105 protein-coding genes, 3 tRNA genes and 1 pseudogene (1 of these 109 only partly in view) are annotated in these 112,875 nt (G+C 63.3%); 54 read left to right on the top strand and 55 right to left on the bottom strand.

Annotated features, from left to right (window positions below; all coding sequences use genetic code 11):
• The first annotated feature begins 147 nt into the window (after nucleotides 1–147).
• Nucleotides 148–555, top strand: coding sequence for a hypothetical protein (locus NKH33_RS04170; RefSeq protein ID WP_352677553.1), 408 nt, complete (start codon nucleotides 148–150; stop codon nucleotides 553–555).
• A gap of 201 nt (nucleotides 556–756) precedes the next feature.
• On the opposite strand, the gene NKH33_RS04165 is transcribed toward NKH33_RS04170, so the two are convergent.
• Nucleotides 757–846, bottom strand: a tRNA-Ser gene (locus NKH33_RS04165).
• 431 nt (nucleotides 847–1,277) lie between these two features.
• Here NKH33_RS04165 and NKH33_RS04160 point away from each other — a divergent pair.
• From NKH33_RS04160 to NKH33_RS04150, 3 genes are all read left to right on the top strand, one after another.
• Nucleotides 1,278–1,601, top strand: a complete 324-nt coding sequence (locus tag NKH33_RS04160) for a hypothetical protein (protein WP_352469464.1) — start codon at nucleotides 1,278–1,280, stop codon at nucleotides 1,599–1,601.
• Nucleotides 1,602–1,667: 66 nt separating this feature from the next.
• Nucleotides 1,668–2,330, top strand: coding sequence for a peptide-methionine (S)-S-oxide reductase MsrA (msrA, locus tag NKH33_RS04155; RefSeq protein ID WP_352918295.1), 663 nt, complete (start codon nucleotides 1,668–1,670; stop codon nucleotides 2,328–2,330).
• Between the two features lie 215 nt (nucleotides 2,331–2,545).
• On the top strand, nucleotides 2,546–3,535 hold the full coding sequence (locus tag NKH33_RS04150; RefSeq protein ID WP_352918293.1) for a BMP family lipoprotein: 990 nt from the start codon (nucleotides 2,546–2,548) through the stop codon (nucleotides 3,533–3,535).
• 84 nt (nucleotides 3,536–3,619) lie between these two features.
• Here the strand turns inward: NKH33_RS04150 and NKH33_RS04145 are convergent, their stop codons facing one another.
• Nucleotides 3,620–3,829: a SlyX family protein gene (locus tag NKH33_RS04145; protein WP_031211352.1), complete on the bottom strand. Its 210-nt coding sequence runs from the start codon at nucleotides 3,827–3,829 to the stop codon at nucleotides 3,620–3,622.
• A 180-nt stretch (nucleotides 3,830–4,009) separates the two neighbouring features.
• On the opposite strand from NKH33_RS04145, the gene NKH33_RS04140 reads away from it, so the two are divergent.
• From NKH33_RS04140 to deoA, 6 genes are read left to right on the top strand one after another with little or no spacing between them, the layout of a single operon-like run.
• The gene (locus NKH33_RS04140) at nucleotides 4,010–5,542 is read left to right on the top strand and encodes an ABC transporter ATP-binding protein (RefSeq protein WP_352682437.1); all 1,533 of its coding nucleotides are present in this window, start codon (nucleotides 4,010–4,012) and stop codon (nucleotides 5,540–5,542) included.
• A complete protein-coding gene (locus NKH33_RS04135) occupies nucleotides 5,539–6,678 on the top strand; it encodes an ABC transporter permease (RefSeq protein ID WP_352539396.1) in 1,140 nt (379 codons plus the stop codon). Before NKH33_RS04140 ends, NKH33_RS04135 begins: the two co-directional genes overlap by 4 nt.
• A gap of 1 nt (nucleotide 6,679) precedes the next feature.
• Nucleotides 6,680–7,651, top strand: a complete 972-nt coding sequence (locus tag NKH33_RS04130) for an ABC transporter permease (RefSeq protein ID WP_352469471.1) — start codon at nucleotides 6,680–6,682, stop codon at nucleotides 7,649–7,651.
• 6 nt (nucleotides 7,652–7,657) lie between these two features.
• Nucleotides 7,658–8,050 (top strand): cytidine deaminase, encoded by a 393-nt coding sequence (gene cdd / locus NKH33_RS04125; protein ID WP_352488680.1) that lies wholly within the window; start codon nucleotides 7,658–7,660, stop codon nucleotides 8,048–8,050.
• The gene (locus NKH33_RS04120) at nucleotides 8,047–8,865 is read left to right on the top strand and encodes a purine-nucleoside phosphorylase (RefSeq protein ID WP_352539395.1); all 819 of its coding nucleotides are present in this window, start codon (nucleotides 8,047–8,049) and stop codon (nucleotides 8,863–8,865) included. The genes cdd and NKH33_RS04120 overlap by 4 nt, the downstream gene beginning before the upstream one ends.
• Nucleotides 8,865–10,184, top strand: a complete 1,320-nt coding sequence (gene deoA, locus NKH33_RS04115) for a thymidine phosphorylase (protein ID WP_352918290.1) — start codon at nucleotides 8,865–8,867, stop codon at nucleotides 10,182–10,184. The genes NKH33_RS04120 and deoA overlap by 1 nt, the downstream gene beginning before the upstream one ends.
• Nucleotides 10,185–10,294: 110 nt before the next feature.
• Here deoA and NKH33_RS04110 read toward each other — a convergent pair whose 3' ends face one another.
• From NKH33_RS04110 to NKH33_RS04100, 3 genes are all read right to left on the bottom strand, one after another.
• On the bottom strand, nucleotides 10,295–10,855 hold the full coding sequence (locus NKH33_RS04110) for a TIGR02281 family clan AA aspartic protease (protein WP_352767076.1): 561 nt from the start codon (nucleotides 10,853–10,855) through the stop codon (nucleotides 10,295–10,297).
• A gap of 100 nt (nucleotides 10,856–10,955) precedes the next feature.
• Nucleotides 10,956–11,585, bottom strand: a complete 630-nt coding sequence (gene upp / locus NKH33_RS04105) for a uracil phosphoribosyltransferase (RefSeq protein WP_023675320.1) — start codon at nucleotides 11,583–11,585, stop codon at nucleotides 10,956–10,958.
• A gap of 128 nt (nucleotides 11,586–11,713) precedes the next feature.
• A complete protein-coding gene (locus NKH33_RS04100; RefSeq protein ID WP_352918288.1) occupies nucleotides 11,714–12,688 on the bottom strand; it encodes an adenosine deaminase in 975 nt (324 codons plus the stop codon).
• A gap of 167 nt (nucleotides 12,689–12,855) precedes the next feature.
• Between NKH33_RS04100 and ubiE the strand changes: the two genes are divergently transcribed.
• The 3 genes from ubiE to coaBC all read left to right on the top strand — a co-directional run bounded on the left by ubiE (nucleotide 12,856) and on the right by coaBC (nucleotide 16,794).
• Nucleotides 12,856–13,632, top strand: coding sequence for a bifunctional demethylmenaquinone methyltransferase/2-methoxy-6-polyprenyl-1,4-benzoquinol methylase UbiE (gene ubiE / locus NKH33_RS04095; RefSeq protein WP_352469477.1), 777 nt, complete (start codon nucleotides 12,856–12,858; stop codon nucleotides 13,630–13,632).
• 64 nt (nucleotides 13,633–13,696) lie between these two features.
• A complete protein-coding gene (gene ubiB / locus NKH33_RS04090) occupies nucleotides 13,697–15,271 on the top strand; it encodes a 2-polyprenylphenol 6-hydroxylase (protein ID WP_352918286.1) in 1,575 nt (524 codons plus the stop codon).
• 65 nt (nucleotides 15,272–15,336) lie between these two features.
• A complete protein-coding gene (gene coaBC / locus NKH33_RS04085) occupies nucleotides 15,337–16,794 on the top strand; it encodes a bifunctional phosphopantothenoylcysteine decarboxylase/phosphopantothenate--cysteine ligase CoaBC (protein ID WP_352767729.1) in 1,458 nt (485 codons plus the stop codon).
• Here coaBC and NKH33_RS04080 read toward each other — a convergent pair.
• The 4 genes from NKH33_RS04080 to rpsU all read right to left on the bottom strand — a co-directional run bounded on the left by NKH33_RS04080 (nucleotide 16,791) and on the right by rpsU (nucleotide 20,548).
• Entirely contained in the window at nucleotides 16,791–18,248 is a 1,458-nt protein-coding gene (locus NKH33_RS04080; RefSeq protein ID WP_352918284.1) for an MFS transporter, read from the bottom strand. The two genes, coaBC and NKH33_RS04080, sit on opposite strands and share 4 nt — an antisense overlap.
• A gap of 410 nt (nucleotides 18,249–18,658) precedes the next feature.
• Nucleotides 18,659–19,132, bottom strand: coding sequence for a DUF992 domain-containing protein (locus NKH33_RS04075; RefSeq protein WP_352918282.1), 474 nt, complete (start codon nucleotides 19,130–19,132; stop codon nucleotides 18,659–18,661).
• Between the two features lie 136 nt (nucleotides 19,133–19,268).
• Nucleotides 19,269–20,114 (bottom strand): tetratricopeptide repeat protein, encoded by an 846-nt coding sequence (locus NKH33_RS04070; RefSeq protein ID WP_352469482.1) that lies wholly within the window; start codon nucleotides 20,112–20,114, stop codon nucleotides 19,269–19,271.
• Nucleotides 20,115–20,275: 161 nt separating this feature from the next.
• Entirely contained in the window at nucleotides 20,276–20,548 is a 273-nt protein-coding gene (rpsU, locus tag NKH33_RS04065; RefSeq protein ID WP_023675331.1) for a 30S ribosomal protein S21, read from the bottom strand.
• Nucleotides 20,549–20,755: 207 nt separating this feature from the next.
• Between rpsU and NKH33_RS04060 the strand changes: the two genes are divergently transcribed.
• Together NKH33_RS04060 and NKH33_RS04055 are read left to right on the top strand one after the other, a co-directional pair.
• Nucleotides 20,756–21,043, top strand: coding sequence for a type II toxin-antitoxin system RelE/ParE family toxin (locus tag NKH33_RS04060; RefSeq protein ID WP_352448269.1), 288 nt, complete (start codon nucleotides 20,756–20,758; stop codon nucleotides 21,041–21,043).
• A 1-nt stretch (nucleotide 21,044) separates the two neighbouring features.
• Nucleotides 21,045–21,335: an addiction module antidote protein gene (locus NKH33_RS04055; protein ID WP_352448268.1), complete on the top strand. Its 291-nt coding sequence runs from the start codon at nucleotides 21,045–21,047 to the stop codon at nucleotides 21,333–21,335.
• Between the two features lie 134 nt (nucleotides 21,336–21,469).
• Here NKH33_RS04055 and NKH33_RS04050 read toward each other — a convergent pair whose 3' ends face one another.
• The 3 genes from NKH33_RS04050 to NKH33_RS04040 form a co-directional block, all read right to left on the bottom strand.
• The gene (locus NKH33_RS04050; RefSeq protein ID WP_352454023.1) at nucleotides 21,470–21,856 is read right to left on the bottom strand and encodes an SET domain-containing protein; all 387 of its coding nucleotides are present in this window, start codon (nucleotides 21,854–21,856) and stop codon (nucleotides 21,470–21,472) included.
• A gap of 108 nt (nucleotides 21,857–21,964) precedes the next feature.
• Nucleotides 21,965–22,723, bottom strand: a complete 759-nt coding sequence (locus NKH33_RS04045) for an SDR family oxidoreductase (RefSeq protein WP_352814416.1) — start codon at nucleotides 22,721–22,723, stop codon at nucleotides 21,965–21,967.
• 106 nt (nucleotides 22,724–22,829) lie between these two features.
• On the bottom strand, nucleotides 22,830–23,204 hold the full coding sequence (locus tag NKH33_RS04040; RefSeq protein ID WP_352501931.1) for a DUF2568 domain-containing protein: 375 nt from the start codon (nucleotides 23,202–23,204) through the stop codon (nucleotides 22,830–22,832).
• A gap of 199 nt (nucleotides 23,205–23,403) precedes the next feature.
• Here NKH33_RS04040 and NKH33_RS04035 point away from each other — a divergent pair, with 199 nt between their 5' ends.
• Genes NKH33_RS04035 through NKH33_RS04010 form a run of 6 tightly spaced genes read left to right on the top strand, consistent with a single transcriptional unit; the run spans nucleotide 23,404 to nucleotide 29,211 of the window.
• Nucleotides 23,404–24,657 (top strand): sarcosine oxidase subunit beta, encoded by a 1,254-nt coding sequence (locus NKH33_RS04035; protein ID WP_352448264.1) that lies wholly within the window; start codon nucleotides 23,404–23,406, stop codon nucleotides 24,655–24,657.
• A gap of 8 nt (nucleotides 24,658–24,665) precedes the next feature.
• The gene (locus tag NKH33_RS04030; protein ID WP_352767718.1) at nucleotides 24,666–25,076 is read left to right on the top strand and encodes a hypothetical protein; all 411 of its coding nucleotides are present in this window, start codon (nucleotides 24,666–24,668) and stop codon (nucleotides 25,074–25,076) included.
• Nucleotides 25,076–25,372 (top strand): sarcosine oxidase subunit delta, encoded by a 297-nt coding sequence (locus tag NKH33_RS04025; RefSeq protein ID WP_023675338.1) that lies wholly within the window; start codon nucleotides 25,076–25,078, stop codon nucleotides 25,370–25,372. Before NKH33_RS04030 ends, NKH33_RS04025 begins: the two co-directional genes overlap by 1 nt.
• Nucleotides 25,369–28,362 carry a sarcosine oxidase subunit alpha gene (locus tag NKH33_RS04020; RefSeq protein WP_352918279.1) on the top strand — a complete coding sequence of 998 codons (2,994 nt, stop codon included), beginning with the start codon at nucleotides 25,369–25,371 and terminating at the stop codon, nucleotides 28,360–28,362. Before NKH33_RS04025 ends, NKH33_RS04020 begins: the two co-directional genes overlap by 4 nt.
• A complete protein-coding gene (locus NKH33_RS04015) occupies nucleotides 28,355–28,933 on the top strand; it encodes a sarcosine oxidase subunit gamma (protein WP_352918277.1) in 579 nt (192 codons plus the stop codon). Before NKH33_RS04020 ends, NKH33_RS04015 begins: the two co-directional genes overlap by 8 nt.
• Before the next feature lie 53 nt (nucleotides 28,934–28,986).
• Nucleotides 28,987–29,211, top strand: coding sequence for a hypothetical protein (locus tag NKH33_RS04010; protein WP_023675341.1), 225 nt, complete (start codon nucleotides 28,987–28,989; stop codon nucleotides 29,209–29,211).
• A 101-nt stretch (nucleotides 29,212–29,312) separates the two neighbouring features.
• Here NKH33_RS04010 and NKH33_RS04005 read toward each other — a convergent pair whose 3' ends face one another.
• Together NKH33_RS04005 and NKH33_RS04000 are read right to left on the bottom strand one after the other, a co-directional pair.
• Nucleotides 29,313–29,552, bottom strand: a complete 240-nt coding sequence (locus tag NKH33_RS04005) for a DUF680 domain-containing protein (protein ID WP_352469490.1) — start codon at nucleotides 29,550–29,552, stop codon at nucleotides 29,313–29,315.
• 177 nt (nucleotides 29,553–29,729) lie between these two features.
• Nucleotides 29,730–30,371, bottom strand: coding sequence for a TetR/AcrR family transcriptional regulator (locus NKH33_RS04000; protein ID WP_352469491.1), 642 nt, complete (start codon nucleotides 30,369–30,371; stop codon nucleotides 29,730–29,732).
• 189 nt (nucleotides 30,372–30,560) lie between these two features.
• Here NKH33_RS04000 and NKH33_RS03995 point away from each other — a divergent pair, with 189 nt between their 5' ends.
• Nucleotides 30,561–31,262: a hypothetical protein gene (locus NKH33_RS03995; protein ID WP_352469493.1), complete on the top strand. Its 702-nt coding sequence runs from the start codon at nucleotides 30,561–30,563 to the stop codon at nucleotides 31,260–31,262.
• Nucleotides 31,263–31,303: 41 nt separating this feature from the next.
• Here NKH33_RS03995 and NKH33_RS03990 read toward each other — a convergent pair whose 3' ends face one another.
• The 3 genes from NKH33_RS03990 to NKH33_RS03980 all read right to left on the bottom strand — a co-directional run bounded on the left by NKH33_RS03990 (nucleotide 31,304) and on the right by NKH33_RS03980 (nucleotide 33,987).
• Entirely contained in the window at nucleotides 31,304–31,798 is a 495-nt protein-coding gene (locus NKH33_RS03990; protein ID WP_031211357.1) for a MaoC family dehydratase, read from the bottom strand.
• 39 nt (nucleotides 31,799–31,837) lie between these two features.
• The gene (locus NKH33_RS03985; RefSeq protein ID WP_352918275.1) at nucleotides 31,838–32,653 is read right to left on the bottom strand and encodes an SDR family oxidoreductase; all 816 of its coding nucleotides are present in this window, start codon (nucleotides 32,651–32,653) and stop codon (nucleotides 31,838–31,840) included.
• 506 nt (nucleotides 32,654–33,159) lie between these two features.
• The gene (locus tag NKH33_RS03980) at nucleotides 33,160–33,987 is read right to left on the bottom strand and encodes a MurR/RpiR family transcriptional regulator (protein ID WP_352469495.1); all 828 of its coding nucleotides are present in this window, start codon (nucleotides 33,985–33,987) and stop codon (nucleotides 33,160–33,162) included.
• Nucleotides 33,988–34,133: 146 nt separating this feature from the next.
• On the opposite strand from NKH33_RS03980, the gene NKH33_RS03975 reads away from it, so the two are divergent.
• The 13 genes from NKH33_RS03975 to NKH33_RS03915 all read left to right on the top strand — a co-directional run bounded on the left by NKH33_RS03975 (nucleotide 34,134) and on the right by NKH33_RS03915 (nucleotide 49,075).
• Nucleotides 34,134–34,958 (top strand): N-formylglutamate amidohydrolase, encoded by an 825-nt coding sequence (locus tag NKH33_RS03975; protein ID WP_352918273.1) that lies wholly within the window; start codon nucleotides 34,134–34,136, stop codon nucleotides 34,956–34,958.
• A 22-nt stretch (nucleotides 34,959–34,980) separates the two neighbouring features.
• Nucleotides 34,981–36,543 (top strand): amino acid permease, encoded by a 1,563-nt coding sequence (locus NKH33_RS03970; RefSeq protein ID WP_352539379.1) that lies wholly within the window; start codon nucleotides 34,981–34,983, stop codon nucleotides 36,541–36,543.
• A 100-nt stretch (nucleotides 36,544–36,643) separates the two neighbouring features.
• Nucleotides 36,644–38,014: a glutamine synthetase family protein gene (locus NKH33_RS03965; RefSeq protein WP_352918271.1), complete on the top strand. Its 1,371-nt coding sequence runs from the start codon at nucleotides 36,644–36,646 to the stop codon at nucleotides 38,012–38,014.
• 180 nt (nucleotides 38,015–38,194) lie between these two features.
• Nucleotides 38,195–39,583: an aldehyde dehydrogenase family protein gene (locus NKH33_RS03960; RefSeq protein ID WP_352918269.1), complete on the top strand. Its 1,389-nt coding sequence runs from the start codon at nucleotides 38,195–38,197 to the stop codon at nucleotides 39,581–39,583.
• 42 nt (nucleotides 39,584–39,625) lie between these two features.
• Nucleotides 39,626–40,111, top strand: coding sequence for a DUF2569 domain-containing protein (locus NKH33_RS03955; protein WP_352918267.1), 486 nt, complete (start codon nucleotides 39,626–39,628; stop codon nucleotides 40,109–40,111).
• Nucleotides 40,112–40,149: 38 nt separating this feature from the next.
• Nucleotides 40,150–41,322, top strand: a complete 1,173-nt coding sequence (locus tag NKH33_RS03950; RefSeq protein ID WP_352469501.1) for an iron-containing alcohol dehydrogenase — start codon at nucleotides 40,150–40,152, stop codon at nucleotides 41,320–41,322.
• A 242-nt stretch (nucleotides 41,323–41,564) separates the two neighbouring features.
• The gene (locus NKH33_RS03945; RefSeq protein ID WP_352918265.1) at nucleotides 41,565–42,671 is read left to right on the top strand and encodes an ABC transporter substrate-binding protein; all 1,107 of its coding nucleotides are present in this window, start codon (nucleotides 41,565–41,567) and stop codon (nucleotides 42,669–42,671) included.
• Nucleotides 42,672–42,735: 64 nt separating this feature from the next.
• Entirely contained in the window at nucleotides 42,736–43,650 is a 915-nt protein-coding gene (locus tag NKH33_RS03940; RefSeq protein ID WP_023675356.1) for an ABC transporter permease, read from the top strand.
• Entirely contained in the window at nucleotides 43,647–44,438 is a 792-nt protein-coding gene (locus NKH33_RS03935) for an ABC transporter permease (RefSeq protein ID WP_352454042.1), read from the top strand. Before NKH33_RS03940 ends, NKH33_RS03935 begins: the two co-directional genes overlap by 4 nt.
• 16 nt (nucleotides 44,439–44,454) lie before the next feature.
• A complete protein-coding gene (locus NKH33_RS03930; protein WP_352469503.1) occupies nucleotides 44,455–45,519 on the top strand; it encodes an ABC transporter ATP-binding protein in 1,065 nt (354 codons plus the stop codon).
• 148 nt (nucleotides 45,520–45,667) lie between these two features.
• A complete protein-coding gene (locus tag NKH33_RS03925; protein WP_352918263.1) occupies nucleotides 45,668–47,218 on the top strand; it encodes a cation:proton antiporter in 1,551 nt (516 codons plus the stop codon).
• Nucleotides 47,219–47,307: 89 nt separating this feature from the next.
• A complete protein-coding gene (locus NKH33_RS03920) occupies nucleotides 47,308–48,222 on the top strand; it encodes an endonuclease/exonuclease/phosphatase family protein (protein ID WP_352918261.1) in 915 nt (304 codons plus the stop codon).
• A gap of 7 nt (nucleotides 48,223–48,229) precedes the next feature.
• Nucleotides 48,230–49,075, top strand: coding sequence for an EamA family transporter (locus NKH33_RS03915; RefSeq protein ID WP_352918259.1), 846 nt, complete (start codon nucleotides 48,230–48,232; stop codon nucleotides 49,073–49,075).
• Here NKH33_RS03915 and NKH33_RS03910 read toward each other — a convergent pair whose 3' ends face one another.
• From NKH33_RS03910 to NKH33_RS03850, 13 genes are all read right to left on the bottom strand, one after another.
• Nucleotides 49,076–49,387 carry a Dabb family protein gene (locus tag NKH33_RS03910; RefSeq protein ID WP_352918257.1) on the bottom strand — a complete coding sequence of 104 codons (312 nt, stop codon included), beginning with the start codon at nucleotides 49,385–49,387 and terminating at the stop codon, nucleotides 49,076–49,078.
• Between the two features lie 10 nt (nucleotides 49,388–49,397).
• On the bottom strand, nucleotides 49,398–51,026 hold the full coding sequence (locus NKH33_RS03905; RefSeq protein ID WP_352918255.1) for a GMC family oxidoreductase: 1,629 nt from the start codon (nucleotides 51,024–51,026) through the stop codon (nucleotides 49,398–49,400).
• Between the two features lie 12 nt (nucleotides 51,027–51,038).
• Complete coding sequence (locus tag NKH33_RS03900; RefSeq protein ID WP_352767106.1) at nucleotides 51,039–51,800, bottom strand: 3-ketoacyl-ACP reductase; 762 nt, start codon at nucleotides 51,798–51,800, stop codon at nucleotides 51,039–51,041.
• Nucleotides 51,797–53,311 (bottom strand): GMC oxidoreductase, encoded by a 1,515-nt coding sequence (locus NKH33_RS03895; protein WP_352767108.1) that lies wholly within the window; start codon nucleotides 53,309–53,311, stop codon nucleotides 51,797–51,799. The genes NKH33_RS03900 and NKH33_RS03895 overlap by 4 nt, the downstream gene beginning before the upstream one ends.
• A 5-nt stretch (nucleotides 53,312–53,316) precedes the next feature.
• Nucleotides 53,317–54,432: an ABC transporter ATP-binding protein gene (locus NKH33_RS03890; protein WP_023675366.1), complete on the bottom strand. Its 1,116-nt coding sequence runs from the start codon at nucleotides 54,430–54,432 to the stop codon at nucleotides 53,317–53,319.
• A 4-nt stretch (nucleotides 54,433–54,436) separates the two neighbouring features.
• On the bottom strand, nucleotides 54,437–55,381 hold the full coding sequence (locus tag NKH33_RS03885; RefSeq protein WP_023675367.1) for a carbohydrate ABC transporter permease: 945 nt from the start codon (nucleotides 55,379–55,381) through the stop codon (nucleotides 54,437–54,439).
• Nucleotides 55,378–56,337: a carbohydrate ABC transporter permease gene (locus NKH33_RS03880; protein WP_023675368.1), complete on the bottom strand. Its 960-nt coding sequence runs from the start codon at nucleotides 56,335–56,337 to the stop codon at nucleotides 55,378–55,380. Before NKH33_RS03880 ends, NKH33_RS03885 begins: the two co-directional genes overlap by 4 nt.
• A gap of 144 nt (nucleotides 56,338–56,481) precedes the next feature.
• On the bottom strand, nucleotides 56,482–57,735 hold the full coding sequence (locus NKH33_RS03875) for an ABC transporter substrate-binding protein (protein ID WP_352918253.1): 1,254 nt from the start codon (nucleotides 57,733–57,735) through the stop codon (nucleotides 56,482–56,484).
• Nucleotides 57,736–57,794: 59 nt separating this feature from the next.
• Nucleotides 57,795–59,306: an aldehyde dehydrogenase family protein gene (locus NKH33_RS03870; protein ID WP_352682494.1), complete on the bottom strand. Its 1,512-nt coding sequence runs from the start codon at nucleotides 59,304–59,306 to the stop codon at nucleotides 57,795–57,797.
• A 15-nt stretch (nucleotides 59,307–59,321) separates the two neighbouring features.
• Nucleotides 59,322–60,098, bottom strand: a complete 777-nt coding sequence (locus NKH33_RS03865) for an enoyl-CoA hydratase/isomerase family protein (RefSeq protein ID WP_352918252.1) — start codon at nucleotides 60,096–60,098, stop codon at nucleotides 59,322–59,324.
• Nucleotides 60,091–61,692: an acyl CoA:acetate/3-ketoacid CoA transferase gene (locus NKH33_RS03860; protein ID WP_352918250.1), complete on the bottom strand. Its 1,602-nt coding sequence runs from the start codon at nucleotides 61,690–61,692 to the stop codon at nucleotides 60,091–60,093. Before NKH33_RS03860 ends, NKH33_RS03865 begins: the two co-directional genes overlap by 8 nt.
• The gene (locus NKH33_RS03855) at nucleotides 61,689–62,705 is read right to left on the bottom strand and encodes a Gfo/Idh/MocA family protein (protein WP_352918249.1); all 1,017 of its coding nucleotides are present in this window, start codon (nucleotides 62,703–62,705) and stop codon (nucleotides 61,689–61,691) included. Before NKH33_RS03855 ends, NKH33_RS03860 begins: the two co-directional genes overlap by 4 nt.
• Entirely contained in the window at nucleotides 62,702–63,757 is a 1,056-nt protein-coding gene (locus NKH33_RS03850) for a LacI family DNA-binding transcriptional regulator (protein WP_352448238.1), read from the bottom strand. Before NKH33_RS03850 ends, NKH33_RS03855 begins: the two co-directional genes overlap by 4 nt.
• Nucleotides 63,758–63,999: 242 nt before the next feature.
• Between NKH33_RS03850 and NKH33_RS03845 the strand changes: the two genes are divergently transcribed.
• Both NKH33_RS03845 and fcl read left to right on the top strand, forming a co-directional pair.
• Complete coding sequence (locus NKH33_RS03845; protein WP_352918248.1) at nucleotides 64,000–65,154, top strand: dihydrodipicolinate synthase family protein; 1,155 nt, start codon at nucleotides 64,000–64,002, stop codon at nucleotides 65,152–65,154.
• Between the two features lie 162 nt (nucleotides 65,155–65,316).
• Entirely contained in the window at nucleotides 65,317–66,279 is a 963-nt protein-coding gene (gene fcl, locus NKH33_RS03840; protein WP_352767123.1) for a GDP-L-fucose synthase, read from the top strand.
• Between the two features lie 67 nt (nucleotides 66,280–66,346).
• On the opposite strand, the gene NKH33_RS03835 is transcribed toward fcl, so the two are convergent.
• Nucleotides 66,347–66,421 (bottom strand) — tRNA-Val (locus NKH33_RS03835).
• 104 nt (nucleotides 66,422–66,525) lie between these two features.
• A complete protein-coding gene (gene cpdR, locus NKH33_RS03830) occupies nucleotides 66,526–66,888 on the bottom strand; it encodes a cell cycle two-component system response regulator CpdR (protein WP_006199474.1) in 363 nt (120 codons plus the stop codon).
• 153 nt (nucleotides 66,889–67,041) lie between these two features.
• On the opposite strand from cpdR, the gene NKH33_RS03825 reads away from it, so the two are divergent.
• A complete protein-coding gene (locus NKH33_RS03825; protein ID WP_352539364.1) occupies nucleotides 67,042–67,983 on the top strand; it encodes an N-formylglutamate amidohydrolase in 942 nt (313 codons plus the stop codon).
• 327 nt (nucleotides 67,984–68,310) lie between these two features.
• The gene (gene hisN / locus NKH33_RS03820; RefSeq protein WP_352564879.1) at nucleotides 68,311–69,084 is read left to right on the top strand and encodes a histidinol-phosphatase; all 774 of its coding nucleotides are present in this window, start codon (nucleotides 68,311–68,313) and stop codon (nucleotides 69,082–69,084) included.
• A gap of 145 nt (nucleotides 69,085–69,229) precedes the next feature.
• Here the strand turns inward: hisN and NKH33_RS03815 are convergent, their stop codons facing one another.
• Entirely contained in the window at nucleotides 69,230–69,688 is a 459-nt protein-coding gene (locus NKH33_RS03815) for a styrene oxide isomerase (protein WP_352469520.1), read from the bottom strand.
• Nucleotides 69,689–69,821: 133 nt separating this feature from the next.
• Nucleotides 69,822–70,796 (bottom strand): alpha/beta fold hydrolase, encoded by a 975-nt coding sequence (locus NKH33_RS03810; RefSeq protein ID WP_352918247.1) that lies wholly within the window; start codon nucleotides 70,794–70,796, stop codon nucleotides 69,822–69,824.
• 472 nt (nucleotides 70,797–71,268) lie between these two features.
• Here NKH33_RS03810 and NKH33_RS03805 point away from each other — a divergent pair, with 472 nt between their 5' ends.
• Nucleotides 71,269–71,733, top strand: coding sequence for an Hsp20 family protein (locus NKH33_RS03805; RefSeq protein WP_352918245.1), 465 nt, complete (start codon nucleotides 71,269–71,271; stop codon nucleotides 71,731–71,733).
• A gap of 90 nt (nucleotides 71,734–71,823) precedes the next feature.
• Here NKH33_RS03805 and NKH33_RS03800 read toward each other — a convergent pair whose 3' ends face one another.
• Complete coding sequence (locus NKH33_RS03800; protein WP_352767672.1) at nucleotides 71,824–72,876, bottom strand: threonine aldolase family protein; 1,053 nt, start codon at nucleotides 72,874–72,876, stop codon at nucleotides 71,824–71,826.
• A gap of 475 nt (nucleotides 72,877–73,351) precedes the next feature.
• On the opposite strand from NKH33_RS03800, the gene gltB reads away from it, so the two are divergent.
• Complete coding sequence (gene gltB / locus NKH33_RS03795) at nucleotides 73,352–78,082, top strand: glutamate synthase large subunit (RefSeq protein WP_352918243.1); 4,731 nt, start codon at nucleotides 73,352–73,354, stop codon at nucleotides 78,080–78,082.
• A 143-nt stretch (nucleotides 78,083–78,225) separates the two neighbouring features.
• On the top strand, nucleotides 78,226–79,680 hold the full coding sequence (locus tag NKH33_RS03790; RefSeq protein ID WP_352818148.1) for a glutamate synthase subunit beta: 1,455 nt from the start codon (nucleotides 78,226–78,228) through the stop codon (nucleotides 79,678–79,680).
• Nucleotides 79,681–79,702: 22 nt separating this feature from the next.
• On the opposite strand, the gene NKH33_RS03785 is transcribed toward NKH33_RS03790, so the two are convergent.
• Nucleotides 79,703–80,950, bottom strand: a complete 1,248-nt coding sequence (locus tag NKH33_RS03785; protein WP_352918242.1) for an SGNH/GDSL hydrolase family protein — start codon at nucleotides 80,948–80,950, stop codon at nucleotides 79,703–79,705.
• 26 nt (nucleotides 80,951–80,976) lie between these two features.
• A complete protein-coding gene (locus NKH33_RS03780; RefSeq protein WP_352564889.1) occupies nucleotides 80,977–82,203 on the bottom strand; it encodes a lytic murein transglycosylase in 1,227 nt (408 codons plus the stop codon).
• Nucleotides 82,204–82,410: 207 nt separating this feature from the next.
• On the opposite strand from NKH33_RS03780, the gene galU reads away from it, so the two are divergent.
• Nucleotides 82,411–83,316 carry a UTP--glucose-1-phosphate uridylyltransferase GalU gene (galU, locus tag NKH33_RS03775; protein WP_352469528.1) on the top strand — a complete coding sequence of 302 codons (906 nt, stop codon included), beginning with the start codon at nucleotides 82,411–82,413 and terminating at the stop codon, nucleotides 83,314–83,316.
• Nucleotides 83,317–83,448: 132 nt separating this feature from the next.
• Here galU and NKH33_RS03770 read toward each other — a convergent pair whose 3' ends face one another.
• The gene (locus tag NKH33_RS03770) at nucleotides 83,449–85,188 is read right to left on the bottom strand and encodes an outer membrane beta-barrel protein (RefSeq protein ID WP_502896416.1); all 1,740 of its coding nucleotides are present in this window, start codon (nucleotides 85,186–85,188) and stop codon (nucleotides 83,449–83,451) included.
• Between the two features lie 177 nt (nucleotides 85,189–85,365).
• Here NKH33_RS03770 and NKH33_RS03765 point away from each other — a divergent pair, with 177 nt between their 5' ends.
• Nucleotides 85,366–86,367, top strand: a complete 1,002-nt coding sequence (locus NKH33_RS03765) for a KpsF/GutQ family sugar-phosphate isomerase (RefSeq protein WP_352777220.1) — start codon at nucleotides 85,366–85,368, stop codon at nucleotides 86,365–86,367.
• Between the two features lie 7 nt (nucleotides 86,368–86,374).
• Here the strand turns inward: NKH33_RS03765 and NKH33_RS03760 are convergent, their stop codons facing one another.
• From NKH33_RS03760 to NKH33_RS03700, 13 genes are all read right to left on the bottom strand, one after another.
• Nucleotides 86,375–86,839 carry an NfeD family protein gene (locus NKH33_RS03760; RefSeq protein WP_352454064.1) on the bottom strand — a complete coding sequence of 155 codons (465 nt, stop codon included), beginning with the start codon at nucleotides 86,837–86,839 and terminating at the stop codon, nucleotides 86,375–86,377.
• A 10-nt stretch (nucleotides 86,840–86,849) separates the two neighbouring features.
• Complete coding sequence (locus tag NKH33_RS03755) at nucleotides 86,850–87,800, bottom strand: SPFH domain-containing protein (protein WP_352539357.1); 951 nt, start codon at nucleotides 87,798–87,800, stop codon at nucleotides 86,850–86,852.
• Nucleotides 87,801–87,931: 131 nt separating this feature from the next.
• Entirely contained in the window at nucleotides 87,932–88,996 is a 1,065-nt protein-coding gene (gene hemH / locus NKH33_RS03750) for a ferrochelatase (protein ID WP_352767130.1), read from the bottom strand.
• Between the two features lie 150 nt (nucleotides 88,997–89,146).
• Complete coding sequence (locus NKH33_RS03745) at nucleotides 89,147–91,174, bottom strand: 5'-nucleotidase C-terminal domain-containing protein (RefSeq protein WP_352767132.1); 2,028 nt, start codon at nucleotides 91,172–91,174, stop codon at nucleotides 89,147–89,149.
• Nucleotides 91,175–91,364: 190 nt separating this feature from the next.
• On the bottom strand, nucleotides 91,365–91,739 hold the full coding sequence (gene omp10, locus NKH33_RS03740) for an outer membrane lipoprotein Omp10 (protein WP_023720183.1): 375 nt from the start codon (nucleotides 91,737–91,739) through the stop codon (nucleotides 91,365–91,367).
• Between the two features lie 187 nt (nucleotides 91,740–91,926).
• The gene (locus tag NKH33_RS03735; protein ID WP_352742062.1) at nucleotides 91,927–93,372 is read right to left on the bottom strand and encodes a homospermidine synthase; all 1,446 of its coding nucleotides are present in this window, start codon (nucleotides 93,370–93,372) and stop codon (nucleotides 91,927–91,929) included.
• A gap of 122 nt (nucleotides 93,373–93,494) precedes the next feature.
• Entirely contained in the window at nucleotides 93,495–94,733 is a 1,239-nt protein-coding gene (locus NKH33_RS03730) for a hypothetical protein (protein WP_352818139.1), read from the bottom strand.
• Entirely contained in the window at nucleotides 94,717–95,673 is a 957-nt protein-coding gene (locus tag NKH33_RS03725) for a heme-dependent oxidative N-demethylase family protein (protein ID WP_352539353.1), read from the bottom strand. Before NKH33_RS03725 ends, NKH33_RS03730 begins: the two co-directional genes overlap by 17 nt.
• Nucleotides 95,670–95,957 (bottom strand): YciI family protein, encoded by a 288-nt coding sequence (locus NKH33_RS03720; protein ID WP_352469536.1) that lies wholly within the window; start codon nucleotides 95,955–95,957, stop codon nucleotides 95,670–95,672. The genes NKH33_RS03725 and NKH33_RS03720 overlap by 4 nt, the downstream gene beginning before the upstream one ends.
• Before the next feature lie 17 nt (nucleotides 95,958–95,974).
• The gene (locus NKH33_RS03715; RefSeq protein WP_352539352.1) at nucleotides 95,975–96,637 is read right to left on the bottom strand and encodes an aminotransferase class IV family protein; all 663 of its coding nucleotides are present in this window, start codon (nucleotides 96,635–96,637) and stop codon (nucleotides 95,975–95,977) included.
• On the bottom strand, nucleotides 96,586–97,737 hold the full coding sequence (locus NKH33_RS03710) for an aminodeoxychorismate synthase component I (RefSeq protein ID WP_352539351.1): 1,152 nt from the start codon (nucleotides 97,735–97,737) through the stop codon (nucleotides 96,586–96,588). The genes NKH33_RS03715 and NKH33_RS03710 overlap by 52 nt, the downstream gene beginning before the upstream one ends.
• 156 nt (nucleotides 97,738–97,893) lie before the next feature.
• On the bottom strand, nucleotides 97,894–98,682 hold the full coding sequence (locus NKH33_RS03705; protein WP_352818135.1) for a helix-hairpin-helix domain-containing protein: 789 nt from the start codon (nucleotides 98,680–98,682) through the stop codon (nucleotides 97,894–97,896).
• A gap of 390 nt (nucleotides 98,683–99,072) precedes the next feature.
• Nucleotides 99,073–100,908 (bottom strand): M3 family oligoendopeptidase, encoded by a 1,836-nt coding sequence (locus NKH33_RS03700; RefSeq protein WP_352612878.1) that lies wholly within the window; start codon nucleotides 100,906–100,908, stop codon nucleotides 99,073–99,075.
• Between the two features lie 152 nt (nucleotides 100,909–101,060).
• Between NKH33_RS03700 and NKH33_RS03695 the strand changes: the two genes are divergently transcribed.
• From NKH33_RS03695 to NKH33_RS03685, 3 genes are all read left to right on the top strand, one after another.
• The gene (locus NKH33_RS03695) at nucleotides 101,061–102,638 is read left to right on the top strand and encodes a sigma-54-dependent transcriptional regulator (RefSeq protein ID WP_352918238.1); all 1,578 of its coding nucleotides are present in this window, start codon (nucleotides 101,061–101,063) and stop codon (nucleotides 102,636–102,638) included.
• A gap of 359 nt (nucleotides 102,639–102,997) precedes the next feature.
• Nucleotides 102,998–104,851, top strand: coding sequence for a peptidoglycan L,D-endopeptidase MepK (gene mepK / locus NKH33_RS03690; protein ID WP_352918237.1), 1,854 nt, complete (start codon nucleotides 102,998–103,000; stop codon nucleotides 104,849–104,851).
• Between the two features lie 81 nt (nucleotides 104,852–104,932).
• A tRNA-Gln gene (locus NKH33_RS03685) sits at nucleotides 104,933–105,006 on the top strand.
• Nucleotides 105,007–105,049: 43 nt separating this feature from the next.
• Here the strand turns inward: NKH33_RS03685 and NKH33_RS03680 are convergent.
• Nucleotides 105,050–105,688 (bottom strand): 2-dehydro-3-deoxy-phosphogluconate aldolase, encoded by a 639-nt coding sequence (locus NKH33_RS03680; RefSeq protein ID WP_352469543.1) that lies wholly within the window; start codon nucleotides 105,686–105,688, stop codon nucleotides 105,050–105,052.
• Between the two features lie 171 nt (nucleotides 105,689–105,859).
• Here NKH33_RS03680 and trhO point away from each other — a divergent pair, with 171 nt between their 5' ends.
• Nucleotides 105,860–106,780 carry an oxygen-dependent tRNA uridine(34) hydroxylase TrhO gene (gene trhO, locus NKH33_RS03675; RefSeq protein ID WP_502896418.1) on the top strand — a complete coding sequence of 307 codons (921 nt, stop codon included), beginning with the start codon at nucleotides 105,860–105,862 and terminating at the stop codon, nucleotides 106,778–106,780.
• A 22-nt stretch (nucleotides 106,781–106,802) separates the two neighbouring features.
• Here the strand turns inward: trhO and NKH33_RS03670 are convergent, their stop codons facing one another.
• Complete coding sequence (locus tag NKH33_RS03670; RefSeq protein WP_352918233.1) at nucleotides 106,803–107,162, bottom strand: YybH family protein; 360 nt, start codon at nucleotides 107,160–107,162, stop codon at nucleotides 106,803–106,805.
• Nucleotides 107,163–107,438: 276 nt separating this feature from the next.
• On the opposite strand from NKH33_RS03670, the gene NKH33_RS03665 reads away from it, so the two are divergent.
• From NKH33_RS03665 to NKH33_RS03650, 4 genes and pseudogenes are all read left to right on the top strand, one after another.
• The gene (locus NKH33_RS03665) at nucleotides 107,439–108,185 is read left to right on the top strand and encodes a tellurite resistance TerB family protein (protein ID WP_352918231.1); all 747 of its coding nucleotides are present in this window, start codon (nucleotides 107,439–107,441) and stop codon (nucleotides 108,183–108,185) included.
• 221 nt (nucleotides 108,186–108,406) lie between these two features.
• A complete protein-coding gene (locus tag NKH33_RS03660; RefSeq protein ID WP_352478254.1) occupies nucleotides 108,407–109,162 on the top strand; it encodes an SDR family oxidoreductase in 756 nt (251 codons plus the stop codon).
• Nucleotides 109,163–109,354: 192 nt separating this feature from the next.
• Nucleotides 109,355–109,807, top strand: coding sequence for a hypothetical protein (locus NKH33_RS03655; protein WP_023680980.1), 453 nt, complete (start codon nucleotides 109,355–109,357; stop codon nucleotides 109,805–109,807).
• A gap of 25 nt (nucleotides 109,808–109,832) precedes the next feature.
• Nucleotides 109,833–110,140, top strand: a pseudogene (locus tag NKH33_RS03650) (transposase); the annotation flags it as partial.
• Here the strand turns inward: NKH33_RS03650 and NKH33_RS03645 are convergent.
• Together NKH33_RS03645 and NKH33_RS03640 are read right to left on the bottom strand one after the other, a co-directional pair.
• Nucleotides 110,137–110,517 carry a YciI family protein gene (locus NKH33_RS03645; RefSeq protein ID WP_254816974.1) on the bottom strand — a complete coding sequence of 127 codons (381 nt, stop codon included), beginning with the start codon at nucleotides 110,515–110,517 and terminating at the stop codon, nucleotides 110,137–110,139. The pseudogene NKH33_RS03650 and the gene NKH33_RS03645 overlap by 4 nt on opposite strands.
• Nucleotides 110,518–110,539: 22 nt before the next feature.
• On the bottom strand, nucleotides 110,540–111,724 hold the full coding sequence (locus NKH33_RS03640; RefSeq protein WP_352918230.1) for a pyridoxal phosphate-dependent aminotransferase: 1,185 nt from the start codon (nucleotides 111,722–111,724) through the stop codon (nucleotides 110,540–110,542).
• An 83-nt stretch (nucleotides 111,725–111,807) separates the two neighbouring features.
• Between NKH33_RS03640 and NKH33_RS03635 the strand changes: the two genes are divergently transcribed.
• Together NKH33_RS03635 and NKH33_RS03630 are read left to right on the top strand one after the other, a co-directional pair.
• Entirely contained in the window at nucleotides 111,808–112,494 is a 687-nt protein-coding gene (locus NKH33_RS03635; protein WP_352918228.1) for a GNAT family N-acetyltransferase, read from the top strand.
• 113 nt (nucleotides 112,495–112,607) lie between these two features.
• On the top strand, nucleotides 112,608–112,875 hold the beginning of the coding sequence (locus tag NKH33_RS03630) for a cation diffusion facilitator family transporter (RefSeq protein WP_352918227.1). The gene runs 710 nt beyond the window's last position; the window shows 268 of its 978 coding nt (coding positions 1–268); its start codon is at nucleotides 112,608–112,610; its stop codon lies off the right edge, out of view.

Raw genomic sequence — 112,875 nt, 5'->3', positions numbered from 1 at the left:
GCCGGCCGATCTCGCAACCGGCCAGGCCCGGCGGCCGGCCGCCAACGGGCTGTCAGGCCGGCGACAAATGCAGGTCTGACGGTCCCCTTGGCAAGGTCGCCGGAACCACAGCATGATGCGGCGGCAAAACGGGTTTGGGAGAATGACATGCCTAAGGTTTCGGAGCTCTTTTTCAAGACAGCCATCGTCTTTCTTATTCTGGGAATTGCAGCTGGCCTGCAGATGGCAATTTCAGGCGATCACGGCGCGTTTCCGGCTCACGCGCACATCAACCTGCTGGGATGGGTCACCAGTGCAATATTCGGCGGCTACTATGCCCTGAACCCGGCGAAGGCCGCCCGCAGGAGCGCGATGATCCACTACGGCGTCTACAATCTCGGCCTGGTCGTGATGCTGCCGGCGCTTTACCTGATGCTGCAGGGAAATCCGGCGCTCGAGCCGATTGTCGCCACTGGCTCAATGATTGTCGCTGCCGCCGTGCTGATCTTTGCCTTCGTGGTTTTCTCCGCCGAAACAGAGCGCTCAGTCTCGGAAATACAAGCGGTCCCGCGCTAGACGGGGCGGCGACAGTGCCGTGTCGACTAAGCCCGTGCTTCTGGTGAAGCGCGGGCCGATCGGTTGTGGGCTGATCTGAGGTAAGAGTGCGGCGAAGATGAAAGCCGCTCGCGCCCCCCTCTGCCTGCCTCAAGATACTGCATCGCAGCGGCAGTCGCCGTCCAGTGTCCCTTCAGACTCGGCGAGCCGGTGAGATTTAACTGGCGGAGAGAGCGGGATTCGAACCCGCGTTACGGTTTCCCGTAAACACACTTTCCAGGCGTGCGCCTTCAACCACTCGGCCACCTCTCCGTCTCTTTAGCATTTTCGACGCGGCCGGTTTCGCCGCGCCGGTTGGGGAGATGCATCTCCTTTGGGATTCCGGTGCCGGAATTCCGGCCGTGGGCGCCGTCAACCAGCGGATACCCTTTCCCCGCGCCTGAGCCGTCAAAGCAACAGACGCGGGGCTCATCTAGTCGATCCGGTGCCGAATGCCAAGACATAACAGCAGCCTATTCGCTTTGCCGGATACGGATGCTCAGCCCATGTCGCCGGGGCACCCGTTGGGAGCCTATCGAAAGGAGCGGCCGAGGTGTGCTTGCCGTCCCCGGCGCGCCACCGGTCCCGGCGAACCCGGCTGCCGCAGGTTCAACTTCGCGTGTCGCGATTGCGGATAAAGCACGCAGATCCTATTTAACAGTCCACACGACATTCTGATAAACTCCTGGGGAGGAAGGGTCCGGATGTTCCGCTTTATCTTCCGTCTTGCCGCAATGATCGCGCTTTCGGTTTCGGTCATCATGGCCGTGCTCGATGCGACCCGCTCGGTGGCGGCTTCGGCGCTGGTGATGACTCCGCTCAACACCAGCTGGCTCGCGGTTTCGCCGGATACGCGCAGCGCCTTCGAAAGCTTCGTCCGCGACAAGGTCAACCCGCTGCTGTGGGACGGTGCCATCGCCTGGGTGCTCAGCCAGCCCGGCTTTGCCGTGTTCGCGGTGCTGGCGTTCATTCTTTATGCCATCGGTTACAGGCGGCAGCGCCCCAGCGGGCGGTTCGCCGCAACCTGACATTTCCAGCCTGACCCGGTGATCCCGTACCAGGAAGGCTCAACCAAGAAGAAAAGGAAGCCACACATGTTTCTTAGCGACATGCTGAACAAGAAGCTCAACCTGCCGAAACCCTCCGAGGCGTTGCCCGGCCGCGACCGGCCGATCCCGACGGCATCGAAGCACTTTGTCTCGAACAGGCCGCTCAAGGGTCCTTATCCCGAAGGGATGGAAATGGCGACGTTCGGGCTGGGCTGCTTCTGGGGCGCCGAGCGCCTGTTCTGGCAAGTCGAGGGCGTATGGGTCACGGCGGCCGGCTATGCCGGCGGCGTCACGCCCAACCCGACCTATCAGGAAACCTGCACGGGCCTGACAGGCCATGCCGAAGTCGTGCTCGTCATCTACGATCCCAAGATCGTGTCCTATGCCGAGCTCTTGAAGCTGTTCTGGGAAAGCCACGACCCGACGCAAGGCATGCGCCAGGGCAATGATGTCGGCACCACCTACCGTTCGGCGATCTATACGTTCAACGACGCGCAGTACCAGGCGGCGCTCGCCTCGCGCGATGCCTACGAGGCTTCGCTGCGCGGTGCCGGACGCGGCAAGATCACCACCGAGATCGCGCCGGCGCCGGAATTCTACTTCGCCGAGGAAGACCACCAGCAATATCTGGCGAAGAACCCTTACGGCTATTGCGGCCTGCAGGGAACCGGCGTCACCTGCGCCATTCCGGCCGCCGTCTCCGCCTGATTTTATGCCCCCGACGCAAGGAATATGCTGTGGCGCCGCGATGCGGCGCCATGCTTTTCCAAAGGGTCAAAATTCCACGTGAATTTTGTTTCGGGCCGTGCCAGATTGACCCGAAGCGGGAGGAAGACACTCCTGCCCGACACCGTATGCCTGCCGGAGAACCGGGCCGGCATGCGGTGCATAATGGACAAATAACCGACAGGGGTGTGGATCACATGAAACGTATCGTTCTCGGCCTCATGGCCGCAGCTGCAATGGTTCTTCCGGCCTTCGCCGCGGACATTCAACCCGCGATCCTCTATGATCTCGGCGGCAAGTTTGACAAGTCGTTCAACGAGGCGTCCTTCCACGGCGCTGAAAAGTTCAAGACCGAGACCGGCATCCCCTATGTGGAATTCGAGGTCAGCAACGCCACCCAGCGCGAGCAGGCGCTGCGCCGTTTCGCCGAGGACGGCCGCAACCCGATCGTCATGGCGGGCTTCTCGTGGGCTGACGCGCTTGACAAGATCGCCACCGAGTTCCCCGAGACCAAATTCGCCATCATCGACATGGTCGTCGACAAGCCCAATGTCCGCTCCCTGGTCTATAAGGAGCAGGAAGGCTCGTACCTCGTCGGCGTGATGGCGGCGATGGCTTCCAAGACCAAGAAGGTCGGCTTCGTCGGCGGCATGGATATTCCGCTGATCCGCAGGTTCGGCTGCGGCTATGTCGGCGGCGCCAAGGCGGCCGGGGCCACCGACGTCATCCAGAACATGACCGGCGATACGCCGGCAGCCTGGAACGATCCGGCCAAGGGCGGCGAGATCGCCAAGACGCAGATCGACCAGGGCGCCGACGTAATCTACGCAGCGGCAGGCGGCACCGGTGTCGGTGTGCTGCAGGCAGCGGCCGACGCCGGCAAGCTCGGCATCGGCGTTGATTCCAACCAGAACGGCCTGCAGCCCGGCAAGGTGCTGACCTCGATGGTCAAGCGCGTCGACGTTGCCGTCTACAACACCTTCATGGATGCCAAGAACGACAAGTTCACGGCGGGCGTCAACGATCTCGGCCTCAAGGAAGGCGGGGTCGACTACGCCATGGACGACAACAACAAGGCGCTTGTCGACGATGCGATGAAGGCGGCGGTCGAAAAAGCCAAGGCCGACATCATAGCCGGCACCATCAAGGTGCACGACTACATGTCGGACAATGCCTGCCCGTATTGATCGATTGCTGTTATTGATCGACTGGCACTGCTGAAGTGACGAGCCGCCGGGTGAAAGCCCGGCGGTTTTGTCTTGTCGGCCCGCTCACCAGTGCGGCGGCTTGGTCACCGGCACGTCGGGCGCGGCCTGTTCCTCCAGCGCCAGGAAGCGCTCGGCCAGCGCGTCGAGCTTGCGCTGCATGCGCTCGATCACCTTCCACTGCTCGGCGATCTGGCCGGACAGTTCCTCGATGGTCTTCTCCTGCTCGGCGGCGCGGATTTCCAGCGTCGTCAGCCGGTCCTCGGGCATGGTCATTTGAAATCCTCGATCAGGCGATTGTGCAGGCTGCGGCCACGTTGGAAATTGACAAGCATGGCGGGATTTGTCGAGAGTGAACCTGCTCCGGCCAATTGCTACGGACCCAATTGGCACAGACTGGGCGTCATGCTAGGCGTTTGACCAAGCGGTAAAAAAATAACAGTGGGAACAGGCTGCATGGCGCAAGCCGCAATCGAGCTGATCGGCATCGACAAGAGCTTTGGCGCCGTGCGCGCCAACCGCGACATCAATCTGGAGATTATGCGCGGCACCATCCATGGCATCGTCGGCGAAAACGGCGCCGGCAAGTCGACGCTGATGTCGATCCTCTATGGTTTCTACCAAGCCGATTCCGGCGAGATCCGTGTCGGCGGCCAGCCGGCATCGATCAAGACACCGAATGATGCGATCGCGCTCGGCATCGGCATGGTGCATCAGCATTTCATGCTGGTCGACAATTTCTCGGTGCTGGAAAACGTCATTCTCGGCGCCGAAAGCGATGCGCTGCTGAAGAAGAGCATTGCCAAGGCGCGTTCCGAGCTGGAGCGGCTCGAGCGCGAATACGGGCTCGAAGTCGATCCCGACGCCATCATCGAGGAGTTGCCGGTCGGCCTGCAGCAACGCGTCGAAATCCTCAAGGCGCTCTATCGCGGCGCCGAGATCCTGATCCTCGATGAGCCGACAGGCGTGCTGACGCCGGCCGAGGCCGACCACCTGTTCCGCATCCTCAGGCAGCTGAAGGAGCAGGGCAAGACGATCGTGCTGATCACCCATAAGCTGCGCGAGATCATGGCGATCACCGACACGGTGTCGGTGATGCGCCAGGGCACGATGGTGGCGACACGCGAAACCAGGAAGACCACGGTCGAGGAGCTGGCCGAGCTGATGGTCGGCCGGCGCGTGCTGCTGCGCGTCGAAAAGGGCGAGGCGAAGGCCGGCGGCGTCAAGCTTGCGGTCAAGAACCTGACGGTCAAGGATTCCCGCGGCGTCACCATGGTCGACGACGTCTCCTTCGACGTCCATGCCGGCGAGATCGTCGGCATTGCCGGCGTCGCCGGCAACGGGCAGTCCGAATTGCTCGAGGCGATTTCCGGCATCAGGCATGCCGTTTCGGGCTCGGTCATGCTCGACGGCAAGCCGATCGACCTCACCGGCGCCGCCGACCCTGGCGAGCTGCGCGAGCGCGGCCTCGCCCATGTGCCGGAGGACCGCCATCATGTCGGGCTCGTGCTGGCCTTCGAGGAAAACGAGAATTCGATCCTCGGCTACCAGGACGACGCGCGCTATCTGAAGGGGCCGTTCCTTGACATCGACGCCATCCGTAACGATGCCCGGGACAAGATCGTCAAATATGACATCCGCCCGGCGGACTGCCGCCTCAAGACCGCCAATTTCTCCGGCGGCAACCAGCAGAAGATCGTGCTGGCGCGGGAAATGGAACAAGATCCCGGCGTGTTGATCGTCGGCCAGCCGACACGCGGCGTCGATGTCGGCGCCATCGAATTCATCCACAAGCGCCTCATCGCCATGCGCGACCAGGGCAAGGCGGTGCTGGTGGTTTCGGTCGAGCTCGACGAGATCCGCTCGCTGTCCGACCGCATCCTGGTGATGTTTGCCGGCCGCATCGTCGGCGAACGCGGCCCCGACGCGACCGAGGGCGAGCTCGGCCTGCTGATGGCCGGCGTCGAGCACCGGGAGGCCGCCGAGTGAGCACCCCCTATGCCAAGCTGCCGGCCTGGGCCGATTACGTGCTGATCCCGCTGATCAATCTGTTCGTCGCATTCGTCGTCGCCGGCTTCGTCGTCATATTGGTCGGCGAGAACCCGCTGCGTGCAGCCGTCATCCTGGTCGAGGGTGCCTTCGGCCGCGGCCAAGGCATCGCGTTCACGCTTTTCTATGCCACCACCTTCATCTTCAGTGGGCTTTCGGTGGCGGTTGCGGCGCATTGCGGCCTGTTCAACATCGGCGGCGAGGGCCAGGGCTATATCGCCGGTCTCGGCATCGGCATTGTTTGCCTGGCCTTCGACAGCGTGCTGCCCTGGTGGCTGACCTTCCCGATCGCCATTATCGCCGCCGCGGCGATGGGCGGGCTGTGGGCGCTGATCCCGGCCTATCTGCAGGCCAAGCGCGGCTCGCACATCGTCATCACCACCATCATGTTCAATTTCATCGCCGCCAGCGTCATGGTCTATGCGCTGGTGGGGATGCTGAAGCCGCCCGGCTCGATGGCGCCGCAGACGCGCACCTTCCTCGAAGGCGCGCAATTGCCGAAGCTCAACTGGGTCATCGAATTGTTCGGCGCCAAAATCCGTTCGGCGCCATTCAACGTCAGTTCCCTGCTGGCGCTAGCCATGGCCTTTCTGGTGTGGGTGCTGATCTGGCGCACGAAGCTCGGCTACGAGATGCGCACCTATGGCCACAGCCCGAAAGCGGCGCGTTATGCCGGCATTTCGGAGATCCGCATCATCATCATTGCGATGATGATCTCGGGCGCGCTGGCCGGCATGATGGCGCTCAACCCGACGATGGGCGACCAGCACAATGTCGCGCTCGAATTCGTTTCGGGCGCCGGTTTCGTCGGCATCGCGGTGGCACTGATGGGACGCCTGCACCCGGTCGGCATCGTGCTGGCGGCGATCCTGTTCGGCATGCTCTACCAGGGCGGCGCCGAGCTCGCCTTCGAGATGCCGGTGATCAGCCGCGACATGATCGTCATCATCCAGGGCCTCGTGATCCTGTTCGCCGGCGCGCTCGAGCATATGTTCCGGCCCTACGTCCAGGCGTTGTTCGCCTCGCTCAGCCCGAAATCGGTCGGCATGGAAGCGGTCAAGGGGAAGGGCGCCTGAGATGGATTTCTTCAACGCCATCGTACAGGTCCTGGACTCGACCATCCGCCTGTCTGTGCCCTTGCTGCTCGCCTGTCTCGCCGGCCTCTATTCGGAGCGGGCCGGCGTCTTCGACATCGGGCTCGAGGGCAAGATGCTTGTCGGCGCCTTCGCCGGTGCGGCCGCCGCCTCGGTCTTCCACTCGGCCTATCTCGGCCTCGGCATGGCCATCCTCATCTCGGTTGCCTTCGCGCTGATCCACGGCTTTGCCTCGATCACCCATCGCGGCAACCAGATCGTTTCCGGCGTCGCGATCAATTTCATTGCCGCCGGATCGACGATCATGCTCGGCCAGGCCTGGTTCCAGCAAGGCGGGCGCACGCCGGCGCTGGCCGCCGGCGAGCGCTTCGAGGCAATCATCTGGCCGGGCGCAGAGGCGCTCAGGAGCGTTCCGATTCTCGGGCCGATCTATTCGGAACTCATCTCCGGCCATTCCGTGCTGGTCTATCTCGCCTTCCTGGCCGTGCCGTTCACCTGGTGGGTGCTGTTTCGCACCCGCTTCGGCTTGCGCCTGCGCGCCGTCGGCGAGAACCCGGCCGCGGTCGACACCGCCGGCATATCAGTCGCCTGGCTGCGCTATCGGGCGCTGATCTGCACCGGCGTGCTCACCGGCATTGCCGGAGCCTATCTGTCGATGGTGCAGAATGGCGGCTTCGTGAAGGACATGACCGCCGGCAAGGGCTATATCGCGCTGGCCGCGCTGATCTTCGCCAAATGGAAACCGGTCAACGCCATGTTCGCCTGCCTGCTGTTCGGCTTCCTCGACGCCGCGTCGATCCGCCTGCAAGGCACGCCGCTGCCGCTGATCGGCAAGGTGCCGGTGCAATTCATGCAGGCGCTGCCCTATGTGCTGACCGTCATCCTGCTTGCCGGCTTCATCGGCAAGGCAATCCCGCCGCGCGCCGGCGGCGTGCCTTATGTCAAGGAACGCTGATCTATTATGGCTCATGATCTGTTCGAAGCGGCGAAAGCCGCCATGGCCAAGGCCTATGCGCCCTATTCGAAATTTCCGGTCGGCGCGGCGTTGCGCACCGAGGACGGCCGTGTCTTCACCGGCGCCAATGTCGAGATCGCGTCCTATCCGGAGGGCTGGTGCGCCGAAACCACCGCACTTGCCAACTACATCATGGGCGGCGGCGGCAAAATCACGGAAATCGCCGTGATCGCCGAACGCGTGGCAAAATGCTCGCCCTGCGGCGGCTGCCGGCAGCGGCTGGCGGAATTCTGCCGGCCGGAGACGAAGTTCTATCTCTGCGATGATAGCGGCGTGGTCGAGACCGTGACCATGGGCGAGTTGCTGCCATACGGGTTTGAAGGCGATGTGCTGAAATGAAGGAAGCGCTCGATCACCTCGTCGAAAGGCTGGACGGGCTGGCGCCGACTACCGCCTTGGTGCTGGGGTCAGGGCTTGGCGGGCTTGTCGACCAAGTCGAGGATGCGGTGCGAATCTCCTACGCCGACTTGCCGGGGTTTCCCCGAAGCGGAGTCAGCGGCCATGCCGGCGAGGTGGTGGCGGGGCTCTTTGCCGGCACGCCGGTGCTGATGCTGTCCGGCCGGGCGCATTATTACGAGCACGGCAACGCGGCGGCGATGCGGCCGGCACTCGAGGTGCTCGCCGGCCTCGGCATCTCCAGGCTGATCCTCACCAACGCCGCCGGTTCGGTCGATCCCGGGATGGGCCCGGGCTCGGTGATGCTGATCACCGATCACATCAATTTCTCGGGCTCCAACCCGCTGATCGGCGAACCGAGCGACCGCCGTTTCGTCGGCCTGACCGAAGCCTATGACGCCGGTCTCCGCTCCGCCATCGAGCAGGCGGCGAAGGCCACCGGTACCAAGCTGCACAAGGGCGTCTATATGTGGTTCTCCGGCCCATGCTTCGAGACGCCCGCCGAGATCCGCATGGCGCGCGTCATGGGCGCCAACGCCGTCGGCATGTCGACGGTGCCGGAGGTCATTCTCGCCCGCTTCCTCGGGCTGCGCGTCGCCGCGTGTTCGGTCGTGACCAACCTTGCCGCCGGCATGACCGGAGCCGAGCTGTCGCACCAGGAGACCAAGGACATGGCACCGGTCGGCGGCGCGCGGCTGGCGACCATTCTGCAGCGTGTTTTTCAGGACGGGCTTCCGGAGCACAGGGTCGACGCCTGATGCTTCCCCAGGAAATCATCCGCCGCAAGCGCGACGGCCAGAAGCTCTCGGCTGAGGAGACAGCGTTCTTCATCGAGGGTCTGACCGCCGGCACAGTCACCGACGCGCAGGTCGGCGCCTTTGCCATGGCGGTGTTCTTCAACGGCATGAGCCGCGACGAGGCGGTGGCGCTGACTATGGCGATGCGCGATTCCGGCGATGTGCTCGACTGGTCGGATCTGCCCGGTCCGGTCACCGACAAGCATTCGACCGGCGGCGTCGGCGACAATGTCTCCTTGATGCTGGCGCCGATCGTCGCTGCCTGCGGCGCCTATGTGCCGATGATTTCCGGCAGGGGTCTGGGCCATACCGGCGGCACGCTGGACAAGATGGATGCCATCCCCGGCTATATCAGCCAGCCGGATGTTGCGCGCTTCCGCAAGACGGTGCTCGAAACCGGCTGCGCCATCATCGGCCAGACCGCCGATCTCGCACCCGCCGACGCCAGGCTCTACGCCATCCGCGATGTGACGGGAACGGTGGAATCGGTGCCGCTGATCACTGCTTCGATCCTGTCGAAGAAGCTGGCCGCCGGCCTCAATTCGCTGGTGCTTGACGTCAAGGTCGGCAACGGCGCCTTCATGGAGAAATCGCGCGACGCAACCGCACTGGCCAACAGCCTGGTCGACGTCGCCAATGGCGCCGGCCTTAAGGCCTCGGCGCTGGTCACCGGCATGAACGAGCCGCTGGCGTCCGCCGCCGGCAATGCGGTCGAGGTGCGCAACGCAGTCGATTTTCTCACCGGCCGCTTTCGCGACCGGCGGCTGGAGGACGTGACGCTGGCGCTGGCCGCCGAGATGCTGCAATCGGCAGGCCTGGTGTCGTCCAACCAGGACGGCCTGCGCCGCGCCGCCGAGACGCTGGCCGGCGGCCGCGCCGCTTCCATCTTCGCGCGCATGGTGGCGGCACTGGGCGGTCCCGTCGACTTTGTCGACAATCCGGAAAAATATCTGCCGAAAGCGGCAACGGAATTCGCGGTCAAGGCGAGCGCGAACGGCTTTGTCACCGGCATCGCGACCCGCGAGATCGGGCTTGCCGTGGTCGGGCTTGGCGGCGGGCGGACGCGGCCCGACGACAGGATCGATCACGCCGTCGGCATCACCAGGCTGTTGCCGGTCGGCGCTGAAGTGCGGGCCGGCGAAGCGCTGGCGCTGGTCCATGCCCGCAATGCCGGGGATGCCGAAGCGGCCGCGGCCGCCGTGCTTTCGGCCTATACCATCGGCACTTCCAAACCGGCCACGGAGAAAACCGTCATCCGGCGGATCCTGCCCCGCGGGTAGAGCCATTCCGACGGTATCGGATGGGTTCTATCTTTCTTTGGACCACGATCTTGTCCGAAGACTGGTCCCCAACTTTTCGCTGGCGCGGACCTGCGGTTCGGGATCACGTTCTACTGAACCAGCAGCAGCTTGCCGCCTTCGACCTGGTATTTTTCGAGCCGCTGCAGAAAGCTCATGCCGATCAGGTTGGTGTGCAGCGCCCTGTCATCGAGCACGACGGCCTCGACGCCCTCGACGGTGATCTTGCCGATCTGCAGGCGATCAATCGTCACCACGGCGGCCTTGATCGCACCATTGGCGGTGTTGACCTGATGGCTGAAGTCCGTCGAATTGAGCGAGATGCCGATCCTGCGCGCGGTCGAGGTGTTGATGGCGACGAGCGTCGCACCGGTGTCGATCATGCCGTCGACCTGGCGACCGTTCAACTTGAAGACCGACATGAAATGCCCGCGCGCGTCCGCGGTGACGACGACCTTGCGGCCGAGCGGCTGCGGCGTTGCCGGCCTGTCCGGGACGGCGGCGAGATTCAGGTTGGTTTGTGTGTCGGCCGGCCTGGCTCCGATGGCGGATTTCAACAGCCGCTCGATTACCTGTGAATTGGACTGATACACGATCGGCAGCGATGCCGACGTTCCGGCAAACACGCCAAGGATGAGGAGCTTGCGCAGCATGGACCGGCCTTTGTGGTTGCCGATCCTTAGTCCGACATGGTGATTGCCGCTTTAACGAGTGCGGAAACCAGCCGTTTGCGTAAACAATCGGTAAACGGATCTATTTGGTGCCGTACATGCGGTCGCCGGCATCGCCGAGACCCGGCATGATGTAGCCCTTTTCGTTGAGTTGGCGGTCGATGGAAGCGGTGAAGACCGGAACATCGGGATGCGCCTGGGTAAACCGCTCGAGGCCCTCTGGTGCCGCCAGCAGGCAGAGGAAGCGGATGTTGGTGGCACCGCGGCCTTTCAGCTTGTCGATCGCAGCGATCGCCGAATTGGCGGTCGCCAGCATCGGATCGACGACGATCACCAGCCGGTCGGCGAGGTCGCCTGGCGCCTTGAAGAAATACTCGACCGCTTCCAGCGTCTCATGGTCGCGATAGAGGCCGATATGGGCGACACGCGCCGCCGGCACCAGATCGAGCAGGCCTTCGAGCAAGCCGTTGCCGGCGCGCAGCACCGAGGCGAAGACCAGTTTCTTGCCCTCCAGCGTCGGCGCCTCCATCGTCTCGATCGGCGTCTCGATGGTCGTCGTCGTCAGTTCCAGGTTGCGGGTGACCTCGTAGCCGAGCAGCAGCGAGATCTCGCGCAGCAGCCGCCGGAAGCCGGCCGTCGAGGTTTCCTTCTTGCGCATGATGGTCAGCTTGTGCTGGACAAGCGGATGGTCGACGACGGTGACGCCCTTCATGGTGTTCTCCAACTGCGCAAGTGAATGGTGAATGGTGAATAGTGAATAGTGAACTGGTTTGCGAGTCCTTGGTTGCGCGGAAAAACTCGCGGCTGACGAACCGAAGCGCCGGGTGAACCATTCACCATTCACCTGCCCTTGGCGCCGAGCCTGCCCAGCAGCACCGCCCTGGTCTTCCTGTCGACGAAGGCTGCCTCGATGGCCGTCCTGGTGACGGCGGTGAGCGCCTTGTCGTCCATCGCAAAATGCTCGGCAGCGATGTCGTATTCGCGTTTCAGCGAGGTCCAGAAGTAGGGCGGGTCATCGGAGTTGAGCGTCACCTTGCAGCCCGCTGCCCGCAAGGCGGGGAAGGGATGGTCGGCGAAGCTGTCGAAGAGTTTCAGGGCGATGTTGGAGCCAGGGCAGCATTCGAGCACGACGCCTTCGTCGGCGATGCGCCGCACAAGCTCGGGGTTCTCGATGGCGCGCACGCCATGGCCGATGCGAGACGGGCGGATGTGGTCGAGTGCCGCCTCGACGCTCTCCCAGCCCATCAATTCGCCGGCATGGACGGTGATGCCGAGGCCGGCCTCGCGGGCGATCTCGAAGGCCCTGACATAATCTTCCAGGTCGCCTATCCGCTCGTCGCCGGCGACGCCGAAACCGGTCACCAGCGGATGCCCGCAGCGCGCGGCGAAACGCGCCGCCCGCTCGATCGATTCGACACCGAAATTGCGCACGCCGGTGACGATCATGCGGCCTTCGATGCCGGTCTTCGCCTTGGCGCGGGCCATGCCTTCGCCGAGCGCGTCGGTATAGGCCTTTGGCGACAGCCCGGCCTTGTTGGCATGGTCGGGCGAGGTGAAAACCTCGGAATAGATGGCGCCGTCGCGGGCGAGGCTGGTCAGGTAATGGTCGGCCAGCCGCGCATAGTCTTCTTCGGTGCGGAACAGGTCCGACGAGAAGTCGTAGGCGGCGAGGAAAGAGGTGAAGTCGTGCCAGACGAAGGAGCCGTCCTGGATGTAGGGCGAGGCATCCTTGCCGTATTTCTCAGCCTGGCGGAGGACGAGTTCAGGCGCCGCTGCCCCTTCGATGTGGCAGTGCAGTTCTGCTTTCAAAGGCATTCAATTATCCCGTCAGGCTTTTTCTTATGACGCAAGTTCCTGTCGAAAAACCGTGTGACACTTTTCCGGAACCTGCTTCGAAGCGCGGCCGAACACCGCGCCTTAAACAATAGCGCCCGCACCATCGATCGGCTATGGTCCCGCCGATTTTATGGCGGATCAAAACGATGTCGGTTGAAAGAACCACTGCTGCGGGCGGCATGGAAACCTCCTATGGTTTCAAGCGGGTAGGGCCAGGCGACAAGCAGTCCCTGGTCAATGATGTTTTCCACAAGGTGGCGAACCGCTACGACCTGATGAACGACCTGATGTCGGCCGGCTTGCATCGATTGTGGAAGGACGCCATGGTCGCCTGGCTCAATCCACCGAAGCGGCCGGGCTGGAGCGTTCTCGACGTTGCCGGCGGCACCGGCGATGTCGCCTTCCGCATCGTCGAGGCGAGCGGCAGGCACGCTCATGCAACGGTTCTCGATATCAACGGCTCGATGCTCGCCGTCGGCCGCGATCGGGCCGAGAAAAAAGGCCTGTCGGCAAATACCGATTTCGTCGAAGCCAACGCCGAGGAACTGCCTTTTGCCGACGCTACTTTCGACGCCTACACCATCGCTTTCGGCATCCGCAACGTGCCGCGCATCGATGTGGCGCTTGCCGAAGCCTATCGCGTGCTGAAGCCTGGCGGGCGCTTTCTCTGCCTTGAATTCTCCGAGGTCGAGATGCCGCTGCTCGACAAGGTCTATGAAGCATGGTCGTTCAACGCCATTCCGCGGATCGGCAAGGTGGTGACCGGCGATGACGAGCCCTATTCCTATCTGGTCGAATCGATCCGCAAGTTTCCCAATCAGCAGAATTTCGCGGCGATGATTTCGCGCGCAGGCTTCGAGCGCGCCTCATTCCGCAATTATTCCGGCGGCATCGCCGCGCTTCATTCGGGCTGGAAGCTTTGAGGCTGGCCCGCATTTTCCGACGTGCCTTGCGCCAGTTCAGGAAACCGGCAGGGCAAAGCCAGCCATGAGCAGCATCGGCGCTGGTTTCAGGCTCGTGCGGGCCGGCTGGGTGCTTGTGCGCGAGGGTGTCATCGCGGCTTTGCCCGGTGACGAGCTCTTCGGCTTGCCGAAATTCGGCTGGCGCATGGCCCGGCTGTTCACCCGCCGTCGGGCGCTTGCCTATGAGCGCGGCGACAGGCTGGCCAAGGCGGTCGTGCGGCTCGGCCCGTCCTACGTCAAGCTCGGCCAGTTCCTGGCGACACGGCCGGATGTCGTCGGCAACGATATCGCGCTTGATCTTGCCATGCTGCAGGACAAGATGCAGACGTTTCCCAAGGCCGAGGCTGTCGCCGCGATAGAGGCCTCGCTCGGACGCAGGGTCGACGAGCTCTATGTCAGTTTTGGCGAGGCCGTCGCCGCCGCCTCGATCGCCCAGGTCCATACCGCCGAAACGCTGCAGGACGGCGTCGTTAGGCGAGTGGCGGTGAAGGTCATCCGGCCGGGCGTGCGCCACCGCTTCTTTCGCGATCTCGAAAGCTATTTCCTCGCCGCCCGGCTGCAGGAAAAGTACATCCCGTCGTCGCGCCGGCTGCGGCCGGTCGAGGTGACGGAGACGCTGGCCCAGACTACCAAGATCGAAATGGATTTGAGGCTGGAGGCAGCGGCTTTTTCGGAGCTCGGCGAGAATACCAAGGACGATCCCGGCTTCCGTGTGCCGTCGGTCGACTGGGAGCGCACCGGTCGTGACGTGCTGACCATGGAGTGGGTCGACGGCATCAAGATGAACGATATTGCCGGCCTGACCGCCGCCGGCCACGACCTGAAGGCGATTGCCGCCAACCTCGTCCAGTCGTTTCTGCGCCATACGCTGCGTGACGGTTTCTTCCACGCCGACATGCACCCGGGCAACCTGTTTATAGAAGCCAATGGCACTATCGTCGCCGTCGATCTCGGCATTGCCGGCCGGCTCGGCAAAAAGGAGCGCCGCTTCCTCGCCGAAATTCTCTACGGCTTCATCACGCGCGATTACCAGCGCGTCGCCGAGGTGCATTTCGAGGCTGGCTATGTGCCGCGCCAGCACAATGTCGCGGCCTTCGCCCAGGCGATCCGGGCGATCGGCGAACCGATCCACGGCCAGCCTGCCGAGACCATCTCGATGGCCAAGCTGCTGACGCTGCTGTTCGAAGTGACCGACCTCTTCGACATGGCGACGCGGTCCGAGCTGGTGCTGCTGCAGAAGACCATGGTCGTCGTCGAAGGCGTCGCCCGCACGCTCGACCCGGCCTTCAACATGTGGAAGACGTCGGAGCCGGTGGTGAGCGGCTGGATTGCCCGCAACCTCGGCCCGCGCGCCCTGCTGGCCGATGCGCGCGACGGTGCCAACGCGCTGCTGGCGCTGGCCCGCCAGGCACCGGACCTCGCCGCCCGCACCGAGCGGCTGTCGCGTGAGATCGACCTGATGGCCGAACACGGCCTGCGTTTCGACGAAAGGACCGCACGCGCGATCGGCAAGGCCGAGGCGCGCTACACCCGCTCCGGCCGGCTGGCGCTGTGGGTGATCGCATTGACGCTCGTGTATATCGCCTGGCGTATTTTCTAGCGCTTGTTGCAAAGTGATTGCATTGCTATCATTGCACTCAGCAATTCCGGGCAAGGTGCAATCAGATGGCCAGCATCACGATCCGCAACCTTGATGACGAGGTCAAGGACCTGCTGCGCCGACTGGCGGCGGAGAATGGCCGGTCGATGGAAGACCAGGCGCGGGTGATGATCCGCGCAGCGGTCGAAGGTCAGTTCGGTTCGGCCGGTCGCATCGACCAGATCGAGAAAACACTGCGCGAACTGACGAGTTCGCAGAGTCCAGCAGCGCCGGTGGTCGCCGTCTCCAGCCCGCGAGGCATCCTCTCCGGCAAGCGCATCCTGCTGATCATCGGCGGCGGCATCGCCGCCTACAAGGCGCTCGACCTGATCCGCCGGCTGCGCGAGCGCGGCGCGGCAGTGCGGGTGGTGATGACCGCGGCGGCGCAGGAGTTCGTCACTACGCTGTCGGCCGGGGCGCTGTCGGCCGACCATGTTTTCACCGAATTGTTCGACCGGCAGGACGAGCACGACATCGGCCATATCAGGCTGTCGCGCGAGGCCGACCTTTTGGTCGTGGCGCCGGCCACCGCCGACCTGATGGCAAAGCTCGCCAATGGCCATGCCAACGACCTTGCCTCGACCGTGCTCATCGCCACCGACAAGCGAGTTTTGATGGCGCCGGCGATGAACCCGAAAATGTGGGCGCATCCGGCGGCCCGCCGCAACCGCGCGACGCTGAGCAAGGACGGCGTCGCATTCGTCGGCCCGGCGAAGGGCGAGATGGCCGAAAGCAACGAGGTGGGCGAGGGCCGCATGGCCGAGCCGCTGGAGATCGTCGCCGCGATCGAGGCGCTGCTCGACAGCCGGCCAAAGCCGCTGGCGGGCAGGAAGATCATTGTCACCTCCGGGCCGACGCATGAACCGATCGACCCGGTCCGCTACATCGCCAACCGGTCGTCGGGCAAGCAGGGCCACGCCATTGCGGCGGCGCTGGCCAGGCTCGGTGCCGACGTGCGTCTCGTCTCCGGCCCGGTCGGCATTGCCGATCCGGCCGGCGTCGCCACGCTGCACGTCGAAACGGCCGTCGAGATGAAGGACGCCGTCGAGCAGCTGCTGCCGGCCGACGCGGCAGTGTTCGTCGCGGCTGTCGCCGACTGGCGCACTCAAAGTTCGGCCGGGGAAAAGATCAAGAAGGTGGCGGGCGAGGGGCCACCGGCGCTGCAGATGGTGGAAAATCCCGATATTCTCGCCGGTGTCGGGCATCACAAAAAGCGGCCGATGCTGGTGGTCGGTTTCGCCGCCGAGACGCAGGACCTGGTCAGGAATGCCCAGGCCAAGCTTGCAAAAAAGGGCGCCGATCTTATCGTTGCCAATGATGTCTCGCATGAAGATGGTTCCCCGGGCGTGATGGGCGGCGACCGCAACAAGGTGCGGATCGTCTCGAAGGCCGGCGTCGAGGAATGGCCGGAGATGAGCAAGGACGAGGTGGCGACGCGGCTCGCGGCGCTGATCGCCGACCGGATGAAGACGGTCGTTGTCTAGTCAATCTCCCCCACGGAGATTGACAGCTTCGCCGGCTTCGTGTCGGTCGCCCCCGAAATCCGCAAGGCGGCAAGGCATCCCAGGATTCCGAGCGGGATAAACGCCAGGAACAGCCAGGCGGCGACACTTGCCGCGGCCTCACGGTTCAGGCCTTCGGAAAAGCCGCTGGCGTTGGCGACGATGCCGGTCAGTGCCGCACCCACGGCATAACCGATGCGCTGCATGGTCGGCACAGCGGCCGAGGCGATCGTCTGCTCGCCTTCCTTGGCCGATGCCACGATGACACGCGTGACGAACGGCCAGGCGATGCCGAAACCGCCGCCTTGCAGCAAGGCACAAAGCAGGATCAACGGGATAGAGCCGGCCGGCACCGTATAGGCGAAACCGGCGACGCCCGTGGCGATCATCAGCGCCCCGCCGACGATGATCAGCCGCTCGCGTTCCGGCGGCGCATTGGCGACGAGGATCGACAGGATCGACCAGGCGATCGATTCGGCGGCGATGATGTAGCCGGTGGTCAGGATCGGAATGCCGTGCAGGCTGGTCAGAAGCAGCGGACCGTAGACGGTAAAGGAGCAGGTCGCCACCGAGAACGCGGCGACCATGGTCATGCCCGCGCCAACCGGCGAGCGCCATGAGAACAGCCGCGACGGGAACAGGCGCGAGCGCGGCTTCAGTGCGTCGATGTAGATAAACAGCGCCAGGCCGACCAGGCCGAGGGTGAGCAGCAGCGACGAGCGCAGCAGGGCGATGTCGACGCCGGCGGTGGCAATCAGCACGACGCTGACGGCGAGGCAGCCAAGTGCCGCAAAGGGAAAGGGCGGCGCCGAGCCGCCCGTCGCCTGCGGCCTTGTTGCTTCCGGTGTGTCGAGCACGATGAAGCTTGCCAGCGCCATGGCCGTGCCTCCGAGGGTAAAGACGCCGAAGGCCCAGCGCCAGGACGAGAATTCGGTCATGACCGCGCCGAGCACGGGGCCGCTGAAGGCGGCGACGCCCCAGATCGCCGACATGACGCCGAAAAGCTGCGGCCAGATCGCGCGGGCAAACAGCCGCTCGACCGAGACGAAGGCGAGCGACACCAGCGCGCCGCCACCGAGCCCTTCGATCAGGCGGCCGCAGAGGAACAGCGGCATCGAAGGCGCGGTGGCGCAGACCAGCGCGCCGGCGGCATAGAGCATTGCGGCGACCATCATGTTGGTGCGCAGCGCGACATAGCTCACCAGCCGTCCGGCGGCCGCACCGGCAACGATGGCGCCGAGCTCGTAGATCGCCAGCGACCAGCCGACCAGTTGCACGCCGGCGAGTTCGCCGACCATGGCCGGCATGACCGTTGCCACCATGGTTTCGTTGGTGGCGTGCAGCAGGATGCCGAGGCTGATGAAGCAGAAGCGCGCCAGGTCGCCGCTCGCCCACAGCGCGCGCCAGTCGACCCTGTTTGTGCTTGTCTTGGTCATCCGGTCCCCCAGGCTTTCTCAGACGCTGGTCTGAAGTATTGGAGCGTTCTTCACGTCCAAATGAGTACATGCCGCAGTATGGGAGGACTTCTAGAACCTCAACCGTAGTTGAGATCAAGCGGTCTTGATCGCCGTTGACGTGGCGGATTTCAAAATTGTGCGATGGGGGACGATCACGAGGCGTTGAGATTCTGGTCAGACCGAAGACAAGCAATATTGGATCGCCGCAATCTTCGGTCACGGTAACGGCATGAACACAGTTGCCATGCCGTGATCTTCGAGCGCCCCAACTTTGAACATCAGGGCGGCCCGTCCTCTGCGGAGTGGGCCTGCCGGAATCTATGAGCCTTCGGCAGCTATTCGCAGGCCGACACCTACGCTCCCCGCCGCTCGGGAGCCATGCTGCGCCGTTATTTGAACGAGTGGATCAGGTCGAGCGAGGTGACGGCGACCGCCAGGTTGACGCCGGTCTGTGCCTGGACACTGAGCGGCTGCAGCGAAAAGGCGCTGTCGAGGCCGCCGACCAGGAGATTGGCGCCGCCACCGGTGACCACGCTGGCCTCGGCGTTCACGCCATAGTAGCTGCCGGCAAGGTCGCCTTCATCGTGGTTGCGGGTCGCCGCCAGAACCGCCCATACCAGCTGGCCCTGATGCGTCCGGCCGACATCGACGCCGAGCTTGGAAATCACACCGGTATAGACTTCAGAGGGGCCGCCACGATGCGGACGAAAGATACAGGAAACACCCTTGTTGGAAGTGACGAGATAGGCCGTGCCGCCGTCGATGGTGCAGTCGAGCACGCCGAGCTGGAGTTTGCTGGCGCTGGCGGGAGCGGCAACGACGGTCGTGGCGAGAGCAGCGGCACAAGCGAGTTTCTTGATCATGGCAGGGTCCTTTCGAAATTGCCTTGTACAAACGGCTGAGCACGCCGAGCGTTCCGCCGAAAACTTGGCGCCAGCAAGGCGAAGCTAAACGCAGGGTTGTCGGAGTGCGGAAACGGAGGCCCGATTAACCGGCCGCTCAGCCGGCACTGGTGCGGGCCAGGCCGTCCTTGGCCGGCTGGTAGGTCGGATTGAGGTGCACGGCCTCGCGGTAGGATTTCGCGGCCCTGACCTTGTCGCCGCGCCGCTCGTAGATCAACGCCTGGTTGGACCAGGCCTCAGCATTCTTGCCGTCGAGCTTGATCGCCATGTTGAAGTCGGCGAAGGCATTGTCCTCGTCGTTCATGGCAAGGTAGGAGAGGCCGCGCCCGTTGTAAGGCTCGGAGGCGTCCGGCGCCAACGAAATGGCGGTCGAGAAATCCTCGATGGCAAAGGCGTGCTGGCCCTGACTCTGGTAGATCAGGCCGCGATTGTGATAGGCGCGCGCATCGGTCGTGTCGAGCTGGATGGCTTTCTGGAAATCGTTGAAGGCTTCCTGGACCCGGCCCGCCCTGCGGTAGAGATTGCCGCGGCCGATATAGGCGGCGTCATAGTTGGAATTGATCTGGATCGAGCGATTGTAGTCGGCGAGCGCGCTCGCCTGATCGCCGAGGAAGCGCTGGATGAGCGCACGGTTCGAATAGGCCTGGTAAAAATTCGGATTGAGCTGGATGGCGGTGTTGAAGTCCTTCAGCGCCGCCTGGTACTGGCCGCCGCGGCCATAGGCCGAGCCGCGCACATTGTAGGCTTCCGGATCCTGGGGGTTGCGCTGGATCACCGCCGACAGCGAGGAGATGTTCTCGCTCGAGCCTTGCGCCTTGTCGATGTTGTTGAACTCGCCGGTCGGAACACTCTGGCAGCTGGCAAGCGCCATCCCGGAAAGCAGGGCTGCCGTCAGGGCGAGGCCGCGCCACGCGGTTCTGCGCTCTACGGTGATTGCGTCCATGTCTGCCCTGTCCTTACTGCGCCGTCTGGTCCGTTCCCCCTCCGAACCGGCATCTCTCCCAACCGGTCCTCTCGGACCGGGTCGAACTCACAACAAAAAGGTGGCGGCGATTCCGCATCGCGCCACCTTGGATATCCTTGGAAAAGGACGAAAAATTGACGTCAGAACCGCGGCGGACGCGGAGCACCGGCACCGGCAGCACCGGCCGCGACCGGACGCGGCGTCATCGGCAGCAGGCCTTCGCGCTGGGCGCGCTTGCGGGCCAGCTTGCGGGCACGGCGCACGGCTTCCGCCTTTTCACGGGCGCGCTTCTCGGAGGGCTTTTCGTAATGTCCGCGCATCTTCATTTCGCGGAAGATGCCTTCGCGCTGCATCTTTTTCTTGAGCGCGCGAAGCGCCTGATCAACATTGTTGTCGCGGACGAGTACCTGCACGTGCAATCCTGTCTTTCGGGTTTGAAATCAACAGGCAAGCGGCCATAGCCGCAAGCCTCCGCGGCGCGTTACACCACGAATTGGGGCGGCTGATAGCAGAATCAAGGGGCTCTGTCCACAGCCGATTGAGAGGCGGTGCCGTCCGGGCGGGCACGACAGTCCCACATGGCGGCTTGATTTTTTCAATCTGTGAACTATAGTTCACGAGTGACCATCGTTGAGCAAACCGCCGAGTTCCGGGACTGGCTCAAGGGTCTAAACGATATGCGGGCGGCCGAGCGGATTGCGATCCGCGTGGCACGTATCCAGTCCGGACTGATGGGAGACGTGAAGTTCTTCGATGGCATCGGCGAGCTTCGGATAGACTACGGTCCCGGTTACCGACTGTACTTCGTCAAGCGCGGCAGCGCGCTCGTTATCCTGCTCTGCGGCGGCGACAAGTCCTCGCAGAAGCGCGATATCAGGAAGGCCATTGAAATGGCCAAGGAGATCTGAAATGCCCCACGAGACCTTGCCTTTTGATCCTGCCGAACATCTCGGCCGCGCGGAGGCCCAGGCCGAACTTCTTGCCGACGCCTTTGCCACGGGCGATACCGGCTATATCGCGAATGCTCTCGGCATAGTTGCCCGCGCGCGTGGCATGTCCAAGGTGGCGAAAGATGCCGGCGTCACCCGGGAGGCCCTGTACAAGGCACTGAGCCCCGATGGCGACCCGCGCCTCTCGACATTGCTTGGCGTGGTGAAGGCCTTAGGGGTGAAACTCACCGCCGAAAAGACCGAAGCTTGAGGCCGCCGAATCCCGAAACGAAAAACCCGCCTCAGAGACGGGTCCTTGGTGTGAATCAGCATCATACCGATATTAGTAGCATAGCTGCCGGCACAAAGCAAGAACAAAATTCGCCTTGGGCCAGATAGGCGCCGCTACGCCGTGGCCAGGTGGAGCTGCTCGAAACCCTCGAAGAACTCGCCGTAGTCGCAGGTTATTTCCTCGCCGGCGGCGATGTCGCGGGTCGCGGTGGCCCCGCCATATTGCGAAAAGTCGGTGTTCGGCTTGTCGGCGTGGTTCATGAAGCGGCCATTGTCGACCTCATAGACCATGAAGCCCGGCCGGTCCGGACTGGGATAGGCATATCTGTCGAGCAATTCCTTGAGGTGCGGCGGCGCCGTCTCGTATCTTTCCATCGGGATCAGCCGGTCGAAGTCCGGATCGAGCCGCCAGATCTGCGCCCCTTTCCGGATCGGCTCGGCGGCGAACACGCCGACGCCTTCGATTGCGCTTGCAGCGATATAGGTCCTGATCAGCAGCATGTTTCCAACCCGTTTTCGAGGAGAAGACGGAATCGTCAAATCGCCGGGAAAAGCAAGACCGGTTTTCCGGCATTGCGGCTGGCGGGCCGACGCCAACCGCGAAACGCTTCACGTGCGGGTGATCGAGACACCGCCGTCGGCGAACAGTGCCGTGCCGGTGGTGAAGCTCGATGCATCGGAAGCCAGGTAAAGCGCCGAGCGGGCGATCTCCTCTGGCTCGGCGACGCGCTTCAAGGCATGCAGGTTTTCGACGAACGCCCGCGATTCAGGTGTGTTGAATGTCGCCGAAGGCGTGTCGGTGCCGCCCGGCAGCAGCGCGTTGACCCGGACGCCCTTGGCGCCAAATTCGGCGGCCAGCACCTGCGTCAATCCGATCAGTCCGGCCTTGCTCGCGGCATAGCTGGTCATGCCGGGCATGCCGACCGTGTAGCCGACGAAGGTTGAGGTGAAGATCAACGAGCCGCCGCCGCGTTCGACCATCGCCGGCACCTGGTATTTCGCGCCGAGAAAGGCGCTGGTCAGATTGGTATCGAGCGTCTCGCGCCAGCCCTCCAGCGACAGCTCAGAGACCGGCCCCATCCTGCCGACCGAGCCGGCATTGTTGAAGGCGATGTCGAGCCCGCCGAATTTCTCGACCGCCAGGTCGACCAGGACTTTCGCGTAGGCCTCGTCGCGGACGTCGCCGGCAAGCGCAATGGCGGTGCCCTCGGCGTCTTCGATTTCGGCAACCAGCGCATCGAGTTCCGCCTGGCGGCGGGCCGCGACGACCACCTTGGCGCCTTCCTCGGCAAAGAGCTTTGCCGTGGCGCGGCCGATGCCGGAACTGGCGCCAGTGACGATGGCGACCTTGTTGGCGAGTGCGAACATTTTCTGCATCCTTTTTTGGCGCCGGTTCTGGCCGGCAATTGGATGCTTGGTCGCAAATCGGGGCGGTGCGGACCACCCGATACCTGCGAGGTGGTGTCGGCCTGGACTATTGCCTAAGCAGCCAGCCGAGCCGATCGAGCGAAAATGCGTAGCTGACGGCGATCAGAAGGGCGACGGCAATGCCGGCTGTCGTGTAACCGGCCAGGTGGAATCCGGCAGCGCCGCCGAACAGGACGGCGAGTTCGAGCACCAGCCGCAAACCGCCCGGCACCGGAACCGGCGCCCGCCCCGACCGGCTCGGATCGTTCGGCACCGCGAACGTACCCCAGAGCGCGGCGGCAACGAACGGCAATGCCGCGGCAAGGGTCCAGCGCCACATGCCCGCTGAGAGGCTCCAGCCCGCCATGCCGAGGCCGAGCAAAGCGGCGAGTTCCAGCATGAAGCGCAATGTCAGATTCCACCAGACGTTAGCCACCGCCATAATCCTCCGATCGCCAGGCGACGGATAGTGATGGATGGCAATTGCATCAACCAGCCCGCATGCGGCTTTTTCACCACGGCGCAAAACGGCAAGCGCCGTCGCAAACAGTGCAAGGCTGGCAGCGCCGTTTCGCTAGTGATACAGCTCGCGCGCCGGCGTTCGAGTGAATGCCCGGCCGTCATTTGCGAGGCCTGCGACGTTGAAGAAATACTCGGTATTCGCCATCGCCCGCGAGGCCATGCGCGGTCACAAGGGCTGGGAGGAACAATGGTCCTCACCGGAGCCGAAGAAGGAGTACGACGTCATCATCGTCGGCGCCGGTGGCCACGGCCTGGCCACCGCCTATTATCTCGCCACCGTGCACGGCGTCACCAACGTCGCGGTATTGGAAAAAGGCTGGCTCGGCGGCGGCAATACCGGCCGCAACACCACCATCATCCGTTCCAATTATCTCTATGACGAAAGCGCCGGCATCTACGACCATGCGCTGAAGCTGTGGGACGGGCTCAGCCAGGAACTCAACTACAACGTCATGTATTCGCCGCGCGGCGTCATGATGCTCGCCCACAACATCCACGACATCCAGGTGCTGAAGCGGCACGTCCACGCCAACCGGCTGAACGGCATCGACAATGAATGGCTGACGCCGGAGCAGGCCAAGGAATTCTGCCCGCCGCTCAACATTTCGCGCAATGCGCGCTATCCGGTGATGGGCGCCTCCCTGCAGCGCCGTGGCGGCACGGCGCGCCACGATGCCGTCGCCTGGGGCTATGCGCGCGGCGCCTCGGCGCGCGGCGTCCACATCATCCAGAATTGCGAGGTCACCGGCGTCAAACGGGCGCCGAACGGCGCGGTCACCGGCGTCGAGACGACGCGCGGCTTCATCGGCGCCAGGAAGGTCGGCGTGGTTGCCGCCGGGCACTCATCGGTGATCATGAACATGGCCGGCGTGCGCATGCCGCTGGAAAGCTATCCGCTGCAGGCGCTGGTGTCGGAGCCGGTCAAGCCGGTGGTGCCTTGCGTGGTGATGTCGAACACCGTGCATGCCTATATCTCGCAGTCCGACAAGGGCGAGCTGGTCATCGGCGCCGGCACCGACCAATATGTCTCCTATTCGCAGACCGGCGGCCTGCACATTTTGCAGCATACGCTGGACGCCATCTGCGAGATGTTCCCGATCTTCACGCGCATGAAGATGCTGCGCTCATGGGGCGGCATCGTCGACGTGACGCCTGACCGTTCGCCGATCCTGGCCAAGACGCCGGTGCCCGGCCTGTATGTCAATTGCGGCTGGGGCACGGGCGGTTTCAAGGCGACGCCGGGTTCGGGCCATGTCTTTGCCCATACGATCGCCAGGGACGATCCGCACCCGATCAACGCGCCCTTCACCATCGAGCGCTTCCGCACCGGCCGCCTCATCGACGAGGCGGCGGCGGCGGCGGTGGCGCACTGAAGGCCGCAATGACGCGCAAGACTCACACCATGCTTTTCGGATTGGCCCTCGTGGGCGCCACGGTGCTCTTCATGCTGTTAGTGGTCAGGGAGATTTTGGTTCGAATAGTCGGGTATGAGGCCAACGGGGTCGATCCCGTCATGTTGGCCATGTTTGTAATTGTGGGCGTACCTACTTTTTTCTGCGTATGGGCGTTTGCCATACCGAAAATACTCGAAAACGCGTTTCTGGATATCGGTTCCCGAAGAACCTTCTCTGGACCACGAACGCAGGCTGATGTCGATCGAGCCAAAGTGAATTTGCGGGCGGTAGGATTGCTCGTCGAAGACCGCCCTGCCGAAGAAAATGTTGTGACCAATCGTGGCAGACATGACGGCTCTGCACATGATGGGTCGACTAAATCCAAGAAAGTCGATTGATGCTTCTCATCCGCTGCCCCTATTGCGAGGAAGAGCGTCCGGAGCTCGAATTCCGCAACGCCGGCGAGGCGCATATCGCGCGTTCCCCAAACATCGCCAGCGAGAGCGACGACGATTTTGAAAAGTTCTTTTTCATCCGCTCAAACCCCAAGGGGATCATCTATGAGCGCTGGCGGCACATGCATGGCTGCGCGCGGTTCTTCAACGCCGTGCGCGACACCGTCAGCGACAGGTTCCTGATGACCTACAAGGCCGGCGAGCCGAAGCCCGTAAAGCTGCCGGGAGCCGCCAAATGAGCGCCACGTTCCGCATTGCCGGCGCCGGGCGGCTCAAACAGGCAAAGATAGCTGGCTTCAGCTTCGACGGCCGCCCCTATACCGGCATCGAGGGCGATACGTTGGCCTCGGCGCTGCTTGCAAACGGCGTCCATCTCGTCGGCCGCTCGTTCAAGTACCACCGGCCGCGCGGCTTGCTGTCGGCCGGCGCCGAAGAGCCGAACGCGCTGGTCGAGATCAAGCGCGACGCGGCACGCAAGACGCCGAACGTGCGTGCCACGGTGCAGGAGCTCTATGACGGATTGACCGCACAGTCGCAGAACCGCTGGCCGTCGCTCGCTTTCGACGTCGGTGCCGTCAGCAGTATTGCCTCGCCGATGCTTTCGGCCGGCTTCTACTACAAGACCTTCATGTGGCCGAAGGCTGCGTGGAAAAACCTCTACGAACCCAAGATCCGCGCCGCCGCCGGTCTTGGCGTCGCTCCTGACCAGCCGGATCCCGACCACTATTCGGCGCGCTTCGCCCATTGCGAGGTGCTGGTGCTTGGCGGCGGTGCCGCGGGCATCGCCGCGGCATTGGCCGCGGCCGAGACCGGCGCGCGCGTCATCCTTGCCGACGAGCAGGCGGAATTCGGCGGCAGCCTGCGCTTCGAGAGCGGCGCGAAGATCGAAGGCCAGGACGGTTTTTCCTGGGCGCAATCGGCTCTCGCCAAGTTGAGCGCGATGGACAATGTCCGCGTGCTGCCGCGTACCACGGCCTTCGGCTATTACGCGCAGAATTTCGTCGGGCTGGTCGAGCGCGTCAGCGACCATCTGCAGAACCCCGGCCGCGACCTGCCGCGCGAGCGGCTGTGGCAGGTTCGCGCTAAACGCGTGGTACTGGCGACCGGCGCCATCGAGCGCCACATGGTGTTTGCCGACAACGACCGGCCGGGCATCATGCTGGCGTCGGCGGCGCGCACCTATCTCAACCATTACGGCGTCGCCGTCGGCAGGAATATCGGCGTCTATACGGCGAACGATTCCGCCTATGCGGCGGCGATCGACCTGAAAAAGGCCGGCATCAACGTGGCGGCGATCGTCGACCTGCGCGACAACCCGACCGGGCCGGCGATCGACGAGGCGAGGGCGCTCGGCATCGAGGTCAATTTCGGCCGCGCGGTGATCCGCGCCGGCGGCAAATTGCGGGTGTCGTCGATGACCGTGCAGCCGAAGAATGGCGGCGGCGAGCGCACCATCCCGGTTGACGCGATTCTGATGTCGGCCGGCTGGACGCCATCGGTGCATCTGTTCTCGCAATCGCGCGGCAAGGTCGCCTTCAATGACGAGACCAAGCGCTTCGTGCCCGGAATTTATGCGCAGGACTGCGTCTCGGTCGGCGCCTGCAACGGTACCGACGGGCTGTCGGCGACGATCGACGAGGCCTATGCAGCGGGCGCCAAGGCGGCCAAGGACGCCGGCAGCAGGCCGGCCAAGGGCTCCAAGCCGAAGGTCGACGCCGGCGAGAGCTGGTCGCGCGGCATGCTGGGTGCAGCACCCGGTGCCGGATCGGATACGACGGTCAAGGCCTTTGTCGACTTCCAGAACGACGTCACCGCCAAGGACATCCGCCAGGCAGTGCATGAGGGCATGCGCTCGATCGAGCACGTCAAGCGCTTCACCACCAATGGCATGGCGACCGACCAGGGCAAGACCTCCAACATGCACGGCCTGGCGATTGCCGCCGAGACGTTGGGCAAGCCGATCCCGCAGGTCGGGCTGACGACGTTCCGCGCGCCCTATACGCCGGTGACATTCGGCTCGATCGTCGGCCACGCGCGGGGTCCCCTGTTCGACCCGACCCGCAAGACGGCGATCCATCCCTGGGCCGAGCGCCAGGGCGCTGTATTCGAGGATGTCGGCCAGTGGAAGCGCGCCTGGTATTTCCCGAAGCCGGGCGAGGACATACATGCCGCCGTCGACCGCGAATGCGTGACGGTGCGCAAGACGGCCGGCCTGTTTGACGCCTCGACGCTGGGCAAGATCGAGGTGGTCGGGCCGGATGCGGCCAAATTCATGGAACTGCTCTACACCAATCCATGGGAGAAGCTCGAGCCCGGCCGCTGCCGGTACGGCATCATGCTGCGCGAGGACGGCTTCATCTATGACGACGGTGTCGTCGGCAGGCTTGCACCCGACCGTTTCCATGTGACGACGACGACCGGCGGCGCGCCGCGGGTCATGAACCATATGGAAGACTATCTCCAGACCGAGTTCCCGCATCTCAACGTCTGGCTGACCTCGATCACCGAGCAGTGGGCGGTGATTGCCGTGCAGGGACCGAAGTCTCGCGACATCATTGCGCCGCTGGTCGAGGGCATCGACATGTCGGATGAGGCGCTGCCGCATATGTCGGTGCGCGAAGGCAGGATCTGCGGCGTGCCGACAAGGCTGTTTCGCATGTCGTTCAGCGGTGAACGCGGCTTCGAGGTCAACGTGCCGGCCGATTATGGCGAGGCGGTCTGGGAAGCGCTATGGGCCGAGGGCCAGAAGCACGGAGCCTGTGCCTACGGCACCGAGTCGATGCATGTGCTGCGCGCCGAAAAGGGCTACATCATCGTCGGCCAGGATACCGACGGGACGGTGACGCCGAACGATGCCGGGCTCGACTGGGCCGTCGGCAAGAAGAAGACCGATTTCGTCGGCATTCGCGGCATGGCGCGGCCGGACCTGGTTGCCAAGGGCCGCAAGCAGCTTGTCGGCCTGAAGACGAGGGATCCCAAGGTGGTGCTGGAGGAGGGCGCGCAGATCGTTGCGGACCCGAAGCAGGCAATCCCGATGAAGATGATTGGCCATGTCACCTCGAGCTATTGGTCGCAAAATTGCGGCCGCTCGATCGCGCTGGGGCTGGTCGCCGGCGGCCGCGATCGCACGGGCGAGACGCTCTATGTGCCGATGCCGGACGGGGTGATCGAGGTGGAGGTCACCGGCATGGTGTTCTTCGACGAGAAGGGGGAGCGCCTCAATGGCTAAAGCCGCTTTGAAAACCGACGCCGCCGGACCCTCAGTCGAACGCCGTCCAGCTCTCGCCGGCCAGTCGCTTTCCGCCGCCGGCGTTACACTTGCCGTGCTGCCGCAGGCCGAGCGCATATCGCTGCGCGCGCCGGAAGCCTCGATTGCGGCACTTTCGAAAGCGCTCGGCGTCGTCCTGCCGCAAAGGCCGAAAACCTCGGCGGCAAAGGCCGGACGCACGGCCTTGTGGCTCGGGCCGGACGAATGGCTGGTCATCGACGAGAGCGGAAAAGATCCGCTCGCCGACTGCGCCAGCATTTCCGTACTGCATTCGGCGGTCGGCATCTCGCACCGCAACGTCGCCATATCGGTTACCGGTCCGGCTGCCGCGGCGACGATCAATGCCGGCTGCCCGCAGGATCTGTCGCTCGACGTCTTTCCGGTCGGGGCGGCGTCGCATACCATTCTCGGCAAGGTCGAAATCGTGCTGTTGCGCACGGCGGCCGACGCGTTCCGCGTCGAATGCTGGCGTTCCTTTTCCGATTATGTCTTTACTTTTCTGTCGGAGGCGGCGCGCGACGCGGCAGCATAGGCATGTTCGCCGCGCCCGCCCGTTCTGCGACGGCGAGCCGAGGGAGAACGCAAATGCCGCCGAACTCCGCGCCGAAGTCGCCGGTCAAGACGCCGGCCGTGCGCTCTTTCGAAGACGAGCAGCGCACTGGGACGGATATCGAAGAGGAACTCGAGGAAGGCCTCGAGGATACATTCCCGGCCAGCGATCCGGTGTCGATCACCGGAACGGCCATTCCCGGCGCACCGGCAAGACCCGGCAAGCCCAAAAGCGTGGTGGGACAGAAGCGCAAGAAGTGATCTGCGCGGGGTGACAAAAAGCAGGGCTGAGGCAGCACGATGGGCGGCCGGTAATTGCTGCCGCCCTTTCGGTTCATCACCGCGTGTTGTCGCCCGTCGGCTCAGAAGCTGCTTGGCACGATCCACGGGTCGATGCCGATGCCGAGCCTCGGGCCCTTGCTGCCGGCCTTGTGGGCCGCGGCGTCCGCCTTTTCAAGCGATCCGGTCGGCGCGCAATCGAGCTTCACATCAGCCTTGGTGTCGATGCAGGCCGCTTCTTGCTTGCCTGTCTGACTGCTGCCGGCAAATGCGGCGCTAGAGAGCGCCAGCAGGGCGGCGAGCGTGAGGATTGCCTTCTTCATCGTCGGTCTCCGGTTCAGCTATTGAATTTCTCGTACTTGTACGGTATTGCGTACAGATACGCCCTGGACTCCCGATGTTCAAGCAGAATCGTACGCGTACGGAGAATTGCCGAACGCTCGGCGCTGTGGCGCGGATCGTTCGGAGAAGATCCTGCAGATCGGGAGGAGCGCCGCTCTTCAGCAGTTGACGGGCGGCGTGAGCGGCGCAATCTCGTGCGCGGCGATGGCTTCGAGCATGATGTCGCCGATCCGTGTGATGAACGTCGTCTGGTCGCCGAACGGGTAGAACGGGAAGGTGATCAGCAGCGAGATGGCGCCGTGGCCGACCGCCCACAGCATGGTGGCGATGGCGCGTGGATCGCCTTTGAGCCTGCCGGCGGCAACGCAGGCTTCGACCCTCTCGATCAGCACTTTCATCGCCGGGTTGCCGCCTTCCATCTCGGCAAAGGTCTTGCCGGTCGGCGGCTTGACTTTTTCGGTCATGAAGACGGTGCGGTACTCGTTGGGATTTTCCAGCCCGAAGGCGGCGTATTCGACAAGCACCGCCTTGAGCGCCTCGATCGGGTCGTCGGCCGTATGATTTGCGATGCGCCTGGCCAGGGTCTCGAAGGCATCCTCGGCCAGCGCGAACAGGATGTCCTGCTTGTCGGCGAAATAGGAATAGACCGACATCGGCGCATAGCCGACGCGCTTGGCGAGCTTGCGGATGGTGAGGCCGTCATAGCCTTCTTCCTGGACAAGCTTGTGCGCGGCGTCGACAAGTTCGGAACGCAGTTCGGCCTTTTGTTTTTCGCGGCGCTCCTGGACGCTTAGCTGCAACTTTCTACTGCCTTATGACTGATGCTGGATGCAGCATATATACGCTGTACGGCGTCGGGCAAGGGCGGTGTGAAGCAGAGGCTTGACCTCACAAAACGATGTAACCAGGCAATAAAGCCGGCAACATCGGACTGTTACAGACAAAGACTAATTCGCGGCTCTGCAAAAATTTCGTTTCGGGAGGCCGTTATGACCGGAACTGAGCTTTCGTCCGGCGTGCCGGACGTGGACCCGCTTTCTCATCGCGCCAGGATGGCGCTCAGGCGCGTCGTCATGGTCGCATGGCTGGCGATCGCGCTCGGCTTCGCCATGGAAGCTCTCATTCTGACCGTCAGATTTGCGGCAGGTGCCTACCCGGCGACGACGCAGGTTCTGATCGAACTGGCGCAAGGCGTGACCTGGTCGTTCTTCGTCTGCGCCGGCGTCAGCCTCGGCACGGCGCTCACCAAGGTGCGAGCCTCGCTCGGTGGCCTGATCGGTGCGATTTCGGCGCCACTGGCGATGGGCATCGCCAAAGGGACGCAAAAGGTTATGGTCAGCGCGCTGGACGCGGCGGCAAAGCCGGCCATCCTGTCGCTCACGACGCTCGGTGTGCTGCGGGCGATCGAATACGGGCTGCTCGGCTGGGCACTGGCGTCGCTGGCATCGAAGGAAGAACCGCGTCCGCTCCATTTCGCGCTGGCAGGCGCCCTGATAGGCGCGGTATTCGGCGGCGGCATCACGGTGCTGACCATCGAGACGGCCGCGGCGAACGACGCTGCTCTCGCAATGCCGCAGGCGATCGCAACCGGCCTCAACGAGATCGTGTTCCCTATCGGTTGTTCACTGGTCGTCTACATTGCGCTGCAGGTCAGTCGCCACATGAAGTACGTCGCGGCCGAAGCCAAATAGATTTGGCACAGATAGATTCGGGCTTCTCAGCCCGACGAGAGTCAGACCGCTTCCGGCTGGCGTTCGATCAGCGTCAGCGTCAGCCAGCGCGCGGTCAGCGCCGGTTTCTTCGAGCCCTCGATCTCGATCGTCACGTCGTGCGCCGTCTGCACCCACCCCGACGGCCTGACCTTGACGTCGGCCAGCACGAAACGGGTGCGGATGCGCGAGCCGGTCTTCACCGGCGCCAGGAAGCGCAGCGAATCGAAGCCATGATTGACGCCCATCTTGCTGTTTTCCAGCGGCGGCATGGTTTCGAAGGTCATCGCCGACAACAGCGAAAGCGACAGGAAGCCATGCGCGATGGTGCCGCCGAACGGCGTTTCGCGGCTGGCGCGTTCCGGATCGCAATGGATGAACTGATGGTCGTCGGTGGCATCGGCGAACTGGTCGATCATGCGCTGGGTGACGACCCGCCATGGCGACACGCCGACTTCCTTGCCGACGTTGGCCAGAAGCACATCGAGACTGATCGGTTCCACGCTGATGTCCTCCATCTTCACCCCCGGCATTTCACTCGCCGGATGGCGTGCGTCTCATTCCTTGAACAATGTCAGCCCGTGTTGCACCGACTGCCCGCCATCGATCGGCAGGATGGCGCCGGTGACATAGCTGCCGGCCCGGCTGCACAAATAGAGCGTTGCGCCAGCAATGTCATCCGGTGCGCCGATGCGGCCGATCGGAACGTGGTTGCCGATATGTCTTGCCTGGTCTTCGGTGCCGGTGGCGAAGGCCGTCATCCGGCTCTGGAAAGGGCCAGGCGCAAAGGCGTTGACGGTGATGCGGCGGGCGGCGAACTCGATCGCCAGGATGCGCGTCAGGTGGTGAACCGCGGCCTTCGAGGCCGAGTAGGAGTAGGCATCTTCGGCCAACGGCTGCGTGCCCATCACCGATCCGAGGTTGATCACCCGGGCCGGGTCGGCATCGCTGGCGGCGGCGTCGAGCAGAGGCAGCAATTCGCGCGTCAGGTGGAAAACCGCGGTGACGTTGACGCCGAACACCTTGGCCCAGGCATGGTAGGGAAAGCTTTCCAGCGGCGCGCCCCAGGAGATGCCGGCATTGTTGACCAGGATATGCAGCCGCTCGGTCCGCGCCCTGACCTCGGCCACAAGCGCCGCAATGCCGGCCTCGCTGGAGACGTCGCCGGCAAAACCTTCCGCCCGGCCGGATGCGCCAAGTCCGTTCAACTCGCCGGCAACCTTGGCGCAGTCCTCGCCCTTGCGCGAGGCAATCATCACCGAGGCGCCGGCCATGACCAGAGCGGTCGCCGCCATGCGGCCGATGCCGGTCGCGGCGCCGGTGACCAGCGCCGTCTTGCCGGCGACTGAGAACAGCTCGTCCAGATAGCTCATCGAATTCCTCCGCGCAGTTCACCGCGCTTTGGTTCAAGGAAGCGGCTTCACGTCGACAAGGTTAGCCGAACTTCGATCATGCTTGCCATGGGTAAAGTAGCTGGAGTGGGGCACGCTTAGCGGCTGAATGGTTAAGCCCGAAATGCAAGGTGGTCATTCGGCCGTGACATGGGTCGGATGAATGATGCGGCCGTGCCCGTTAGCGAGCACCTTGGTAAGCGGTTCATTTCGCACGTGAACCAGTCGTCATTACTCCTCCGCCCAAGCCGCAGGCGGGTCTTGGGGAGTTGGGAGGTGGCCGAGCAGTGGGGCGGGACTGATATTCGCAGTCGTGGACGGGGACTATGCTGTCGGGGGGAAAGCCATGGGTAAGAAACAACGCACCGTCCTGCTGGCAGCGGTGGTTGCGACTGTCTTTGGCGTCCTTTTGCTGATCCTGATCCTGCAGATGATCAGTTTTCTAGTGGACTAGACCGAAGCGAAAGGCGTGCCTTTCCGGAGGAGCTCTACCGCAGGCTTTCCAGTTCGCGGATGCGTTTGGCGCCGTCGGCTTCGAGCTGCCTTGTGACCGCGCCGATCAGGGCTTCGGCAACGACGAAAAGCGCGGCGGATGAGTCCCAGGCCGAAGGCACGGCGGTGCGCCCGGCGATGACATGGCGGGCGAAGCGGGCGATCGGCGACAGCCACTGGTCGGTAAACAGCACGATCTGCACGCCGCGCTGGTTGGCCGTCTCGGCGAAACGGACCAAGCTGTCCTGGTAGCGCCTGATGTCGAAGATCACCAGCACGTCGCGCTTGCCCATGTCGATCAGTCGGTCGCGCCAGACGCTTTCCTGCCCGCCGAGGTGAAAAACGTTGGGCTGGATGATGGCGAGGTGGGCGGCCATGTAGCGCGCCAGCGGGTCGGTGAAGCGGCCGCCGATCAGGAATGTCTTGCCGCGCCGGTCGGCTAGCTTGGCGACGATGTCGGCAAGCTGTTTGTCCGAGAGATGCCGGAATGTCTCGCGCATGTTGTCGAGGGTCGCCTCCAGCATCGGCGACACGGCGCTGCTGCCCTGCGAGGGGGGATTGAGCGTGCGCGAAGCCGGCGACTGCAATTGTGCCGCCAGCTCGTCTTGCAGCGCCGACTGGAATTCCGGATAGTTCTGGAAGCCGAGCCGGGCGACGAAACGCAGGATCGTCGGCGATGATACGCCGGCCGTAGCCGAGAATTCGGCGACTGTCTTCAGCCCGATCAGCGGATAGCTGGCGATCAGCGCTTGCGCTGCGCGCCGCTCGCCGGCCGGCATGGTGCCGATACGGTCGGAGATCAGTTCGGCAATGCTCGAAACCATGCTTTTTCCCCACCCTGGCCGTGCCGTTAGCGCATTATCGAAATCGCGTTTGACAAAGCCGGCCAAACTGTATGAAATCATCCGCAGGGACGCAATGAGGCAAAATACGTAACATACGATACAGCGCTCCCCGGGGACAGCAGACAATGGAGACAGCACGGCCCGCCAGCCTTGCATCGCCTGAAACCGTAAGGGTGACGAACCCCGGCGGATCAAGCCCTTTCGTGCTGACCTGCGACCACGCCTCCAATTTCCTTCCACCGGAATTCGGAACGCTCGGCCTTGCCGCCGAGGAACTTTCCCGCCACATCGCCTGGGATCCCGGCGCCTTGCCGGTGGCGCGCCGCATGGCCGAGGCGCTCGATGCGACGCTGGTCGAGACCTGCATCTCGCGGCTCATCATCGACTGCAACCGCCCGCTCGACGCGCCGGACCTGATAGTGACGGTCAGCGCCAGCGAAAAAACCGTGGTCCCGGCCAACCAGGGACTTTCGGCCGACCAGCGGGAGGCGCGCATCGCGCTGGCGTGGCGACCGTTTCACGAGCGGATCGCAACGGTCATCGACGAGCGCCTGGCGGCCGGGCGGGAGACCAGGCTGGTCTCGATCCATTCCTTCACGCCGCTCTACAAAGGCAAAAGCCGGCCCTGGCACATCGGCATCATCCACGACGAGGATCGCCGGCTGGCGGCGCCGCTGATCGCGACACTGAAGCGGCTTGCCGGCGTCAGCGTCGGCGTCAACGAACCCTATTCGCCGGCCGACCGGGTCTATTTCACGCTGGAACGCCATGCGCGCTCGCGCGGGCTGGCCTGCGCAATGATTGAAATCCGCAACGACGAGATCGCCGGCGCAGCCGGGCAGCGGAAATGGGCGGATCTGCTCGCAGGTATTTTTCTCAATCTGGAGCCCGAAGCGGCCAAGGCCTCCAGACCAAGCGCAGTCGGAAAGTCAGTTCAATCGGCCAGCTAAGAAACCAAAAGGGGACTTTAAAATGGTAGCACCGGGTTACAGCGAAGTTGACAAGAAGGAGGACCTGAAAGTTCTCCACGGAATGGGCTATGCTCAGGAACTGTCGCGAAGCATGAGCCGCTTCTCGAATTTCGCGATCTCGTTCTCGATCATCTGCATCCTCTCAGGCGGCATCAATTCCTTCGCGCAGGCGACGTCGTCCATCGGTGGCGCCGGCGCTGGCATCGGCTGGATCGTCGGGTGCATGGTTTCGGGATTTTTCGCGCTCGCCATGGCCCAGATCGCCTCTGCATTTCCGACCGCCGGCGGCCTCTATCACTGGGCATCCATCCTAGGGAACCGTTTCACTGGCTGGCTCACCGCATGGCTCAATCTGCTCGGCCTGATCACCGTGCTCGGCGCCATCAACATCGGTACTGCTTTCTTCTTCGTTGGAACGTTCGGGAGCTGGTTCGGCATTACCGGTACTCCGGGCGAGATTGTCGGATTTGTCGCCGTCATCACCGCGATCCAGGCGCTCTGTAATCACTTCGGCATCAAGCTGACCGCCATGCTGACTGACGCTTCCGGCTTCCTGATCCTTGGCGCAACAGCTGTGCTGATCATTGCCTGCCTAGTGTTTGCGCCCGCAATCGACATCACGCGGCTGTGGACCTTCACCAACTATTCGGGTGATGCCGGCGGCGGTGTCTTCCCACAGTCGGATTCCATGAGCTACCTGTTCCTGCTCTGCCTGCTGCTGCCGGTCTACACCATCACCGGATATGATGCGTCGGCGCATACTTCGGAAGAAACGCTGAAGGCAGCGCATTCCGTTCCGCGGGCGATCATTTCGTCCGTGCTCTGGTCGTCGCTGATCGGCTGGGCGATGGTCTGCGCGATCGTTCTGGCAATTCCGGACCTGGCGGCAGGCGCCAAGCAGGGTTGGAGCGTATTCTTCTCGACAATGGATGCAATCCTACCGGGCTGGCTGAAAGAACTTCTCTATCTGGCAATCCTGATCTCGCAGTTCCTCTGCGGCCTCGCCACGGTGACCTCGGCCTCGCGCATGCTGTTTGCGTTCTCTCGCGACGGCGGCATGCCGGTCGGTTCGGCCGGGCTCGCCAAAGTCAGCCCAACCTGGCGCACGCCGGTCAATGCCATCTGGACCGCTGCGATCCTCGAGATCATCTATGTCTTTCTTGCCCAGTTCATTTCGATCGGCGGCACCAACATCTACACCATCGTCGTCAATTCGACGCTGGTGTTCCTGTTCCTGTCCTTCACCATTCCGATCGCGCTCGGCATGACGGCTTTCGGAACGGCGAAATGGCCGAATCCCGGCCCATGGAATCTCGGCGCCGGCCTGTTCAAGCTGTTTTGCATCCTGTCGATCATCGGCATGGCGATCATCTTCTACATCGCCATCCAGCCGCCGAACGACAAGGTGCTCTATATCACCCTGGGCTTCATCGTGCTGACCGCGGTGCTTTGGTTCGGTTTCGAGAACCGCCGCTTCCAGGGTCCGCCCATCGGCGACCAGATCGCGAAGCGCCAGGCGGCGATCAAGGCAGCCGAGATAGCTGTCGGCGAGGCCGGCGCCTGACGCTCTCTGATGAGCATGGCCGGCATCGTGCCGGCCATGGGTTTCCGTTTCCTTTTCAAAGTGACAAGCCCGAAACGACAAGCGCTGGAGTGCCAAAGGAATGGCCGGAAATTTCTCGTTCGATCAGTTGAAGCAAGCGGTCTCCGGCGGCGAGGTCGACACGGTGCTGGCCTGCATCGTCGACATGCAGGGGCGGCTCGCGGGAAAGCGGTTCCTGGCCCGCTATTTCGTCGATTCCGCGCATGACGAGACGCATGGCTGCAACTATCTCTTGGCCGCAGACATCGATATGGAACCGGTGCCCGGCTACAAGGCGGCGAGCTGGTCGAAGGGTTATGGCGATTTCGTCATGAAGCCGGACCTTGCGACGCTGCGGCGCGTTCCGTGGCTGGAGAAGACGGCGCTGGTGATCTGCGACGTGCTCGACCACCATACCCATGATGACCTGGCGCATTCGCCGCGCGCCATGCTGAAGAAGCAGGTCAAGCGGCTGCAGGATCGCGGCTATATCGGCTATTTCGCTTCCGAGCTCGAATTCTATCTGTTCAGCGAAACCTACGATTCCGCCCGCAAGAAGCACTGGCAGGGCCTCGAGACGGCATCGCCCTATATCGGCGACTACCAGATCGGCATCACCACCAAGGAAGAAGGCGTCATGCGCCGGCTGCGCAACGAGATGGAGGCGGCCGGCATCCCGATCGAGAATTCGAAGGGCGAGTGGGGGCCAGGCCAGGAAGAGATTAATGTCCGCTACGCCGAGGCGCTCGACATGGCCGACCGCCACGTCATCCTGAAGAACGGCGCCAAGGAAATCGCCGAGTCCGAAGGCAAGGCGATCTCGTTCATGGCCAAGTACAATTACGGGCTCGCCGGCAATTCCAGCCACATCCATAATTCGCTGTGGAGCGCCGACGGCAAGACGCCGTTGTTCTACGACAAAAATGCCGAGTGGACGCTGTCGGCGCTCGGCCAGCAATGGGCGGCCGGGCAGCTCAAATATGCCAAGGAATTCACCTGGTTCCTGGCGCCCTACATCAACTCCTACAAGCGCTTCCAGGCCGGCACCTTTGCGCCGACCAAGATCATGTGGAGCGAGGACAACCGCACCGCCGGTTTCCGTCTTTGCGGCGAGGGCACCAAGGGCATCCGCATGGAATGCCGCATCGGCGGCGCCGATTTGAACCCCTATCTGGCTTTCGCCGCGCTGATCGCGGCCGGGCTTGCCGGCATCGATGAAAAGCTTGAACTGCAGAAGCCCTTCGTCGGTGATGCCTACCAGGCCTCGCAGCTGCCTGAAATTCCAAAGACATTGCGCGACGCCACCGCGACGCTGGCGGAATCGAAAATGCTGAGGCAGGCGCTCGGCGACGATGTGCTGGAACATTACGTCCACACGGCACACTGGGAACAGTTCGAGTACGACCGCCGGATTACGGACTGGGAACTGCACAGGGGGTTCGAGCGGTATTGAATAATCTGGCAACGTTGGCGCCGCTCCTCACCCTCAGCCTCTCCCGTGAAGAACGGGGGAGAGGGGGCCCGGCGCTGAGCTTGTCCCTTCTCCCCGTCAGTATACGGGAAAAGGTGCCGGCAGGCGGATGAGGGGCGGCGCTAACCAACGACATTATTGTAGAATGCGAGGACCCAAGGCATGACCGAAACGGTCAAGATAAAATCCCCCGTCGACGGTTCGATCTATGCCGAACGGCCTCTTGCCACCGACCAGGCGATCGGTGCCGCGGTCGAACGTGCCAAGGCGGCGCAGGAGAAGTGGGCTGAGACGCCGGTCATCGAGCGCGGCAAATACATGCTTGCCATGCTGGAAGCGCTGGTCGCCATGACCGACGAGATCGTGCCGGAGATCGCCTGGCAGATGGGCCGGCCGGTGCGCTATGGCGGCGAGTTCGGCGGCGTCAGGGAACGCGTCAGCTACATGGTCGAGATCGCCGAGGCGGCCCTGAAGCCGGTCATGGCCTCCAATCCGAAGGACGGCTTTCGCCGCTATGTGAAGAAGGTGCCACTCGGCGTGGTCATGGTGATCGCGCCGTGGAACTATCCCTATCTCACCGCCGTCAACACCATCGTGCCGGCGCTGATGGCGGGCAGCGCTGTCATCCTCAAGCATGCGGCACAGACATTGTTGGTCGGCGAGCGGTTTCAGCAGGCGTTTGATAAGGCCGGCCTGCCCAAGGGCCTGTTCCAGAACCTCGTCCTGAACCACGCGCAGACCGAAAGGCTGCTCGGCTCCGGCAAGATCGACCATGTCAACTTCACCGGCTCGGTCGCCGGCGGCCGCGCCATCGAGAAGGCGGTGGCGGGCACCTTCATGACGCTCGGCCTCGAACTCGGCGGCAAGGATCCGGCCTATGTGCTGCCGGACGCAAAGATGGACCATGCCGTTGCCAATCTGGTCGACGGCGCTTTCTACAATTCCGGCCAGTGCTGCTGCGGCATCGAGCGCGTCTATGTGCATGAGACGGTCTACGATGAATTCGTCGAGGGCTTCATTGCCGAGACCAGGAACTACGTCGTCGGCAATCCGCTCGACCAGGCGACCACCATGGGGCCGATGGCGCAGGCGCGCTTCGCCGACCTGATCCGCGAGCAGAAGGCCGAGGCGTTGCGCAAGGGCGCCAGGGCGCACATCGATATGAAGGTGGCCAACGACAGGCAAGGTTCGCCCTATCTGGCGCCGGAAGTGCTGACCCAGGTCGACCACCAGATGAGCGTCATGCGCGAGGAAAGCTTTGGCCCGATCGTCGGCATCATGAAGGTGCGCAACGACGAGGAGGCGATCGCGCTGATGAACGACAGCCCCTATGGGCTGACGGCCTCGATCTGGACGCGCGACATTGAGCATGCGGCGGCGATCGGCGATCGTGTCGAGACCGGCACCGTGTTCATGAACCGCTGCGACTATCTCGACCCGGCGCTGGTCTGGACCGGCGTCAAGGACACCGGCAAGGGCGCGGCACTGTCGGCCATCGGCTACGATAATCTGACCAGGCCGAAATCATACCATCTGCGCGAGGTGATCTAAGGTGGCGATCGACAGGCATGCGATCGCTGTTGAGGGGGAGTAATGGCGGATACACAACAATCGGCGCTGCCAGATGGTGAGCGTCCCGAGGGTATCGGCGGATGGCTTGTCCTGCCGATGCTCGGGTTGATGCTCACGCCGATACTGGGGTTGGTACAACTGCACAATACCGACTATCTCGGCTTCGACTGGCAGGCCTTCAGTTTTTCTCAAGGTGCGCTGCTCGTTGCCGAACTGGTGACAGCAGGCGTTCTAAGCCTTACAGCCCCGGTCCTGTTATTGTTCTTCATGTTCAAGCGCTGGGAGATATTCCCGGGCTGGTACATGATTTGGGCAGTCGCGATGCCGGTATATGTCATCCTCGACCCATGGGCTGCGCATCTGGTTTTTCGCGAGAGCTTTCCAACCTTGGCTGATGCGTTCGACAGCGAAACGATGCGCGGAATTTACCGTTCCGTCTGGGCCGCAGCCATCTGGATTCCGTACATGATGCGGTCAGACCGTGTGGCCAATACCTTTGTGAATTGACGACATCCGAGAGCACGAAAGCAGTCAAGAAGGTCGAAATGACAAAACTCGTTTCCAAATGGAATTACCCGACGACCGTCCGCTTCGGCGCCGGACGCATCAAGGAGCTGCCGGAGGTGCTGGCGGCGACCGGCATCAAGCGGCCGCTGTTCGTCACCGATCCGGGACTGGCCAGGCTGCCGGTGGTGGCCTCGACGCTGAAGATCCTCGACGACGCCAAGGTGCCCTATGGCGTATTTTCCGAGGTCAAGCCGAACCCGGTGGATTCCAACCTGACCGCCGGCATTGCCGTGTTCAAGAAGGGCAAGCATGACGGCGTCATTGCCTTTGGCGGCGGCTCGGCGCTCGACCTCGGCAAGCTGATCGCCTTCCAGGCCGGGCAGACCCGGCCGGTCTGGGATTTCGAGGACGTCGGCGACTGGTGGACACGCGCCGATGCCGATGCGATCGCGCCGATCATCGCCGTGCCGACCACCGCCGGCACCGGCTCGGAAGTCGGCCGCGCCGGCGTCATCACCAATGAAGCGACCCATACCAAGAAGGTCATCTTCCATCCAAAGCTCTTGCCGGCGATCGTCATTGCCGATCCGGAGCTGTCGGTCGGTATGCCGGGCTTCATCACCGCCGGCACCGGCATGGATGCGCTCGCTCACTGTCTCGAAGCCTATTGCGCGCCGGGCTATCACCCGATGGCCGACGGCATCGCCGTGGAAGGCATAAGGCTGGTCTTCGAAAACCTGCCGAAAGCCTATGCCAACGGCAAGGATCTGGTCGCCCGCGCCAACATGATGAGCGCCGCTGCCATGGGAGCGGCCGCCTTCCAGAAAGGGCTCGGAGCGATTCATTCGCTGTCGCATCCGATCGGCGCGCTCTACGATAGCCACCACGGCATGACCAACGCCGTGTTCATGCCCTACGTGCTGGCCTTCAACCGCGAGGCGATCGAGCCGCGCATCGCCCGGCTTGCCGCCTATTGCGGCATCAAGGGCGGCTTCGACGGTTTTGCCAAGGCGATCATCAAGCTGCGCAAGGAGCTCAAGGTGCCGCATGCGCTGCCCGGCCTGATCAAGGGGCTCGACATGGACAAGAAGCGCAAGGGCCTGATTGCCGACATGGCGGTGGTCGATCCGACCGCCGGCGGCAACCCGGTCAAGCTGACCAAGAAGGCGGCGCTGACGCTGCTCGAAAACGCCATCGCCGGCACCGTCTGAGACAATTTTCGCATCGGAAATCGACTTGGGAAAAGAGGCAAAGGAAAGGGGGAAAGATGAAAGGCAAGATCGAAACTAGTTAGCCGGAAAAAGAATCGCGAAGCGATTGCTACAGCCGGTTAAAAAGAGTTTACTTTTTCATACTGCGGGGCATCGCTTTCACAAAGCTTTCATCTGGCTGTCACACGAAAACGATACCGCATCGCAGGCGTCCAACGGCGTCAGTTCAACGGAGAGAACACATGTTCAAATTCACGGGAAAACTGCTTTCCCTTTCGGCCGTCGCCCTGATGGCGACCTCTGCCATCTCGTCGGCCCAGTCCATGGATGAACTGGTCGCCGCAGCCAAGGCTGAAGGCCAGCTCACCACCATCGCGCTGCCGCATGACTGGTGCGGCTACGGCGCGGTCATCGACGGCTTCAAGGCAAAATATCCGGGGATCACCGTCAACGAGCTCAACCCCGATGCCGGCTCCGGCGACGAGGTCGAGGCGATCAAGGCCAACAAGGACAACAAGGGCCCGCAAGCGCCCGACGTCATCGACGTCGGCCTGAGCTTCGGCCCGACCGCCAAGAAGGATGGCCTGATCCAGGCTTATAAAGTATCAACCTGGGACTCGATCCCGGACAGCGCCAAGGATGCCGAAGGCTTTTGGACCGGCGACTACTACGGCGTGCTTTCGTTTCTGGTGAACAAGGACCTGGTCAAGGAAGCGCCGGCCGACTGGGCCGATCTGCTGAAGCCGGAATTCGCCAATACCGTGGCGCTCGCCGGCGACCCGCGTGCTTCGAACCAGGCCATCCAGGCAGTCTATGCCGCCGGCCTTTCCGGCGGTGCGGCTGCCGGCGAAGCCGCCGGCGCGGCTGGTCTCGACTTCTTCAAGAAGCTCAACGCCGCCGGCAATTTCGTGCCGGTCATCGGCAAGCCCGCGACGCTTGCTCAAGGCCAGACGCCAATCCTGGTGACCTGGGATTATAACGCGCTTGCCGGCCGTGATACGCTGAAGGGCAATCCGCCGGTCGACGTCGTCGTGCCGAAGACCGGTGTCGTCGCCGGCGTCTATGTTCAGGCGATCAGCGCCTATGCGCCGCACCCGAATGCTGCCAAGCTGTGGCTGGAATATCTCTATTCCGACGAAGGCCAGATCGGCTGGCTGAAGGGCTATTGTCACCCGATCCGCTTCAACGACCTCGCCAAGAATGGCAAGCTCCCGGCTGACGTGATGGCCAAGCTGCCGCCGGCCGAGTCCTATGCAGCCGCGGTGTTCCCGACGCTCGACGAGCAGGGCAAGGCCAAGGAAGCCATCACCAAGAACTGGGATGCCGTCGTCGGCGCCAACGTCAAGTAAGACTTGAGATCAGCCGGGCGGCTTAGATCGCCGCCCGGCATACCTCCAGGACGGTAGCCGGCGCATGACCGATATCTCGTTGTCCGATCACGCTGTTGCCGGGAAGACCGCGCCTCCTGCCGACGCCCGCAGCATGCGGCTGCCGACGCAATGGCTTGGCGTTGCGCCTTTCTTCATCTTCGCCATCATGTTCTTGATCCTGCCGACGCTCTATCTGATGCTGGGCGCATTCCGGAACGATGCCGGCGAATTCACTTTCGAAAACATAGCGGCCTTGGCGCAGCCGTCGATCGTTGCCGCCTACTGGATCTCAATCAAGGTCAGCCTCGCCTCGTCGCTGATCGGTGCTTTCGCGGGACTTGCCATTGCCATCGCCATCGTGCGCGGCGGGCTGCCGGAGTGGATACGCTCGGCGACACTGACCTTTTCCGGCGTGGCCTCCAATTTTGCCGGCGTGCCGCTGGCCTTCGCCTTTCTCGCGACGCTCGGCCGGCTCGGGCTCGCCACGGTGCTGCTCAACGTCTTGGTCGGCTTCAACATTTATGCCCATGGTTTCAACATCCTGTCGTTCTGGGGCCTGACGCTGACCTATGTCTATTTCCAGATCCCGCTGATGGTGGTGATCATCGTGCCGGCGATCGATGGGCTGAAGAAGGAATGGGGCGAAGCGGCGGCAACGCTTGGCGCGACCCAGGCGCAGTTCTGGCGCATGGTCGTCATTCCGGTGATCTGGCCAAGTTTCCTCGGCACCGTCATCCTCTTGTTCGCCAACGCCTTCGGTGCCATCGCCACCGCTTACGCTCTGACCGGCTCCTCGCTTAACATCGTCCCTATCCTGCTCTACGCGCAGATCCGCGGTGACGTGCTGCACAATGCCCATCTCGGCTACGCCATCGCCTTCGGCATGATCGTCATCACTGGGCTGGCCAATGTCTTCTACATCTGGTTCCGGACGCGCTCTGAGAGGTGGCTCAAATGAAGTCCGGCAGATTCTGGGCCTGGATCGTCTTCGCGCTGGGCGCGGCCTATTTCTTCATTCCGCTGATCGCGACCGTGGAATTCTCCATGCGCATGCGGCGCGGCGCGTATTCCTTCGATGCCTATCAGGTCGTGCTCGGCGATCCCCGCTTCCAGGCGACCTTCATCTATTCGGTGGTCGCAGCCATCTTCACCATCGTCCTTGGCGTGCTGGTGGTGGTGCCGGCGGCGTACTGGATTCGTCTGCGGCTGCCGCAGATCAGGCCCGTCGTCGAGTTCATCACGCTGCTGCCGCTGGTCATTCCGGCCATCGTTATCGTCTTCGGCTACATCAGAATGTACGGGTCGAACTCACCGCTGCCGTTCCTGGCCAGCGAGACAGGAGCCAATGCCTTGCTGGTCATCGGTTATGCGACGCTGGCGCTGCCTTATATGTATCGCGCCGTCGATACCGGGCTTCGCACCATCGATGTACGAACACTGACCGAGGCGGCACAGATTCTGGGCGCCGGCTGGGGCACGATCATCACTCGGGTCATCCTGCCCAACGTGCTGATCGCGGTGCTGTCGGGCGCCTTCCTGACCTTCGCCATCGTCATCGGCGAATTCACCATGGCCAGCCTGCTCAACCGGCCTGCTTTCGGACCCTATCTGCAGAACGTCGGCGCCAATCGCGCCTATGAGCCGGCGGCGCTTGCCATCATCGCCTTTGCCATTACCTGGGGCTGCATGTCGCTGATCCAGATCCTGTCGCGCTTCGCGCCGCGATCGGCGAACCGTCCGAACTGACCCGAAGGAAAAAGCCATGGCCGAGCCATTCCTCTCAATCCAGCATGTGCAGAAATCCTTCGGCGCCGCCATTGTGGTGCAGGATTTCAACCTCGACGTCGAGCCGGGCGAATTCGTCTCCTTTCTCGGACCGTCGGGCTGCGGCAAGACGACGGTGCTGCGCATGGTCGCCGGTTTCGAAGAGCCATCCGCCGGCAAGATCGTCGTGGCCGGCAAGGACGTCACCCGGCTCAAGCCCAACCAGCGCAACATCGGCATGGTGTTCCAGGCCTATGCGCTGTTTCCGAACCTCACCGTGGCGCAGAATATCGGCTTCGGGCTGAAGGTCGCCGGTATGCCGAAGGCCGATGCCGACAGGCGCGTTGCCGAGATGCTCGACATCATCAAGCTGCCGCAGATGGGCGACCGCTATCCCTACCAACTGTCCGGCGGCCAGCAGCAGCGCATCGCGCTGGCGCGGGCGATTGCGCCCAAGCCGAAACTGCTGCTGCTCGACGAGCCGCTGTCGGCGCTCGACGCCAAGGTGCGCGTGTCGCTGCGCGAGGAAATCCGCTCGATCCAGAAGAAGCTCGGCATCACCACCATCTTCGTCACCCACGACCAGGAAGAGGCGCTGTCGATCTCCGACCGCATCGCCGTCATGTATGGCGGCAAGGCCGAGCAGGTCGGCACGCCGTTCGAGATCTACAACCGGCCGGCAACCAAATTCGTCGCCAATTTCGTCGGCACGCTGAACGTGCTCGAAGGCACGGTCACCGACGCCGCTTCGGGCAAGGTGCGCGTCAACTCGCAAGAGGTCTCGCTCAAGGGCAAGCTCAACGGCTCGAAATCCGGCGACACGCTGTCGCTGGCGTTGCGGCCCGAGGCGATCTCGCTCGGCCGACACCCCGGTCGCGATTCCAGCCTTTGGGGCGAAATCGCCGAGGTGCATTTCCTCGGCTCGGTCATCCGGGTTCGCGTCGGCATCGGCGGCAGCACGGTCTCGCTCGACACGTTCAACAGTCCGGCCACACCGCCGCCGGCCGTCGGCGAAAAGGCCGAGATTTCGTTCTCGTCGGGCGACATGCTGGTGCTGCATTAGGAGAAGAGTGAATAGTGAACAGTGAATAGTAAGAATGCGCTTTACGCGCCGAAATTGCTCTGCACGCAGCCATTCACCATTCACGAACAGCCAAAGCCGTCGTCGTTTTTGCAGTGCCAATCGACCGGCTTCACCGCTACGATAAGGCATGGCGCTTTTTGAACTCACCCTTGTCCTGCTTCTCATCGCGGTCGCCCTGACCGCGCTGTCGCGGCGTCTGCAGATTCCCTATCCGTCATTGCTGGCGCTGGCCGGCGCCGGCATCGCCTTCCTGCCGTTTGCCCCGACCATCGAGATCGACCCGGGGCTGGCGCTCGCTCTGTTCATCGCGCCGGTTCTGCTCGACGCGGCCTATGACACGTCGCTGCGCGATCTCAACCGCTACAAGGTTTCGCTCATCCTGCTGGCGCTTGGCGCCGTCATCTTCACCACCGTGACGGTCGCGCTGGTCGGCTGGACGATGGCAGACCTGCCCATTGCCGCGGCCATAGCGCTCGGCGCGATCGTGGCGCCGCCCGATGCGGTGGCGGCGGCGGCCGTGCTCGGACAGTTCAAGGTGCCGCACCGCATCACCGCCATCCTGGAAGGCGAGAGCCTGCTCAACGACGCCACGGCGCTGTTGATCTACAGGATGTCGGTTTCCGCAGCCGCCGGCTCCATCCTGTTGAGCAGTGCCGTTCCAATGATCCTGCTGTCGACGGTCGGCAGCCTTGCCGCAGGCTATGTGCTCGGCCGGTTGTCTCTCGCCATACTCGGCCGCATCGACGACCCGGCGAGCGGCACCGTGGTGCAATTCGCCTCAACCTTCGGCGTCTGGATCCTGGCCGACAGGATAGGGCTTTCCGCCATCATCACGATCGTCGTCTATGCCATGACGATCGCACGTACATCGCCGCGCCGCATGCCGGCAAGGAATCGTGTCAGCTCCTACTCGGTCTGGGAGACGGCGGTGTTCGTGCTCAACGTGCTGGCCTTCGTTCTGATGGGCCTGCAAGCGCGGTCCATCGTCGGGCGACTTGCCGAGCAAGGACAAAGCGAGGCGTTCGTCTTTGCCCTGGCTGTGCTGGCCGTCGTCATCGTATCACGGCTCGTCTGGGTTCTGGGCTGCGGCGCGATCCTCAGAGCGCTGGCCCGTCTGGGCGACGAGGACAGGCGGAAGGACGCACCGACATTCCGCGGCGGCGTGCTCATCGGCTGGTGCGGCATGCGTGGTCTGGTGACGCTTGCGGCAGCCTTCGCCTTGCCGGCCGACTTTCCGGGCCGTGATCCGATCGTGCTCGCCGCTTTCACGGTCGTGCTCGGCACGTTGGTGCTGCAAGGCGTCAGCCTGAAACCGTTGCTGCTTCTGCTCAATCTCGACCTCGACCGGACGGTCGACCGGGAGGTGGCGCAGGCGCGCGTCGCCATCATGCAGGCGGCGCTGGACGTGCTCAGCGGCAAGACATCGAGCGCGGCCGGGGCGGTGCGAGAGCAATATGCCGCCCAGCGCGCCATCGCCGAAAACCCCGAGGATGCCCAGGCGGCGACCGAGTATGACAGATTGCGTCTCTACGCCATCAAGAGCCAGCGCGATGCGCTGGAGCGTTTGCGCATCGACGGAACGATCGGCGACGAAGCCTACCACCGCCTTGAGGAAGAAATCGACTGGTCGGAACTGGCAGCATCCCCGCCCGGTCGGTTCCAGCCGCTGACCACTTAGCATCTGGCCCAAGCTCCCTCCGCCCGGCTGCACATTGCAAGGCTGTCAGCGAACGGCTACTGCCAGCAGGAAACTGAGCCGAATAAGCAATGAAGCTGGTCAGCTATAACATCCAGTATGGCTTCGGCAGCGATGGCCGCTACGACCTGGCGCGTTGCGCCAAGGTCGTGGCCGGCGCCGACATCATCGCCTTGCAGGAGGTGGAACGGCACTGGTTGCGCAGCAACGAGGACGACCAGCCGGAACTTCTTTCGCAATTTCTGCCCGACTACCATTGGGTCTACGGGCCGGCCTTCGACATGGATGCCAGCCACCGGCGTGTAGGCCGCATCGTCAACCGGCGGCGGCAATTCGGCACCATGGTTCTGTCGAAGCTTCCGATCGTCTGGTCGCGGCTGCATACGCTGCCGCTCAGGCGCACGCTGCGGCCGCTCAACACCCGCAATGCCGCACTCGAATGCATGATCCGCACCCCTGCCGGTCCGGTGCGGGTGCTGTCGTTGCATCTGGCGCATATCGCGGCCGAGGAGCGGCTGGAGCAGATCGACTATTTGCTCGCCGAGCATCGCCGTGCGCCGTCCCAGGGCGGTCCATGGAGCGGCGCTGACGACGAGCCGGCGCGCAACTGGAGCAATGGCGAACAGGAGCCAGAAAACCCCGTAGCGGCGATCTGGTTGGGCGACTTCAACATGGAGCCGGACAGCGCCGAGTACCGGCGCCTTATCGGCAGCGCGCCCTATCATCGCGGTGCCGCCTATCTCGACGGTTTTGTCGATGCCGCCGCCGTCGCAATGGAACCGACAGCGGATTTCCACACCCATGTGAAGACTATCGATGGCAGGCTGGCAAAGCGCCGGCTCGACCATTGCTTCGTCGGCGGCATGTTTGCCGGGCGCGTGCGCTCGGTCAGCGCCGATATCGGCCAAATCGCTTCCGACCATTTTCCGCTCTGGGTCGATATCGACCTGGAGACGCCGATCGTCATCGGGACGGGCGGCGGATGAACCGCCGATGAGCCTGTTTGTCTTTTTCGCGGTGCTCGCCGCCGCTTCCATGCATGCGATCTGGAACGCGCTGGTCAAGGTCCACCTCGACCGTTTCCTGTCGATCACACTGATGACGCTCGGCATGGGTGCCGCTGCGCTGGTGACGTTGCCTTTCGTCGAGGTGCCGAAGCCGGAAGTGTGGCCATACATCCTCGCCTCGGTTGTCTTCCACATGGGCTACAGGACGTTCCTGATCGGCGCCTACAAGACCGGCGATTTCGCCCAGACCTATCCGCTGGCGCGCGGCACCGCGCCATTGCTGGCCGCTTTGGGGGGCGTTGTGGTGGTTGCCGAGATGCCGGCGCCGCTCGCCATTCTCGGCATCCTCTTGTTGTCGGCGGGCACGCTGGTGCTGTCGTTTCGCGGCGGCGCGCATCTGGAGAAATTGAACCTGCGCGCCGTCGGTTTCGCGTTGGGCACATCGATCTTCATCGCCAGCTACACGCTGTCGGACGGCAGCGGCGCGCGGCTGGCCGCCACCGCGTCGAGTTATGCCGCCTGGCTGTTCGTCTGCGATGCGCTGTGGGCGCTGGTGCTATGCGTCGTCTTTCGCGGCCCACAGGCGCTGCCGGTGCTGGCGCGCGACTGGAAGGCCGGAACCTATACCGGCGTGCTCAGCGGCGGCGCCTACTGGATCGTGATGTGGGCGATGACCAAGGCGCCGATCGCCTCGGTGGCGTCGCTGCGCGAAACATCGATCCTGTTCGCCATGATGATCTCGGTGTTCGCGCTCGGCGAGAAGATGACGGCATGGCGAGGTGCCGCGGTGCTTAGCATCGTTGCCGGCGTCGTTGCGCTGAGAATGGGATAGTCACGCGATCTCCAGATCAAACACCATCAGCCCGTCGGGGCCGCCTTCGAGCGCCGCGACCAGTTTTGCGCCGGCTCGCTGATGCGCTTCATGCTCCAGATAGGCATCGCGTGCCGCAGGGTCGCGAAAGTCGATGGTGAAGCCGTGCGTGAAGCCGCGGGCGAAGGGTTCCGGGCTGGTATTGGCGCTGAATTCGACCTTGCCCATGCCGTCGATCACCGCCCGCAACGCTTCGAGATCGGCATGGATTGCCGCGCGCTCGGCGTCGGCGACATCGTTGCGAAATCTGACGAAGACACAGTGCCTGATCATTCTTTGTCCCTCATGCTGCTCGGTTGGTGGAAAACACCGCCGGCGGCAGCGGCTCGCGGCCAAGGATCAGATCGGCGCCTTTTTCGCCAATCATGATCGTCGGGGCATTGGTGTTGGAGGAGGGGATGCGCGGCATCACCGAGGCGTCGCAGACGCGCAGGCCCTCGATACCGCGCAGCCTGAGATCTGGCGTTACCACGCTCATCGCATCGTGGCCCATGCGGCAGGTGCCGACCGGGTGGTGGTCGGTCTTGGAACTGCGGCAAGCGTAGTCGAACAGCTCGTCGCCGCTCTGCAGGTCGGGTCCCGGCAGTACCTCGCGCAGCACAAAGGGGGCCAGCGCCTTCTGCCGCATGATCTCGCGCGCCAGCCTCAACCCCTTGATCGACATGTCGCGGTCATAGGAATCGGACCAATAATTCGGATCGATCAGCGGGCGGTCGGCCGGATCGGCACTGTTCAGCCGCACGGTGCCGCGCGAGCGCGGGCGCAGGAACGCCGAGTTCAGTGTCACGCCCGGATTGTTCAGCTTCTCGACGCCGGCCTCGATGCCGGAGCCGAGGCCGAGATGCAGCTGGATATCGGGAGAGGCGGCGGTCGGATCGGCGTACCAGAAGCCGCCGGTCTCGAACAGGCTGGAGGCTACCGGGCCTTTCTTCAGGAGCAGATACTGCAGCCCGGCCCACGCCGTCCAGTGCAGCTTGGCGTAGTTGTCGTAGGTGTGATCGCCGGTGCATTCGGCGATGACGAACAGGTCGAGATGATCCTGCAGGTTGGAGCCGACGCCGGGCAGATCGTGCACCGGTGTCACGCCGACCGCCTTCAGATGGTCGGCCGGGCCGATGCCCGACTGCAGCAAAAGCTTCGGCGAGCCGATGGCGCCGGACGAGACGATCACCTCGCGCTCGGCGCGCAGGATCGTTGGCTGGCCGCCCGGCCTGTCGACGATCTCGACGCCGACGGCGCGGCCCTTGTCGACGACGATGCGCGTCACCAGAACGCCGGTCCTGACGGTGAGATTCTTTCGCTCGCGGATCGGCCGGAGATAGGCGACAGAGGCGGAGGAGCGCTTCGCGTCCTTCTGCGTCAGCTGATAATAACCGACGCCCTCCTGGGCTACCCCGTTGAAGTCGGGATTGAAGGGGATGCCCATCTCCTGTCCGGCACGGAAATAGGCCTCGCAGATCGGCAGCGGCGCGATCGGGTTCGATACGCCGAGCGGGCCTTGGTCGCCGTGGAAATCGTTGGCATAACGCTGGTTGTTCTCCGCGCGCTTGAAATAGGGCAGCACGTCGCGATAGCCCCAGCCGGCAAGGCCTTCTTCCTTCTCCCAGGCGTCGTAGTCGCGGGCGTTGCCGCGCGTGTAGATCTGGGCGTTGATCGAAGAGCCGCCACCGATCACCTTGGCCTGCGTGTATCGGAAGACACGGTCCTGCATGTGCTTTTGCGGCACCGTCGACCAGCCCCAGGCGGCGATGCCCTTGGTCATCTTGGCGAAACCGGCCGGCATGTGGATCAACGGATGCCAGTCCTTGCCGCCGGCTTCGAGCAGCAGCACCTGATGCGACGGATCTTCGCTCAGCCGGTTGGCGAGTACGCACCCGGCCGGGCCGGCGCCGACGATTATGTAGTCGGTCATGGCATCACCTGTTCATAGCCTCGGCACCGACAGCGCGCCGTCGATATTGATGACCGAGCCGGTCGAAAAGCCGAACTTGCCGCCGGCGAGCGCCGCCACGGCGGCACCGATATCTTCGCTCTCGCCCCAGCGCATCGCCGGCACCAGCCCGCCGTCGATCAGCCCGTCATATTTGGCGGTCACACCGGCGGTCATGTCGGTGCGGATGATGCCCGGGCGCACCTCGAACACGGCGATATTTTCGGCGGCGAGCCGCAGTGCCAGGTTCTTCACCCACATCGAAAGCCCAGCCTTGGAGATGCAGTAATCGGAACGTTCCGGCGAGGCCATGGCGGCGCTGACCGAAGTGATGGTGATGATCGATCTCGCACCATCGCTTGGCAGGCCGAGCATCGCTTTGGCGACGGCCTGGCTGAGGAATACGGTGCCGCGCAGATTGATGCCGAGCACCCGGTCGAAATTTTCCGGCTTGAGCTCGAGCAGATCGCCGCGCAGGACAGTGCCGATGCCGGCATTGTTGACCAGGCAGTCGATGCGGCCGAAGGCGCTTGTCGCGGCATCAATCAGCGCTGCGTGGCCGTCGAGGTCGGCGATGTCGCCGCTGACATAGGCGAATTTCGCGCCGCGCCCGGTGATGTCGGCGGCGAGCCCGTCTGCGGCTTCGTCAGCAAGGTCGGCGACCAGAATATCGAAGCCGGCGCTGGCCAGCGCCTCGGCACAGGCAAGGCCGATGCCGCGCGCGCCGCCGGTGACGATCGCTGCCGGGCGGCTCATGTTGCAAGCTCCGTCTTGCGGATATGATCGGCGACGCGCAGCGCCTGTGCGGCGATCGACAGCGCCGGATTGACGGCGGCCGAATTCGGCAGGAAGCCAGCATCGACGACGAACAAATTGCTGTGGTCGAAGGAGCGGCAGAACGGATCCAGCGGCGAGGTCGCTGGATCGTTGCCCATCTTCACCGTGCCGCACTGATGTGAGGGCGTGCGCTTGTCAAACGGCCGTGACAGGACGATCGGATAGCCGCAGGCGCGGAAATTCTCGCGCATCACCTTGGTCAGTCCGTCGAGCGACTGCATGTTGGAGCGCCGCCACTGCATGACGATGTCCTTGCCGTCGACCATGATGCGGCTCTCGGGATCGGGCAGGTCCTCGCACATCAGATACCAGTCGACGGCGTGGCCGGCCATGAAATCCAGCGCGAATTTGGGCGCGCGCCTGACATTGGCCTTGAGGATGTTGCCGTCGATCTTGCCTAGAAGCTGGACGTTGCCGAGCGGTTTGCCGCCCTTGCCGTCGGACAGATAATAATCGTTCAGCATCAGCGTCTTCTGGTAGACGGACTTGTTCCTGCGGCGCGGATCGATCGCCAGCATGGCGCTCGAATTGTGGTTCATGAAGTTGCGGCCGACCTGGTCGGAACGGTTGGCCAGGCCTTTGCCACCGCCTCTGCCCTGAGGGGTGGGCGAGCGCAGCAGGATGGCGGCGGAATTGACTGCGCCGGCCGACAGGATGACCAGCTTCGGCGCGACTTTCTTCAGCGTACCGTTCTGTCGATAATGGACGGCGATGATTGTCCTCGCATCCGGCGATGCCTCGAGATATTCGACATGGGCGCCGGTCTCGAGCTTGATCTTCTGGTCGGCAAGGGCGGCGGCCAGCGGTCCCGTTTGGGCGTCGACCTTGCCGGTCCCGGTGTTGGGAAACGCGTCCCACGGCGTGCTGCCGTCTTTCAGCCAGGCTTCGATGTCGACGCCGAGCGGCAGCGATGCCGGATGCAGGCCTAGGCTCTTCAACTCGGCGCGCGCACGCGCGATCGACGGCTCGTCTGGTACCGGCCCGAAAGGGTAGGGCGTAGAGTGGAACGGCTCGGTCGGGTCTTCGCCGAGTGCACCGCGCACGCGGAAAAGTTGCTCGGCCCTGGAATACCAGGGCTCGAATTCCTCGTAGGAAAACGGCCAGGCCGGCGAGACGCCGCCATAGTGCTCCATCTCCGAAAAGTCTTCCCTGCGGTAGCGGATCAGCACCGCGCCGTAGAATTTCGAATTGCCGCCGACATAGTAGTAATTGCCCGGGTTGAAAGGCGCTCCGCCGGCCTCGAGCCACATCTCCTTCGGCCGATAATGACCATCGACGAAGATTGCGTGGGTGTCGCGTGTGTGCGGCGTTGCCGGCAGTGGTTCGCCACGCTCCAGCATCAGGATCGAGGCGCCACCGCCGGCAAGGCCGGAGGCGATCGTGGCGCCGCCTATACCGGAGCCGATGATGACGATGTCGGGATTTGTCATGGCCGTTAGACGATGCGTTTCTCGGTCGCCGGATCGAAGAACACCGCCTTGGTCAGGTTGAAGGCGAGCGGCGTGACCGTGCCGGGCTGGATTTTGGCATCGGCGCGCAGCCGCGCCACCACCGCCTTGCCGCCGAGATTGGTGACCGCGAACGTATCCGAGCCGGCCGGCTCGATGACCTCGATGTGACAGTCGGCGCGGGCGATGTTCGAGGCGTTGCGTTCGGCACCCTCGGGATCGGTCAGTGCTTCCGGGCGGACGCCGAAGATGATCGGTTTTCCCTGGAATGCCGACAGGCCGGCCGGCGCATTGCCCAGCGGCAGCGAGATCGGCTGGCGCGCCTCGCGCTCCATGACGACGGAGAAGCCGCTGCCGTTGCTGCCGATCGTCGCCGGGATCAGGTTCATCGCCGGCGAGCCCATGAAGTCGGCAACAAACAGGTTGACCGGATTGTTATAGATTTCGGCTGGCGTGCCGAACTGCTGCACCTCGCCGTCGCGCATCACCGCGATCTTGGTGGCCAGCGTCATCGCCTCGATCTGGTCGTGGGTGACGTAGACGATGGTGGTGCCGGTGGTGGCATGCAGGCGCTTGATCTCGATGCGCATGTCGACACGCAGCTTGGCATCGAGATTGGACAAAGGCTCGTCGAACAGGAACAGCTTTGGATCACGCACCAGCGCCCGGCCCATGGCAACGCGCTGGCGCTGGCCGCCGGAGAGCTGGCTTGGCTTGCGCTTCAGCAGATGGCCGATCTGCAGGACCTTCGCCACCTTGTCGATTGCCTTCTGGCGCTCGCCGGCCGGCACGCCGCGCATCTCCATGCCGAAGGCGATATTGCCGGCAACCGTCATGTTCGGATAGAGCGCGTAGCTCTGGAAGACCATGGCGATGTCGCGCTTGGAGGGGTGGAGATCGTTGATCGTGCGTCCGTCGACGCGGATTTCCCCTTCGGTGATGGTTTCCAGGCCGGCAATAGTGTTGAGCAGCGTGGACTTGCCGCAACCGGAAGGCCCGACCAGCACGAGGAAGCCGCCCTTTTCCAGGTCGAGGTCGATGCCTTTCAGGATCTCGACCGCTCCGAAACGCTTCTTCAGCCCGTCAATTTCCAGAAAAGCCATGCGATTATCCTTTGACGGCGCCGGCCATCAGGCCGCGCACGAAATAGCGGCCGGCGAGCACGTATACGAGGAGCGTCGGCAGCGCGGCGATCATCGCCGCCGCCATGTTGACGTTGTATTCGACGACGCCGGTCGAGGTGTTGACGACATTGTTCAGCGCCACCGTCATCGGCATCACGTCGCCTGAGCCGGCATAGGCGGAAGCGAAGAGGAAGTCGTTCCAGATGTTGGTGAACTGGTAGATCACCGTCACCACGATGATCGGCAGCGAGTTGGGCAGCATGATGCGCCGGAAGATCTGGAAGAAGCTGGCGCCGTCGATCTGCGCCGCCTTCACCAGTTCGTTCGGAAACGCTTCGTAATAATTGCGGAAGAACAGGGTGGTGAATCCGATGCCGTAGACGACGTGAACGAACACCAGATTCACGGTCGGATTGCCGAAGCCGAAGGTGAGGCCGGTCGCGTTCTGCAGCTTGACGCCGAACCGGCCGAGGCTGCCGAGGATCGTTGCCATCGGCAAGAGGACGGACTGGAACGGAATGAAGCAGGCAAACAGCATCAGCCCGAACACCAGCGTCGCCCCGCGAAAGCGCCACTTCGTCAGCACATAGCCGTTGAGCGCACCGAGCAGGGTCGAGATGATGACGGCCGGAACCACCATCTTGATCGAGTTCCAGAAATAACCCTTCATGCCGACGCAGGTGAGACCCGAGCAAACCTCGCTCCACGCCCTTATCCAAGGTGCGAAGGTCGGCTCCTGCGGCAGCGCCAGCATGTTGCCGTTCTGGATTTCGTCCATGGTCTTGAACGAGGTCACAAGCATGACGAACAGCGGCATCAGATAGAACAGCGCGAACAGCGCCAGCAGCCCGTAGATGACAATACGGTTGACCGTCCTGGCGCTGATACCGCCAGTGCTCTGGCGAGCAGGAGTGGCCACGGCGCTCATCGCGGCTTCTCCCGAAGCTCGGAATAGAGATAGGGAACGATGATCGCGGTGATGGTCATCAGCATGATCACGGCGCTGGCCGAGCCGACGGCCATCTCGTTGCGCTTGAAGGTGTACTCATACATGAAGTTGGACGGCAGCCAGGCCGAACCGCCCGGCCCGCCGCTGGTCAGCGCGACCACCAGATCGTAGGATTTGATGGCGAGATGCGCGAGGACGATCAAGGCGGACAGGAAGATCGGCCGCAGCAGCGGGATGACGATGCGACGGTAGAGCTGGAAGGTGGTGGCGCCGTCGATCTGCGCCGCCTTCAGGATCTCGCCGTCGATGCCGCGCAGGCCGGCCAGGAACATCGCCATGATGAAGCCCGACGCCTGCCAGACGCCGGCGATGACCACCGTGTAGATGACGAAATCCTTGTTCTTGATCCAGTCGAAATGGAAGCTCGTCCAGCCCCATTGGTGCAGTGTCTGCTCGAGGCCGAGGCCGGGGTCCAGAAACCATTTCCAGGCAACGCCGGTGACGATGAACGACAGTGCCATCGGGTAGAGGTAGATCGGCCGCAGCACACCTTCGCCGCGGATCTTCTGGTCGAGCAGGATCGCCAGGAACAGGCCGAGCGCCAGGCAGATGGAAATGTAGAGGAAGCCGAAAATCCCCATATTGGTGATCGACGTGTACCAGGAGGACGGCGGATCGCTTTCGAAAGTCCAGCGCCATAGCCGCTGATAGGCGCGTGGCCCGGTGATCGCATAGGAGGGAAAGGTCTTGGAATTGGTGAAGGACAGATAGATCGTCCACAGGATGAAGCCGTAGACGAAGACGATTGTGGCGGCGAAGCTCGGCGCCAGCACGAGCTTCGGCAGCGCGTCCTGAAGGCGCGAGCGCACCGTGGCGCCCGGACGGGCATCGTGCTCCGGCGTCAGCGTGATACTGGTTTCAGCAACTGTGCTCATCTGTCCATTCCGTATGGCGGGTCCGGAATTCTGCTGTCTCGGGCTCTGCGGCACGAAAGCGTGCCGGTCGGCGCAACCGCAAAACATCGCCGCAGGGGATCTCCCCGGCTTGCGCCGGGGAGATCATTCACATGGGCGGGTGCCTTACTTGGCGTCTTCGATCGCGCTGACCAGTTGGGTCACGGCCTCGTCCGAGGTCTTGATCTGGCCGTGCACGAATTTCGAGACGACATCCTTGTAGGCGTTGGCAACCGCGGGAGGCGCGCCATAGCCCTGCGCCAGCGAACCGAACAGCGTGCCGCGTTCATTGGCGGCCTTCAGGTCGGCCATGCCCTTCTTGCCGCAAGCGTCGAAATCGGTGTCCGGCACGTCGGTGCGGGCCGGAACAGACCCCTTGACGACGTTGAAGGCCGACTGGAAGCTCTTCGACAGCGTGGCGGTGGCCAGGGCGATCTGGGCGGCCTTGCGGTCCTCCGGAACGTTGAACATGCCGAACATGTCGGAGTTGTAGACGACGCTGCCGTCGGTGCCCGGGAAGCGGTAGCACAGGAAGTCGGTGCCCGGGACCTTCTTGGCGGCGTTGAATTCGCCCTTGGCCCAGTCACCCATCACCTGCACCAGCGCATCGCCCTTGATGACCATGGCGGTGGCGAGGTTCCAGTCCCGGCCCGAGAAGTTCGGGTCGACATAGGTGACGAGCTTGGCGAGATTGTCGAACGACTTCTTCATCGTGTCGGACTTCAGCGACTCCTCGTCGAGGTCGTTGAAGGCCTTCTTGTAGAACTCAGGCCCGCCGGTCGACAGCACGACTGAGTCGAACATTGTCGCTTCCTGCCAGTTCTGGCCGCCCAGCGCGAGCGGGATGACGCCCGCCGCCTTGGCTTTGTCCAGCAACGCAATGAAGTCGTCGAAGGTCTTGGGCTCGGTGCCGCCGATCTTGTCCATCACCGCCTTGTTGATCCATAGCCAGTTGACCGAGTGGACATTGACCGGAGCCGCGACCCACTTGCCGTCATAGACGGAGAATTTCTGCAGGGCCGCGGGAACGGACTTGTCCCAGCCTTCCTTTATCGCCGTCTCGGTCAGGTCGCCCATAACGCCGGCTGCGGCGTAATCGAGCACGGTATAGCCAAGCATCTGCGAGGCGGTCGGGTAGTTGCCCGCTGCCACCATCGCCTTCAGCGCGGTCATGGCAGCGTCGCCGCCGCCGCCGGCCACCGGCACGTCCTTCCAGGCAAAGCCTTCCTTGGCCAGATCCTGCTTGAGCACGTTCAGAGCGGCAGCTTCGCCGCCCGACGTCCACCAATGCAGCATCTGGACTTCCTTGACGTCCTCGGCATGGGCCGCGAACGCAACGCCCGATGCGAGAGCCGTCCCGATAAGCAGTTTGCGCAACATGTACTTCCTCCCTTGTTGAACTTACACGACCGGCGGATGCCCGCCGGGTTCTTCCCAACTCAGCCGACCCACCATCCGGTGCGCTGGCCGCGATGAAACTGGATTGTCTTTTCCTCGGTATAATCCTCGACGGCGCGCTTGCCGAGTTCGCGTCCGAGACCGGACTGCTTGTAGCCGCCGAAAGGCAGCTCGGGGTAACCCTCCATGAACGTGTTCACCCAAACGGTTCCCGAACGCACATTCCGCGCCACCGACATGCAGGTATCGATGCTGGCGCTCCACACGCCCGCCGACAGACCATAGGGCGTGTTGTTGGCGATGTGCAACGCCCTTTCAATCGATTCAAAAGTCAGCACCGAGAGCACCGGACCGAACACTTCCTCGCGTGCAATGGCCATGTCTTCGGTGACATCGCGAACGATGGTCGGATCAAGATACTGGCCGGCGCTCGAAGCAAGCTGATTGCCGCCGCTACAGATCCGGCCGCCGCCGTTTTCCGCTGCCGTCACGTAGCCGGTGACCTTGGCCATATGGTCGGCGGAGATCATCGCGCCGACCTTGGTGCGGTCGTCGAGCGGGTCGCCGACAACCACCTTGGCGGTGAGGGCATTGACGGCGCCGAGGAACTCGTCGGCGATCGCCTCATGGACGATCAGCCGGCTGCCGGCATTGCAGCATTCGCCGGCATTGAAAAAGCCGCCGAACACCGCCGCGTCGGCGGCGGCCTCGAGGTCGGCATCGGGAAAGACGATCTGGCCGTTCTTGCCGCCGAGCTCCATCGCGACTTTCTTCAGCGAGTTGGCGGCAGACGCCATGGTCATCTTGCCGACGCGGGTGGAGCCGGTGAACGACACCATCTCGACCAGCGGATGGCTGACCATCGGTGCGCCGACATCGGCGCCCAACCCGGCAAGGATGTTGACGACGCCATCCGGCAGGCCGGCCTGCATCAGGATCTCGCCGAGCACAAAGGTCGAGGCCGAGGTCATCTCGCTCGGCTTGACCACCGCCGTGCAGCCGGCGGCGAGCGCGAAGGGTAGTTTCTGGCTGACGATAAGGAACGGGAAATTCCACGGCGTGATGATGGAGACGACGCCGATCGGTTCGCGCAACACGACGCCGAGCATGGCATCGCCGAGATTGGCGTAGCTTTCGCCGTGAAGCGTGCGGGCAAGTGCCGCGGCATAACGCCAGATATCGACGGCGCCGCCGATCTCGCCGCGCGCCTGCGCAATCGGCTTGCCGGATTCCAGTGCGTCGAGCCGGGCAATCTCGTCCAGCCGCGCCTCGATCAGGTCAGCAGCCTTGAGCAGGATCGCGGCGCGCTCGGCGGCCTTCATGCGCGGCCACGGGCCGGTCTCGAAGGCCCTGTGCGCGGCCTGTACCGCAGCCTCCACGTCCGCCGCGCCGGCTTGTGCATAGCGCGAGACGGTGAAGCCGTGGCCAGGGCTGCTGCGCTCCAGCGTGCGGCCGTCCTGGGCGTCGACGAACCTGCCGCCGATCAGCAGCCGGTAGCTTTTCGGCGCTGCGGCTGCCTCGGCGGGCATGGCGATGTTGAGGGGTGCGTTCATGTGATTTCCAGGTTCCTAAAATCTTGAGAACGCCGGCTTCTGCTTGGCCTTGAAAGCCTCGACGCCGGTCCTGAGATCGCTTGTCAGCGCGATGAAGCCGCTGGCCAGCGCTTCGGTCGCGGCAGCACTCTCTTCGCCCTCGGCGATGGCAATCATCAGCTTGGCGGCTTCGGTCGCGAGCGGGCCGCGCTCGGCGATCTTGCCGGCCCAGGCCTTGGCTTCGGCGAACGCCTTGCCGGTCTCGACCACCCGGTCGACAATCCCCACTGCCATCGCATCGGTAGCCAGAAACACCTCGCCGCCGAGCGCCATCCGCCGCACTGCCTGCGCACCGAAGCGGCGCACGGCGCGCTGGGTGCCGGACCAGCCGGGAACGACGCCGATCGAGGTTTCGGGGAACCCCAGCTTCACCTGTGTTTCCGCCACGCGGAAGTCTGCAGCGGCCGCCAGTTCCAGCCCGCCGCCCAGCGCATGGCCGGCAAGAACGGCGATCGTCGGCTGCCGTAGCCGCGCCAGCCGGTCGAAGACGCGGTGGCCGTAGCGCACCCATTGCACCTGGAAATCGGCAGCGCTCATTTCCGCCCAAGCCTCGACGTCGCCGCCAGCGCAAAAGCCCTTGCCTTCGCCGCAGACCAGCACGACGCGGACGCCGGTTGCTGTCTCGGCCTCGTCGAATGCCGCTTCCAGCGCCCGCAGCATCGGAATATCGAGCGCGTTGAATTTCTCCGGCCGGCGCAGCGTGACAATGCCGATGGCGCCGTCGGTTTCAAAGGTTACCAGACGCTCAGCCATGTGCGCCTCCAAGCGACGCGCCGCCATTGAGCGATAGGCCGATCGGCCGGTCCCGGTAGAGCGCATCCGGCGTCACTTTCAGGTCGTTGGCGACGGCGAGCGGGATCTCGGCCTGCGCCAGCACATCGCGCTCGAGGTCGATGCCCGGCGCCAACTCGGTCACCATCAGCCCCGCAGGCGTCAGCTTCATCACGCAGCGCTCGGTGACATAGGTGATATCCTGTCCCTGCGCGACGGCACGCTTGCCCGAGAAGGAGATATGCTCGACCTCGCCGACGACCTTCTTGACCTTGCCCTCCTGGTCGATGCGGATGCCGCCACCGGCAAGCGACAACTTGGCGCCGGCATTGAAGAAACCGGAAAAGACGATCTTCTTCGCCCGCGCGGTGATGTCGACGAAGCCGCCGGCGCCGGCGGTGACATGCGGCCGCGCCGAAAGCTTCGAGACATTGACCGAGCCGTGCCGGTCGATCTGCAGGAAGGACAGCAGCGAGGCGTCGAAGCCGCCGGCCTGGAAATAGATGAACTGGTGCGGCGAAGGCATGAAGGCATCGGCGTTCGACGAGCAGCCGAACTTGAAATCGAGCAGCGGCACGCCGCCGACCGCGCCCTGTTCGATGACCCAGGTGACCTTGCCGTGCTGGCCTTCCTCGAGCAGGATGCGCGGCACATTGGCCGAGATGCCGAAGCCGATATTGACCGCCATGCCGTCGGCAAGCTCCATGGCGACGCGGCGCGCAATGACCTTCTGGACGTTCATCTCGGCGTTGCGAAAGCTCGACAGCGGCCGGAAGATCTCGCCGGAGATGGCCGGATCGTAAGGCGTCAGCGTCGTCTGCAACTGGTCGGGCGCCACCACGATATGGTCGACCAGCACGCCGGGCACGCGCACATCGTGCGGCTTCAGCGTGCCGTTCTCGACGACGCGCTTGACCTGCGCGATGACGATGCCGCCATTGTTGCGGGCGGCCAGCGCCTGTTCGAGGCCGCCGAGATAGGCACCCTCATGCTCATAGGTAAGGTTGCCGCGCTCGTCCGCCGTGGTGGCGCGGATGATCGCGACCTGCGGTACGATCGAGCGGAAATAGAGCCATTCCTCGCCGTCGAACTGCTGCACCGAAACGATCGGCTCGCTGGCGGCAGCGTTCATGGCGCAACCCTGATGGCGCGGGTCGGCAAAGGTATCGAGCCCGACCTTGGTCAGCACGCCGGGGCGCTTGGCGGCGGCCTCGCGATGCATGTCGAACAGGATGCCGGACGGCACGTTATAGGCGGCGACCGTATTGTCGCCGATCATCTTCCAGATCTGCGGCGGTTCCGACGATGAAGGCCCGGACGGATAGGAGCCGCACAAAGTGCGCTTCAACAGGCCGGGCTTGGCTACATGGTCGATGCCCTTGATGCCGTACATGTCACCGGCGGCGATCGGGTGCAGCGTCGTGATGTCCTTGGGATGGCCGTCGGCGTCGAAGCGCTCGCCGATGGCGGCAAGCACCGCATCCGGGCAGCCGAGGCCGCTCGACGACGACACGGAAACGACCACGCCATCCCTGATCAGGCCGGCAGCCTCAGCCGCGGAAACGAGCTTGCTCACGCTGCGCTCCCGAGCTTCGGGTCGATGGCAACGGCCCTGCCAGACCTGGCCGACTGCAATGCCGCTTCGGCTGATGTCAGCGACCAGACGCCGTCCTCGCCGGTGGCGGAAGGCTGGCCCTCGCCGCGGATCGCCGCGTGGTATTGGCGCAGCGAACGGGCATAGAGGTCTTCGCGGTCGAAGCTCAATTCCTCCTCACCCTGTGCCGTGCGAAGCAACACCGAGCCGACTGGCTTCTGCGTCATTACGTCCTTGGCGATCAGCGAGCCTTCGCTGCCATGCACCTCGAAGCCGGTGCCGGCGAATTTGGTGGTAAAGCCCTCGTGCGACTGGGCGATGACGCCCGATGCGAAGCGCCAGAGGCACATGGCGCCGTCTTCCAGCCCGCCGGCGGCCATGCCGGCCGATTGTGTGAACGCCGAGATCTCGACCGGATCGTCGCCGAGCACGAAGCGCAGCGTGTCGGCATCGTGGACGGTGATGTCGAGCACCACGCCGCCGCCGGCGTCCGGCCTGGTGATGCGCCAGCCCTGCAGGTGTTCCGGCAGATAGACAGAGTGGAAGACGCGCGCGGCGATCGGCCTGCCGATGCGGCCGCCAGCGATCGCTTCGCGCATCGCCCGATGCGAGCCGGCATTGCGCAGATGGTGATTGGTGCCGAGCACAACGCCGGCGGCCCTGGCCGCCGCGACCATCTTGCGCGCGTCGGCGCTGGTCAGCGCCAGCGGCTTTTCGCACAGCACATGCTTTCCCGCCTCGATGGCGGCGAGTGCCTGTTCGAGATGCAATTCGTTAGTGGTCGAGATGTAGACGGCGTCGATATCGGATTTGAGCAGGGCGTCGAGCGTCGAGACCGCCGCCGGAATGCGGTTTTCACCGGCGTAATTGGCGGCGCGCTCCGGGCTGGAGCTCATCACCGCGGCGATCTCGCCGTCCTTCTGCGCGCGGATGGCGCCGATCATGAACTGTCTTGCGATCGTGCTGGCGCCGATCAATCCCCATCGGACGGTCATGCCGCGTCTCCCATTCCTGCACGCCGAGTTCCATTGCGATCGGGGCCGCAGCTTTCCCGGACCACGAGGTTGACGGCGCCGATATGATCCTCGGCGCGCGTGGTGCGCGACTGGATCATCTTCAGCACGACATGGGCGGCGCGCTCGCCGAGGCCGGCGGTGTTCACCGCGACGCTGGTCAGCGCCGGCATATAGTGCTCGGCCTCGGCGACGTCGTCGAAGCCGACGACGGCAAAGTCCGCGCCGGGTTCCAGGCCGCGCTTGCGCAGCGCCAGCAAGACGCCGAAGGCGACCGCATCGTTGAAGCAAAGGGCCGCGGTCGGCGGCGCGGCCATGGCAAGTGCGGTTTCCAGGCAGGCAATACCGCCCTTGCGGCTGGTTTCGCCCTCGAAGACCAGCCTGTCGGCCGGATCGATGCCGAGCGCTTCACAGGCCTCGCGAAAGCCGCCCAGGCGCTCGTGATAGACGACAAGGTCGGACGAGCCGCCGAAGAAGGCCAGCCGGCGGTGGCCCTTGCCGATCAGATGGGCGGTGGCGAGATAGGCGCCGCGATGATTGTCGGGCGTGATCACCGGGATACGGCTTTCGGGAAGCCGGCGCATGACGAAGACGACCGGAACGCCTGCGGTCTCAAGGCGACGGAACGCACCAGGCGTGGTGCCGCGCGCCGGCGACACGACGAGCCCGGCGACACCCTGCTCCATCAACGATTTCAGAACCTCTTCCTGGCGCACCGGGTTTTCAGCCGTATTGGCGATGAAAGGCACGACTCCGGCCGACTGGAAGACGCGCTCCATGCCGACCGCGAGCTCGGCGAAAAACGGATTGGTGAGATCGTTGATGACCATGCCGATGACGTTGGAATGGGCCTTGCGCAGATTGGCGGCGCCGCGGTTGTAGACATAGCCGACGTCCTCGATCGCCTTGCGCACCTTGAGCGCGGTTTCGGGCCGGATCAGCCCGCTGCCTTGCAGCACCAGCGATACCGTCGATTTGGACACGCCCGCCTCACGGGCGATGTCGAGTATCGTTGCCTTGGCCCGGCTGGCCATCCAGATCTGTCCTCCCGGTGGTTTCTTGTGCGATTTTATTGGAACGATCTAATCCCTGCGGCGCATTTGAGTCAATCGCGTTTTTGCGAAGCCGGGAAAAATGCGGCTCGGTGGCGCAATTCTCCGGCAAGCAGGGCTTTCGGCTGCTGCGATGCAGCAATTTTCGCTGCACGAGGCAGGAGTCAAAATATCTTGATTTGTTGGAACGTTCCATTTAATAGGCGTTGGCAAGGGAGAGAGCCATGGACATCACCTTGCCCGGGGAAGGCGCCGGCCGTGTCCGCTACCGGCTTGTCGGCCAGCCGGTGCAGCCTGTGGCCGGCGCTCGCTTCTCGCGTATCGCCTACGCCGCCGCCCATGTCGTTGCCGATCCCCTCGCCATGACCGATCCGTGGTCGAGGCCCGCGGTCGACTGGGACAAGACGATGGCGTTTCGCCGTCACCTCTGGCGGCTTGGCTTCCGTGTCGCCGAAGCGATGGACACCTCTCAGCGCGGCATGGGTTTCGACTGGGCGAATGCCAAAGAATTGATCCGCCGCTCGATCGCCGAGGCGCACAGCGTCGAAGGCGCCGATCTTGCGTCGGGCGCCGGCACCGACCATCTGGCGCCGGGGGGCGCCAGCAGGCTAGACGATGTCATCGCGGCCTATGAAGAACAGCTCGGCTTCATCGAAGGGCTTGGCGGCAAGGCGATCGTGATGGCCAGCCGGGCGCTGGCGGCGGTCGCCAAAAGCCCCGACGACTATATCGGCGTCTACGACCGCATCCTGTCCCAGGTCTCCGGCAAGGTCATCCTGCACTGGCTGGGCGACATGTTCGACCCGGCGCTGAAAGGCTACTGGGGCAGCAGCGACTTCGAAACTGCGCTGGAGACGCTGGTCGCGATCATCGAACGCCATGCCGGCAAGGTCGAAGGCATAAAGATATCGCTGCTCGATGCCGGCAAGGAGATTGCGCTCAGGGATCGGCTGCCCGAGGGCGTGCTGATGTTCACCGGCGACGATTTCAATTACCCCGAGCTGATCGCCGGCGACGGCGACAGACATTCGCACGCGCTGCTCGGCATTTTCGATGCCATCGCGCCGGTCGCCAATGCGGCGCTGGCAAAGCTGGCCGACGGCGACCGCGCGGGCTACGACGCGCTGATGGCTCCGACAGTGCCGCTGTCGCGCAAGATCTTCGAGGCGCCGACCGAATACTACAAGGCCGGCATCGTCTTCATGGCATGGCTGAACGGCCATCAGGAGCATTTTTCGATGGTCGGCGGCATGCAATCGGCGCGCGGCATCCGTCACTATGCCGATGTCTTTCGCCTTGCCGACCAGGCAGGGTTGCTGGCCGACCCCGAGCTTGCCATTGCCAGAATGACAAGCCTCTGCACGGTAGCGGGCGTCTGATCGCGAGCGCTACAGCGTCCGATCCAAAGGTTGCTTCGGGTGGCTTTGCGATTTGCCTTGTCTGGGCAAATCTGTATGCGGTATGCGTCCGGCAACAGAGAAGCCGATCCGGCGCTCCGCCGGCCAACTGGCATAGCTGCCGTTCTGCATTGGGGTAAGCTGATGACCTTCGACCTTCAGGGCAAGCGCGTTTTCGTGGCCGGACATCGCGGCATGGTCGGCTCGGCTATCCTGCGCAGATTGGCCGATGAGGATTGCGAGGTCCTGACCGCCTCGCGCGCCGAGCTCGATCTTCTCGACCAGGCCGGCGTGCGGCGCTGGATGGCCGACCGCAAGCCGGATGCAGTGGTGATGGCGGCGGCCAAGGTCGGCGGTATCCTGGCCAACAACAGGCTTCCCGTCGATTTTCTGCAGGACAATCTCGTCATGCAGAACAATGTCATCGACAGCGCCTTCCGCAACGAGGTGCAGAAGCTGCTGTTTCTCGGTTCATCCTGCATCTATCCCAAATTCGCGGCGCAGCCGATCTCCGAGGACGCCTTGCTGACCGGACCGCTCGAACCCACCAACGAATGGTATGCGATCGCCAAGATCGCCGGGCTGAAACTGTGCCAGGCCTATCGGCGCCAGTACGGCGTCGACTACATCTCGGCGATGCCGACCAATCTCTACGGCCCGGGCGACAATTTCGACCTCAATTCCAGCCATGTCGTGCCCGCTCTGATGCGCAAGGCGCACGAGGCCAGGCGCGCCGGCCGCAAGAGCCTGGAGGTGTGGGGATCAGGCACGCCGATGCGCGAATTCCTGCATGTCGACGACGCCGCCGGCGCGCTGGTCTGGTTGCTGAAGAATTATTCGGGCGAGAGCCACATCAATGTCGGCTCGGGGGAAGACATCACCATTGCCGATCTTGCCCGCACCATCGTGTCGGTCGCCGGCGCCGATGCCGCAATAACATTCGATGCGACGAAGCCGGACGGCACGCCGCGCAAGCTGATGGACGTGTCGCGTCTGTTCGCCACCGGCTGGCGCCCGCGTTACTCGCTGCGCAGCGGATTGGAACAGACCTATGCCTGGTTTCTGGAGCACGTCGAGACCGGCGATCTGCGCCTCGGTGCGGCCTGAGGGCCGGTATTGGCCGGGAACATCAGTCGACGAAAAATACCGACGGCCAATTGAGGGATTATTTGGATGGTGGGCGTGACAGGGATTGAACCTGTGACCCCTGCAATGTCAATGCAGTGCTCTCCCGCTGAGCTACACGCCCATCCGAAGCCGCGCATACACCATTTTTGGTTCGGCACGTCAATAGCGGGAAAAGGGAAAGAACGCCTGGCTTGCGGCGTCGGTCAAGACGCGACAAAAAGCGCGTCAGGCGGCCTGCAGCATCTTTTCGACTTCGTTGACCAGGTCGCGCAGGTGGAACGGCTTCGATAGCACCTTGGCGTCTTTCGGCGCCTTGGAATCAGGGTTCAGCGCGACGGCGGCGAAGCCGGTGATGAACATCACCTTGAGGTCGGGATCGATCTCCGTGGCGCGTCGGGCGAGCTCGATGCCATCCATCTCGGGCATGACGATGTCGGTCAAAAGCAGCGAAAAAGGTTCCTCGCGCAGCCGCTCATAGGCGCTGGCGCCATTGTCGAAATCGCTGACCTGATAACCGGCGCGCTCCAGCGCCTTGACGAGGAACCGGCGCATGTCGTCGTCGTCTTCCGCCAGCAGAATGCGTGCCATGTTGTCCCGTCCGAATCACCCAACCGACAATGCCGTGCGGCAAGCCCGTTAACCATGCTGTATATGAGGAGGTGACGGTAAACATCAAGTGAACGTTGGCCGCACAATCCTGATTTGGCTGGCGCTTCGGCGGCTGGACATGCGGGCGGCGAGGTGGCACTTTCCCATCATGATGCATTGGTATTCCCGGGTTCGTCCAAATTGAAAACGGCAGCCGAGGATTTTTCGGTCGTTCCACCCTTCGAAATCCGATCGGGCGCCGAACAGCGCGTTCCCTTCCTCTTCAACTCGCCGCATAGCGGCCGCTACTATCCGGACCGGTTCATGGCTATGGCCAAGCTGGACCGCAACGCCATCCGCCGCTCCGAGGACTGCTATGTCGAGGAATTGTTCGGCGGCGCCGTCGCGCTCGGAGCGCCGATGCTGGCGGCAAACTTCCCGCGCGCCTATCTCGACGTCAATCGGGAGCCGTGGGAACTCGACCCGCGCATGTTCGCCGAACCGGTGCCGTCATTCTGCAACATCCGCTCGGCGCGGGTGGCCGGCGGGCTCGGCACCGTGCCCAAGCTGGTCGGCGAGGGGCTCGACATCTATTCCGGCCGCTTGCCGCTGGCGGAAGCCGTGGCGCGCATCGAAGCGGTCTACAAGCCCTATCACGAGACGCTGAAACGGCTTTTGACCAGAACCCATGCGCGCTTCGGCTACGCCGTGCTGATTGACTGCCACTCGATGCCGGCAAGCATAAGGGTCGGCGACAGCGGATTGCGGCCGGATTTCATCGTCGGCGACCGTTTCGGCATCTCGGCCGCGGCGGCGTTGACCGAGACGGCGATCGGCCTGCTCACCGGCATGGGCTACAGCGTCGCCCACAACAAGCCCTATGCCGGAGGCTTCATTACCGAGCACTATGGCCGCCCCGTGCGCCATCTGCATGCGCTGCAGATCGAGGTCAATCGCGGGCTCTACATGAATGAGCGGACGTTCCAGAGATCGGCTGGTTTCGACGCACTGGCCGACGATCTGGCGCGGTTTTCGGCCGAACTGATGGCGATGCCCGATCACAATTTCATGGATCTGCCGCTGGCCGCCGAATAGCCGCGGAATCGCGGTACCGCCGCTCATGCGGCAGCGTAAAAAAAGACCGCATCGTTTGCACGACACGGTCGAAGTCTAGGGAGGAAACGCCCAAGGAGGGCATGGACAGGAACCCCTGTCCGAGAACAAACGTATTGTGCGCTGCACAAATGTCAAGGCGCGTTCCGGCTTTTTTAATTCACTGTGAAGTGGAAACTGCATTTCCATGACGGCGGCGTTGCATTCGAGCAACAGTTGGCACCATGCGAAAGGCTCCGAACGCCCTTGTTTCGGCATAAATCCGTAGGCAAACGGGTATCTCCAAACATGCTGGAGCGGGAGAATCAGTTGGACATCAACATCGAGTTCATGCGGCGCATTGCGCGTGCCGCCGCAGCCGAGACCTTGCCGCGCTTCCGCAACCAGGGCGCGGTCACCAACAAGGAGCGCGGCAGCTTCGACCCGGTCACCGAGGCCGACCGCGAGGCCGAGCGCGCCATCCGGGCGCTGATATCAGCGCAATACCCCGATCACGGCATTCTCGGCGAGGAACATGGCAGCGAAAACATCTCCAGCCGGCATGTCTGGGTGATCGATCCGATCGATGGAACGCGCGCCTTCATTTCCGGCCTGCCGGTATGGGGCACGCTGGTCGGGCTGACGGTCGACGGCGATGCCGTCGCCGGCATGATGTCGCAGCCCTTCACCGGCGAGTTGTTCTACGCCAATGCCTCCGGCTCGCATTATGAAGGTCCCGGTGGCCCCCGAAAACTCGCTACGCGCAAGACGACGAATCTCGCCGAGGCGACGCTGTTCACCACCACGCCGGCGCTGTTCAAGGGAGACGCGCGCCTGCGCTACGACCTGTTCGAGCAACAGGTCCAGCTCGCCCGTTACGGCACCGACTGCTATGCCTTCGCGATGGTGGCGGCGGGCAGCGTCGATATCGTTGCCGATCCCGGATTGAAACCGTACGACATCGTCGCGCTGATCCCGATCATCGAGAAGGCAGGCGGCGTTGTCACCACCTTCGAAGGCGGGCCGGCGGAAAACGGCGGCGACATCCTGGCGGCGGCGACACCGGAGCTGCACGCAGCCGCGATGGCGGCGCTGCGCGGCTGAGCATCCGGTGCACCCACGCGTCTGTTTTGCGCAAATCCGACGGAAACCGCGGTACGGTCCTAAAGCAAAGCGCGTCGCGTTTGAGTGAACTCATGGGACGCGCTTGTTTTATGCATGTTATCGCAAAACCGCTGCGCGACATGCATTAGCTGTCGGCAGGCCAAGCGTCCGAGAGACGCAGGCCCCACAAAATGAGCACGAAAGAGATGAGGCCGGTCGGCGCGGACGAATACGCCACACCTTTGATCACAGCTTCCTGAAAGGCACTTCCGTGGAAGGCTCCGGCCGCCAACGGCATAGTCTCGTTGCCGGCCGCCCAGGCGCTGGCGATCACGTAGGCGGCCAGGATCGCCAAAGCCGAATAGATCAGCAGCCAGAAAGCAATCCGCGACGTCGCCGCGCCGAGATTGAGCCTAGACCATGTGAGGCCTAGAGCCAGCAAGAGAACGCCCTCCAGGGCGCTGAGCGTGTGCGCGGACAGTCCGAGCCGCGGTGCGGCGAGATACGGTATTGCAAACCCTTCGAATGACGAAAACAGCAGCAGCGCGACGCCAATCTGCAGTAGCCGATGCCCCTGACGTGACAGCGTGTTCGATGCGTTCATGGTCGTTTTTCTCCCGGCAAATGGCCTCCATTCTCTTTGGCAGCAACCTAGCGCTCGATGCCTTAACGGGAATAAGGGGCTGCGCCGGACAAGCGACCCGTGCGGGCTTTGTTGGCGGGCGCCGGCAAAGCGGTCAAACAGCGTCGCCGGTTCCGGGGATGAAGGCATCGAATGCCGCAAGCAACTGCTCGCGATAGAGGTCGGCTTCCTGGAGGATCTCATGGCGGGCGCCGTCGATCATCACTAGCGAGCCGACGCGCAGACGCCTCGCATAGGCTTCGACTGCCCTGGTCGAGACGACCTGGTCGGCGCCGGCGCCGATCATCAGCAAGGGCACCTGGATCTTAGCCATGAAATCCGGGTCGCTGACGATCAAGGATGCCTCGGTGGCCGCCTTCAGCCAGCGGATCGTCGGTCCGCCGAGCGCCAGCTGCGGATAGGTTTCGTAGATCAGCGTGTTGCGCCGATAGCGTTCCGGGTCGCTGGTCAGCTTGTTTATGGCGAAGGGCACCGATTCCTTGGGCCGCGGCCCCCATGCGGCATAGAGCCGGCCAAGGCCGAGAAGGCAGAACAGCGAACAGAGGCGGCGGACGGTTTTTACCGAAACCGGCAGGTCCGGCACGGTGAAGAACGGTGCGATCAGCACCATGCGGCGCACGCGGTTCGCCATCGAGGGCGCGGCGAGCAGCGCAATCACCGCGCCGGCCGAGTGGGCTAGTATGTAGTAGGGTCCTCGGCAATCGGGCAGCACGATCTCCTCGAAGAACTGCTCCAGATCGCCGGTGTAATCGAAGAAGCTCCGGACGAAGCCGCGCTGTCGGTCGCCGATCAGCCGGTCGGAAGCGCCCTGTCCGCGCCAGTCGAGGGTTGCCACGCCAAAGCCCCGGTCGGCAAGGTTGCGAATGGTCTCGAAATACTTCTCGATGCACTCGTTGCGGCCGGTCAGGACGACGACGGTGCCCTTCATCGGGCGGGCAACCGCGGCAAACAGCCCATAGCGGATCTTCTTGCCGTCGCGCGTGGTGAAGAAGCCGCCGGCCGCGTTTTCCGGCAGCGGATTGCCCGGAGTTTCCTGGAAGAGAGGGGGCTGGTGGAGTAGATCGGTCATGCGGTTTTTGGTTGGTGTCGGTGCCGGCGTGGGCGCAAGTCAGGCATAAACGCCCATGCGCCAAAAGCAAAGGAATTCGGGACGCCGGGGAGGTCGACCGCCAGGCAGCGAACAAGTAAGGCCGGAAGCAGCCTTGGCGTGCTTCCGGCCTCTGTCGACCGGGAGGAAGGGACGTTACACCCGGTTCGGCCTCGTCGTGTCGCCCTTTCCGGCGACCTGTTCGTGATCTCGAGAACAGTTTTAATGCCGCCTGGCTGAACGCTCGCCGAAGCCACGGTTCATCTGCCGTTCATCGGCGGGACATGGGCCGGGACCGGTCCCGTTCGGGCGCGGGAAAATCTTGAAATGCCGTCGTCGGCTTCCCAAATTTGTCATGCGGTCGCCAATGTCGGGGCCGCTGGCCCATCCGGAACGCCGTCACGGGTTTCGCACCGGCCATACGCAACCTTGTTGCTCAACAGGAGAACACACCATGCGTCACGTTGATTTTTCCCCGCTCTACCGTTCGACCGTCGGTTTTGACCGGTTGTTCACCATGCTCGATTCGCTTGCGCAGCCGGAAGGCCAGACGTATCCGCCTTACAACATCGAGCGCACGGGCGAGGATGCCTATCGCATCTCGATGGCTGTGGCCGGCTTCTCGGAAGATGAGATTTCGATCGAAGCTCACCGCAATGTGCTGACCGTCAAGGGTGAGCGCAAGGAGGAAGGCAATGGCGAAGGCTCCGAACTGCTCTATCGCGGTATCGCCAGCCGAGCCTTCGAGCGCCGCTTCCAGCTTGCCGATCACGTCGAGGTTGTCGGCGCCGCGCTGAAGAACGGCCTGCTCTTCGTCGACCTCAAGCGCAACATCCCCGAAGAGCTGAAGCCGCGCAAGATCGCGATCACCTCGGCTCCGACCAAGGCCAAGCAGATCGAGGCCAAGACTGCCGCCTAAGCCAGGCAGCTAAACTCCGGGACGCCAACTCCCCGGGAAGAAAGGGCGGTGCAGCAATGCGCCGCTCTTTTTGCTGGTGGGCAAGGCTTGCTATCCGGCGAGCAGGTAGCCGAAACGGTCGACCTCGTCGGGCGTGGTCGCGAAGCTGGTGACAAACCGATAGAGCGCTTCGTCTTCGCCAATGTAGCCGTCGTAGCCGAGCGGCCTGTGCCAGTCGTGGAAGGCCGCCCCTGCCGCTTGCATTCTTTCGGCCTCGGCCTTTTTCATGACTGCGAAGACCTCGTTCGCCTGCGGCAGCCAGGCCAGCCGGGCCGAAGGGGAATCTTCTATCGCCGCGGCAAGCCGTGCCGCCATCGCATTGGCGTGCCGTGCTGTGTCGAGCCACAGTCCACCCCTGAAATAAGCATCGAATTGCGCGGCGATGAAGCGCGATTTCGAGAACAGTTGGGCCGCGCGCTTGCGCAAAAAGGCCAATTCCTTGGCTCGCTCGAGGTCGAACAGCACGATCGCCTCGGCGCACCAACAGCCATTCTTGGTGCCGCCGAAGGAGAGGATGTCAACGCCATGCTTCCAGGTCATTTCGGCCGGCGTCGTTTCCAGCGCGACGAGCGCATTGGCAAAGCGGGCCCCATCCATGTGCAGCGGCAGTCCATGCTGCTTTGCGATCGCCGAAATCCTGGCGATTTCGTTCAGCGTGTAGACGGTGCCGACTTCGGTCGACTGGGTGATCGAAACGGCAACCGGCCGCCCGGAATGGACGTTTTCGGGTGCGAAACGGTCCACCGCCCGTTCCAGATTGCCGGCATCGATCCTGCCGAGTGCGCCTTCGACTGTATAAAGCCGCGAACCGCCGGTGAAATATTCCGGTGCACCGCATTCGTCCTCGATGACGTGCGATTCGCGATGGCAGAAGGAAATGCCGCCTGGCTTGTTATAGGTAGTCAGCGACAGCGAATTGGCAGCGGTGCCGGTGGCGACGAAAAACACCGCGACTTCGCATTCGAAGATCTCATTGAAGCGCTGGTAAACGGTCTTGTCGAGGGCACCGTCGCCATAGGCGGTGGAGAAGCCGTCGGCATGGGCCGACAGGCCGGCAGCGATACGGGGATGGGCGCCTGCCCAATTGTCGGAAGCGAAAATCATGCGTCTGCCTATGCTGGGGAAATCGGTGCGAGCTTGGCCGCTTTCGCATGCCGGCCGCAAGGGGCAGATACCGAAAATCCGCTAAAGCCAGTGAAACGCATGAGCGTAGATGCAGCGACGGAAGGTTACGCTGACACGGCGTTCCGCGCAATTTTCTGTCGCGAAAGCTTCAAGAAATTTGTGAATCGGTCTTGTGTGCATCCAAAATTTCTGTCATAAAAATTTAGGACAGTAGTGCTGTCTTATTTTGTCGCACAAAACTGGCCGCATTGGCATATGATTGCGCCTCTGCGGCCATTGCCGCGAGCGACAGCTAGACAGTCTGGCTCCGGCCTGTACGAATACCATATGCGAACCATGCGGAAAGCCGCACGGTCGGCAAGAATTTCGCAAGACGTGCCGCAGATTGAAAGGGGAGCCACGCGCTTCCCGACGGAAACCAGCGCCCGAAGGGGACGGAACGGAGGACAGGACGATGACGGACATGACGCCATCTGCGACGAAGGCCGCGCAGACGACAGCGGCAGCCGTCAAAAATCCGTCCCTGACCAATATTCGGCGAACCAACACCGGCTATGCCGCGCACGGCCTCTATGATCCGCGCAACGAGCATGATGCCTGCGGCGTCGGCTTCATCGTCAACATGAAGGGCGTGAAGTCGCACCAGATCGTCGAGGACGGCCTTGCCGTGCTCGAAAACCTGACGCATCGCGGCGCGGTCGGCGCCGATCCGCTGATGGGTGACGGCGCCGGCGTGCTGGTGCAGCTGCCGGACCGCTTCTTCCGCGAGGAGATGGCCAAGCAAGGGGTCGAACTGCCGAAGCCCGGCCACTATGCCGTCGGCCAGGTGTTCATGCCGCGCGACCCGGAGCTGCAGGCGCATATCGAAGGCATCATCGCCGAGGTGGCGCAACTCGAGGGCCAGCCGCTGCTCGGCTTTCGCGACGTGCCGGTCGACAATTCGTCGCTGTCCAAGGCGCCCGACATCGCCGCTTCCGAGCCGGTGCACCGGCAGGTGTTCCTGGGCCGCGGCGCCGAGATCGAGAACGACGACGACTACGAGCGGCGGCTCTACATCCTGCGCAAGGTCATTTCCGGTCGCATCCATGAGGAGACCAAAGGCGTCGACAACGGCTTCTATGTCGTCTCGATGTCGTCGCGGACCATCGTCTACAAGGGCATGTTCCTGGCCTATCAGGTCGGCGCCTACTACAAGGACCTCACCGACCCGCGTTTCGAGACGGCGCTGATCCTGGTCCACCAGCGCTTCTCGACCAACACGTTCCCGTCGTGGAAGCTGGCGCATCCCTACCGCATGGTCGCCCACAATGGCGAGATCAATACGCTGCGCGGCAACGTCAACTGGATGGCGGCGCGGCAGGCCTCGGTCGATTCCGAACTGTTCGGCAACGACATCTCGAAGCTGTGGCCGATCTCCTACGAAGGGCAGTCGGACACCGCCTGCTTCGACAATGCGCTCGAATTCCTGACGCAGGGCGGCTATTCGCTCGCCCACGCCATGATGATGCTGATCCCGGAAGCCTGGGCCGGCAACAAGCTGATGGGTCAGGACCGCAAGGCCTTCTACGAGTATCACGCAGCGCTGATGGAGCCGTGGGACGGGCCAGCGGCGGTTGCCTTCACCGACGGCCGCCAGATCGGTGCCACGCTCGACCGCAACGGGCTGCGGCCAGCGCGCTACATCGTCACCGATGACGACCGCGTCATCATGGCTTCGGAAGCCGGCGTGCTGCCAGTGCCGGAGGAAAGGATCGTCAAGAAGTGGCGGCTGCAGCCCGGCCGCATGCTGCTGATCGACCTGGACAAGGGCCGCATCGTTTCCGACGAGGAAATCAAGTCGGAGATCGCGACCAGGCATCCCTACAAGAGCTGGCTCGCCAACACACAGCTCATCCTCGAGGATCTGAACCCGGTCGAGCCGCGCGCCCTGCGCAGGGATGTCTCACTGCTCGACCGCCAGCAGGCGTTTGGCTACACCCAGGAGGACACCAAGCTGTTGATGTCGCCGATGGCGACCACCGGCCAGGAAGCCGTCGGCTCGATGGGTACCGACACGCCGATTTCGGCAATGTCGGACAGATCGAAGCTGCTCTACACCTATTTCAAGCAGAATTTCGCACAGGTCACCAATCCGCCGATCGACCCGATCCGCGAGGAGCTGGTGATGAGCCTGGTGTCCTTCATCGGGCCGCGGCCCAACATCTTCGATCTTGTCGGCAATTCGCGCCGCAAGCGGCTCGAAGTGCGCCAACCGATCCTGACGAACGGCGATCTGGAGAAGCTGCGCTCCGTCGGCCACACCGAAGACCGTTTCGACACCAAGACGATCGACATCACTTACGGTTCGAATGAAGGCGCGGCCGGCATGCAGGGCGCCATCGACCGGCTGTGCGAGCGCGCCGAGGCGGCGGTCGCCGGCGGCTACAACATCATCATCCTTTCGGACCGTCAGCTCGGCCCGGATCGCATTGCCATTCCGGCGCTGCTGGCAACGGCGGCCGTGCACCATCATTTGATCCGCAAGGGATTGCGCACCTCGGTTGGGCTCGTCGTGGAATCCGGCGAGCCGCGCGAGGTGCATCATTTCTGCTGTCTCGCCGGCTACGGCGCCGAGGCGATCAATCCCTATCTCGCTTTCGACACGCTGCTCGACATGCACAAGCGTGGCGAATTGCCAGCGGAGGTCGATGCCTACGAGGTCGTCTCCCGCTACATCAAGTCGATCGGCAAGGGCATCCTCAAGGTGATGTCCAAGATGGGCATCTCGACCTACCAGTCCTATTGCGGCGCGCAGATCTTCGACGCCATCGGGCTCAAGTCGGACTTCGTGCAGAAGTACTTCACCGGCACGGCGACGCTGATCGAAGGCGTCGGGCTGGACGAGATCGCCGCCGAAACGGTCAGCCGCCACACCGACGGCTTCGGCAACGACCCGGTGCTGCGCAACAGCCTCGAGGTCGGCGGCGAATACATGTTCCGCATGCGCGGCGAGGCCCATATCTGGTCGCCCGACGCAGTGGCGACCTTGCAGCACGCCGTGCGCCAAGGCTCGTGGGAGACGTTCAAGGACTATTCCGCCCAGATCGACAGCGAGACGGCGCAGGCGCAGACCATTCGCGGCCTGTTCACGATCAAGCTTGCGCAAGAGACCGGGCGTAAGAAGGTCAAGCTCGACGAGGTGATGCCGGCGGCCGATATCGTCAAGCGCTTCTCGACCGGGGCGATGTCCTTCGGCTCGATCTCAAGGGAAGCGCACACGACGCTGGCGCGCGCCATGAACGCCATCGGCGGCAAGTCGAACACCGGCGAGGGCGGCGAAGAGGCCGATCGCTATCTGCCACTGCCGGGCGGCGGCAAGAACCCCGAACGCTCGGCGATCAAGCAGGTCGCCTCGGGACGCTTTGGCGTCACGGCGGAGTATCTTGTCAATTCCGACATGATGCAGATCAAGGTCGCGCAAGGGGCGAAGCCAGGCGAGGGCGGCCAGCTGCCGGGTCACAAGGTCGATGCGACCATAGCAAAGGTCAGGCACTCGACGCCGGGCGTCGGCCTGATCTCGCCGCCGCCGCATCACGACATCTATTCGATCGAGGATCTGGCGCAGCTCATCTACGACCTGAAGAACGTCAATCCGGCGGCCGACGTATCGGTCAAGCTGGTCTCGGAAGTCGGCGTCGGCACGGTTGCGGCCGGCGTCGCCAAGGCGCGTGCCGACCACATCACCATATCAGGCTATGACGGCGGCACCGGTGCCTCGCCGCTGACCTCGCTCAAGCATGCCGGCAGCCCGTGGGAGATGGGCCTTGCCGAGACGCACCAGACGCTCGTGCTCAACGGCCTCAGGTCGCGCGTCGCGCTGCAGGTCGATGGCGGCCTGCGCACCGGGCGTGACGTCATTATCGGCGCACTGCTCGGCGCCGACGAGTTCGGCTTTTCGACTGCGCCGTTGATCGCGGCCGGCTGCATCATGATGCGCAAGTGCCATCTCAACACCTGCCCCGTCGGCGTCGCGACACAGGACCCGGTGCTGCGCAAGCGCTTCAAGGGCACGCCCGAGCACGTCATCAACTTCTTCTTCTATGTGGCGGAAGAGGTGCGGGCGCTGCTTGCCGAGATGGGCTACACCCATCTCGACCAGATCATCGGCGACACCGACCTTCTGGAAAAGCGCGAGCTGATCCAGCACTGGAAGGCACGCGGGCTCGACTTCAGCAAGATGTTCTACAAGCCCGATGCGCCGCACGAGGCGGTGCACTGGACCGAGCGGCAGAAGCATCCGATCGACGACGTGCTCGACCGCAAGCTGATCGAACTCGCAAAGCCGGCGCTCGAAGCCAGGCAGCCGGTCAGTATCGAACTGCCGATCCGCAACGTCGACCGTTCGACCGGCGCCATGCTGTCGGGCGAGGTGGCAAAGCGCTTCAAGCACAAGGGCCTGCGCGAGGACACGATCTCGGTCAAGCTCACCGGCACGGCCGGCCAGTCCTTTGGCGCCTTCCTGGCGCGCGGTGTCTCGTTCGAACTGGTGGGCGCCGCCAACGACTATGTCGGCAAGGGCCTGTCGGGTGGCCGCATTGTCATCCGCCCGCCGGAGAACACGAAAATCGTTGCTGCCGAATCCATTATTGTCGGCAATACCGTGCTCTACGGCGCAACCGAGGGCGAGGCCTATTTCTGCGGCGTTGCCGGCGAGCGTTTTGCCGTGCGCAATTCGGGTGTCGCCGCCGTCGTTGAAGGCGTCGGCGACCATGGTTGCGAATACATGACTGGCGGTATCGTCGTCGTCATCGGCCAGACCGGCCGCAACTTCGCCGCCGGCATGTCGGGCGGCGTCGCCTATGTGCTCGACGAGGCGGGTGATTTCGCCGAACGCTGCAACATGGCGATGGTCGAGCTGGAGCCGGTTCCGGAAGAGGACGACCTGATGGAAAAGCTGCTCCACCATGGCGGCGATCTCGACCATAAGGGCCGTGTCGACGTATCCGGCGATATGACCAGCCATGACGAGGAGCGGCTCTACCAGCTGATCTCCAACCACGTCCACTACACCGGCTCGGTACGAGGTCGCGAAATCCTCGACGACTGGGCGACTTTCCGGCCGAAATTCCGGAAGATCATGCCGGTCGAATACCGCCGCGCGCTGATCGAGATGGAGCGGATGCGCATGAACGTGGCGGCGGAATAGATTTGGAAATTGCCGGGAGGCCATGCGTCCCGGCAACCATCTTCATCAACAATCCTGACCTCGGACTGAAGGTTGCCACAGCTGCCTTATGAGGTTAACGGGTGCGTCGCCAGGCGTGCCTTCCGGACAGCAGGGACTGGACTATGGGCAAGGTAACAGGGTTTCTCGAGATCGACCGGCAGGTGCACAAGTACCAGCCGGCTTCCGACCGCATCCGGCATTTCCGCGAGTTCACGCTGCCGATGTCGGACAAGGAGGTCGAGAAACAGGCCGCGCGGTGCATGGATTGCGGCATTCCTTATTGCCATGGACCGACCGGCTGCCCGATCCACAACCAGATCCCGGACTGGAACGACCTCGTCTACAATGGCGACTGGGAAAACGCGATCCGCAACCTGCATTCGACCAACAATTTTCCGGAATTTACCGGCCGCATCTGCCCCGCACCTTGCGAGGAAGCCTGCACGCTGAACCTCGAGGATATTCCGGTCGCCATCAAGACCATCGAGCAGGCCATTGCCGACAAAGCCTATGAAACCGGCCATATCCGGCCCTATCCGCCGGAACGGAAGACCGGCAAGCGCGTCGCGATCATCGGCTCGGGGCCGGCAGGCATGGCGGCTGCCCAGCAACTCGGCCGCGCAGGCCATGACGTTCACGTCTATGAGCGCGAGAGCCGGCCGGGCGGGCTGATGCGCTACGGCATCCCCGATTTCAAGATCGAGAAGCATTATATCGACCGGCGCATCGAGCAGATGCAGGGCGAAGGTGTCAGCTTCCATTGTGGCGTCAATGTGGGCGTCGACAAGCCGGTCGCCGAACTGCTCGCCGAATATGACGCCGTGCTCTATTGCGGCGGCTCCGAAACGCCGCGTCCGGCCAACATCCCGGGCGACGATCTCGACGGCGTGCACGACGCCATGCCGTATCTGGTGCAGCAGAACAAGCGTATCGGCGGCGAGCCGATCCAGTCGGTGGCATGGCCGTCGCGCCCGATCGTCGCCGGCGGCCAGCACGTCGTCGTCGTCGGCGGCGGCGACACTGCCTCAGACTGCGTCGGCACCGCCTTCCGCCAGGGCGCGGTGCGCGTCACCCAGCTCGACATCCGGCCGCAGCCGCCGGAAAAGGAGGACAAGCTGTCGGTCTGGCCCTACTGGGCGACCAAGATGCGCACGTCGTCGTCGCAGGCCGAAGGCGCCGAGCGCGAATTCCAGGTGGCGACGCTTGAATTCATCGGCGAAGACGGCCAGCTGACCGGGGTCAAATGCTGCGAGGTCGACGAAAAGCGCAAGCCGATCGCGGGCACGGAATTCGTCATCCGCGCCGATCTCGCGTTCATCGCCATCGGCTTTGCCGGGCCAGCCGCTCGCGGGCCGATCTCGGAACTCGACGGGCAGATGAAGATCGTCATCGACAGCCGCCGTTCGAAGAATGTCGAGGCCAATGACCGGGACTACAGGACCAGCGTCGAAAGGCTCTATGCGGCGGGCGACGTGCGGCGCGGCCAGTCGCTGGTCGTCTGGGCGATCCGCGAGGGTCGCCAGGCGGCGCGCGCCATCGACGAGGCGCTGATGGGATCGAGCGTGCTGCCGCGCTGAGCCCGTTCCGAAGAGGTTCTGTTTACTGGCGGATCGCCGTCGTCGTATCGGATGCGGCCGCCGTCGCAGGCTGTGTCTTGGGCGGCCAGGAGAAATCGTCGGCGCGGCCCGGTGAGGCGTCGGGCGCCTTGCCCTCGACGATCAGCCTTTCGCCCGGCAAATTCTTGTCAGCTTTTGCCGGCGGGGCGGCGCCGAGAAGTTCCGAGCCGCCGTCCAGCGCCGGATCGCTGAGCAGCATCGGCACGGTGCGATCGACAGCTATCGGTGCCGCGGCAGGTGCCGGCGCCTCGACGGGAGCGCCGGCCGGGGCAGAAGCCGTCACCACGCTTCCTGGCGCGGCCAGCCCCAGGATCTTCATCAGCGGCTTTTCGGTATAGAAGGCGAGCTTGCGCTTGCCGGCCTTCGACATGTTGATGCCGTCGTCGGAGCGCAGGCGCACCGATTGGCCGTTGATGTCCGGTCCGCTGGTGATGAAGGCGCCGTTCTCGTCGACGAACCCGTCCCAGACGTCGACGAATTCGCCGCCGTGGCTTTCGGCGGACGAGCGGAAGATGTCGTTGGAGGCCAGCATGTCGGAGGTCATTTTCGAGACCCGGAAGGCCGGCATGCCGACCCACAGATACGGCACCTTGGTTGCGGCGATGGCCTTGCCGAACGCATCGGTCCGGCGCTCGTATTCCTTGGTCCAGTTTTCGGATCGCGGCTGCTCGCGTACATCGCCGACGCGCATCTGCTGCCGGTCGTTGGATCCGAGCATGACGACGACGGCTGCCGGTTTTTCGGCAGCGATCAGCGACTTGACCTGTTCTGGCCAGTTGTAGACATCGTCACGCACGAAGCCCGACGATCCGTTGGCACGGACGACGATCCTGACGCCGGTGTTTTCAGCAAACGCGGCGTCGAGCCCCTCAGCCAGCCCAGACGCCATGAAATCGCCGACCACCAGAACGACGCGTGCACCCGGCGCCTTCTCGGCCACTGGGGTTGTCGGCTCGGCCGGCGGCGGCCGGCTAACTGACCGGGGCTTTCTCAGCTTGGGCCTGGGCTTTGTTCTCTGGAATTCTCGCTGGTATTCGGGCGGCGGCTGCTCAAACCGCTCGCTTCTGCGCGGAAACAACAGGTCGCGCAGCGACCAGCCACGACTTTCCGGCTCCTGCGCCATGGCCGCGGTATGAAAGGCACTGGCGCCGCCGACCGCCAGAACGGCGATCGCCAGAACGAGGATCGGCACGCGACGAACGATTAACCGGATGCGCGCAGCCGAAACCAATCACCCTCTCCATCCCGCAACCGGCTCTAGTTCTGCCTGAGCCATTTCAGCACTTCCTTGCTCGGATACCCGTCCTGGGTCAAGCCAGCCTTTGCCTGGAAGGCCATGATGGCGGTTTTCGATCCGTCACCGATCTTGCCGTCGAACTTGCCGTCGTAATAGCCGTGCTCGGAAAGTCGCTTCTGAAGCTCCTGCCTTTCCTCGAAGGAGAGCTTGGTAAACGGTCGCTTCCAGTCCTGCACAAGCCCGCCATAGCCGGCAATTTCGTCGGCAAGAAGGCCCACGGCGAGCGCATATTTGTCGGCATTGTTGTAACGCTTGATGACCGAGAAATTCTTGATCATCAGGAAAGCCGGCCCGCCGCTGCCGCCGGGCAGCTTCAACGTCGCCTTGTCCGCACCGTTCTTGAACGGCTTGCCGTTGGCACGGCTGACCCCCAGCGCCTGCCATTGCGACAGCGACTTTGAGCCTCCGGGCAGCTTCTTGCCGTCCGGAAGGCTGACCTCATAACCCCAGGTCTTGCCTGCCTGCCAGCCGTTCTTCCTCAGCAAATTGGCGGCTGTCGCCAGTGCGTCGGGAATCGAATTCCAGATGTCGCGCTTGCCGTTGCCGTCCATATCGACCGCATAGGACTGGTAGCTGGTGGGGATGAACTGGGTATGGCCCATCGCGCCGGCCCATGAGCCGCTGAGATGGCTTTCGTCGATGTCGCCGGTCTGCAGGATCTTCAGCGCCGCGATCAGCTGGGTGCGGGCAAATTTCGCTCGCTTCGGATCGGCATAACCAAGCGTCGCCAGCGAGCGCACGACATTGCGCATGATATCATCGCGCTTGAGAGTTTCGCCGTAGTTCGATTCCATAGACCAGATGGCCAGCAGGATGTAGCGGTCGACGCCGTATCTTGCCTCGATCCTGTCCAGCCAAGGCTTCCATTTCCTTGCCATCTGCTGGCCGACGGCGACCGACTGGTCATGGACGCGGTTGTCGAAATAATCCCAGGCGGGTGCGGTGAATTCGGGTTGAGTACGGGCCTTTTCCAGTACCACCGGGTCAGCATCGTTGATGCCCTTGAATGCCTGGTCGTAGACGGAGCCGGAAACGCCGCTCGCCACGGCGGTAGCACGGAAGCTGGCGACCCATTGGCGGAAGCCGGCATCGGCAAAAGCCGGCCCGCTGGGCATGAGCAAAGCAAGCGAGAGGCTGGCGGCCGTCAGGACGCTGGTGAAGCGCCTTGCGGCGTTGCGAACGGACATCTTTTCCTCCTTCTTCATCTCAGGAAGACTATTCATCGCCGAACCCGGTTAGCATTTGGTTTACCATAGGTGCCGTGCGGGGTGAAAAGATGCGTCAATGCTTTACCAGCTGAGATTTATGACCCGCCGTTCAGTAATCCTCGATTTCGGCATGAAAATGTCTCGAATCGGGATTGCCGAACAGGCATGCAAATGGATAATTGGCACATGAAGAGAGTTCGCAAGGCAGTGTTCCCGGTTGCCGGTCTCGGCACGCGCTTTCTCCCTGCTACCAAGGCCATTCCCAAGGAAATGCTGACGGTCGTCGACAGGCCGGTCATCCAGTATGTGGTCGATGAGGCGCGCGATGCCGGGATCGAGCATTTCATCTTCGTGACCGGCCGCAACAAGGCGGTCATCGAGGATCACTTCGATGTCCAGTTCGAGCTCTACGACACGCTTGCGCAGCGCGGCAAGGACGACCAGCTCGCCCGCCTGCAGCGGCTGCAACCGGCGCCGGGGCAGACCAGCTTCACCCGCCAGCAGGTACCGCTCGGCCTTGGCCACGCCGTCTGGTGCGCGCGCGAGCTCGTCGGCGACGAGCCCTTTGCGCTGCTATTGCCCGACATGATCATGCAGTCGGAAAAAAGCTGCATGAAGGACATGGTCGAGCTTTACGCCGAGACCGGCAACAACATCGTCGCCGTGCAGGAATGCGATCCGGCCGAGGCGCACAAATACGGCATTGTCGGCCGCGGCGAGGACGCGCATCACGGTTTCCGCATCACCGGCATGGTGGAAAAGCCGAAGACCGGCACGGAGCCGTCGAACCTCTACATCAACGGGCGCTATATCCTGCAGCCGGAGATATTCAAGATACTCGAAGGTCAGGAAAAAGGCGCCGGCAACGAGATCCAGCTCACCGATGCAATGCTGAAGCTGCAGAAGCAACAGCCCTTCTACGGCTACCACTACCGCGGGCGGACGTTCGACTGCGGCTCGCCCGAAGGCTTCGTCGAGGCCAACGTTGCCTTCGCACTGTGGCGCAGAGACATGAATGCGAGCATGGCCGGTGTCATTCGCACGCTTCTCGACGAACTCGCGCCGTCAGAACGCCGCGGCATAGCCTTGTAGTTTCAACACCGGTTGCCGCGCTGATCGGCTAAAGCGCGCCGCGTTCGACCGGCCTCATGCGACGCGCTTTAGGTTCTTGTTTTAGGCAAGTCGTTATCGCAAAACCGCTGCACACTTTTGCGCGACATGCATTTAGCGCTGCAACTTCAAGCCGACGAAGATACTGTTGGCCGTGTAGTCGCGCCCAATCAGGTTGCTGGTCAGTTTTTCAGTCCTGGCGCGGGTGGTGAGCCCGGTGTAGCGGTTCAGCCACCACGTCAGCCCAGCCTCGGCGCTCAGCGTCAAATCATGATCGTCGGAGCCGGTATAGTCGCGCCATTCGAGGCCGAGAGCGGCATTTCCGGTCAGGTTGGCGCGGATCTGCCGCTCGCCGGTGAGGCTGCCGGAATAGAGCATGTCGCCGCTTTCGCCCGCATTCGTCGTGTTCTCGGCGGTCGTCTGTGCGGTGAGCCCGATCGTGGTGCCGCGTTCCGGCGACCATTTGAGATCGGCATTGACCGTCGCGCCCGAAATAGCCGGCAGGGCATCGTCGTCGATAGCTTCGCGCAGCCAGCCGACCGAGAACTCGCCGGTAAGCTTCTCGCGGAGATCGAGCTCGACGCCGGCCCGTGCGCCAAGCCTGGTCGAGGAGCGCTGGAAGCCGTTTGGATCGACGCGCAAATCATAAGCGCGCCGGCCGATCTCGATTTCGGTGAACGGGGTGATGGCAGGCGAGATCTCGTAACCGGTACGCAAAATGGCCGTGTAGAGCGTCGAGTCGCGGCCCTTCTGCGACAGCGATCCGCCCGACGAAAGCTTGGCGTCGCCAAAGATGTCGTGCTCGATCGCGCCGGTCAGCGCGAAGCGCATCTTGCCGGCATCCTTCTCGACGGCGAGACTGCCGTTCACGGTCTGGCGCACCGGCTGGCCAACGGCGCCGACGACCGCGTCCGGCGCCGAGGCCGATTCGGGCACGGCCTCATAGCCCAGCTTGGCGATGGCGCGCAGATCATTGTCGAGATCGATGTTGAGTGTGCCGTCGACGCGGCCTTGCGCCTCGTGAATGTCATAGCCGGACAAGGTTTCGCGGAAGATGCCATAGCCCTCAACCGTCGCCGAATTCTCCCTCCAGTCGGAGACGGCGTTGAAGCGCAGTGTCGTTTCCGACAGCAAGGCCGGCTTGCCGAGGCTGCTCGAATCGGCGTTTGTCGAAGACGTCAGGCCTTGCTCGAGCGTCGGCCGGATTACGAAAGAGCCGAGCTTGATGCCGGTGGCGGCGAACGGGTCGTCCTCGTTCTTTTTGTTCTGGCCTTCGATGGCTTCGGTGCGCTCGGCACCGGGGTCGAGCCTGAGCCTCTCGGCGGAATCGATGGTGACGGCACGGCGGTTGACCGTATCCTGCTCGTCTATAGCGGCGGTATCGGTGTCATCGGTCGCCGCCGCGGCTGCAGTCGCGGCTCTCTTGCGCTTCTGGCTGTCAGCGGTCTCGTCTTCGGCGTTGGCCGCATTGGCGGCGCGTGGCGTCGCGCTTGGCCGCCGTCGGGGTGGCGGAGCAGGGTTGTCGGGAAATGGGTCGCCGCTGGCCGCTGGTTGATCGAAAGTGCCGCCGGTTGTGGCCGCCTCGCCCGTGCCGTCGTCAGGCAACGCCCCTTGGCTGGCCGGGCGATAGGTAGGCAGCGGCGTATTGTCGTTGGCGGTTGCAGCAGCCTGCGCGGCTTGGGTTCCGGCTATGCTCGATTGCCTGATCTTGTACTGCTGTTCGTCCAGGATTGTCGATTCCGAAACCTCGCCGCGCAGCTCGGTTTCCTGGGCGCAAAGCAGTGCCGGCCGCGACAACGCAAAGACACTGGTTGCCAGCAGCAAAGCGCAGACCGCCTTGCCCTTTCGTCCCATTTTGTTTTGAGGCTGAAACCCGGACATCGGCACCACTGCTTGCGCGGCGCACGCGCGCCATACTTACGAAACCGTAAATGGGGATGGTTAACGGAGCGTTGAGGCATGGCCCATCAGGAGGTTCGGCACGGCAATTCCGTTGGACAGGCGCGCGCCGAAGCGCTAATCGCATCGTCCATGAACGTGAAATCCCCAGACAGGAAGCGGCATGACGGGCAGGCCGCGATTGCCTCGGCGCTGAGAACCGTGGCGACGGAGCAGGCCGGCGTCGCGGCACTGGCAGACGCTCTCGAAAACGGGCTGGCCGAGCCGTTCGCACGAGCCGTCGGCATGGTGTCGCAGATCGATGGCCGCGTCATCGTCACCGGGGTTGGCAAAAGCGGCCATATCGGCTCGAAGATCGCCGCAACGCTCGCCTCGACCGGCACGCCGGCCTTTTTCGTCCACCCTGCCGAAGCCAATCACGGCGACCTTGGCATGATCGCCAGAAACGACGCCATAATCGCGCTTTCGTGGTCGGGCGAAAGCCTTGAGCTCAAGGGCATCATCGCCTATTCGAGGCGCTTCTCGATCCCGCTGGTCGCGGTCACCGCGGGTGAAAAATCGGCTCTGGCGCGCGCGGCCGACGTTGTGCTTCTGCTGCCGCGAGCACCGGAAGCCTGCCCGCACGGGCTTGCGCCGACGACCTCGACACTATTGCAAATGGTGATGGGCGATGCGCTGGCCATCGCGCTGCTCGAGGCACGCGGCTTCACCCCGGACCATTTCCGCACGTTCCATCCCGGCGGCCAGCTCGGAGCCAACCTGACGCAGATCCGCGAGATCATGCATGTCGGCGACAGGCTGCCGCTGGTGTCGTCAGGTACCGGCATGCGCGAGGCAATCCTCGAATTGTCGCGCAAGGGGTTTGGCTGCGTGGCCGTGACTGCCGCGGACGGCAAGCTGATCGGCATCATCACCGATGGCGACATCAGGCGCCATATCGGCAGCGATCTCCTGGCAATGAGCGTCGATCAGGTGATGACCAGAGAGCCGAAAATGGCTTCGCCCGACACGCTTGTTGCGACGGCGCTGCAGACAATCAACGACTCGGCTATCACCAGCCTGATGGTGGTCGAAGGCAGGCGGCCGATCGGGCTCGTCCATCTGCACGACCTGCTGCGCATCGGTGCTGCCTAGCGGGCTTCTAGACCGCCTCGACCGTCAGTTCCAGGTCGGTATCAGCGGCGCCCGTCACGCGCACTTGCGTGCCGGCCGGCAGGTCAGGGCCGGAGACGCGCCACAACGTGTCGCCCAGCTTTATGCGGCCGCGCCCGTCCTTGATCGGCTCGGCAAGGGTCGCCGTCCGGCCGACCATCTGTGCGCCGCGACGGTTGAGCAGGGGCTGGTCGGTTTCATCATGGCGCCCGCCCACCAGCCGCTTGCCGACATAGGCCGAGACCAGCGACAGAGCGAGGAAGGCGAGGACCTGGACTTGCCAGGTCCAGAAACCGGCATCCCAGATGAGCAGTGAGACGACGCCGATCAACAGCGCGGCAATGCCGATCCACAGCATGAAAATGCCCGGCGCGATGACCTCCATTACCAGCAGGACGAAGCCGAGGACCATCCAGCTCCACGGGCCGAGTTCGGAAACAATGCGGTCGAGCATGGCTGTGGCCTCAGGTTTCGCTCGGACGAACGACCGGCGGGCGGGCGGCCTGTCGTGCGGCACCGGCGGTGCCTTCGCTTCGGAAAACTTCCTTGGCGATTTCGCCAATACCGCCGAGCGTGCCGATCAGCGATGAGGCCTCCATCGGCATCAGCACGAGCTTGCTGTTTGTCGCTGAGCCGATCCTGGTCAGCGCTTCGGTGTATTTCAGCGCGACGAAGTAGTTGAGCGCCTGCACGTCGCCTTTGGAAATCGCCTCCGACACCACCTGCGTGGCGCGTGCTTCAGCCTCGGCCGAGCGCTCGCGCGCCTCGGCATCGCGGAAGGCGGCTTCCTTGCGCCCTTCGGCCTCCAGGATCTGCGATTGCTTGAGGCCTTCGGCGGCGAGGATCTGCGCGCGCTTATTGCGCTCGGCCATCATCTGTCGGCCCATCGATTCGACGAGATTGGCCGGCGGGTTGATGTCCTTGATCTCGACACGAGTGATCTTGATGCCCCAGGGATGCGCCGCCTCGTCAACGACGCGCAGCAGGCGCTCGTTGATGGCGTCGCGGTTCGACAAAAGTTCGTCGAGGTCCATCGAGCCCATCACGGTGCGGATGTTGGTCATCGTGAGATTGAGAATCGCATTCTGCAGGCCGGAGACCTGGTAGGCGGCCTGCGCCGCGTTGAGCACCTGATAGAAGGCGATGCCATCGACGGCAACGGTGGCATTGTCGCGGGTGATGATCTCCTGCGTCGGAACGTCGAGCACCTGCTCCATCATGTTCATCTTGGCGCCGACACGGTCGACGAAAGGCACGATCAGGTTGAGGCCTGGGTTCAATGTCTTGGTGTAACGGCCAAAACGTTCGACGGTATAATTATAGCCTTGCGGAATTGTTCGGATGCCCTTGATAAGCACCAGCACGACAAGGGCGACAAGAACAAGAAGCGCGATATCAAAACCACTGAAACCCATTTGGCTCTCCCCTCAAAGGCCGGCCATGTTGGATATTCCACGCGACCGATTCCCATCAAACACTTAAGTGTGTTTCAGCAATGTTACAATCAGGTGATCACGGATTGCGGGTGCATAGACGGGTGATCTGTTCAGGCCCAGCCGGACAGCTCGCGCCGCACCATCGCCTCGATTACCGCCATGCCCTCGGCGCTGTCGTTGAGGCAAGGGATGTGTGCGAACTTTTCGCCGCCGGCATGATGGAAGGTCTCGGACGCTTCCCTGCCGATCTCGTCCAGCGTCTCGATGCAGTCGACGGAAAATCCTGGATTGACGATGGCGACCGATTTCACGCCTTCGCGCCCTAGTCTTTCGACCGTCTTGTCGGTGTAGGGCTGCAGCCACTCCTGCGCGCCGAAGCGCGACTGGAAGGTGGTAATCAGCTTGTTTTCATCCCAGCCGAGCTTTTCGCGCAGCAGTCGGGTCGTCTCGAGGCAATGGGCCTGGTAGGGGTCGCCCTTGTCGGAATAGGGTTTCGGAATGCCGTGATAGGAAGCGATGACAATTTCCGGTTCGAAGTCGAGGCTAGCCAGATGCTTTTCAATCGAACGGGCGAGCGCCTCGATATAGGCCGGCTCGTTGTAATAGGGTGGCACGCTGCGAATGGCCGGGGCGCGGCGCATCTTCATCAGCGCGCGAAACAGCTGGTCGTTGGCAGTCGCAGTCGTCGTCGCCGAATATTGCGGATAGAGCGGGAAAGACAGGATGCGGTCGCAGCCTTGCTCGACCAGTCTCTCGGCCACGCTCTCGGTCGAAGGGTTGCCGTAGCGCATCGCCCAGTCGACGACGACATTGGGTAGCTCGCCGAGCGCGAGCCCGAGCTTCTCGGCCTGGGCGCGGGTGTAGGTTCGCAGCGGCGACTCGTTGCGCTCCCGGTTCCATATCCTGGCATAGTTGGCCCCTGATTTCTTCGGCCGGGTGGTGAGGACCACGCCGTAGAGGATCGGATACCAGATCGCCTTGTTGAGCTCGATGACGCGCGGATCGGACAGGAACTCCCGGAGGTAGCGCCACATCGGCTTGAACCCGGTGCCGTCCGGGGTGCCGAGATTGATCAGCATGACACCGACCTTGCCGGTCCTGACCAGAGGGCGCCCTGCCGACGGCGAGGCGGCAGTCTGCTCGGCTTTGATTTCAGCAGGGTTGGCAAGCGTCATGAGGTTCTCCAACACCGCGAACCAACGGTGCCGCGGCGAAAGTAGCGATGCCGCGCCGGTTTTCAAATGCTGCGTCTGGCCGCACCTTATCCCAGAAATGCAACACCCGCCCGGTCTGCCGGGCGGGTGCATTGCGTTCCTGCGGCCGGATTACTTCGAGGCCGCCGGGATCGTCAAGGTTGCGCCGACCGGAAGGCGGCGTGGCTCGTAGGCATTGTTGGCATCGGAGATTATTTTCCATTTGGTGCCGTCGCCATAAGCCTTCACCGCGAGATCCCAATAGGTATCGCCGGCGACGATTACATGGCTGCTTTCGGCCGGTGCCGGCTCAGCCGGAGCAGGGGTCACCGGAGCCGGTGTGGCCGGAGCCGCAGGTGCCGCCGGCTGGGCCGGCTCGGCGGGTGCGGGTGCCGGCGCTGTTTCAGCCGGGACGGCCGGCGGCGTCTTGGAAATGTCGCCGGAGCCGGCCGGCATTTCGGGCATTGCCGGCTCAACTGGCTTTGCCGGCGCAGCCTCAGCAGGTTTTGGCGGTTCGGCAGGGTTGGCAGGTTCTGCGGCCGGGGCCACGGTCGCGGCGATCTCGGTGATGCGGCCGTCGAGCTTCGGCGTATAGGGCCGGTGCGCGCCTAGGTAGTCGGCGACGACCTGTTCCAGCCCCGGGCCGTAATCATAGGCGTTCTTGGCCTTCTCGGCGAACACCTTGTAGCCGTCGCCGCCCTGGCGGACATAGTTGTTGGTGGCGACCAGGTAATCCTTGTCCGGCTTAATCGGCGTCCAGGCGCCGCCTTCCATGACCTCGACCGATTTGACGCGTCCGTTAGGCGGCGCCGATTTGTCGAACGCATATTTCAGGCCGGCAACCTGCGGGAAGCGCCCGGCGCCGTCCTCGACCTGGCTGAGGCCGCTTTCGAGGCCGGCAACCAAATCCTTGCCGGAGATCTGGAAGGTCGCCAGCGTGTTCTGAAACGGCAGGACGGTGAGAACCTCGCCCATGGTGACGGTGCCCTGGTCGATGGAGGCGCGCAAGCCGCCGCCATTCGAGATGACGATCTCGACACCTTGGCCCTTGACCCGGTCGAGGACGGCGTCGGAGACCAGATTGCCCATCTCGCATTCGCGGGCGCGGCAGTTTTCGCGACTGCCGTCGATCGCCTTGGTGGTCTCGGCGACTTCCTTGTTCTTCAAGGCCTCGATCGGCGCGCCGAGTTCCTTGATGCGGGCAAGCACGGCGGGGTCGGGCGTGATCGATTTGTCGAGATGGATGGGATCCCCGCTTGCCTCCTTGACGACGCCGTTGTCGTCGAACACGACCTTGAACTCGCCGAGATATTTCGAATAGGACGCCGCCTGCACGACCGGCACTTTGTAACCGTCCGGATTGTCGACCATCGTCGGATACGGGCCTTCCGCCTTGGGGTCGGTGTTGGACAGCAGCGAATGGCTGTGGCCGCCGACCACCACGTCGATGCCCGGGATCTTGGCGATCACGTCGCGCTCGCGCTTGTAGCCGATATGGGTGACCGCGATGATCTTGTTGACGCCCTCTCGCTTCAGTTTCTCGACCTCAGCGGTGATCGACTTGACGTCATCTTCAATGGCAATGTTCGGGCCAGGGGTGGCAAGCTCCGGCGTGTCGTTGGTGACCGCTCCGACGATCCCGATCTTCTGGCCGCCGACCTCGACCACGATCGACGGCTTGACGCGGTCGCCGAGCTTGGATTGCGCATTGGCCTTCACATTGGCGCCGAGCACCGGAAACTGGATCATGTCGAGAAACGGCGCCAGCGCCGACTCGCCATCGTCGAACTCATGGTTGCCGAGAGCCTCGGCATCGAATTTCATCTGGTTGAGGAATTCGCCTTCGGTCTTGCCTTTGTAGGTCGTGTAGAAGAGCGAGCCCTGGAAATTGTCGCCGGCGCTGAGCAGCAGCACGTTCTGGCCCTCCAGCTTCTTGCGCTCCTGCGCAATCGCGGTGACCAGGCGGGCGGCACCGCCGACGCATTCGCCCTTGGTCTCCTCCTCGGCCGAGCAGGTCGATTCGTACTTGTTGTTGCTCTCGATGCGGCTGTGCCAGTCGTTGATGTGCAGGATGTTGAGCGTGTAGTCGGCAAAGGATACCCCTGCCGACAGGCCAAGCGCCGATGCCGACAGCGCGGCGATGGCAGCAATCTTCTTCATTCTCGTCTCCCGGATAACTTGACCAGAGGCGTTTAACGCTCTTGTTTGACTGGGATGTAACAGCCCTCTTGGGCTATGTTCACATCGCGTTTCAGTCGATGCAAGCGGAAATCGGCATCAGCTTTGCCGGCGCAAGAAGACGGCGGCTTGAAGCCGCCGCCCTTGTGCAAAGTAAATTCGGAATCGGATTTCAGGTGCGCCTGGTCAGCACAAAATTCTGCCCGCTCGCGCTGGTGCAATTGAGCTGGCTGGTGGAGACCATCAGGCAGTTGAAGCTGATCGGCGTCTGGCGGATCAGCGAAGTGCCATGAATCTCGACCGAGGTGCCGCCGGTCATGGTGTAGCTGCCATCGGCAAGCTTCTGGCCGGTGTCGGTTGCGACGGTCGCGAAGCTGCCGCCCTTGAAGGTGGACAAGCCCGTGCCCTGCGCGTCGATCCAGGAGCCTTCAACCCCCTTGGCCGTGATCACCGGCGGCTCGCCTGGGCCGGTTGTCGTGCAGGCCGCCAACGCGACCGTAGCGGCCGCGGCAATGCCAGCCGAAAGCAGTCTTTGCGCAATCGTCATCTTCAAGATCCTCTCCTCTCGCATCGGCCCGAAAATCGATCCGATTTTCGGAAAGCACGATGCGCACATTCAAAGTGCTAGAGCGTACTTTGTGCGTCCAAATGGACGCACGTGGCTCTAGGCCGCCCCTCTTCAATCGCCCGATTTCCGGGCGATTGCAAGCTGGCCGAGTGTCGAGGCAACGCTGCTATCGAACGAGGATGTTGCGGAATTGCCACGGGTCTTTGGTATCGAGATCCTCGGGAAACAGACCAGGCCGATTGTCGAGCGGTGTCCAGTCGGTATAATAGCTCCTGACCGGCCCGAGATAGGGGCCCTGCACGTCGAGGCAGCGCTTGTAATCCATCTCGTCGGCCTCGACGATGCCGGCCTCGGGATTTTCCAGCGCCCAGACCATGCCGGCCAGCACCGCCGACGTGACCTGCATGCCCGTAGCATTCTGATAGGGCGCCAGCTTGCGCGCCTCGGCCAGCGACAGCTGCGAGCCGTACCAGTAGGCGTTCTTGGCGTGGCCGTAGAGCAGCACGCCGAGTTCGTCGACGCCATCGACCAGTTCATTTTCGTCGAGCACGTGATGCACGGGCTGAGCCTTGCCGGCGACACCGAACATCTCGTGCAGCGACAGCACTGCGTCGTTGCAGGGATGATAGGCGTAATGGCAGGTCGGCCGGTATTGCACCTTGCCCTTCTTGCCGCGCAAGGTGAAAAAATCGGCGATCGAGATCGCTTCGTTGTGTGTCACCAGGAAACCGTATTGCGGGCCGGGCGTCGGACACCATGTGCGCACGCGTGTATTGGCGCCGGGCTGCTCCAGATAAATCGCGGCCTTCGAACCGTTCTTGTGGCTTTTGGCGTTCTTCGGCATCCACGCCTCATGCGTGCCCCAGCCGAGCTCGGCCGGCTGCAGCCCTTCCGAAATGAAGCCTTCGACCGACCAGGTGTTCCAGAACACGTTCATCGGCTTGGGCTTCTTGGTGCGCTGGGTGTCGCGCTCGGCGATATGGATGCCCTTGACGCCGGCCTTCTTCATCAGCCTGGCCCAGCCTTCGCGATCGTGCTGCGCGGGTTCCGAGAAGTCGAGGCCAAGATCTGTGGCGAGGTTGACCAGTGCCTGCTTGACGAACCACGAGACCATGCCGGGATTGGCGCCGCAGCACGAGATCGCCGTGGTGCCGCCCGGGTTCTTCGCGATTTCAGTACGCACGGTCTCGCGCAGCGCATAGTTGGTGCGTGAGGCGTTGTCGGCCTTCTCGTCGAAATAAAAGCCGAGCCAGGGTTCGACCACCGTGTCGATATAGAGGACGCCAAGCTTGCGGCAGAGCTTCATCAGCTCAAGCGAGGAAGTGTCGACCGAAAGGTTGACGCAAAAGCCCTGGCCGCCGCCATTGGTCAAAAGTGGTGTCAGCAGCTTCTTGTAGTTGTTTTTGGTCACCGCATCCTGCATGAAAGTGATGCCGCGCTCGTCGAGCAATTTACGGTCGGTGTCGCGCGGGTCGATGACCGTCATGCGCGACTTGTCGAATTTGAAATGGCGCTCGATCAGCGGCAGCGTTCCCCGTCCGATCGAGCCGAAGCCGATCATCACTACAGGGCCGGTGATCTCACCGTAAACGGGCCAGTTTTCATTCGCCATTTATCGATTACTCCCTCAAAAAACGCTTCGGAACAGCGGCTTGGCCGCGGCGCGACAAACCATAGATCATTGTCACAATAAAGCGAAAAGCGGACGGCCGGCCTCACGCCGCGCCATCCCGGCTACGGCTCGACCAGTCTTGCGAATGCAGGCTTGAAGAGGTCACGTGCCTCGGAGACCGGCAGTTCCAGCAGATCGTCGGCGCAGGCCTGGATGGCATGCGGCAGGGTCTGGAGCCCGAAAACCAGAACCTGCTTGTCGCCCTCACGCCAGAGGCTGACCGCTAGATATTCGCCGATGAGATCGTCAATGCCGCATTCGGCTTCGTGATCGATATCGGTCTGATCGATCGGTTTCTTGCGCCGCTGCTTGACGAAGGAGGCCAGGGAAGGACCGGGCTTGCCATCCACCGTATCCGAGAAAATGTCCTGAAGGCCAAGCAGGACGCCGCGCCGCACATCCATGATGTAGGCGTCCGAATAGTTGGTCGGATGCGCTCCGCCGCAGAAGATGCTGCCGGACTCCCGCCAGCTCATCAGCCGCGGAGTCAGCGACGTCACTTCGAATGTGCTGTCCTCATAGCCGCCGAGCGTGCCGCCGTTCATACCGTCAATTGGCCCGCCGTCGTTGAAACCGGCATATTGCGCCGCCACGCAGCCCAGTGCGCCGATGTTTGCGCGCCAGTGCCTCTCTTGCAGCAGAGCATTCGCGGCCTCGATCGGAACGTCGCCGGACAGTTCGACAATGCGCGGCGTGGCAAACCTGGTGCGGGGGTCGACGACATAGCGGTAGGTTGCGTCCGGCCAACCAGTCGTCTTGCCGTTATCGAGCTGAGTGTCCATCCGCAGATAGTCATAAGGGGACGTTTCCATAGTGAGCGGCGTGTCATTGGCGAAGAACTTCATGAAGCTGAAATCGTAGAGATCGAGCGGGGTGCCGGGCTCGTTCCCGGTCACTTGCCGACTTGCGACCCGTTCCAATCTGAGCGGCAGCGCCTTCTTTCCGTTCCAGCTGCCTTCAAGGGTCTTGCCGTTACTGGATGAGGCCAGGCGCCACACAGCGGCAATCGGCGCGGCCTTTCCGTCATCGCAATTGTCGGCGCCGCATGCCTCCTCCTCGGCCAGTTCGAACTTGCTGCCCCTTTGAGACCGGGCCTGCAGCGGGATGTCAACGCCCTTCGAGCGGTAGAAATAGCGGCCGGCCAGCGGGCCGCCGGGCGCCGCGGGGTCGCCGGTGAATTCGACGACGATATCGGCCTTTCCAAGCTTGCCGGCATAAGTCACCGGCTCCGCCTCGGCTGCTGTCGACAGCACCAGGATCGCGGCCATGAACGTGACCGGCCTGCTAAGATGCTGGATCATTGTTCCCCCCAGCGATCATTTTCAGTGTTTCCACCAGCCGGTCACGGTCGGCGGTCATCCCCTTGTAGTCGAGTTGTGCCTCGTCCAGCGCCAGAAGTTGTTCGGCCAAGGACGCCGCGAGCGCCGCGCGGTCGGGGTGGCGTTCCAGCACGGCGAGCGGGTCGAGATGGATGCGGATGGTGAAGAGTACGTCGCCCGAAACGGGGAGCTTTCTCAGCGTCTGCCGCTCGACGCGGATAAAGGCATGGGCGTCGATGTCGCCATCCGGGAATCTCGACGGGCGATTGCTGGCGCGGTCGACGCGTTCGAGGTTGGAGAGCGGGTGGTAGAGTGCGTCGCCCGCCTGGATCGACCAGTTGTAGCGCTCGACGGCTTGGCCCTGGAGGCCGTCGAACATGCGGTTGATGAGATCGGCCGGGCGTGTGCCCGGGCCGAAACCCGGTACCGGCGCGTGGATCTGCTGCAGCGGCTTGCCGAATTTTTCGATCAGCGACCATGACGACGGGAAGCAGAGCGAGCCGGCCGCCAGACGCCAGCCGCTCTCGTCGCGACGCATCAGGATCAAATCCTCCTGGACGAGCAACGAGGCCGCGACAAGCGGCGCATCGCTGAAAGAAGCTGAGGTGCCTGAGCCCTCGAGATTGTCGATGCCGCCGATCACCTCGATCGCATTGTCGGTACGCCTGTGGGTCTCAGGAAAGTTCGCCGCCAGATGCGCACCGAGCAGATCGAGCACTTCGCGCTGAGCGTCGCGCGTTGTTTGCTCCTCGACAAAAACCTTGCCGGGAATTTCCGCATAAAGCCGGCGTTTCTCGGCAAGATAGGGCAGCAGATATTCGTCGACCTCGATCCAGCTATCGAGATTGAGCGGCTTCAGCCCGATGGTGAACAGTTTCGACGAGCCGTCATAGGGTGTGTGGGTCGGCGGGCGGAAGCTCATGCCTCTTTGTAGGCTTCCAGTGCGGCGGCGGCCATTCTCGCCGTGAATTCGGTGATTTCGTAATCGGCGGCACCTGCCTTGGCGAAGGGATCGTCCGCCAGTCTGGCTTCGAGCACTTCGCGTGGACCACGCGCGATGATGATGCCGCCGGTCCTTGGCCGCTTTGGCCCGGAGGCGACAAAGATACCTTGCGCATAGCAGGCCTTCAGCCACTCGACATGCGCTTGCTGCAGGCGGTCGATCTCGGTCAGCGGCACCTTGTAGTTCAGCGAAACCACGAACATTGTTGTCTCCAGATGCTTCAGCCCAGCCGCGCCGGGATCAATCCGCGCAGCGAGTTGCCGACGAACAGCGCCTTGGCCGATTTCAGTTCGTTCCACGTGTAGACCGCTTCACCGGCGCGGCCTTGATCCAGCAGTTCGCCGCGCAGGACGCCAGGCAGCAGGCCGCAATCGAGCCGCGGCGTGGCCAGCACGCCGTCGCCGAAATCGGCAAAGACATTAGTGATCGTGCCCTCGCAGATTTCGCCGCGCTCATTGGCGAGCAGCACCTCGTCGGCGCGCCCGGCGAGATATTCGGCGCGCGCGCGCGTATAGGTTTGTCGGCGGCTGGTCTTGTGGCGCAGCAGCATATCGCTCGAATCAAGCCGCACGCGCGCCAGCTGCAGGGTCCAGACCTTGTCTGCGGCGAGCGGCTCGTAGGGCTGCACCGACACCGCCATTTCGCCCTTGCGCGACAGGACGAGGCGGGTGCGCAACGCGATCTGTTGGTGGCCGACCGCATTCATCAGCGCTTCGCCGACCCTTGTCGGATCGCAGGCGAAACCGAGTTCGCTTGCCGAGCCGTAAAGCCGCGCGAGATGGCGGTCGAAACGGAGGAAACCCGATCCGGGTTCCCAGCGCATTGTTTCGATCAGTTCGAAATCGGCAGTGTTCCTGTCGCGAAACGGGCTTTCAGCAGACACTCCTGGTACTCCTCTTCGGCTGTCGAATCGAAGACGACGCCACCGCCGACATTGTAGACCGCCTCGCCATTGGCAAAGAGCGAGATGGTGCGGATCGCCACGGAAAAACGCATCCGGCCGCCGGGCGCGATCCAGCCTATGGCGCCGCAATAGACATCGCGCGGGCCACTTTCCAGCTCGCGCAGGATCTCCATGGCGCGGATCTTCGGTGCGCCGGTAATCGAGCCGCAGGGGAACAGCGCGGCGAAAATCTGATGGATGGCGAGGCCGGGCAAGAGTTTCGCCCGCACGCGGCTCACCATCTGGTGGACGGTCGGGTAGCTCTCGATGCGGAAAAGCTCCGGCACATCGAGCGTGCCAACCTCGCTGATCAGTGAGATGTCGTTGCGCAGGAGATCGACGATCATCCGGTTCTCGGCCTGGTTCTTCTCGTCGTTGCGCAAGAACGCTTTCAGGCGATCGTCCTCGGCTTTTGTTGCGCCGCGCGGCGCGGTGCCCTTCATCGGATGCGTCTCGATCATGCCTTCCGCGTCCACCTCGAAGAACAGTTCGGGCGAACGCGACAAGACGATCGGATCGCCGAGCGCGACCAGCGCCCCATACTTCACCGGCTGGCGTTCGGTCAGCGCGTTGAAGGCGACCAGCGGGTCGCCCGACCACTGCGCATGGACCGGAAAGGTCAGATTGCCCTGGTAGCAGTCGCCCTTGCGGATGTGGTCATGCAGCCTGGCAAAGCGTTTGGCGTAGTCGTCCGAAGACCAGGCTGCCTTGGCGTCGAAGATTGGGCCGTTGCTGGCCGGCGGATCGCCTGGCGCGACCGTCTGCTCGACCGGCGCATCGAACACGCCGAGGCAAAAAAGCGGGGCGCGGCGGCCGGCCGGCAGCAGCGGAACGAGCTTGGGTTCGAGCAGGTAACCGGCCTCGTAGGAGAAATAACCGGCCAGCCATTTGCCGCCGTCATGTGCAGCCTGCGCGGCTTCCAGCGCCGGTAAAAAATCCGCCTCGCCATGCGCTGCGATTATCTCGGCCGGCCGGTCGAAAACGAGCTGCCGCGCGGTCTCGTCGTTCCTGAAAATTGCAAAGGGCAGGGGCAGGGACATAAGGCTCGGATGCTGCGGTCACCAGCGATCGATCTATATGGGGGCTCGACCGTGCGCAATCGAGGGAACGGCGTCCCAAGACGCAAAGGCGCGGCGGCAAAAACAAAAGCGGCGCCAGAGGGCGCCGCCTTGTTCCAGATGCCGCCTTGCGATGGATCAGGTGTTGCTGGCTTCTCCCGCGGTCGGGAAGCGGCGCGCAAATTCCTTTTCGTCGCCGGCGGCAAGCAGTTTCGCCTGCTCGATCCAGCGTTCACGTTCGATGCGGCCGTCGAAATTCAACGTCGCCTCGATCCGCTTGACATCGTCGGGCGTCCAGGCGGCGATCTGGGCATAGGTCGTGACCCCAAGCCCTTTGAGCAGCCGCTCGTTGGTCGGGCCGATGCCGATCAGGCGACGCAGATCGTTGGCGTTGCCTGGGGCAGTGGCTGTTGCCTTGCCGGTCGCGGCTTTCTTTGCAGATGGCGCAGCCTTGCTTGCCGCCGGCGCGGTCGTCGGCGCGGCGCTCGCTTTCGATGCAGGCGGTTTCGGCGTTGCCGTTTTCGCGGCATTTGCGCGTGGCGCGGTTGCGGCCTTCGCCGTTGCAGATTTCTTCGGCGCCGGTTTGGCCGGTGCGGATGTCGAAATCAGCGTTGACGGCGCCTGCATCGCCGCCTTGGTCGCACCGGCCTTGGCGGCTGGCGCCTTAGCTGTTGCCGCCTTCGCGGTTGGCGCCTGGGTGGTTTTCGCCTCGCCCAGCCGGCGTTCGAGATCGGCGCGGGCGCGGCCGCATGCATCCAACTCACCGGTCAGACGGTCGCTATCGGCCCGCAATCTGTCGCGTTCGCTGCGCGTGCGGTCTAGATCGCCGCGCAAACTGTCGAGTTCGCCACGCAGGCGTCCCCAAATGAACCAGCCAACCAACACACCTACCAGGAACGCCAGGAGCATGTAGAAAAAAGTGCCCATTGTCTTTCTCTCTCCAGTCCGATCCGTCCGCCCTGGCCTGTAGAGCCATGACCTCGGCGAAGGACCATTCGATGGTGGTTCCGCAATTTGCAGAACAGCCGGCTTCGATCGAGCTGTCGGCGACCGGTTTGCCCCTGGCCAACAACCGTTGTCGCATCCGCCGACACGCCATGGCCGGTCGGGATTTTCCGACCGGATCCATTCGTGCCCGGCTGAGCTTGAGGGCGGACGCTATCATACAGCTTACGGGAATCTAACGGAAAACTTCCATGGAAAGTTATTTAAGAACAAATAACCAAGACAAGAATAGACCATCGCCAATATGCGTTGCTGCTAAACTGTTCTGGAAAACCCGGTCATCCGGTGTTGCGCATCGCCCAGTGTTGCGCATCACTTGTCCAGTGTTTCCAGCTCGTCGATCAGTCCGCTGATCACGCCAAGCCCGATCTGCCAGAAGGCAGGGTCGGCCGCGTCGAGGCCGAACGGCGCTAGAAGCTCGGAATGATGCTTGGTGCCGCCGGCGCGCAGCATGGCAAAATATTTCTCCTGAAAGCCGCGCTCGGCGTTCTGGTAGACCGCGTAGAGCGAGTTCACCAGGCAATCGCCGAATGCGTAGGCATAGACGTAGAAAGGCGAGTGGATGAAGTGCGGGATATAGGTCCAGAAAACCTCGTACCCTTCGCGCAGCTTGATCGCCGGCCCGAGGCTTTCCGCCTGCACTTCCAACCAGAACTGGCCGAGCTTGTCGGAGGTCAGTTCGCCGCTCCTGCGCTCGGCATGCACCTTGCGCTCGAACTCGTAGAAGGCGATCTGGCGCACGACCGTGTTGATCATGTCCTCGACCTTCTGGGCGAGCATGGCCTTGCGTTCGCGCTTGTCGGTGGTCTGCTCGAGCAGCGAGCGGAAGGTCAGCATTTCGCCAAACACCGATGCGGTTTCGGCCAGCGTCAGCGGCGTCGATGCCATCAGGGCGCCCTGGCCGCCGGCCAGCACCTGGTGCACGCCGTGGCCGAGCTCGTGCGCCAGCGTCATCACGTCACGCGGCTTGCCCATGTAGTTGAGCAGCACATAGGGATGCGCCGAAGGCACGGTCGGATGGGCGAAGGCGCCAGGCGACTTGCCGGGTCTCACCGGTGCATCGATCCAGTTGCGGTCGAAGAAAGTTCTGGCGATCTCCGCCATGTCGGGCGAAAAGCGCTGGTAGGCGGAAAGCACGGTGTTCTTGGCCTCGTCCCAGCCGATGACCGCCTGTGGGGTCTCGGGCAATGGCGCATTGCGGTCCCAGTGGTTCATCACCTCCATGCCGAGCCAGCGCGCCTTCATCGCGTAATAGCGATGCGACAGGCGTGGATAGGCGTCGCGAACCGCGGCGGCGAGCGCATCCACCACGCTGCGTTCGACGCGATTGGCGAGATGGCGGGAATCGGCAATGTCCTCGAAGCCGCGCCAGCGGTCGGAGATCTCCTTGTCCTTGGCCAGCGTGTTGGTGACCAGCGTAAAGACGCGCAAATTCTTGCGGAAGGTCGTGGCCAGCGCCTCGGACGCCCGGCGGCGCACCTCGCCGTCGGCGTCCTGCAGGCGATTGAGCGCCGGCTCAAGCGTCAACTCCTCGCCGTCGACGTCGAAACGCAAATCGGTCATCGTCTCGTCGAACAGGCGGTTCCAGGCCCCGCGCCCGGTGATCGATTTTTCATGGAAGAGCTGCTCGATGCGGTCTTCGAGCTGGAAGGGCTTGTCCTTGCGCAGATCGAGCACCCAGGGCCGGTAATGGGCGAAGGCCGGATCGGCGGCGAGTGCGGTTTCGATCGCACCATCGTCGATGAGATTCAGCTCGAGCGCGAAAAACAGCAGGTGCGCGCTGGCATCGGTCATCTTTTCCTGGATGTCGCCATAGAGCTTGGCGCGCTGCGGATCCGACGTGTTGCCGGCATAGACAAGCCCGGCATAGGAGACGATGCGGCCGATCAGCTCCTCCAGCACTTCATAGACCTGAAGCGCCTCGCCAAGCCTGCCGGCGCCGCCACGCCCGGCCTCGGCGGCGAGCGTGCCTTTCCAACGGCTCTCGAAGGCGATGGCATCAGCGGCGGCCTTGGCGATGTCGCGCTTCAACTCGGGCGCCTCCATGCCCGAATAGAGATCGGCTAGATTCCATTCCGGCAGGTCGCCAAGCTCCGCCACGCCCTGACCGGGCGCCGCCGCCAGCTTTCGAGCAAAAACCATGCGCATTGCCGATCCTTCCAGACACAAAAATTCGAGGAAACGAGAAGCCGGTCAAATCCTAAGGAATTCATTCACCGGGTTTTTTGAAAGCTTATTTAGAACCCTGTGCCAAGATGATCCATAGGGCGCATTCTCGGGCGGGCACGGTCGGATCAGTCATGGCAGCTTCCATACTCATAGTCGATGACGATCCCGTGCAGCGCAGGCTGCTCGAGGCGGCGGTGACGAAATTCGGCCACACCGCGATCGTCGCCGATGGCGGCGAGGCCGGTCTCCATCTCGTCGACGGACCCAATGCGCGCGACGTGTCGGTGATCATCCTCGACCTGATGATGCCGGGCCTCGATGGCATCGGCGTGCTGAAGGCGATGCGCGAGCGTGGCATCCACATTCCCGTCATCGTGCAGACCGCACAGGGCGGCATCGAAACCGTCGTTTCGGCAATGCGTCACGGCGCCTTCGACTTCGTCGTCAAGCCGGCCTCTCCCGACAGGCTGCAGGCGTCGATCGGCAACGCCCTCAAGGTCGAAGCGCTCGAAGGCGAAGTGAAGCGCTCGTCACGGCAGCGCGGCGGCCATCTGACGTTCAAGGACATGATCACCCACAGTCCGGCGATGGATCGGGTGATCCGGCTCGGCAGCAAGGCGGCGGCGTCCAACATTCCGATCCTGATCGAAGGTGAATCCGGCGTCGGCAAGGAACTGGTGGCGCGCGCCATCCAGGGCAGCGGCGACCGCCGCTCGAAACCCTTCGTCACCGTCAATTGCGGCGCCATCCCCGACAATCTGGTCGAATCGATCCTGTTCGGGCACGAGAAGGGCTCGTTCACCGGCGCCACCGAAAAACATACCGGCAAGTTCGTCGAAGCGCACACCGGCACGCTGTTTCTTGACGAGATCGGCGACCTGCCGCTCGACGTGCAGGTCAAGCTGTTGCGCGCCGTACAGGACGGCGAGGTCGATCCGGTTGGCGGCCGCTTGACCGTCAGGGTCGACATCAGGCTGATCTCGGCAACCCATCGCAACCTGCTGCAGCAGGTCAAGGACGGCAAGTTCCGCGAGGACCTGTTCTACCGGCTGAACGTCTATCCGATCTTCGTGCCGCCATTGCGCGACCGTCGCGACGACATCCCCTATCTGGTCGAGCACTTCATGGAGAAGGTGGCGCCCGCCGATCCGCGCCACCGCCTGCGAGGCATCTCGGCTGCGGCGCTTGCCATGCTGCAGGCCTATGACTGGCCGGGCAACATAAGGCAGCTCGAAAACGCCGTCTTCCGGGCCTCGGTGCTCGCCGACGGCGACATGCTGACCGAAGAAGAATTCCCGCAGATCCGGGCGCAAGTCGAGGGCACGGTCAATCTCGATTCGGGTATCGCCTTGCCAGCTCCAGGGTGGCCAGCTTCAGGGGGGCCAACTCCAGGGTGGCCAGCTTCCGGAGTGGGTTCGGGCAGCCAGCCGCGCGACAACATATCGGCCGCTGGCGGCATCGCAGCCGCCGACGCCGATGCACCAGCCAAGCCTCGTTTCGGCACGCTGCGGGCGCTCGACGAGCGCGGCAATGTGCGTGCGCTGGCCGACGTCGAACTCGAAATGATCAAGCTCGCCATCGATCACTATAACGGCCAGATGAGCGAAGTCGCCCGCCGCCTCGGCATCGGCCGGTCGACGCTCTACCGCAAGCTCAAGGAATACGGCATCGACCCGGAAACCGGCCGCGTCGAACGGCTCGCTTCCTGAGTCACAGGGCCAAGCCGGTTCTCATCCGGACATCATTCCACGCAACTGCGCCTCGAAATGATGTGTTCGCCACAGTGTTCACGTATTAAGGCGGACGGTAACAGATCGTGTTTCGAGCTGGCGCCAAAACATGATCTAAACCAGCGGTTTACCAAGATGTCCTGCGCAATATTTTTGGCGGGATATCGCCACCGTGTTACCGCATTTCGGCTTCAATAAGCGATGATTAACCATTAGGATCGATATTCGGATGCACACACCACGCATCCGTTTGGTCAAATCCGGGGACAAAACGGCAGCCTGCAAGGCCTTTTGATTTGAACAGAATCGAACGACACGAAAACGGGCGGCATTATCACATGAGCGTCTGGCCGAGATGGCTGGCAGCGGTGATTGTTGCCGTCGGGTTCCTTGCAGCGGCGGCAACCGGCGCCAGCGCCGAGACACGTTCGCTGAAGCTCTATCATCTCCACACGCATGAAAAGGCGGAGATCGTCTACAAGCGCAACGGCCGCTACGACCAGGCGGGCTTGCGAAAGATCAACATCATCCTGCGCGACTGGCGTCGCAACGAGCCGACCAAGATGGATCCGCGCCTGCTGGACCTGGTCTGGGAGGCCTATCGGGAGAGCGGCGCCACCGACTACATACAGGTCGTCTGCGGCTATCGTTCGCCGGCCACGAATTCGATGCTGCGCAGCCGCAGCAGGGGCGTCGCCGAAAAAAGCCAGCACATGCTCGGCAGGGCGATGGATTTCTATATTCCCGGCGTGCCGCTGAAGAAGCTGCGCGACGTCGGCCTCAGGATGCAGGGCGGCGGCGTCGGCTACTACCCCAGCTCCGGCTCGCCCTTCGTGCATATGGATGTCGGCAATGTGCGCCACTGGCCCGGCATCAGCCGCCAGGAACTGGCGCGCGTGTTCCCCAACGGCAAGACGCTGCATGTGCCGAGCGACGGCAAGCCGCTGCCTGGTTATCAACAGGCGCTCGCCTCCTACAAGGCCCGCAAGGGCGCCGGCGCACCGGCCATCGAACTGGCCAGCGCAAGCGGCGGCGGCAAAAAATCCCGTGGGTTCCTGGCAGCCTTGTTCGGCGGTGGCGACGACGAGGCGGACGACAGCGCCGACGTGGCGATGGCCGAGCCGGCGCCAAAGCCCCGTAACGTGAAGCCGGCGCCGTCCGCCAAGAGCAGCAACCTGCCTGGCATTGCCATCGTCGCGCCTCAGGATGCCAAGCGCGCTCAGATTCCGGAAGTCGCCGATGCTCCGGCGCCTGCGCCTGAACCGGAGGATGACACGCCGGAGACGATCATCGCGGCATTGCCTGCCCGCAGCATCCCGCTGCCGGATTTTGCTCCGCGCCCGAAGACGGACGTCGGCGGCCAGCCGCCTGAGAACGTTCCGTTCGGCGTGGCGGATGCGGCTGGATCGACTGAACAGGCGGTGGCGACCGCGCAAGCGCCGGCAAGTGTGGCGCCGGCAAATGTTCCGTTCGGCATAGCAGACCCGTCTGCTGCGGCCGGCCCGGTGCAGGTCGCTGCAAACAACATTCCCGTGCCGAGCTGGCGGCCCGATCATTCGCTGCCGGCCGATCTTTCGCCTGCTAGTCTTGCGCCGCAGGACAAGCAAGTGTTGCTGGCGCTGGCGAGTGCGGCCGAGCGGAGCAACACCGCCACCGACGCATTCTCGGTGTTGCCGTCGGCGCGGCCCGACAGTTCCCAGCCCGACGAGGTCAAGGCCGTTCTGGAAAGGGTCAGCGCGACCGACGAATACAAGGTCGCGTCGCTTTCCGAGCAAGCATCGGTGTTCGAGGAACCGGCGAGCGACGACGGGGCATCGAGCGACGGGGCATCGCCGCGCGAGGCCATCGTTGCCCGCCCGGCCGGCTCCGATCCGGCCGCCGTCATCGGTGCAGGCGTGAAGACCACACGCAAGGAACCCAGGGCCACCGCCCGCGACCTGAAGCCCGGCCCCAAGCCGGTGGTGGTCGCCGCCGCGCCGCAGGCCGCCCGGTGGGCGCTGCACAGCGGTGAGTATGTCGCAGCTGTTTCAGATGCGACAACGGCGCCGCGCTACGCCTACGACTTCGTCCGTACGGCACCGAGCGAGGTCTATACGATAGGCTTCCAGCCGGGCAACGAGATGGCCGACGCAAACCGGTTCACCGGCAAAGCCGTCAAGTTCATGTCGGTTGCCCGCTTCAAGACCGAGTAGGCCGCGCTGGGCACCTCGCGCGGCCTCCACCGCCGGCACTGGCTTCCTTCATCCAGGGATGCTAACCACTGGTCGGCATTCTCCCGCTTCGTCTAATGGTAGGACAGCGCCCTTTGAAGGCGTGAATCGTGGTTCGAGCCCATGAGCGGGAACCAGCCCGGCGAACCAGATCGGCGGCGGCTTTTGATGCAGAAGATGCTAGCGCCCGAGCTTGCTTGCCGCGCGCGCCAAGGCTTCGATCTCGTCCCATTTGCCGGCCTTGACCAGATCGTCCGGCGCCACCCAGGAACCGCCGACGCAGATGACGTTGGGCAGGCTGAGGTAGTCCGCGGCATTCTTGCCGGTGATACCGCCGGTCGGGCAGAATTTCACGTCGGCAAGCGGCGAGGCGAAAGCCTTGAGCGAAGCGATGCCGCCCGACTGTTCGGCCGGGAAGAATTTCAGAAAGCGCAGGCCGGCTTCGCGGGCGGCCATGACCTCTCCCGGCGTGATGGCGCCGGGCAGCAACGGCACGTCGCTGTCCTTGGCTGCCGCGAGAAGCTCGCGGGTGATGCCGGGGCTGACGATGAACTTCGAACCGGCGGCCGCCGCCTCGCCGAACTGCCGGGCGTCCAGGATGGTGCCGGCGCCGACGACGGCGTCTTCAACCTCGCCCGCCACCCGGCGGATCGCCTCCAGCGCGTCGGCGGTGCGCAGCGTGATCTCGATCGCCGGCAGGCCGCCGCGGGCCAGCGCCCGGGCCAGCGGCACCGCGTCGGCGGGATTGGCGATCTTCAGCACCGGTATGACCGGCTGGCCGTTGAGGAGCGACAGGAGCTTTTCGGTCGTGCTGGGCATTCGTCGTCTCTCTCCTCTGTTGATCAAGTCGACCGGTTAGCAGAAGGCGGTTTTTCTGTCCACGAAACGCGGCGTGTCGCGATGTCACGCGTGGTGTTCGAAACCTTCCGCGGTCAGACCGCTCCCGGCTCTGCCTTGATCCGGCTGTCGTGAGCGTCTAGTGGCTTGGTGATGACACTTCCCAGCCAAGCCTTCCGCGTTGCCGCGCTTTACCGCTTCGCCCGGCTCGACACCTTCGAGGCGCTGCGCGCGCCGCTCGCCGCCTTCTGCTGCGCACGCGGCATCAAAGGCACGCTGCTGTTGGCGCGTGAGGGCATCAACGGCACGGTCGCCGGCAGTGAACCGGCAATCGCGGCGCTCATCGATCATCTCGAATCCATCGACGGTCTCGCCGGCCTCGAGATCAAATACAGCAACGCCGCAACGATGCCGTTCCACCGCATGAAGGTGCGGTTGAAGCGCGAGATCGTCACCATGGGCGTGGAGAATATCGATCCGGCGGCAGGTGCAGGCACCTATGTCGCGCCGGCCGACTGGAATGCACTGATCTCGGATACGGGCACCATCGTCATCGACACGCGCAATGCCTACGAGGTGTCGCTCGGCACCTTCAAGGGCGCTGTCGATCCCGCCACCAACAGCTTCCGCGAATTCCCGGCCTGGGTCGAGCAGCATCGGCACGAGCTCGACCGGCGCAAGGTCGCCATGTTCTGCACCGGCGGCATTCGCTGCGAGAAAGCGACAGCCTATGTGAAGTCGCTCGGTTTGGAGGATGTGTTCCACCTCAAGGGCGGCATTCTGAAATATCTCGAGGATGTGCCCGCCGAACAGAGCCTCTGGCAAGGCGAATGCTTCGTCTTCGACGAGCGCGTTTCGGTATCGCACGGGCTGGTCGAAGGCGAGGCCGAACTCTGCCGCGCCTGCCGGCATCCGCTAGCCGCGGAAGACCGGCTGTCGCCGCAATATGCCACCGGCGTTTCATGCCCGCATTGCTTCGATGCCCGCTCGGACGAAGATCGCGCCCGCTACGCCGAGCGCCAGCACCAGGTCGAGCTGGCGCAAGCACGCGGCGACCGCCACATCGGAAGTTAGCTTCACGTTAAGCAACTTCACGTCAAGCAACAGAGAAACGATCGATGACCCACAGCCATGTCCCGTCGCTCTGCCGGCGCGCGACCTCGGTGGTGATGGTGCCGTCGGGAAGCCGGGTCGAGGTCAGCGCCAGGTCGCCATTGATGATAGCCGGGCGCTGATCTTCGGACTGAAATTTTCGGCCGGTTGCGGTGATCTCCGCGAACAGTGCCCGGATGGCTTCGCGGCCGAACGTCAGGTGTCCGCCACCGCTGTCGATGACTGCATGCGGCTCAAAAAGCGCGGCCATGCCGTCAATGTCTCCGACCCATTGCCGCGAAATCAACAGGCGCTCCAGCTCCTGGGGATCGCGTGCCGGCTGGCGGTCTGTCTCATCGGTCATGCCAGGCTCCTCTCAAGCGACATGCCGGACATTACTCGAAGTCGAAGCTGGTTTCGACACGTCCGATGTCCACAGCACCGCGCGTTTTTTGACGCGGAAGGAGGCTGCAGCACTATAATTTCCGCGTGAAATCCAAGCAGATGTCGGTGCGAGGTCATGCGTGGCAGCGGGCAAAAGGACGCGCCGCGTCATTGTAATGTCAAACTGCGGGACCTAGGTCTTCGACGTCGAAACCCTGCCCGCGCACCTTCGGCCGGGCCAATTCTGGAGGCATAGATGTTCGATCCCAAGAAGCTCCTCGACGATCTGCTCGGCTCGCAAGTCCCCGGCACCGGATCAACCGTCCGCTACAAGGCCGGGCAGGCGGTGCAGATGGCCAAGGACAATCCGCTTGCAGCCGGTGCGCTGGCCGCGGTGCTGCTCGGAACCGGCCCAGGCCGCCAGGTCACCGGTGCGGCGGTGAAGCTTGGTGGGTTGGCTGCGATCGGCGGCCTCGCCTACAAGGCCTACCAGAACTACAAGAACGGCAACGCGCCGGCCGAGACGCAAGCTGCAGGCGAACCGGAATTGCTGCCGCCGCCGGCCGATACCGCCTTCCATCCGTCGCAAGCGCCGCAGGGCGAAGACGAATTCACGCTGACGCTGGTCAGGGCGATGATCTCGGCGGCGAAGGCCGACGGTCACGTCGATGACGAAGAGCGGCAGAAGATCGCCGGCAAGCTCAGCCTCGCCGGCGTCGGCGCCGAAGCGGAGAAATTCCTGATGTCGGAACTGGAGGCGCCGCTCGATCTGGATGTGCTGATCGCCGGGGCCAAGACCGATGCGCAAAAGCTGGAACTCTACACCGCCTCGCGTCTTGCCATCGATCCGGACACGCGGGCCGAACGCGGCTATCTCGACCTGCTTGCCGGCCGTCTCGGCCTGCCGGATGCGCTGGTCGACCATGTCGAGGCGACGGTGACGGCGGCGAAGGTGCCGGTAGCGGGCAGCACGGCCAAGCCGGTCGCAGGCTCGCGCTGGTAGCTCGAAGAGGAAGCCTCGGAGCTCGGCGCCGTTGGCGTTAGCTTCTCGTTAATCCGGTGAGCGCATGATTTCAGTCAGTCGGATCGGCTTTCCTCCTCCCATGCCCGGTTCGGATCAGGGGCGGTCGCCAACGGCCGCCCTTTTTGTGAGCACAGGCTTTGGGCCGGCTTGCCATGGTTCCCGTCATTTGCGATGCCTCATCTCTTTCAGGGAGTACAGCCATGACCGACTATAAAACCGCCATCGTCACCGGCGCCGGCACGGGCATCGGCAAAAGCGTCGCCACGGCGCTGCTCAAGGCCGGCTGGAATACGGTCTTCTGCGGTCGCCGCAAGCCGGTGCTGGAGGATGCGATCGCCGCGGCCGGGCCGACGCAGGCCAAGGCATTGGCCTTCGCCTGCGACATCAGCAAGGCCGATCAGGTCGACGATCTGTTCGAGACGGTGGCGGCGGCTTTCGGGCGCGTCGACCTGCTCTTCAACAATGCCGGCACGAGCTACAAATCGACATTGATCGACGACATCCCGGTCGAAGTGTGGAACGACATCGTCGGGGTCAATCTCACCGGCTCGTTCCTGTGTGCTCGCGCCGCGTTCGGCGCCATGCGCAGGCAGCAGCCGATGGGCGGCCGCATCATCAACAACGGCTCGGTATCGGCCTATGCGCCACGGCCGGGCTCGGTGCCCTATACGGCGACCAAGCACGCCATCACCGGGCTGACCAAGACGCTGGCGCTGGACGGCAGGCCCTTCGACATTGCTTGCGGCCAGATCGACATCGGCAACGCGCTGACCGACATGGCGCAGGCGATGACGGTCGGCGTGCCGCAAGCCAACGGCACCATTGCCGCCGAAGCAGTGATGGATGTCGAGCGCGTCGCCGATGCCGTCCTCCATATGGCCAGCCTGCCGCTCGACGCCAACGTGCTGTTCATGACCGTGATGGCGACGAAGATGCCATTTGTCGGGCGAGGGTAGGCAACCGGTCCAGGTTGCATAAATGTCGTTGTCCCAAAACCGCTGCGCACTTTTGGGCGACATGCACAAGACTAGGCCGTAAACTCATAAATGCGGAATGACCGGGATAGGTGGAAAGCGGGCTTGGGATTTGTGGAAAGCGCTCATGGCGTATGTCATGCTAGAACTGCATTCATAGAGAATGGTTCCTGCATGAATTGGGAACAGATAGCATCGGATTTCGCTTGGGACGGCTACTGGCGAGACATCTACGTTCTGAACACGTCTGAGGCAGATTGGCAGGTCGTCTGGGACATCCTCCTCGAATGGACCCCGCCTGCGAGTTTCAGCGTCTCCGGCAAGATCGAGTCGATGCCTTTGGGCGTCGAAGCGGCCCTGGAAAGCGAAACTGGCAGCTTACTGTCTTTTTACGTCGGGCCAATCCAGCTTGCATGTCACTTCTTCAGCGCTGTCGAAATTGAGTTCGACTTCGATCCAAGGCAAGTCAGCGGAAAAACCGAGGTTGAGAAGCTTGACCGCTTTATGCGATTGCTCGGTGATGCTACTGGGAAGCAGATAATTCTCACGCAGGAAAATGATCAAGAGGCTATCATCGCCCGCTACTCTCCCGATCTTGAGAGTGTGGTCTGGACGGCACTTTCATAGCCAAATGTCTGCCTCCGCAGCGGACTTGATCAAAGATTTGCCTGAAGGTGCGATGCTGCTCGCCGACAAGGGCTACGATGCCAACGCATTGCGCACTGCCATCACCGACCAGAACACTTGGGCCAATATCCCGCCCAAAGCCTATCGCAAGGCCCCGATCTGCTTCAGCCCTTCCTATACAAAGCCCGTAACCTGATCGAGCGCTTCTTCAACAAAGCCAAACAGTTCCGTCGCATCGCGACGCGCTACGACAAGCTGGCTGAGAACTTTCTTGCCGCCCTAAAACTGGTCGCAATCCGCATCTGGCCACGTAGCTATGAGTCTACGTCCTAGGGCCGGGTGACCGGAAGCGGCACGCCGGGAAGATAGAGCGAAATCGGGCGGATTTCGTAGACGGCGGTCGGATTGACGCGGCGAAGGTCGCGCGCAATGTCGATGGCGGCGTCACGGTTGGCGCAGTCGACGACATAGAGCCCCAGCAATTGTTCCTTGGTCTCGGCAAAGGGGCCGTCGATAACCATTCCGGTGCCTGGCCCGCGCAAGGTGCAGGCGTCTTGTGTCGCGCCGAGCCGGGCCGCCGGCCCAAGGGTGCCTTGCCGGTAGAGCCGATCGTTGATCTGGAGAAGATCGGTCATCAGCGCCGCATCCTGCTCAGGCGTCAGTGCCGTGATCGCTTCTTCCTCGTGATAGGCAAGAATGGCATAGAACATCTGGCGTCTCCTTTCGTCGTCCTCACTTCGCCAGGAACGCCTCGATCCGCTCCAGCGCGCGCAGGATGTTCTCTTCGGAATTCGCGTAGGACAGCCTGACATAGCCTTCGCCGAGAATGCCGAAATCGGGGCCGCCGATCAGCGCCACGCCGGCATCCTCGAGCAGCGCCGAGGCGAGCTTCTTGGCCTTCCAGCCGGTCTTGGAAACATTGGGGAAGGCATAGAAGGCGCCTTTCGGCGTGATGCATGAAACGCCCGGCAAGGCATTCAACCCCTCGACCGCGACCTTCCTGCGGCGGTCGAAGGCGCGCATCATCTTGTCGACGTCGTCCTGCGGGCCGTCGATGGCGGCTATGCCGGCATACTGGCTCGGCGCGTTGACGCAGGACCAGCAATTGACCGCCAGCTTGCGCACCTTGTCATAGAGATGCGCGCCCTTGTCGCCGTTCGGCCAGATCGACCAGCCCATGCGCCAGCCGGTCATCGCCCAGGTCTTCGACCAGCCGTTGAGCACGATCAGCCGATCACGGATTTCGGGGAAGGCGAGCAGCGAACAGTGCGTCTCGCCGTCATAGGTCATCACGTCGTAGATCTCGTCGGAGAGGATGGCGACGTCCGGGTGCGCTTGCAGCCCCTTGACCAGCTTTTCAATCTCGGCGCGCGGCGTGACGCCGCCGGTCGGGTTGGCGGGCGAGTTGAGGATCAGCAGCCTGGTCTTCGGGGTGATCAGCGCCAGTGTCTCCGCGGCCGAAAAGGCAAAGCCGTTCTCCTCGCGCATCGGCACCGGGATGGGGGCAGCACCGGTGAACTCGATCATCGAGCGGTAGATCGGAAAGCCGGGATCGGGATAGAGGATTTCGGCGCCCGGCTCGCCGAACATCAGGATCGCCGCGAACATGGTCGGCTTGCCGCCGGGCAGGATCATCACCGCTTCGGGCGAGACTTCGACGCCGGTGGTGGCCAGCGTGCGGCGTACCACCGCTTCGCGCGTCGCCAGCAGGCCGTTGGCCGGCGTATAGCCGTGATGGCCATCGCGCAGCGCCTTGATCGCGGCCTCGACGATGTGCTGCGGCGTCTTGAAGTCGGGCTGGCCGATGCCGAGATTGACAATATCGCGGCCCTGGTGGGCAAGTGCCGTGGCACGCGCCAGCACCGCGAACGCATTTTCCTCGCCGAGGCGGTCGAAGGCCGAAATCGTGTGGAGCATTTTTCCCGTCCGTGTGGTTCTTTCAGCGAGCGTGCGTTTTTGTGAGCGTCCGCCCGCAAAAGTCAAACGGATTGGAGTTTTCGGTGTCGGAAAATCTCAAGAATTGGCAACCGCGCCCGCGGCCCGAACGCAAGGTGCTGGAGGGGCGAACTGTCAGGCTGGAGCCGCTCAACGCCGAAAAACACGGTGACGGCCTGTTCGAGGCCTCGTCGGTGGCCGATGCCGGCGGCCGCTTCGCCTGGCTGCCAGACTACCCGCCGGAGAGCCGTGCCGCCTTCCAGCCGTGGCTGGACAAGGCAGAAGCCAGCGAGGACCCGCTGTTCTTCACGGTCATCGACAAGGCCAGCGGCAAGGTCGCCGGGCGCCAGACGCTGATGCGCATCGACGCCGCCTACGGCGTCATCGAGATCGGCAACATCTATTGGGGCCCGTTGATCTCGCGAAAGCCGGCGGCGACGGAAGCGCAGTTCCTGTTCATGAAGTATGTCTTCGACGAGCTTGGCTACCGCCGCTACGAATGGAAATGCAACAATCGCAACGAGCCGTCGAAGCGCGCGGCGGAACGTTTCGGCTTCAAGTTCGAGGGCATTTTCCGTCAGCATCTTGTGGTCAAGGGCGAAAACCGCGATACCGCGTGGTATTCGATCATCGACAAGGAATGGCCTGATCTGCGCAGAGCCTATGAAGCGTGGCTCGATCCGGCCAATTTCGACAGCGATGGCCAGCAGAAGCGGCGGCTCGAGGATTTTCGCGCCGAGTTCGGCGCCTGACCATGCTCCCGAAAAGTGGTATCCGGTTTTCGGATAGGATTATGGTCAAACGAGAAGACAGAGCCTCCATCCCGAGTCTGCCGGGATAGATCAGGCTCTAGCAGGGGCTATAGATGGCGCATACCCACGACCACGCTGCGCAGGGCCACGACCACAGCCATGGCGCAGGTCATGTGCACGGCTCGACCGACAAGAAGCGCGTGCTGATCGCTGCCTGCCTGACCGCCGGCTTCATGGTCGCGGAGACGCTGGGCGCCATCTTCACCGGTTCACTGGCGCTGCTGGCGGATGCCGGCCATATGCTTGCCGATTGCGTCGCGCTCGGCCTTGCCTGGTATGCCTTTCACCTTGCGAGCCGGCCGGCGACCGTGCGCCTCACCT

The organism is Mesorhizobium sp. M1182, assembly GCF_040318335.1.
Taxonomy (GTDB): domain Bacteria; phylum Pseudomonadota; class Alphaproteobacteria; order Rhizobiales; family Rhizobiaceae; genus Mesorhizobium.
This window is presented reverse-complemented; position numbering and strand designations above follow the sequence as displayed.

Coding starts and splice junctions, on each gene's coding strand:
- trhO (WP_502896418.1), top strand. CDS start 105,860: ATGACACTTCCCAGCCAAGCCTTCCGCGTTGCCGCGCTTTACCGCTTC.
- NKH33_RS04045 (WP_352814416.1), bottom strand. CDS start 22,723: ATGTTCGCACTCGCCAACAAGGTCGCCATCGTCACTGGCGCCAGTTCC.
- NKH33_RS03865 (WP_352918252.1), bottom strand. CDS start 60,098: ATGGCTGAGCGTCTGGTAACCTTTGAAACCGACGGCGCCATCGGCATT.
- NKH33_RS03970 (WP_352539379.1), top strand. CDS start 34,981: ATGGTAGCACCGGGTTACAGCGAAGTTGACAAGAAGGAGGACCTGAAA.
- NKH33_RS03655 (WP_023680980.1), top strand. CDS start 109,355: ATGAATTGGGAACAGATAGCATCGGATTTCGCTTGGGACGGCTACTGG.
- NKH33_RS03755 (WP_352539357.1), bottom strand. CDS start 87,800: ATGGGTTTCAGTGGTTTTGATATCGCGCTTCTTGTTCTTGTCGCCCTT.
- NKH33_RS03760 (WP_352454064.1), bottom strand. CDS start 86,839: ATGCTCGACCGCATTGTTTCCGAACTCGGCCCGTGGAGCTGGATGGTC.
- upp (WP_023675320.1), bottom strand. CDS start 11,585: ATGAAGGGCGTCACCGTCGTCGACCATCCGCTTGTCCAGCACAAGCTG.
- omp10 (WP_023720183.1), bottom strand. CDS start 91,739: ATGACGATTGCGCAAAGACTGCTTTCGGCTGGCATTGCCGCGGCCGCT.
- NKH33_RS04075 (WP_352918282.1), bottom strand. CDS start 19,132: ATGATCAAGAAACTCGCTTGTGCCGCTGCTCTCGCCACGACCGTCGTT.
- galU (WP_352469528.1), top strand. CDS start 82,411: ATGAAGAGAGTTCGCAAGGCAGTGTTCCCGGTTGCCGGTCTCGGCACG.
- NKH33_RS03850 (WP_352448238.1), bottom strand. CDS start 63,757: ATGGCCAGCCGGGCCAAGGCAACGATACTCGACATCGCCCGTGAGGCG.
- NKH33_RS03960 (WP_352918269.1), top strand. CDS start 38,195: ATGACCGAAACGGTCAAGATAAAATCCCCCGTCGACGGTTCGATCTAT.
- NKH33_RS04030 (WP_352767718.1), top strand. CDS start 24,666: ATGACGCGCAAGACTCACACCATGCTTTTCGGATTGGCCCTCGTGGGC.
- NKH33_RS04070 (WP_352469482.1), bottom strand. CDS start 20,114: ATGGACGCAATCACCGTAGAGCGCAGAACCGCGTGGCGCGGCCTCGCC.
- NKH33_RS03780 (WP_352564889.1), bottom strand. CDS start 82,203: ATGTCCGTTCGCAACGCCGCAAGGCGCTTCACCAGCGTCCTGACGGCC.
- NKH33_RS03765 (WP_352777220.1), top strand. CDS start 85,366: ATGAACGTGAAATCCCCAGACAGGAAGCGGCATGACGGGCAGGCCGCG.
- NKH33_RS03665 (WP_352918231.1), top strand. CDS start 107,439: ATGTTCGATCCCAAGAAGCTCCTCGACGATCTGCTCGGCTCGCAAGTC.
- NKH33_RS03645 (WP_254816974.1), bottom strand. CDS start 110,517: ATGTTCTATGCCATTCTTGCCTATCACGAGGAAGAAGCGATCACGGCA.
- NKH33_RS03790 (WP_352818148.1), top strand. CDS start 78,226: ATGGGCAAGGTAACAGGGTTTCTCGAGATCGACCGGCAGGTGCACAAG.
- NKH33_RS03980 (WP_352469495.1), bottom strand. CDS start 33,987: ATGGTTTCGAGCATTGCCGAACTGATCTCCGACCGTATCGGCACCATG.
- cdd (WP_352488680.1), top strand. CDS start 7,658: ATGGCTCATGATCTGTTCGAAGCGGCGAAAGCCGCCATGGCCAAGGCC.
- NKH33_RS03945 (WP_352918265.1), top strand. CDS start 41,565: ATGTTCAAATTCACGGGAAAACTGCTTTCCCTTTCGGCCGTCGCCCTG.
- NKH33_RS03745 (WP_352767132.1), bottom strand. CDS start 91,174: ATGAAGAAGATTGCTGCCATCGCCGCGCTGTCGGCATCGGCGCTTGGC.
- NKH33_RS03720 (WP_352469536.1), bottom strand. CDS start 95,957: ATGTTCGTGGTTTCGCTGAACTACAAGGTGCCGCTGACCGAGATCGAC.
- NKH33_RS03905 (WP_352918255.1), bottom strand. CDS start 51,026: ATGACCGACTACATAATCGTCGGCGCCGGCCCGGCCGGGTGCGTACTC.
- coaBC (WP_352767729.1), top strand. CDS start 15,337: ATGGCCAGCATCACGATCCGCAACCTTGATGACGAGGTCAAGGACCTG.
- NKH33_RS03875 (WP_352918253.1), bottom strand. CDS start 57,735: ATGTTGCGCAAACTGCTTATCGGGACGGCTCTCGCATCGGGCGTTGCG.
- NKH33_RS04025 (WP_023675338.1), top strand. CDS start 25,076: ATGCTTCTCATCCGCTGCCCCTATTGCGAGGAAGAGCGTCCGGAGCTC.
- NKH33_RS03885 (WP_023675367.1), bottom strand. CDS start 55,381: ATGAGCGCCGTGGCCACTCCTGCTCGCCAGAGCACTGGCGGTATCAGC.
- NKH33_RS03800 (WP_352767672.1), bottom strand. CDS start 72,876: ATGATTTTCGCTTCCGACAATTGGGCAGGCGCCCATCCCCGTATCGCT.
- NKH33_RS03735 (WP_352742062.1), bottom strand. CDS start 93,372: ATGGCGAATGAAAACTGGCCCGTTTACGGTGAGATCACCGGCCCTGTA.
- NKH33_RS03730 (WP_352818139.1), bottom strand. CDS start 94,733: ATGATCCAGCATCTTAGCAGGCCGGTCACGTTCATGGCCGCGATCCTG.
- NKH33_RS04020 (WP_352918279.1), top strand. CDS start 25,369: ATGAGCGCCACGTTCCGCATTGCCGGCGCCGGGCGGCTCAAACAGGCA.
- NKH33_RS04055 (WP_352448268.1), top strand. CDS start 21,045: ATGCCCCACGAGACCTTGCCTTTTGATCCTGCCGAACATCTCGGCCGC.
- NKH33_RS03925 (WP_352918263.1), top strand. CDS start 45,668: ATGGCGCTTTTTGAACTCACCCTTGTCCTGCTTCTCATCGCGGTCGCC.
- msrA (WP_352918295.1), top strand. CDS start 1,668: ATGTTTCTTAGCGACATGCTGAACAAGAAGCTCAACCTGCCGAAACCC.
- NKH33_RS04050 (WP_352454023.1), bottom strand. CDS start 21,856: ATGCTGCTGATCAGGACCTATATCGCTGCAAGCGCAATCGAAGGCGTC.
- NKH33_RS04005 (WP_352469490.1), bottom strand. CDS start 29,552: ATGAAGAAGGCAATCCTCACGCTCGCCGCCCTGCTGGCGCTCTCTAGC.
- NKH33_RS03995 (WP_352469493.1), top strand. CDS start 30,561: ATGACCGGAACTGAGCTTTCGTCCGGCGTGCCGGACGTGGACCCGCTT.
- NKH33_RS03965 (WP_352918271.1), top strand. CDS start 36,644: ATGGCCGGAAATTTCTCGTTCGATCAGTTGAAGCAAGCGGTCTCCGGC.
- NKH33_RS04080 (WP_352918284.1), bottom strand. CDS start 18,248: ATGACCAAGACAAGCACAAACAGGGTCGACTGGCGCGCGCTGTGGGCG.
- NKH33_RS03870 (WP_352682494.1), bottom strand. CDS start 59,306: ATGAACGCACCCCTCAACATCGCCATGCCCGCCGAGGCAGCCGCAGCG.
- NKH33_RS03725 (WP_352539353.1), bottom strand. CDS start 95,673: ATGAGCTTCCGCCCGCCGACCCACACACCCTATGACGGCTCGTCGAAA.
- NKH33_RS04010 (WP_023675341.1), top strand. CDS start 28,987: ATGCCGCCGAACTCCGCGCCGAAGTCGCCGGTCAAGACGCCGGCCGTG.
- NKH33_RS03710 (WP_352539351.1), bottom strand. CDS start 97,737: ATGTCCCTGCCCCTGCCCTTTGCAATTTTCAGGAACGACGAGACCGCG.
- NKH33_RS03890 (WP_023675366.1), bottom strand. CDS start 54,432: ATGGCTTTTCTGGAAATTGACGGGCTGAAGAAGCGTTTCGGAGCGGTC.
- NKH33_RS03805 (WP_352918245.1), top strand. CDS start 71,269: ATGCGTCACGTTGATTTTTCCCCGCTCTACCGTTCGACCGTCGGTTTT.
- fcl (WP_352767123.1), top strand. CDS start 65,317: ATGACCTTCGACCTTCAGGGCAAGCGCGTTTTCGTGGCCGGACATCGC.
- ubiB (WP_352918286.1), top strand. CDS start 13,697: ATGAGCAGCATCGGCGCTGGTTTCAGGCTCGTGCGGGCCGGCTGGGTG.
- NKH33_RS04015 (WP_352918277.1), top strand. CDS start 28,355: ATGGCTAAAGCCGCTTTGAAAACCGACGCCGCCGGACCCTCAGTCGAA.
- NKH33_RS03640 (WP_352918230.1), bottom strand. CDS start 111,724: ATGCTCCACACGATTTCGGCCTTCGACCGCCTCGGCGAGGAAAATGCG.
- NKH33_RS03770 (WP_502896416.1), bottom strand. CDS start 85,188: ATGGGACGAAAGGGCAAGGCGGTCTGCGCTTTGCTGCTGGCAACCAGT.
- NKH33_RS03895 (WP_352767108.1), bottom strand. CDS start 53,311: ATGACAAATCCCGACATCGTCATCATCGGCTCCGGTATAGGCGGCGCC.
- NKH33_RS03950 (WP_352469501.1), top strand. CDS start 40,150: ATGACAAAACTCGTTTCCAAATGGAATTACCCGACGACCGTCCGCTTC.
- NKH33_RS04140 (WP_352682437.1), top strand. CDS start 4,010: ATGGCGCAAGCCGCAATCGAGCTGATCGGCATCGACAAGAGCTTTGGC.
- NKH33_RS03810 (WP_352918247.1), bottom strand. CDS start 70,796: ATGACCGATCTACTCCACCAGCCCCCTCTCTTCCAGGAAACTCCGGGC.
- deoA (WP_352918290.1), top strand. CDS start 8,865: ATGCTTCCCCAGGAAATCATCCGCCGCAAGCGCGACGGCCAGAAGCTC.
- NKH33_RS04120 (WP_352539395.1), top strand. CDS start 8,047: ATGAAGGAAGCGCTCGATCACCTCGTCGAAAGGCTGGACGGGCTGGCG.
- NKH33_RS03930 (WP_352469503.1), top strand. CDS start 44,455: ATGGCCGAGCCATTCCTCTCAATCCAGCATGTGCAGAAATCCTTCGGC.
- NKH33_RS03880 (WP_023675368.1), bottom strand. CDS start 56,337: ATGAGCACAGTTGCTGAAACCAGTATCACGCTGACGCCGGAGCACGAT.
- NKH33_RS03680 (WP_352469543.1), bottom strand. CDS start 105,688: ATGCCCAGCACGACCGAAAAGCTCCTGTCGCTCCTCAACGGCCAGCCG.
- NKH33_RS03815 (WP_352469520.1), bottom strand. CDS start 69,688: ATGAACGCATCGAACACGCTGTCACGTCAGGGGCATCGGCTACTGCAG.
- NKH33_RS03705 (WP_352818135.1), bottom strand. CDS start 98,682: ATGGGCACTTTTTTCTACATGCTCCTGGCGTTCCTGGTAGGTGTGTTG.
- NKH33_RS03900 (WP_352767106.1), bottom strand. CDS start 51,800: ATGAGCCGCCCGGCAGCGATCGTCACCGGCGGCGCGCGCGGCATCGGC.
- NKH33_RS03915 (WP_352918259.1), top strand. CDS start 48,230: ATGAGCCTGTTTGTCTTTTTCGCGGTGCTCGCCGCCGCTTCCATGCAT.
- NKH33_RS03920 (WP_352918261.1), top strand. CDS start 47,308: ATGAAGCTGGTCAGCTATAACATCCAGTATGGCTTCGGCAGCGATGGC.
- NKH33_RS03855 (WP_352918249.1), bottom strand. CDS start 62,705: ATGACCGTCCGATGGGGATTGATCGGCGCCAGCACGATCGCAAGACAG.
- NKH33_RS04110 (WP_352767076.1), bottom strand. CDS start 10,855: ATGCTGCGCAAGCTCCTCATCCTTGGCGTGTTTGCCGGAACGTCGGCA.
- mepK (WP_352918237.1), top strand. CDS start 102,998: ATGAGCGTCTGGCCGAGATGGCTGGCAGCGGTGATTGTTGCCGTCGGG.
- hemH (WP_352767130.1), bottom strand. CDS start 88,996: ATGACGCTTGCCAACCCTGCTGAAATCAAAGCCGAGCAGACTGCCGCC.
- NKH33_RS04160 (WP_352469464.1), top strand. CDS start 1,278: ATGTTCCGCTTTATCTTCCGTCTTGCCGCAATGATCGCGCTTTCGGTT.
- NKH33_RS04170 (WP_352677553.1), top strand. CDS start 148: ATGCCTAAGGTTTCGGAGCTCTTTTTCAAGACAGCCATCGTCTTTCTT.
- NKH33_RS03700 (WP_352612878.1), bottom strand. CDS start 100,908: ATGCGCATGGTTTTTGCTCGAAAGCTGGCGGCGGCGCCCGGTCAGGGC.
- NKH33_RS04145 (WP_031211352.1), bottom strand. CDS start 3,829: ATGACCATGCCCGAGGACCGGCTGACGACGCTGGAAATCCGCGCCGCC.
- ubiE (WP_352469477.1), top strand. CDS start 12,856: ATGTCGGTTGAAAGAACCACTGCTGCGGGCGGCATGGAAACCTCCTAT.
- NKH33_RS03670 (WP_352918233.1), bottom strand. CDS start 107,162: ATGACCGATGAGACAGACCGCCAGCCGGCACGCGATCCCCAGGAGCTG.
- NKH33_RS03845 (WP_352918248.1), top strand. CDS start 64,000: ATGGACATCACCTTGCCCGGGGAAGGCGCCGGCCGTGTCCGCTACCGG.
- NKH33_RS04100 (WP_352918288.1), bottom strand. CDS start 12,688: ATGCCTTTGAAAGCAGAACTGCACTGCCACATCGAAGGGGCAGCGGCG.
- NKH33_RS04150 (WP_352918293.1), top strand. CDS start 2,546: ATGAAACGTATCGTTCTCGGCCTCATGGCCGCAGCTGCAATGGTTCTT.
- NKH33_RS04040 (WP_352501931.1), bottom strand. CDS start 23,204: ATGGCGGTGGCTAACGTCTGGTGGAATCTGACATTGCGCTTCATGCTG.
- NKH33_RS03955 (WP_352918267.1), top strand. CDS start 39,626: ATGGCGGATACACAACAATCGGCGCTGCCAGATGGTGAGCGTCCCGAG.
- NKH33_RS03910 (WP_352918257.1), bottom strand. CDS start 49,387: ATGATCAGGCACTGTGTCTTCGTCAGATTTCGCAACGATGTCGCCGAC.
- NKH33_RS03935 (WP_352454042.1), top strand. CDS start 43,647: ATGAAGTCCGGCAGATTCTGGGCCTGGATCGTCTTCGCGCTGGGCGCG.
- NKH33_RS04130 (WP_352469471.1), top strand. CDS start 6,680: ATGGATTTCTTCAACGCCATCGTACAGGTCCTGGACTCGACCATCCGC.
- NKH33_RS03985 (WP_352918275.1), bottom strand. CDS start 32,653: ATGAGCTATCTGGACGAGCTGTTCTCAGTCGCCGGCAAGACGGCGCTG.
- NKH33_RS03990 (WP_031211357.1), bottom strand. CDS start 31,798: ATGGAGGACATCAGCGTGGAACCGATCAGTCTCGATGTGCTTCTGGCC.
- NKH33_RS03940 (WP_023675356.1), top strand. CDS start 42,736: ATGACCGATATCTCGTTGTCCGATCACGCTGTTGCCGGGAAGACCGCG.
- gltB (WP_352918243.1), top strand. CDS start 73,352: ATGACGGACATGACGCCATCTGCGACGAAGGCCGCGCAGACGACAGCG.
- NKH33_RS03660 (WP_352478254.1), top strand. CDS start 108,407: ATGACCGACTATAAAACCGCCATCGTCACCGGCGCCGGCACGGGCATC.
- NKH33_RS03695 (WP_352918238.1), top strand. CDS start 101,061: ATGGCAGCTTCCATACTCATAGTCGATGACGATCCCGTGCAGCGCAGG.
- NKH33_RS03975 (WP_352918273.1), top strand. CDS start 34,134: ATGGAGACAGCACGGCCCGCCAGCCTTGCATCGCCTGAAACCGTAAGG.
- cpdR (WP_006199474.1), bottom strand. CDS start 66,888: ATGGCACGCATTCTGCTGGCGGAAGACGACGACGACATGCGCCGGTTC.